The sequence below is a fragment of the Streptomyces sp. CB02923 genome, from assembly GCF_001905005.1.
In the GTDB taxonomy this organism is placed as follows: domain Bacteria; phylum Actinomycetota; class Actinomycetes; order Streptomycetales; family Streptomycetaceae; genus Streptomyces.
On record NZ_LWKZ01000027.1, the window covers coordinates 340,334 to 451,654 of the forward strand.

Sequence of the window (111,321 nt, forward strand, 5' to 3'; positions counted from 1 at the left end):
GGCGACGACCGAGCGCTCGCCCTGGAAGAGGTCGGCGGCCGTAGTGCCCGTGATCACCACGCGTTCTTCCCGCTCGGAATCGCGTTGGACGGTCACACGGACGTCTGACACCGGTCTCTCCTGACTCATGTCTCCTGCGCGTCAGCGTTTGCTGCGCAGGCGAATCGTACCGAGCCACCGGTCTTCCTCGCGAAACGGTTATGGCGAGCGCTGCCCCGGGCCCCCTCCTCCTCTCCTGCGCAAGCGCCGGGCGCACGGCCGGGGACCCGCCCGGCCGTGCGCCCGGCCGCCCCTCACTCGCCCGGCAGCGGCCCGCCGCACGCCTCCTCGAAGAAGTCCAGGTTCTCCTGGAGCGACTTCAGCAGCCGGTCCCGTTCCGCCTCGTCCACCTGGACGGGGGTGACGTCGGACGCGCCGGTGATCCGGCGGAATCCGCCCCGGCTCTCCAGCCGCCCGCTGACCCGGATCGGCAGGCCGACCAGATGGGCGTGCCCGGCGATGCGGTAGTCCTCCTCGTCGAGCGCGACCCGTACCTGGATGACGTCGGCCCCGGACAGCACCCGCAGCCGCACCACGCCGGGGCCGCCGGGCCGCTCGCGGCGCAGCCGTACCACCGCGCCGGTCACCCGTACGGGCAGCGACGGCTCGTCGCGGACGTAGCGCTGGGCGGCCTGCTGGAGCGCGGGCAGGTCGCCGGGCGAGAACTCGACCGGCTCGGGCCGGGCCGCGAACCCGGGCGGCGGGCCCGCCCCCGGCGACCACTCCACCGAGATCCGCACGCCCTCCGCGTCCCGCACCAGTGAGATCAGCGCCTCCGCCAGTTCGTGGCACACCCCCAGCTCCACGGCGGCGTCGAACGCCTCCATGCCGCCGGTCGCCCGCTGGTAGTCCGTGGCGTCGCGGATCGCGTGCAGGGCGCGCTGCAGCCCGGCGACGGCCGCGCGGCCCGCCGCCACCGGCACGTACGCGGTCAGCCGCCGCCCGGCCGGCGCGGGACCGACCAGCACGTCCGCCATGAAGGTCTCGGCGTTGCGCTTGTGCCGGGCGCCGTAGAAGCCCGCCCGCCCGTACGTGCCGAGCACGCCGGCCATCAGCGTCGAGCGTGCCGCCGTACGCAGCTGTTCCTGCGCGACCCACGGGGTGGCGCCGATGCCGTCCTCCGGGATCTCGCGCTCCCAGCGCACCTCGTCGCTGGGCACCGCGAGCGCCGCCAGGACCTCGCGGGCGGACGGCGCGGCACTGTGCGCGAGGGCGGCCAGCGCCTCCGCGATCAGGTCGGTGCTGTCCGGGAACGTCCGGGTCTGCGGTACCAGCAGGCTGGTGCCCCCGGCGGCACCGCCGGGCGGCGTCCAGCGGGCGTAGTGGCCGGCGGCGCCTCCCCGCCGCCGCCAGCCGTGCCGCGCCAGCAGGGCGCCGAGCACCGCCGGATCCAGCTGTGCCGGGTCCGGAAGCCGGAACGCGTACTCGTCGGTCGGCCGGTGCATCAGGGTCTCCCTCCCGCCCCGACCCGCGTCATGATCTCGCAGAGCGCGCGGTCGTCGAAGATCCGCGTGGTCGGGATCCGCACGTTGGTCCTGCGCCGGCCGGTCACCTCATGGCCGGCCAGGTTGATCCAGTAGCAGCTGTGCCGCAGTTCGAGACGGTCGTGGTCCGCCCGCAGCCAGTCGTCCTGGGTCCGCGGCACCAGCATCACGACCAGGATCTTGTGCACCGCCACGGGTGTACGCGCGAGCTTCACCAGATGGGCGTTGTCCAGGGTGAAGGCGAAGCTCGCGCCGGCCGGCCGGGGGCCGACCTGGTACGTGCACTTCAACTGGACCTTGATGGTCACTTCGTCGTCGACGGTATGTCCGGGCGCGCCGTGGCTGACGTGCCAGTCGATGCCGTTGTCCGGGAAGGGCTGGGCCAGCGAGCAGCCCGACGCGGCGGCCACCGCGTGAAGATAGCCCACCTGGAGCGTCTCCATACAGGCCGTGGTGGCGAGCGCGCCGCGCAGCGAAGCCGAGCGCGCGGGCACCAGTCCCCCCGGTTCGGGCTGCGCGAGCGTCATCGCTCAAGTGCCTTCCGGGCCGGGTCGTTCGAAGGGACCGTCCCCCGTGGCGACGGTCCGTTGTGATGTTCTTGTCCGCCCCAAGTGGTCAACAAACCAGGACGGTTCGACAACCGGAAGCCTCGGGTATCACCTGGTCGGGTGGCCGCTTCGGCTCACCCGCCGCACGAGCGCGAGGAGTTGTGAAGATGCCGTGCTGGTACGACGGTCCGCTGGCCTCCTTCGACACCGAGACGACCGGGATCGACGTGGAGCGAGATCGCATCGTGTCCGCCGCCCTGGTCGTCCAGGAAACCCCGCGCAGCGTCCCCCGCGTCACCCGGTGGCTGGTCAATCCGGGTGTGCCGATCCCCGAAGCCGCCACCGCCGTGCACGGTCTGACGGCCGGGCACCTGGCCCTGCACGGCCGCTGGCCGTCGCCCGTGATGGAGGAGATGGCCCGCGCGCTGACCGACCAGTCGCTCGCCGGCCGGCCGCTGATCGTGATGAACGCGCCGTTCGACCTGACGCTGCTGGACCGTGAGCTGCGGCGGCACCGCGCCGCCTCGCTCACGCACTACCTGGGCGCCCACCCGCTGTCCGTACTGGACCCGCGGGTGCTGGACAAGCACTTGGACCGCTACCGCAAGGGGCGCCGTACGCTCACGGACCTGTGCGCGGAGTACGGGGTCGAGCTGACCGGCGCCCACGAGGCCGCCGCGGACGCGCTCGCCGCGCTCCAGGTCGTACGGGCGCTGGGGCGGCGGCACGCGGAGCGGCTGGAGCCGCTGAGCCCGGCGCAGCTGCACACCCGGCAGGCGGTGTGGCACGCGGCACAGGCGCGCGGCCTGGAGGCGTGGTTCGCGCGCAACGGGACGGAGGAGGCGGTGGATCCGCACTGGCCGGTGCGTCCGGAACTCCCGGCCGCCGCCTGACCGGCGGGGACGTACGGCTGGACGCACGACAGGGCCGGGCGGGAACGGACGGCAGGACCCTTGCGGTGCCGGTGCGCCAATGCCGAGGGCCGGGCTGCCTGTTGGCAGCCCGGCCCTCGGTCCCGGTGGGCGATACTGGGTTCGAACCAGTGACCTCTTCGGTGTGAACGAAGCGCTCTCCCACTGAGCTAATCGCCCGGGTTTTTCCTGTTCCCGGGGTTTCCCCCGCGAACGACCTGAACAATACAGGCCGTCGCGCCTTTCCATCAAATTCCCCGCCCGCGCATTCCCGTTCCCGTTCCCGGCCGCGCCCGGAGGGCGGGCCCGTGGATCACCCGCGGGCCAGCCGGGAGGCCAGACCCCGGCGTCCGGCGCGCATCATCAGCGTGTGGTTGGCGAGGAAGAACGGCCGCCCCGGCAGCGCGAGCCGGCGCAGCGACGGCTTGCACAGCTCGACCTCCTGCTCGAAGAGGGCGCGTGTCCCGCCGTCGGCCGCGCCCACCGTCCAGCGCGCGTAGCCCTCCAGGTCGCCGCGCATCGCTATCTCCAGGACGCCGGAGTCCGGGTCGCGGCACGTCTCGGTCGCGGTGACGGTGAGCACGTACGGGAGCAGCGACCGGAAGTGCGCGGTGCCGCTGCGCCCGTCCACGCGGATCACCTCGCGCACCTGCGGCCACCACTGCGGATACGCCTCGGCGTCCTCCAGGACGGCGAAGACCGCCGGGGGCTGCGCGGGCAGCCGCCACACGCTGCGGAAGTGGTACCGGTGCAAGGCGTGCGGCCAGTCGGACATGGGGCCAGTCTGCCGCGCCGGCGGCGCCGGGACCGGGAAAACGACGAAGACCCGGAGGTCTGTGACCTCCGGGCCGTCATCCGGTGTGGGCGATACTGGGTTCGAACCAGTGACCTCTTCGGTGTGAACGAAGCGCTCTCCCGCTGAGCTAATCGCCCGGGCGCATCGCCAACATTACCGCACGTCGGAGGGGTCTCGTGACCATCCGCGGGGGCGGGCCGCCGGGCGCCCTTCACGCACCGGCGTGCCACGGCGGCACGAAGCCGAACTTCCACAGATAGACGGCCAGCAAGGCCACGATGATCACGGCGCCGACGCTCGTCAGGATGATGTTGCGGCGCCGCACCTTCGGGTCCAGGGCCTTCTGCGCGGCCTCGGTGACCTTGCGCTTGGTCCAGCGCAGCACCAGCTGCGCCCAGACGAACTCGGTCGCCCAGATCGCCATGCCCGCGAAGATCACCAGCCAGCCCGGTCCGGGCAGCGGCAGCATGATGACGCCGCCGACCACCACCGCGAGGCCGACGACGAAGATGCCGACCTGCCAGCTCAGGTGCAGGGGCCGGGAGCGCTTGATGAAATGCGGCGCCCGGGAACCGAGTCGCTCTTCCACTTCCGCAGTCTCTCCCGCGGCGCCCCGCTCCGCAGCCGGAGCCGCCGCCGCGTCGGCGACCCCGACTCCCCCGTCACTCTCCGTATTCATACGGCCCAACCTACCCGACGAAAGTCGGTCACCGGAATGGCCGCCGAGGAGGATTGGCAACTCCGCCGTAAGAGGTACCGGAAGTCACCCAAAACCCTCAGAGGGGTTTACAACGGCACCGTAGGTGGCATGTCGATTTCGCCGACGTGCGAATCCCCGAGCGCACACTGAGCGAAAGGCCCTGGCGCTTATGAACACCACGGTCAGCTGCGAGCTGCACCTGCGCCTCGTTGTGTCGAGCGAGTCGTCACTGCCTGTACCCGCGGGCCTGCGGTATGACACGGCCGATCCGTATGCCGTGCACGCGACCTTCCACACCGGAGCCGAGGAAACCGTCGAATGGGTTTTCGCCCGCGACCTCCTCGCCGAGGGCCTGCACCGGCCCACGGGCACCGGAGACGTCCGCGTATGGCCGTCCCGGAGCCACGGACAGGGCGTTGTCTGCATCGCCCTGAGCTCCCCGGAAGGCGAGGCCCTTCTGGAAGCCCCGGCGCGGGCCCTGGAGTCGTTCCTCAAGAGGACCGACGCGGCGGTTCCACCCGGTACGGAGCACCGGCACTTCGATCTCGACACGGAGCTCTCCCACATCCTCGCGGAGAACTGAAAGGCGGCGCAGCAGCCCATCGCAGCCATCCACCGCACCGAACCGCTCACACCTGCACCGTCCGACTCGGGGCGACGGGACAGGACCGACAAGTTCATACGGCACGAGCCGGCGCCGTCGCCGCGGACCCACCGCGGAGACGGCGCCGAGGCTTGTTGGACGCGCTAGAGTCGGCGACCATTCGGCAAGGACACCGGGGCGGCGCCGCCGACCCCACCCGGCCAGGGAGCGAAACCGTGATGATCACCCATGACACCCGGTGCGCGCTCGACGCGGTCGTCGACCTGTTGAACACCGCTCCGGAGGGCGACGCCCCCGCGGCCCCCGACAGCCTCACCGACCTCGCGGCGCTCCGGACGTTCGTCGCGCGCAACGCGATCAGCGACGTGGGGACGCTCGGCGACCGCGACCTGGCGGCGGTGCGGGCGGTACGCACGCGGTTCGCGGACGTCTTCGCGGCACCGGACGACCGTACGGCGGCGGAGCAGCTCAACGACCTGGTCGCGGCGGCCGGCACCACACCGCGGCTGACCGACCACGACGGCTACGACTGGCACGTGCACTACTTCGCGCCGGGCGCCTCGGTCGCCGAGCACCTGGCGGCGGACGGCGGGATGGCGCTGGCGTTCCTGGTCGTCGCCGGGGAACGGGAACGGCTGCGGCACTGCGAGGCCCCGGACTGCCGGTTCGCCTTCGTGGACCTGTCCCGCAACCGCTCGCGCCGCTACTGCGACAGCCGCACGTGCGGCAACCGGCTGCACGTCGCCGCGTACCGCGCACGCCGCCGCGAGGCCACGCGCTGACGGTTTGACCGCCGCCCGGCCCGCCGCCGCCCGGCCTCACAGGAAGACGAGGTCGTGCAGGGCGCCGATGAGCAGGAGAACGGCGATGACGGTGAGGAAGAGCATCAGCGGCGGCTGGGACAACGCGAAAAGACAGCCACGCGGTTCGGGGGCCGGAGGGTCCGCCGCTGTGACGGCGGGGTCCCGGGAAAGGGCGCACTCGTCGTTCATCTCGCGCCGATGATGGCGCAGGTGACCAGGCCGGAACGCCCGGATCACCCCTCAGCGGCGGGAGTTCATCAGATCCCGTGCACTTGCGTGCTCGCTACGGTGTCCGAAGGGTCACCCGCGCGGGCGGTACGGCGCGCTCGGCGGCGCTCACCGTACAGCGGCTCCCGCGGCCTCAGATGCCGTGCTTCTTCAGGATGGCTTCGATGTCGGAGAAGTCCTCCTGCGGTGCGGCGCCCTTGCTCCTGCCCTTGGGCGGGGCCGCCGGCTGCGCGGCCCGGGCACCCGCGCCGAGCGACGGCGCGGAGGCCGTGGGCGCCACCGCTTCCGGCCCGCGCTGCCGGGCCGCGGCGCGCCGCTCCTTGCGGCTTCCGCCGGCCTTGAGGGAGTGCCGCTCGGCCGCCCTGGCGATCATGAACAGCACGATGGAGAGGGCCAGCACCCCGAATCCCGCCCAGACCACGGGCTTGAAGACCACGCCGGTCAGCCAGTCGATCACGCCGGTCATCGCCAGGCCCACGGGGAGCAGCGAGATCGCCGCGATGCGCGTCGCGGCCAGGAAGCGCTTGCGGTAGGCGGTCAGCGCGGCGATGCCCAGGCCCGCCACCGACACCACGGTACAGACGGTCGAGCTCAGCATCCCCGGTCCTCCTGCCGATCGATTGCGTCGTGCGTCGCGCCGCGCACCCGGTCGCACCGGACGGCCGCGACGCCGTCTTGTCCTGCTCTGCCTCCATCCTGCCTTGTACCGGGCGTCCGGTGCCATGAATGGGGACGGGCTCAGGGACATCTAAGGGTCGGGCTCCTCCGCAGGTCCCGGTACGGGACCCGGTGCCGGGCCGAGGTCCCGGTACGGGCGGGGTGCCGCGGGCTGGGAGACTGGGCCCATGAACGACGCCACGACCTCCGGTTCCGCCCGTCCCGTCGTCCTCGACGTGTGGTGCGAGCTGCAGTGCCCGGACTGCACCGCCGCGCTGGACGACCTGCGGGCCCTGCGCGAGCGCTACGGGGACCGGCTGGACATCCGCCTCCGCCACTTCCCGCTGGCCAAGCACAAGCACGCCTACGCCGCGGCCCAGGCCGCCGAGGAGGCCGTGGAGCAGGGCAAGGGCTGGGCGTACGCCGAAGCCGTCCTGGCCCGTACCGAGGAGCTGGGCGCCCGGGGCGAGAAGCTGCTGCTCGCGGTGGCCGGCGAACTGGGTCTGGACGCCGAGGAGATGGACACCGCCCTCATCGACGGCCGGCACCTGCTGACCGTCGACGCGGACCAGGCGGAGGGCAAGGCGATCGGCGTGACCGGCACGCCCACGTACGAGATCGGCGGAAAACTGCTGGACGGCGGCAAGAGCCAGGACGGCCTGCGCGAGCGCATCGCGGAGATCGCCGACCGGCTGCTGGCCGAGCAGGCCTGACCCGGCCCGCCGCGGTGGGCGGGCCGTCCGCTCACAGCAGGAGCTTGCGCAGGGAGTAGTCGGTCGGCCGGTAGCCCAGGGTCTCGTAGAGGCCGCGGGCCCGCGGGTTGTCCACGAAGACGTCGAGCCCCAGGACGGTGCGGCCGGCGGCGAGTGTCTCGCGCTCGGCGACCAGCATGAGCGTACGGCCGTGGCCGCGCCCGCGGTGCTCCGGTGCCACGCGGACGTCCATGACGTAGCCGCCGGGACGGTCCGGGTGGTACGTCGAGGTCCAGACGGTGCCGACGTCGGTGCCGTCGTGGGCCAGCACGCGCAGCGACTGGTGCGCGGTGGCCGGTCCGTCCGGGAGCAGCGTCCGGTGGTCGTGCGTCGCGTTGTGCTCCGCGCGCTCGCGCGGCATGCCGTTGGCCACCTGCGCGTCGATGGAGTGGGTGTGGGTGGCGGCCAGCCAGGCCGGGTACTCCTCCGCGCCGAGCGGCCGGTCGGCGCTGCCCGCGGGGAGGCCGGGCGCCGTGGTGAGTTCCTTGATCATCCGGCGGCTGTGTTCCGTGTAGCCGAGGGCGGCGGCCAGCTGGAGGGCCGCCGCCGAGGCGGCCGGCACGTCCACCGAGACCCGTCGGCAGCCCCAGCCGCGCAGCACCTCTTCGGCGGCGAGGGCCGCGACGGTGCCGCGGCCGCGGTGCCGGTCGCGTTCGTCGATGTGCAGGTCCGCGATGCGCCCGGCGGACAGGCCCAGCCGGGCGTCCGTCACCAGCCTTATCCGGCCCACCGGACGGCTGTTGACGCAGACTTCGTACGTACGGGCCCGGCCGCCGTCGTCGCGTCGTTCTTCGGGTCCGGCGGGGCGCAGCGTAGTGGTCACGCTGGCTTTCTACCCGGTTTTCCGGGCGTACGTCAGCAGCGCGGGTCGAAGTCGGCGGCGGCGCGCTCCGCGAAGACCCGCATCACCTCGGCGGTCAACGGTCCCGGTGTGTCACCCAGTTGGCGTCCGTCGACACGGGTGACGGCCTGGACGTCACGCAGCGTGGAGGTCAGGAAGATCTCGTCGGCCCGCTCCAGGACGTCCAGCGGCAGGTCCGTCTCCTTGGCGCCGGTCCATTCGACGGTCAGGGCGCGGGTGATGCCCGCAAGGCAGCCGGAGGACAGCGGCGGGGTGTGCAGCACGCCGTCCAGGACGACGAAGACGTTGGAGCCGGTGCCTTCGCAGAGCCGGCCGACGGTGTTGCCGAAGAGCGCTTCGGAGGCGCCCTGCCCGTGGGCGCGGGCGAGCGCGACGACGTTCTCCCCGTACGAGGTGCTCTTCAGGCCCGCCAGCGCGCCGCGCTCGTTACGGGTCCAGGGGACGGTGACGACCGCGGTGGTGTCGGGGCGGCGCGGGGCCTCGCCGAGCGCGACGACCAGGGTGGGGCCCGCCTCGCCGCGATCCGAGCCGAGGGGGGCGAGGCCGCCGGTGTAGGTGATGCGCAGCCGGCCGAGCGGTACCGCGGCGGCCTGGAGGACGGCCGCGCAGGCGCGTCGCACCTCGTCGAGGTCGGGGTCGGGCAGGCCCAGGCCGCGGGCGGAGGCGGTGAGCCGGTCCAGGTGGCGGGTGAGGGCGAAGGCCCGGCCGTCGACGGTCCGGAGCGTCTCGAAGATCCCGTCGCCGACCGTCAGGCCGTGGTCGAGGACCGAGACCCGGGCGCTGTCGGCATCGCACAGCTCCCCGTCGAGCCAGATCTTCATGGTCGTGTCCCTCCGCTCGGCTCGTGCAGGCCCGACGCTACCGCGAGCAGCCTGCGGGCCTTCAGCTCGGTCTCGTCCCACTCCCCGTCGGGGTCCGAGCCCCAGGTGATGCCCGCTCCGGCGCCGAAGCGCAGCACCGGTCCCTCGGGGGCCGCGCGGTCGATCCAGAACGTACGGATGCCCACCGCCAGCTCGCCCGTGCCGCGGTCGGCGTCCACCCAGCCGATGCCGCCGCAGTACGGGCCGCGGGGCGCGGTCTCCAGTTCCTCGATGATGCGCTGCGACGCGAGTTTCGGGGCCCCGGTGATGGAGCCCGCCGGGAAGGTGGCGCCGAAGAGGTCCGCCCAGCCCGTCTTGTCGTGCGCGTCCGCCAGCTCGCCGCGCACCGTGGAGACGAGGTGGACCAGGCCGGGGTGCGCCTCGACCGCGCAGAGTGCCGGGACGGTGACGGAGCCGGTGCGGCAGACCCGGCCGAGGTCGTTGCGGACCAGGTCCACGATCATCACGTTCTCCGCGCGGTCCTTGTCCCGCAGGTCCTCGGGCACCCGGCCGGTGCCCTTGATCGGGCCGGACTCGACGGTGCGCCCGCAGCGGCGCAGGAACAGCTCGGGGGACGCGGTGGCGACCTCGGCGCCGTGCGCGGGGAGGCGGACCGTGCCCGCGTACGGGGCCGGGTTGCCGCGGGCCAGGAGGCCGGACAGCGCGTCGACGTCGGCGCGCGCGGGGTCCGGGAGCGGTGCGCTCAGAATGCGGCAGAGGTTCACCTGGTAGACGTCGCCGGCGGCTATGGATGCGCGTATACGGCGTACGCCGTCGGTGTAGGCGTCACGGTCCAGGGAACTGCGCCAGTCCCCGGGGGCGGGCCCCCGCCAGCGGGCGGGGTCAGGCGGGGGCACCGTGCCGCTGTCCCGGACGTCCCCGAAGCGCGCGCAGAGCAGACCGCCCTCGTAGTCGGCGACGACCGCCCACCAGCCCGCGGAGTCCAGTGCCTCCGGGTCACGGGTGACGTCGCGCAGGTCAGTGGCTGTACGCCCGCCGAAACGGGCCAACGGAGGGAGGTCGTTCACGCTGTCGAGTCTATGGCTGGGGCCCGGCGGCCGCCCCGGTCGGGCGAGCAGCGCAGCACGCTGCACAAACGCGTTTTTGTACTGGCCCCGGAATCCGCTAGAGTTCAACACGTCGCCGGGACGCGGAAGCGAAACGGAGACGCGGTTCCCTCCCGGACCTGGTCCGGAAAGGCACCTGCGGACGTAGCTCAGTTGGTAGAGCACCACCTTGCCAAGGTGGATGTCGCGAGTTCGAGTCTCGTCGTCCGCTCGAAGTGGGGGATCTTCCCGACCCCCGCACTCCTGGTGGAGTGGCCGAGAGGCGAGGCAACGGCCTGCAAAGCCGTCTACACGGGTTCAAATCCCGTCTCCACCTCCAAGGACGATTAGCTCAGCGGGAGAGCGCTTCCCTGACACGGAAGAGGTCACTGGTTCAATCCCAGTATCGTCCACTGGTCCGCAAGGACCGATCCCCCGGCCTTCGGGCCCGGCGGAACCCGCGCGATTAGCTCAGCGGGAGAGCGCTTCCCTGACACGGAAGAGGTCACTGGTTCAATCCCAGTATCGCGCACGCAGCATCTCGCGGCCCCTGGCCGCGGTCCCGAGGACGATTAGCTCAGCGGGAGAGCGCTTCCCTGACACGGAAGAGGTCACTGGTTCAATCCCAGTATCGTCCACACGTCAGGCCGAGGGCCGGAGCACTTCGCTCCGGCCCTCGGTCGTTGTGGCGGCTCGGCCGTCGTAGTGGCTCGGCTGTCGTGGCGGGGCGCTCAGGAGGAGAAGAGCATCCGGCCGAAGCCGCGGTGTCCGTGATGGCCGTGGTGTCCGTAGTGGCCCTGGTGACCGTAGTGGCCTTGCTGCGGGGCGCCCCACGCGGGAGCGGCCGGGTACGCCTGGGGGCCGGGCGGGGGCGGCGGGGCCTGCTGGGACCACTGCGTCTCCAGGCGGGACAGCGCCTCCAGTTCCCCGTAGTCCAGGAAGATCCCCCGGCAGCCGGCGCACTGTTCGATCTGCAGGCCGTTGCGGTTGTAGGTGTGCATCGGCGCATGGCACTTGGGGCACTGCATCTCGGCTCAACTCCTCTCGGCGGGACGGCACTCCCGGAACGGCCGTCCGGCGGTGGCGGGTTCACCCTACGGCTCCGGACCGGCCCCCAACTCCCTTGGAACGGAAGCCATCCGGCCGCAGGCGTCCACGACGGCCCGCTCGTCCTCGTCCAGCGGACGGCCCGCCTCCGCGGCCTTGGCCACGGCCAGCGCCGCGGTCTGGGCCGTCAGGGCGCGGGCGGGGACATCCAGTTCCGGCCAGGGGTCGCCGTACGGGCGTACGGCGACCCCGCCCGCCGCCCGGTACGCGCCGAGGAAGCGGGACCAGACGGCGGGGGCCAGCAGCCCGGTGGCGAACCAGGCGGCGGGGCGGGCCAGGTCCCACGCCGGATCGCCGAGGCCCAGGTCGTCGATGTCGATGAGGAGCCAGGGCCCGTCGTCGGCGGGGTGCCTGACGAGCTGCCCGAGGTGGAGGTCACCGTGGCAGAGGGAGCCGGCGCGAGGCGGCGGGGCCTCGCCGCGGGCCCATGGCGGCAGCAGGGACCAGGCGCGTTCGACAGTGGCGGCGGCGCGGCGGAGCGCCGAGGCCGGGGCCGCTCCGGGAACCGGTGTGGTGCAGGCGGCCCGCATCCGGGCGAGGGCGCGGGCCGCCTTCGCCGGGCCGCGCATCGGCGGCACCGGTCCGGGCAGACGCCCCGGCGCGACGGTGTGCAGGCGGGCGAGCAGCCGGGCCGTCTCCTCCCAGGGGGCGGCGTCCGGTGCGTCCGGGGAGACGGGGCTGCCGTACGGCCAGCGGGTCGCGGGGCGCCCGTCGTCGAGCAGGGTGAGGAAGCCGCCGGGGCCGGTGACCGGCAGCGGCGGCAGCACGATGCCGCGCAGGGACGGGTGTGCGGCGATACGGAGCCGGACGGCCAGCCGGTCCGGGTCGCAGTCCGGAGCGTGGGCCTTGACCACGACACGCCCGCAGCGGACGACGGTGACGTCGGGACGGTCCACGAGGACGACGGGGCGGCGGGCGGGTCCGGAAGGCGCCGGCGTGGGCATCGTCTCCCCCGGGGTCGGAGCGGTTAGCCGGGGATCGTACGCGGCCGGGCCCGGCCCGGCACCGCGCGCGACGGGGGCCGTACGCGTACGGTCCCCGGACAGGCCGATGGCCGGGCATCTCCCCAGATGCCCGGCCACTCGTGCCGTCCGCCGCACCCCCGTCCCCACGGGGTTGTAGACCGGAAGTTCCCCCGTCCCGGGCCGCTCTCCCAGGACCGGAGCGCCTCAGCGCCCCAGCATTCCGACCACGGACGACGCCTGTGTCATGACGGCTTCCCAGCCGCCGAACACCACGGCGAGCAGGACCGCCAGCGGCAGCACCATCGCCACCGCGACGAGCGGATGGCGGGTCCCCGAGGGCCGCCCGCCGAACGCCGAGGCGACTTTGCGCCCTTGCGTACGGACGGCCGTGCGCCCAAAGATGTCTGCCATCGCCCCGCTCCCGTCGATTTCGGGGCGGCGGGCGTCTGACCTCGGGGGACGAGTGCGTTCGCCCGCCGCTTGCACCCAACATTAGGTAGCCGGCGGGTCCCGGGCGTCATGCCGTCGTACCGATTGCACGGCCTACGGGAGGATGACGGTACGCCGCGCCGCGTACTCCCCTGGGTGGAGAGATCCCCCTGGGAGCCCGGGTCATCCCGGAGGGGACGGGCGCGCGGCGGCCGTCTCGGACTCCTCGGCCCGCGGTACGGGATGCTCGACCAGGGCCAGCACCCGGCTGGCCATGAAGCGGGCCGTACGCACCACCGAACCGCTGCGGGTGACTTCGCTCACTTCCACCACTCCCCTGCGCACCGCCGTCTCGACCCTGCGGCCCGCCCTGCTCGCCACCACTTCGTACGCCCGGGTCGTGTCCCCGGCGTCCACGACGATCTCGACTCGGTCACCCTTCACCGCGTCAATCCCCCTTCCGCGACCGATCATTGGGAGCACGCGCGGCGGACCGGGCCGCGCCGCGCCCGGATGCCTCCCGCTTCTTCAGGATCCCACCCGGCACCGACAATCCGGCTGCCGACTCATGCGCGGCCTATCAGCACAGCGAGCCGTCAATCCGTAAGCTGTGCCACGTCAGACGGGACCGGGCAGCGGGGATGGACATGGCGATGATGCGGCTCCGGCGCGAGGACCCGCGTGTCGTCGGTTCGTACCGGCTGCACCGGCGGCTCGGCGCGGGCGGGATGGGTGTGGTCTATCTCGGCTCCGACAAGCGCGGGCAGCGGGTGGCCCTGAAGGTCATCCGGCCGGACCTGGCCGAGGACCAGGAATTCCGCTCGCGGTTCGCACGCGAGGTGTCGGCCGCGCGGCGGATCCGCGGCGGCTGTACGGCGCGGCTGGTGGCCGCCGACCTCGACGCGGACCGGCCGTGGTTCGCCACGCAGTACGTCCCCGGACCCTCGCTGCACGACAAGGTCAACGACGAAGGGCCGCTGTATCCGGCGCAGGTCGCCTCCATCGGCGCCGCGCTCTCCGAGGGCCTGCTGGCGGTGCACGACGCGGGCGTGGTCCACCGCGACCTGAAGCCGTCCAACATCCTGCTCTCCCCCAAGGGCCCGCGCATCATCGACTTCGGCATCGCGTGGGCCACCGGCGCGAGCACGCTCACGCACGTCGGTACGGCGGTCGGCTCGCCCGGGTTCCTCGCGCCGGAGCAGGTGCGGGGCGCCGCCGTGACCCCGGCGACGGACATCTTCGCGCTCGGCGCCACGCTCGCCTACGCCTGTACGGCGGACTCACCCTTCGGCCAGGGCAGTTCGGAGGTCATGCTCTACCGCGTCGTGCACGAGGAGGCGCACCTGGCCGGGGTGCCGGACGCGCTGGCGCCGCTGCTCGCGGCGTGCCTGGCGAAGGACCCGGCGGACCGGCCCAGCACCCTGTCGCTGTCGCTGCGGCTGAAGGAGATCGCCGCGCGCGAGGCGCAGGGGCTGTCGCTGCCGGGCGGGCCCGGCGACGCGATGCCGGGCGGCATCGGGCGGGCGCGGTCCGGGCGCAGGCCGCCGTCCGAGCGGGGGGCGGGGGCGCCGTCCGAGCGGGGCCCGTCGTCCGAGCGGAGCACACCGGCGCGGGACAGGTCCGTACGGCCGCAGGCGGACCGGCCGACCGGGAAGCGTGCGGAGGAGTACGCGCGGCAGCGGACGGAGCGGCGTGCGGCCGGTACTCCGACGCCGCGTCCGCAGACGCCGCGCGGGAGTGCGGCGGGGCGTCCGGCCGCGCCGGCCCGGCCCCAGGGACCGCCGGCGGCGTCCGGTGCGGGAGCCCCTGGAGGCCAGGGAGCCCCGGGAGCTTCCGGAGCGGGTGCGCCGGGCGAGGCGGCCCCGCCCACGTCGCGGGGCGGCAGGCGGCCGTCGGTCCGGCCGTCCGTACCGGGAGCGCGCACCTCAGGGCGAAACGGTTCGCGCCCGGCGCGAGGGCCGCGTACGGGGTCGCGCACGTCGCCCGGCGGGCGCCGGCCCGGTCCGGACCGCCGGTTGCTGCGGCAGCGGATCATCGTGTTCATCACGGTGACCCTGCTGGTCGCGCTGGGAATCGCGGCGGCGCAGGGGTGCCAGGGACCGGCCCGGGGGCTGGGCACCGAGCGCTCCGTGGTCACATCTTCCGCGCCTGTGGCGCCGCCGGGGTCCGGGCAGGGCTGAGCGGGTGCGTGACGGGTATGTGACGGGTGCGAGGCAGGTGCTAACGTCACGCCGTGTCCAAAGCTGAGATAGACGCGGTGACCGCCGAGTTCTTCGGCGCGTTCGACAACCGGGGCGGCCAGGCCGCCGATGTGGCCCGGATCCGCCGGCTGGTCCTGCCGGGTGGCGTGATCACCGTGACCGGCCCGCAGTTCACGTCCTACACGGTGGAAGAGTTCATCGAGCCCCGCCTGCGGCTGCTGTCCGAGGGGCGGCTGGTCGAGTTCGCCGAGTGGGAGACCTCCGAAGAGACGCGGATCGCGGGAGATATCGCGTCGCGGTTCGGCGAGTACCGCAAGTCCGGCGTCCTGGACGGCGCGCCGTACGAGGGCAGCGGGTCCAAGACCTTCCAGTTCGTCCGTACCGCGGAGGGCTGGCGGATCGCCGCCTTCGCCTGGTACGACCACCCCTGACCGGAATCGCCGTATCCGGGGGTCCCGTCCTCATCCGGCGGCCGGTCCCCCGTCTCCCCTGCCCGCCGTCACCGCGTAGAACGCCACCGCCGCCGCGGCCCCGACGTTGAGGGAGTCGACGTCGTGGGCCATCGGGATGCGGACCCAGGTGTCGGCGGCCCGCAGGGCCTTCTGCGTCAGGCCGTCGCCCTCCGCGCCGAGCATCAGGGCCGCGCGGTCCATGCGGTGGGGTGCCACCTCGTCGAGGGGGACGGCCTCGGCGTCGGGGGTGAGGGCCAGGAGGGGGAAGCCTGCCTCCCGGACCGTTTCCAGGTCGCGGGGCCAGTTCTCCAGCCGGGCGTACGGGACGGCGAAGACCGCGCCCATGGACACCTTCACCGAGCGGCGGTAGAGGGGGTCGGCACAGTCCGGGGAGAGCAGCACGGCATCCATGCCGAGGGCGGCCGCGCTCCGGAAAATCGCACCGATATTGGTGTGATCGTTTACGGCTTCCATCACCGCGATCCGGCGGGTGCCGGGGCGGGCGAGCAGTTCGGCGGCCGTCGGCAGGGGCTTGCGGGCCATGGACGCCAGGGCGCCGCGGTGGACGTGATAGCCCGTCACGCGTTCGGCGAGGGCGGGGCTGACCGCGTACACGGGCGCCGCGGCCTCGTCGATGACGTCGCGCATGACGTCCACCCACTTGGCGGACAGGAGCATCGAACGCATCGCGTAACCGGCCTGCCCGGCGCGCCGGATGACCTTCTCGCCCTCCGCGATGAACAGCCCTTCGGCCGGTTCGCGGCGGCGGCGCAGTTCCACGTCGGTCAGCCCCGTGTAGTCGCTCAGGCGGGGGTCGTCCGGGTCGTCGACGGTGATGATGTCAGCCACGGGTGAGGGTGCCTTGTCGGTGATGGGGTTCCCGGGGGCGGGAAACGGCGGTGCGGAGCGGGGTGGGGCCCGGGAGTCAGGGGTTCACGGCGACCACGTCGCCGATGACGATGACCGCGGGCGGGCGGATGCCTTCGGCCCGTACCGTCTCGCCGAGGGTGGCGAGGGTGGCGTCCACGCGGCGCTGGGCCGCGGTGGTGCCTTCCTGGACGACGGCCACGGGGGTGTCGGCGCCGCGCCCGTGGGCGGTGAGCGTGGCGGCGATGGCGGCGCTGTTCTCGACGCCCATGAGGACGACGAGGGTGCCGCGCAGGCGGGCGAGGGCGGACCAGTCGACGGTGGAGCGCTCGTCGTCGGGTGCGACGTGGCCGCTGACGACGGTGAACTCCTGGGCGACACCGCGGTGGGTGACGGGGATGCCCGCGGCGGAGGGCACGCTGATGGAGCTGGAGATGCCGGGGACGACCGTGCAGGGGATACCGGCGTCGGCGAGGGCCTGGAGTTCCTCCATGCCGCGGCCGAAGACGTACGGGTCGCCGCCCTTGAGGCGGACGACGCTCTTGCCGGCGCGGGCGTGCTCGATCAGGGCGTTGTTGATGGCCTCCTGGGCCATGAACCGGCCGTACGGGATCTTCGCGGCGTCGATGACCTCGACGTGCGGCGGGAGTTCGGCGAGCAGGTCGCGGGGGCCGAGCCGGTCGGCGATGACCACGTCGGCCTCGGCGAGCAGCCGGCGGCCGCGCACGGTGATCAGGTCGGGGTCGCCGGGGCCGCCGCCGACCAGGGCGACGCCGGTGGCGCGGGCGCGGTGGTGCGGGGCGGCGAGGGTGCCGTCGCGCAGGCCCTCGACGATGGCGTCCCGTACGGCGGCGGAGCGGCGCGGGTCGCGGCCGGTGAGGACCGCGACGGTCACGCCGTCGCTGCGGCCGGTGGCCGGGGTCCAGGCGGTGGCGGCCTCGGCGTCGTCGGAGCGTACGCACCACACGCGGCGGTCCTCGGCCTCCTGGGAGGCGGCCGTGTTGGCTTCGGGGTCGTCGGTGGAGATGAGCGCGTACCAGGCGTCCGCGAGGTCGCCCGGCGTGTACCGGCGGCGTTCCCAGCGGATCTCACCGGTGTCGGCCATGGCCTCGACGGACGGCTTGGCGGACGGGGAGATCAGCAGGACGTCGGCACCGGCCGCGACCAGGGAGGGCAGGCGGCGCTGGGCGACCTGACCGCCGCCGAGGACGACCACGCGGCGGCCGGACAGGCGCAGTCCGACGGGGTAGGCGGCGTGTTCGGCGTGCTCGGCCATGGCGGTACGGCTCCTTGTGCGGGGGCGCGGGGCGCTGGTGGTGCGGGCAGCGCGCGGCGAGGGAACGGGGACGCGTTCGCCGCTGCGGCGCTGGAGCGGCTGGCGGGGCGGGGCGGCTGCCGCCCCGGGGACCTGGACCTGGTGAGAGGGTACGGCCCCGGCCCACAGCCTATGTGGCTGCGGGCCGGGGGTCATACGCGGGCACCGGCGCGGGGCCGGGCCGGGCGGTCAGCCCTTCTCGGTGACTCCGGCGGAGTCGAAGGTGGCGACCTCGTGCATGGCGCGGGCGGCGCTCTGCACGACGGGCAGCGCCAGCAGGGCGCCGGTGCCCTCGCCGAGCCGCAGGTCGAGGTCGACCAGCGGGCGCAGCCCCAGCTTGTTGAGCGCGGCGACGTGACCGGGCTCGGCGCTGCGGTGGCCGGCGATGCAGGCGGCCAGCGCCTCGGGGGCGATGGCGCGGGCCACCAGGGCGGCGGCTCCGGCGCTGACACCGTCCAGGATGACCGGCGTACGCAGCGAGGCGCCGCCGAGGATCAGGCCGGCCATCGCCGCGTGCTCCAGGCCGCCGACCGCGGCGAGGACGCCGATGGGGTCGCCGGGGTCGGGCCGGTGCAGTTCCAGGGCGCGGCGGACGACGTCGACCTTGCGGGCGTGCGTCTCGTCGTTGATGCCGGTGCCGCGGCCGGTGACCTCGACGGGGTCGGCCTCCGTGTAGACGGAGATCAGGGCGGCCGAGGTGGTGGTGTTGGCGATGCCCATCTCGCCGGTGATCAGCGCCTTGTTCCCGGCGGCCACCAGGTCGCGGGCGGTCTCGATGCCCACCTCGATGGCGCGCAGCACCTCGTCGTGGGTCATCGCGTGGCCGACGGTGAAGTCGGCGGTGCCCGGCCGGACCTTGCGCGGCAGCAGGCCGGGGGTGGCCGGCAGGTCGGAGGCCACGCCCACGTCCACGACGCAGACCTCGGCGCCCACCTGGTTGGCGAAGGCGTTGCAGACCGCGCCGCCGCCCAGGAAGTTGGCGACCATCTGCGCGGTCACCTCCTGGGGCCAGGGGGTGACGCCCTGGGCGTGCACGCCGTGGTCGCCCGCGAAGATCGCGACGGCGGCCGGCTCCGGGATGGGCGGCGGGCACTTGCGGGACAGCCCGCACAGCTGCGCGGAGATGATCTCCAGCATGCCGAGGGCGCCCGCGGGCTTGGTCATCCGCTTCTGCCGCTCCCACGCCTCGCCGAGCGCCTTGGCGTCCAGCGGGCGGATGCCCTGGAGGGTCTCCTGGAGGAGGTCGGCGGGCGCCTCGCCGGGCAGGGCACGGCGGCCGTACGTCTCCTCGTGGACCACCCAGGACAGCGGGCGGCGCTTGGCCCAGCCGGCCTGCATCAGCTCGGGCTCGTCGGGGAACTCGTCGACGTACCCGACGCAGAGGTACGCGACGACCTCCAGGTGGTCGGGCAGGCCCAGCTCGCGGACCATCTCGCGCTCGTCGAAGAAGCTGACCCAGCCGACGCCCAGGCCCTCGGCGCGGGCCGCCAGCCACAGGTTCTCCACCGCGAGGGCGGAGCTGTACGGGGCCATCTGCGGCTGGGTGTGGCGGCCGAGGGTGTGCCGGCCGCCGCGGGTCGAGTCGGCGGTCACCACGATGTTGACCGGCGTTTCGAGGATGGCCTCGATCTTCAGCTCGCGGAACTGCTTGGCGCGGGCCTTGGGCAGCGACTTCGCGTACGCCTCGCGCTGCTCCGCGGCGAGCTGGTGCATCCGCTCCCGCGTCTCCTGCGAGCGGATGACGACGAAGTCCCACGGCTGGGAGTGGCCGACGCTGGGGGCGGTGTGGGCCGCCTCCAGGACGCGCAGCAGCACCTCGTTGGGGATGGGGTCGGGCCGGAACCCGTTGCGGATGTCGCGGCGCTCGCGCATGACGCGGTGCACGGCGGCGCGCTCGGAGTCGTCGTAGCCGGTGGCCGGAGGGGTGACGGGACCGGCTTCCGCGGCGGCCTCGGCGGTGGCTTCGGCGGTGGCTTCCGCCGCAGGGGCCTCTACGAGGTTCTCCGGGGCGGCGGGGGCCGGGTCCGAGACGTCGTCCGGGGCCGGGGCCGCGGCGGGCTGCTCCTGGGGGGCCTCGGCCGGGGCGGCCGGGGTGTCGGAGGGGGGCACGGCGTCCGGGGTGTCCGGGGTGTCAAGGCCGTCCGGGGCGTCGCCGAGCTGGACGAGTTCGGAGGCGTCCTGTTCGGGGGCCGGCTGGTCGGCCTCTTGCGGCGCTTCGGCCTCGGGGGCCTCGGTGGCCTCAGCAGGCTCGACGGCCTCTATGGCCTCGGCTACGGGTGCCTGGGCGTCCTCGGTCACCGGGGCGGCCGGGGCCTGCTCGGCGGCCCGGGGCTCCTCCTCGGCGGCCTGGACCTCGGCGGTCGGCTGCTCCGGGGAGACCGGGGCGGCGGCCTGCACGGCATCCGCGGGCTGGGCATCCGCGGCCGGTTCCTGCACGTCGGCGGCGGGAGCGGCCTCGGGGGCACCGGTCGGCTGCGCCGTCCCGGCACCGTCCTCCGACGCGGCCGGTGCCGCGTCGGCTGCCTGGGGCTGCGGCTGCCCGGCCTGGGCTGCGGCCTCCTGCGGCACGTCGCTGACGGGCGCGGCTGCCGGGTCCTGCTCCGGTACGGCCGGGGCGGCCTCGGCCGCCACGGGAGCCGTGGGCTGTTCCACGCCGGGAGCCTCCTCGGCCGGGGCGGCCTCGGCCGCCACGGGAGCCGTGGGCTGTTCCACGCCGGGAGCCTCCTCGGCCGGGGCGGCCTGGGCCTCGGCGGGGTTCCCCTCCGGCTGGGCGGCCGGGGCGGCCGCCTCCTGGGCTGCCGCGGGCGTACCGGCCGGGGCGGCCGGTGCCTCTTCGGCGACCTGTATGGGCTGCGGCACCTGGGCCGGTTCCGCCTGCTGCGCACCCTCGGCATCGGGGACGGGCTGCTCGGCGGGGGCGGGCTGCTCGGCAGGCGCCGCCTGGTCAGCCGGTTCCGGCTGCGGCTCCGCCGCCACGGGCTCCCCCGCCACGGCTTCCGTCACCACGGGCTCCGCCACCTGCTCGGCACCCTCGGCGTCCGCCTGCGGCGCGGCTCCCTCCGGGGCGGCCTCCGCCGCGCCCCCGGCGCCGTCCGGCGCGGGCTCCGGCTGCGCTGCCGGGGCAGCGGCTCCGGCTGCGGCGGCCTGAACCTCAGCCGCGTCCGCCGTCACATCAGTTGTCACATCTGCCATCACATCTGCCGTCACATCAGTCACCGCAGCCTCCTCCGCACCGCGATCGACCGTTTCTGCAACCGGACCCGCGACCGCGTCCGCAGCAGCGACGGCCTCGGCGGCAGGGGCCACGTCCGGAGCCGCACCCGCGTCCGCGGCAGCGACCGCCTCGACGGCGTCGGCCGCGTCCGGAGCCGTCCGGACGGCGGCAGCGGCCTGCGCGGCGACCGGCGCCACCGGGGCCGCCTGCGCCGGAGCGCTGTCCCACGACGGAACCTGCGCGGGCATCTGAGCGGGCATCTGCGCGGGGATCTCACCGAGCTGCGGCCCGGGGAGCGGCGCCGTACCGGGGGCTCCGTAGGCCTCGGCGGGCGGCTGCTGGGCGGCGGGGGCGGCAGCGGGGGCTTCCTGCTGCGCGTCCGTCTCGACGTCCAGGTACTCGGGGCCGGTGGCCGGCGGGCCGGGGGTGCCGCGCACCGGAGTGTTCGGCGGCGCGCCGGCCGGGCCGCGGTCGGCGAGCGAGCGGACCACGCCGCCGGTCGCGTCGGGGACCGGCGGGCCCATGTGGAGGGGGCGGCGCGGCGCCGCGGGGGCCTGCGGCGGCGCGGCGGCCTGGGGGGCGCGCACGCCGCCCATGTCGACGGATCCGGAGTCGCGGCCGCCGCTCTCATGGGTGCCGGTCTCCGTCGGCACGGGCTCGTACGCCATGGCGCTGCGCGGCGCGGAGTCGTACGGACCGGCCTGCTCCGGCACGGCCTGCTGGGGCGGCGCCTGCTGCGGCTGGGCCTGCTGCGGGAACTGCGCCTGGTGGTGCTGCTGCTCGCTCCCCCACGCGCCCTGCGCGCCCGGCATCAGCAGCAGGTCGTCGTCCTCGGGGCCGGTGTCCGCGGGCCCCGTGTAGGTGTACGGGTCGGGCGCCTGGGGCACTCCCGGCGCCTGCGTCGGGCCGGCATCGGCAGGGGAGGGGACGGCCGCCGGCTGCGGCTGTCCGGGCTGTCCGCCTGCGTTCTCCGGCAGCCCCTCGCCCGGGACCTGGCCGGTGTCGGTCATGCGTACCCCTCGCCCATTGGTAGTGCTCCTTCCAACCGCTCGTGCGACCGCTCCACCGCGGCGCGCCGACCGCCCCTATAGCTAGAACGAGCGAGCGCGCCTCGCGGCACGTCCGCCCTGGAGAGCTTCAATTACGGCCAAAACCACGGCATGTTCCGGATATTGACGTACGAAACCGAACGTGGGACGGCGACGCAACGATCCGCCAGCCTACCCCGCGCCGGTTCCGGGCCCGGTCACGGGTGAGCAACCCGGTAGCCGCTGAGCAGGAAGACGACGGCACGTTCCCGCTCGACCCACGCGGAGGTGTCCAGTTCGACGGACTGGAGCAGCGCGCACTCCGTCTCGTAACCGCCGTCGGCCAGCGCGCGGCCGATCGCCTCGGCCTCGTCGCGGGTCGCCGCGTGCGTGACGATGCGCTCGGGCCGGCGGGCGGCGCAGGCGGTGACCACCGCCGCTCCCCCGCCGCCGACCCGTACGACGTCCGGTTCCGGCAGGTCCTCCAGCACCTGGGGCGCGGGGCCCCGGACGACCTGGAGCTGGACGCCGTACCGGCGGGCGACCGCCGTGGTGCGCTCGCAGGCGTCCGGGTCGGCGTCGACGGCGATGACGGCGGCCCCGAAGCGGGCGGCCTCGACGGCGGCGGCGCCGCTGCCCGCGCCGATGTCCCAGAGGAGGTCGCCGGGCCGGGGGCCGAGGCGGGCCAGCTGGGCGCTGCGCAGTTGGACGGACTCCCCTTCGTCCAGGACGCCGCCGTAGGCCTGTGCGGGCAGTCCCCAGCCGCGCGGCGGTGACGGGTAGGCGACGTCGCGCCCCGCCAGCCAGCCGCTGCCCTGGGCGGCGGCGTTGGAGCCGCCGACGACGATGACGACGTTGGGGTCGCGCCAGACGTGGTCGGCGGCCTTGTCGGAGGTGAGGACCGTCACCTGCTCGCGGGTGGTGCCCAGTTCCTCGCAGATGACGAAGGTGCGGTGGACACCGTCCAGCAGCAGGGCGAGTTCGGCGGGTCCGGCGCCGGGCGCGGTGAGCACCGCGACCTTGGTGTGCGCGCGGCAGATGTTCACGGCTCGCCGCAGGTCACGACTGTGGGCGACGACGATCTGGGCGTCGTCCCAGGGCATTCCGGCACGGGCGAAGGCCGCCGCGACGGACGAGACGGCGGGCACCACCTCGATCTCCAGGCCGTGCTCGGGCGCCCGCAGGGTCCGTACGACGCCGAAGAACCCGGGGTCGCCGTCGGCGAGGACCACGGCGGTGCCGCGGTGCTGGGCGATGCGGCGGGCGGCCAGGCCCACGCTGCCCAGCCGGATGTGTTCGGCGTGCGGAGGCACTTCGGGGAGGGCGAGGTGGTGGGCGGCGCCGGCCACGAGGGTCGCCGCGCCGAGGGCGGAGCGGGCGGCGGCGGTCAACGGCGAACCGTCCCACCCGATCACCGTGACCCGGTCGGCCATCGTCGTCAGTCTCCTGGGCTTCGCTGGTTACGGGACAGGGCTGGGCACTACGGAACGGATCTGCCGGAACGGAACACACAGCACACGCGCCGGACGGCTCACGCGACGGCGGTCAGCCGGTCACGGAGTCCTGTGGGCAGGCCGAGACTACCGCGAGAGGTCCGGACCACAGCGAGGCGGGCCGGGCAGGACCGGCCGGAAACCGCCCGGCCCGCCGGGCACCGCGGCGCGGCTCAGTTCCACTCGGGGTAGGCGAAGCCGTTGGCGTCGGCCATCCGGCCCGGTACGCCGTCGAGGTCCTCGGGCAGCAGGCTCCAGACGATCAGGTCCGTACGGATGTCCGTCCAGCCGCCGTCCTCGGTGCGCGAGCGGGCTATCCAGGCGTTGCGCAGCACGCCCTCGCTGATGCAGCCGACCTTCTGGGCCACCTGCTGGGCGGCGGTGTTGTCGGCGGCGGTGCGCAGCTCGACCCGTTCGAACTTCTGGTCCCTGAAGAGCCACTTCGCCACCGCGAGGACGGATTCGCAGGCGTAGCCCTCGCCGCGTGCCCAGGGCGCGGTGACGTAGGCGACCTCGGCGCTCAGGACGCGCCAGTCGGTGTGGCCGAGTTCGATGGTGCCGACCAGGCGCTGGGTGAGGAACTCGGTGACGGCGAAGGCGATGCCGCGGCCTTCGGTGCGGACCGCGCCGGACCGGCGGGTGGTCCACTCACGGGCGGTGTCGGTGGTGTACGGGTGCGGCTGCGCGGTCCAGGCGGTGGTCAGCTCGTCGTTCATCATCTCGGTGAGCGCGGGCACGTCGGCCTCTTCGAACGGGCGAAGCACCAACCGATCCGTGCTGATGGAGATGTCCGGAAAGGTGGGTGTCATGCCGCTGCTCCAACGCCGTTGACCGTGCTGCTCCGAAGTTCGGGCCCTGTTGACCGTCTTGAGTGCACCAGCATGCAGCATCCGACCGGGGATGTGCCACGCACGCGGGCCCCGGTGGCGCACAATGCGCGCCCGGGGCCCGTCGTCGCACGGCTCGACCGTTCGTACGGTGCTGACCTGCGGTGACGGCGGTCAGCCCTGCGGGGCGCCGAAGGCCGGGATGACGGAGCCGTCCCGGTACTTGTCCTCGATGAACTTCTTGACCTCGGGCGAGTTCAGCAACTTCGCCAGCTTCTTGACCCGCGGGTCGTCCTCGTTGCCCTTCTTGACGGCCAGGAAGTTGGCGTACGGGTTGCCCGCGGGCTTCTCCAGCGCGAGGGCGTCGGTGGAGGGCTTGAGCTGGGCGCCGATGGCGAAGTTGCCGTTGATCACGGCGGCGTCCACGTCGGCGAGGCGCGGCGCGACCTGGCCGGCCTCCAGTTCGAGGAGCTTGATGCCCTTGGCGTCCTCGACGTCGGTCAGCTTCGCGTCGGAGCCCGCGCCCTTCTTGAGGGTGATGACGCCGTTGTCGGCGAGCAGCTTGAGCGCGCGGCCCTCGTTGGACGGGTCGTTCGGGACGGACACGGTGTTGCCGGACGTCAGCTCGGAGAGCTTCTCGACCTTCTTGGAGTAGACGCCGAGCGGCTCGATGGCGACGTTGACGACCGGCACGACGTGGGTGCCGTTCTTCTTGTTGTACGTGTCCAGGAAGGGCTTGTGCTGGAAGAAGTTCGCGTCGACCTGGCCGTCCTCGGTGACCTTGTTCGGCAGGTTGTAGTCGTTGAACTCCTTCACCTCCAGCGTGAGCCCTTCCTTCGCCGCGAGCTTTTCCTTGACGAAGTTGAGGATCGCCCCGTGCGGGGTCGGGCTGGCGGCGACGGTCAGCGGCGCGCTGCTGTCCTTCTTCTTGTCCCCGGAGGAGGACACGTCGGAGGGCGCGCTGCAGGCGCTCGCGCCGAGGGCGACGGCTGCCGCGGCGGCGACGGCCACGGTGATGTTGCGGGTGGTACGCACGAAGAGTGCCCCTATCTCGGTTTCTCGGACGCGCGGGGCCGGCGGCCCCGCGCGGTTGCGCCCGGCAAAGGGTCCGGGCTCAAGAGGGTCGGCCATGGACCCGGTCTCAGGTGCCGGCCCGCTCCTTGGGGGCGTCGGCGGGGGCGGCCTCGGCGGGCTGCCCGGCGGCGGTGGCCGGGGCGGGTGCCCGGCGCAGTCCGACGCGTACGGCGGAGGAGCCGCGGCTGCCGCGGTTGGCCAGCCTGCGCACGATCAGGTCGCCGAGCAGTTGCACGGCGATGACCAGGACGATCAGCAGCACGATGGTGATGACCATCAGGTTGGTCTCGTACTGGAGGTAGCCGTAGGTGTAGGCCAGGTTGCCCAGGCCCCCGCCGCCGACCGCGCCGGCGATGGCGGAGTAGCCGATCAGCGTGATGACGGTGGTGGTGACGGCCGCGACCAGCGCGGGCAGGGCCTGCGGCAGCAGGACCTTGAAGACGATGGTCCAGGTGCCGCCGCCCATCGACTGGGCGGCCTCGACCAGGCCGTGGTCGACCTCGCGCAGCGCGGCCTCGACGAGCCGGGCGAAGAACGGGATGGCGGCGATGACCAGGGGCACGACCGCGCCGGTGGGGCCGATGGAGACGCCGACGACCAGGCGCGTGAAGGGGATCAGCGCGACCATCAGGATGAGGAAGGGGAAGGACCGGCCGATGTTCACCACCGCGCCGATGATCTTGTTGACCACGACGTTCTGCAGGACGCCGCCGCGGTCGGTCAGGATCAGCAGGACGCCGAGCGGGATGCCGAACAGGACGGCGTAGAACGTCGACCACCACACCATGAAGAGCGTGTCGAGCGTGTTGTTGTACAGCAGCGGCTGCATCTGCGACCAGGTCACTTGGCACCTTCCTTCACCAGCGCGCCGTCGGGCGCCGTCGCCGCGGGGCCGGCCGTCTCGTCGGCCACGTCCACCTGGAGGCCCTGCTCGCGCAGGAAGCCGATGGGTACGACGTTCTCCTCGAAGCGGCCGGGCAGCTCGATGCGCATCCGGCCGATCTGCTTGCCGCCGACGGTGTCCATGGCGGCGCCGAGGATGGAGATGTCCACGTTGTACGTACGGGACAGCTCGGAGATCACCGGGCGGGTGGCCGCCTCGCCGTGGAAGGTGACGTCCACGACGGTGCGGTCCGGTCCCGACGGCTCGCCGCCGACCGGGAACAGCTCGCGGGCCAGCTCGGAGCCGGGGGTGGCGAGCAGTTCCGAGACGGTGCCCTGCTCGACGACGCGGCCGTTCTTCATCAGCGCGGCCGAGTCGCAGATCGTCTTGACGACGTCCATCTCGTGCGTGATCAGCAGCACGGTCAGGCCGAGCTGCCGGTTGAGGTCGCGCAGCAGCTGGAGGATGGAGCGGGTGGTCTCCGGGTCCAGGGCGCTGGTGGCCTCGTCGGAGAGCAGCACCTTGGGGTCGCCGGCCAGGGCGCGGGCGATGCCGACGCGCTGTTTCTGGCCGCCGGAGAGCTGGGCGGGGTACGCCCTGGCCTTGTCGGCGAGGCCGACCAGGTCGAGCAGTTCCAGTGCCTTGCGGGAGCGCTCGCGGCGGTCGACCTTGAGGATCTCCAGCGGCAGCTCGATGTTGTCCTGGACGGTGCGCGAGGACAGCAGGTTGAAGTGCTGGAAGACCATGCCGATGTGGCTGCGCGCCGCACGCAGCGCGGCGTTGGCGCGCTGCCCCTTGCCGGCCAGCGAGGTCAGCTCCTGGCCGGCGACGGTGACCGTGCCGGAGGTGGGGCGCTCCAGGAGGTTGACGCAGCGGATGAGGGTGGACTTGCCGGCGCCGCTCTGGCCGATGACGCCGTACACCTCGCCCTCGCGGACGTGCAGATCGACGCCGTCCAGGGCGGTGACTTCGCGGTCTCCTGAGCGGTAGACCTTGGTCAGGCCCGTTGTGGTGATCACAGGGAATTCCGTCACTGTCGTGTGCCGGGCGGCTCGCCCGCCGGGCACGGGGCATTCATTGCGGAGTGCGGCATGGGGGTCCCGGAGGGCGCGGTGGCCCGGCTTCGGGTTCCGGTGACGCGGGGCGGCCGGGGCCGTGGCGTACGGACGGGCGTACGGAGGTCACGGCGCAGGGCGGCGGGTCTCGCTTCGGGGCGCGAGGCTCGGCGGGGGCCCTCAGCGGTCACACATTCGACACATGCAACGAGCACCGGGCGTCATGGTCGCCTCGGTCGCAGGGGTGCGGTTGCTCGTCGTGGTCATGTTCGCCAGTAAACCAGACAGGCGTACGGCCGGATCAAGCCTGTCCGTATTGCGGACAGGCCTGACCGAGGGGTGGACAGCGGGTCAGTCCACCGTGGTGATCTCCACGCCGTCCGCCGTGGCCTGCACGGACACCGCCGACAGGTCCCGGACGATCACGTCGGCGGACAGCTCGTCGGCCCGGTGGGTTGTGGTCAACGCCACGGTGGTCATGCCGGCCGCGCGGCCGGCCTGGAGACCGGCGGGCGCGTCCTCGAAGACCACGCAGTCGGCCGGGTCCACGCCCAGCCGCCGGGCGGCCAGCAGGAAGGGCTCGGGGTCGGGCTTGCCGCGGGTGATGTCGTCGGCGGCTATCAGGGCCTTCGGGCGGATGCCGACCTCGGCGAGCCGGGCCTCGGCCAGGCGGGACGTGGCGGAGGTGACGACCGCCCAGCGCTCCGGCGGCAGCTGCGCCAGCAGCGCGAGGGTGCCGGGCAGCGCGACCACGCCGCCCGCGACGTCCTCGACCTCCAGCTGCTCGATCCGGGCCAGCGCCGCGGGTATACGGGCCGCGGGCAGCAGATCGCCGATGATCTCGGCGGCCGGGCGGCCGTGCAGCTCGACCCGGCCGAAGTCCTCCGCGCCGATCCCGTGCTCCGCGGCCCACCGCGTCCAGCAGCGGTACACGGACTCCATGGAGGAGACGAGGGTGCCGTCGTTGTCGAAAAGCAGCGCGGCTGCGGAGATCTTCATACTGTGCGAGCGTACGTGACACCGGGTGACCGGCAGGAGTAACCACCGGTGACCGGCGGGAGCACCCCGGGCGACGACTGCCCGGCAGGAGCGCGCCCGGCGACGGCGGGGCCGCGCGCGTCCGCCGCCCGGCCGCCGATTAGAGTCCTCTCATGCCCCTTTTCTCCACTGCGCGCAGCCGCGCCGCGCGGAGGTCCCGGTGATCGACGCGCTGACGGTCGCGATCGGCGTGACCGCTCTCGCCCTGGCCGCCTGGTGCGGCTTCGCCGCGTACCGCGACGAGCCGACGAAGGACTGGCACTTCATCGGCATGGCCCTGGTCTCGCTGCTGGGTGTGGTGCAACTCGTCGTCGGCCTGGTGCAGTTGGGGCGCGGCGAAACACCGCGGGACGGTACGGCGATCTTCGTCGCCTATCTGATCGGGGCGGCGGCCTGCGTACCAGCCACCGGTTTCCTGTCGCTCTCGGAGCGGACGCGCTGGGGCTCGGCGACCGTCGCCGCGGGCGCGGTGGTCCTCGCCGTACTGGAAGTGCGGCTGTTCGACATCTGGGGAGGCGGCCATGCCTGAGACTTCCGCCGGGGCCACGGCCCCCGAGAGTGTGCCGGACGGCGCTTCCGGGGGGCGGCGCTCCCTGGGCACCGGTCCCGGGCGGCTGCTGGTCGCCCTCTACGGCGTCTTCACCGTCGCGGCCGCGTCGCGCGCCGTCTACCAGCTGATCGCGCAGTTCGACCGGGCGCCGCTGGCGTACATCCTGTCCGCGGTCTCCGCGGTGGTCTACGCCTTCATCCTGTTCTCACTGGTGCGCGGCGGCGAGGGGGCGCGCAGGGCGGCGGTCGTGTGCTGTGCGCTGGAGCTGGCGGGTGTGCTCGGCGTCGGTACGTGGACGCTGGTGGACAGCTCCGCCTTCCCCGACGCGACCGTCTGGTCCGACTACGGGATGGGCTACCTCTTCATCCCGGTCTTCCTGCCAGTGACCGGTCTGCTGTGGCTGCGGCGGGCCCGCCGGGCGTGACGCGCTCGGCGCCCGTACGCCCGGCGGGTCCCCGCCGCACTTCCGGGACCGGTCAGGCGCTCGCCACGTAGTCCTGCGGCGTGCCCTCCGCGGTGGCCGCGTCCTTCTCCAGGGTGACCAGGCTGAGCCGGGGGTTCAGCTGCTCGGTGCCGACGGGCGTGTAGCCGTGGCTGCGGTACAGGCGCAGGTTGCCCTCGCTGCGGTGGCCGGCGGACAGGCGGTAGCGCTTGGCCGAGCGCTCCGCGGTCAGCCGCTCCTCGACGGCGGTGAGCAGCCGTCCGCCGAGGCCGTGGCGCTGCATCCGCGGGTGGACGACGAGTTTGCCGATGGCGGCGGTGCCGTCCGCGTCGGCCGTGCCGCGCACCGCCCCGACGACCTCCGTGCCGAGCCGGGCCACCACCACGCAGGCGTCGCTCAGTTCGGCACGCAGGTCCTCCAGGGTCTGGGTGAGCGGCTGGATCGAGTAGTCGTCGTACAGCGCGGCCTCCGGCTGGTAGCAGAGGTACTGGAGTTTGAGGATCTGCTCGGCGTCCCGGTCGGTCGCCGCAGAGATGGTCACGCTCATACCCATGCGCGTATGCCTCCCCTTATTCGGTTCGGTGCGCCCGGGCGTGCAGAGGGTGAGAGGGTACGCCCGGACCGTTTGCCCTGACTGACGGGGCCGTGTGGTGCACGCCCCCGTCGTGGCGTGGCTGACGCTGCTGCTTCGGGACTCCCCGGTTTCGCGCAGCGGCAACCTCCGCCATGAGCATTCTGCGCAGGCATCCCAGACATCGGGAACGGACCGGCCCCAAGCTCCCCTGTGACATTCCCAACTCAGATGAGATCTCACGGTAGGTGAGGTCGGAGCGGGACAACAGGGCGCGCACCAGGGCGGGGCAGCGTCCGGGAAGCCGTTCGACGGCGGCGAGCAGCACCCGCCGCTCCTCGGCCTCCAGGGCCGCGCGCTCGGCGACGGCGGCGATCAGGGGCTGCGGCCCGGTGGGGTCGTACGGGACCTCCCGCAAAGCCAGCCGGCGTGCGCCGCGGGCTTCGGCGCGGACCGCGCGGCGCAGCCAGCGGGCGGGTTCGGCGGGCGGCCCGGCGTCGCGGGTGTGTTCCAGCAGCCGCGTCCACACGCCCTGTTCGAGGTCCTCGGCGTCGGTGCCCGCTGCGGCGGCCTCGGCCGCGACTTCGGCGGTCAGCAGGGGGCGCAGCGTACGAATGAGGTCGTTGTCCGTGATGGCGTGCCGCATGGCGTGCGAGACGTGGCGGCGCGGCCGGGTGGTTTCGCCGGGGCCACGGCCTCACACGTCCGTGGCTCCGGCGGCGCCGGGTTGACGCCCTGGGGCAGGGGGCGCCACCCGGCGGCGCGGGGCGCCGGTCAGCGCCCGCGGAACTCGGCGGCGGCCAGCAGGGCCGTGTCGCAGTTGTCGGAGAAGAGGCCGTCGATGCCGGTGGCCAGGCACTTCTTGAAGTAGCCCAGCGCGTCGCCGTACGCGTTCGGGTCGGTGCCGCGGCGGAAGTCGGCGGGCAGGAAGGTGTTCTCGTTGCGGCCGGTGTAGGGGTGCAGGACCAGCCCGGCGGCGTGCGCGTCCTTGACGACCGAGGAGGGCTTGCCCAGCTTGTCGTCCTTGGTGCGCGGGAGGATGACGGTCAGGTCCGGGCCGATGCCCTGCGCGAAGCCGGAGATCCACTTCAGGCCGGCGGGCTTGACCAGGTCGGCGGTGGTACGGGGGTCGCCCGCCACCTCGAAGTCCCAGGGGCGGTCCTTGAGGGTGCCCAGCAGGACGACCTTGGGGCAGTCGACGAGCTGGTCGAGCCGCTGGATGCTGCTGGGCTCGAAGGACTGCAGGAAGTTCGGCGAGTGCTTCTTGTGCCGTCCGTACTTGCGCAGCAGCCGGGCGACACGTTCCTCCAGGCCCAGGCCCAGCTTGCGGAAGTAGGTGGGGTGCTTGGTCTCGATGTGCAGCCAGACCCGGCGGCCGCGCTTGCGGCCCTCGCGGTCGGCCCACTTCAGCACCTCTTCGAAGGTGGGTACGTCCCATACACCGTCATACAGGGTGTTGTGCTGCCGGGTGCCCGGAATGCGCTCCTTGGCGCGCAGCGTCTTCAGCTCGGCGAGGGTGAAGTCCTCGGTGAACCAGCCGGTCAGCTTGGCGCCGTCGACGGTCTTGGTCGTCTTGCGGTCCGCGAACTCCGGGTGGGCCGAAACGTCCGTGGTGGCCGTGATGTCGTTCTCGTGACGGCAGACGAGGTGGCCGTCCTTGGTGGGCACGACGTCCTGCTCGATGACGTCGGCGCCCATGTCGAGCGCGAGCTGGTACGAGCCGAAGGTGTGCTCCGGGCGGTAGCCGCTGGCGCCGCGGTGGCCCACGATCAGCGGTACGGGCAGCTCGTCGTGCGGGCCGTGGCCGCGCCCGCGGGAGCTCGCGGCGCTCGCCGTGCCGGTGCCGGCCCAGACCGCCGCTCCCGCCCCGAGCGCCGCCGCGCCCAGTACCGTCCGGCGTCCCGGCTGCTGCCGTTCCTGCATGATCGCGCTCCTCGCTCCACGGCGCCGGTGAGGGTGTCCGGCACCTGTCAATGGGTCGGAGCGATCCTAGGCACGTACACCTTTCGAAGGGGAGACCTGCCCCCCAACGCGCGGCAAACCCACGTCAACTCTGCGTATCGGTCCCGTGAACCCGATGTGCGATCGAGCACGGCCGACGAGTATCGTCCTGGGCTGCATACTCTTGCACGCTCGCGGCGGCTGCCGCAGACCACCCACGACCGGAGGGCCCGTTGTCCCGCATTCTGCTGAAGGCGTTTCTCGGATTCGTCATGCGTGTCCTGTACCGCCCGAAAGTCGAGGGCGCGGAGCGCATCCCCGGCAGCGGACCGGTGATCCTGGCCGGCAACCACGTCACCTTCATCGACTCGCTGTTCCTCTCCCTCATCGTCAAGCGCCAGGTGTTCTTCATCGGCAAGGACGAGTACGTCAACGGCAAGGGGTTCAAGGGCCGCCTGATGTCCTGGTTCTTCACCTGCTCCGGCATGGTCCCGGTGGACCGGGACGGCGGCCACGGCGGCGTCGCGGCGCTGATGACCGGCCGCCGCATCCTGGAGGAGGGCAAGATCTTCGGTATCTACCCCGAGGGCACCCGCTCCCCCGACGGCCGTCTGTACCGCGGCCGTACCGGCATCGCCCGGCTCGCCCTGATGACCGGCGCGCCCGTCGTGCCGTTCGCGATGATCGGCACCGACAAGGTGCAGCCCGGCGGCAAGGGCCGTCCGCACGTGGCACCGGTGACCGTCCGCTTCGGTGAGCCGCTGGACTTCGCCCGCTACGAGGGCATGGACCGGGACCGCTACGTGCTGCGCGCTGTCACCGACGAGGTGATGAGCGACGTCATGGAGCTGTCCGGCCAGGAGTACGTGGACATGTACGCCACCAAGGCACGCGCGGCCTGACCGCCGCTGGACCCGCTCGCGCGCAGGGCCCCGACCGGATTCCGGTCGGGGCCCTGCGCGTTGCCGCGGTGCGCTCGTTCCGTACGACAGGACCTAGCAGGGCACGCGGAACCCGTCCACCGTCGGCTGCCCGGCGGCGAGCATGGCGGCCTCGGCCCGGGGCAGCACCGTGCCGTCCGCGCGCCGCAGCCGCCGCGGCTCCGGGGTCACGCCGACGCGCGCGCCCGCGACCCTGCCGTTCAGCACCGACACCCGGTTCAGCGGCGCGGGTTGGATCCGCTGCCGCTCCTTGAGGTACGTCACGAAGCTCTCGAAGTCACGGTTGTGCCGGAAGGGCCGGGTGAAGCCGGTGAACGCCGGATACCCGTCCTGGTTCAGCAGGGTGTACGAGGGCGCCGCGACCCGGTACGAGCGGGACACGTCCAGCGCGGTGCCGTCGATGAACACGTCGGCCGGGTCGACCCGGTCGCCCGCCGCGCCCGTCGCGTCGAAGCTGTAACGGACGTTGGCGGACACCGCCAGCGGCGCGTACCGCAGGCCGCCGCCCGCGGGCACGGTCCACTGCTGCTCCAGCGCGTCGTGGATCTGCTGCCCGGTGACGGTGGCCGTGACGATCGGGTCGCCGAAGCCGACCGCGTTCCACGCCGTGCCGAAGGCGACCGTGCCGCCCGACGCGGAGTCGTACGGCAGGTCCCCGGCGATGATGGCCTGCCCGATGCGCGGCGCGATGGCGATGAGGGCCAGGTCGGCGGGGGTGGCGGGGTCGAGGTTGGCGTCGTTCATCGGCCCCTGGGGCTGCTGCCCGGCCCACAGTGCCCAGTCGGCCACCAGGTCGCCCATGGTGCTCTCGCCCGCCGCGTTGCGGGTCCGGGTGAAGGAGGCGGTCTGCTTGCCGAGGGGGACGGCGGCGCGCCGGGTGCCGTACCCGGCCCAGTACTTGACGACGTCGGACAGCTCCGGGTGCGGTGCCACGTCCCGGGTGTTGGGGTGGTTGGTGGAGGTGGTCAGCTCGCGGACGACCTTGCCGGTGCGCGGGTCCAGCCGGAGGCTGATCTCGTTGACGAGCTGGCCGTGGCAGCCGGCCTCGACGAACGGGCGGGGCACTCCGTCGGGGTCGGGGACCATCATGTTGAAGGCGGTGTGCCAGTGGCCGCAGACGATGGCGTCGATGTCCGGCGAGCAGCGCAGCGCCAGTTCGTAGGCGGGCCCCGAGGGGTTGGTGCCGCTGTTGAAGTCACCGCCGGCCACCGCGCCGTCGTGCATGCTGAGCACGATCGCGTTGACGCCGCGGGACTTGAGTTCGGCAGCGCAGCGGTTGGCGGTGGCCAGCTGGTCGAGGGTGCGCAGTCCCGGCTGGTAGGAGGCGGGCATGGTCTCAGTACCGATGGCGGTCAGGTGGATGAAGCCGACCGGCAGCCGCCGTCCCTGCCCCGCGTCCACCCACTCGATGTTGTACGGCGGCAGGACCCGCTCGCCGTTGGCGGCCCACACCGTGTTGGCGCTGTAGTACGCGAAGTCGGCGCCGTGGAAGCGCTGTCCGGAGGAGTCGACGAAGGAGTTGTCCCAGTCGACCGTCGGGTAGGAGATGCCGTCCACCATGTGCTGGGAGAGGAAGGCGGGCGATTTGTCGAACTCGTGGTTGCCGGCCGAGGCGAAGTCCAGGCCCATCCGGTTCAGGGCTTCGATGGTCGGTTCGTCGGCGAGCGACTCGGCGGGGAACTCCCACCCGGAGAAGAGGTCACCGGGCGCGAAGAACAGGGAGTTGGCGCGGCCCGCCCGCAGCCGTTCGAGGTGCGCGGCCATGTAGGCCACGCCGCCCACGGTGTACTTCTTGCCGCCGGCGCCGGTGATGACCGAGCTGCTGCCCGGAGCCGCCTGGAGGTACCCGTGGAGATCGGTGATGTTGAGCAACTGCACGTCCACGTACTCGTCCGCCGACCGCGCGTCGCGCGCGTGGCCGGAGGCGAAGGCATGGGTGCCGACCGCGGTGGCGGTGGCCAGAGCCCCCGCCGCGGTGAGGAACATGCGTCTGCCGAGCTCTGCCAACGTCGTCACCCTCCAGAGAGTGCCCGAGTGCGGGGGAACGACTGGAGAGTCAAACGAGCCATGGGAGCCTCCCGGCCCACACGAGGCGGCCGGAACGTGAACGGGCGGGGGACAACTGCCGCCCCCCGCCCGGTACTACGGATCACCCGGATCAGTGATGCGCCGCCTCCGGTTCGGGCTCCACCGCGACGGTGCCGTCCTCCAGCCGCTGGCCGCGCAGCAGGAACCACGCGGCGCAGGCCGCGGCGATCAGCACGGCGGCGCCGACCCCGGCCGCGGTGTCCAGGCCGTCGACGAAGGCGTGCTGGGCGGCCCTGAGCAGGCCGTCCCCGGCGTCGGGCGGGAGGGAGCCGGACGCTTCGACGGCGCCGCCGAGCGATTCCCTGGCGGCGTTCGCGGCCGTCTCGGGTACGCCGTCCGGGGTGGCGAAGTCCCGGTAGATGCTGGTGACGATGGAGCCGAGCAGCGCGATGCCGAGGGCGGCGCCCAGTTCGTACGCCGTCTCCGAGACGGCGGACGCGGCGCCCGCCTGCTCCTTGGGCACGCTGGAGAGGATCACGTCCGCGGTGACGGTGAAGGCGAAGCCCGCGCCGACGCCGACGGCGAACAGGATGGTGCCGAGGGTGAGGGTGCTGGTGTCCTGGCCCAGGCCGATGCAGCCGGCCAGGGCCAGGCCGACCACGCCCAGGCCTCCGGCGACGACGAGCCGTACGGACAGCCGTCGGGCGACGTATCCGGCGGCCAGTCCCGCGCCCACCGCGCCGATCGCCGCGGGCAGTTCGACCAGTCCGGCGTTGAGCGGCGAGCGCAGCTGCACCATCTGGAGGAACTGCGAGAGGAAGAAGACCAGTCCGGACAGGCCCAGGATGGTCAGCAGGTCGGCCAGTACGGCGCCGGAGAAGCCGCGGTGCTGGAAGAGCTTCATGTCCAGCAGCGGCGACTTCAGGGTCTGCTGCCGGCGTACGAACGTGATCAGCGCGAGCACCCCGAAGACACCGGCGGCCGCGATGTCCCAGCGGAAGCCGTGCACCGACGCTTCCTTGATCGCGTAGACGATGCCGACCATGCCCACGAGGGACAGGCCCACGCTGGGCAGGTCCCACGGGCCGGGGTCCGGGTTGCGGGACTCCGGCAGCACCTTGGCGCCGATGATCACCAGCAGGGCCATCACGGGCAGGTTGATCAGGAAGACCGAGCCCCACCAGAAGTGGCCGAGCAGGAAGCCGCCGAGCACCGGGCCGACGGCCGCGCCCGCCGAGGCCATGGCACCCCAGATGCCGATGGCCAGGCTGCGTTCCTTGGGGTCGTGGAAGAGGTTGCGGATCAGGGCGAGGGTGGAGGGCATCAGCGTCGCGCCCGCCACGCCCAGCAGCGCCCGCGCCACGATCATCATGGCCGGGGTGCCGGCGTACGCCGCGAGCACCGACATGGCGCCGAATACGACCGATCCGGTCAGCAGCAGCTTCTTGCGCCCGATGCGGTCGCCGAGGCTGCCCATCGAGACCAGCAGGCCGGCGATGACGAACGAGTAGACGTCGCCGATCCACAGCAGCTGCGTGCCGGACGGGCGCAGATCCTCGCTGAGGAAGGGGGTGGCGAGGCCCAGGACGGTGGCGTCCACGCCGACCAGCAGGACGGCGAGGACGAGGACGGCGAGCGCGAGCCAGCGTCCGGGGCGGGGCTGGTGCTCCGCGGTGGCACCGGTGCGGTCCGCGGTCTCCTTGGCGGGCTTGCTCATTTCTCCATGCTCCGTCGGATGCCGCCGAGCAGCAGCTCGGCGATCGAGTGGTCGAGGTCTCTGCGGGCGACGCGCCCTTCGTGCACGGCCCACGCGCCGGCGCCGATCAGTCCGTACAGCGCCTCGGTGAGCCAGACGGGGGTCAGGTCGATACGGAAGTCGCCCTCCTCCTGGCCGCGCCGGAAGAGCGCGTGGATACGGGCGTCCAGCCGCTCCCAGCCCTTGTTGACCTCCTCGCCCTCGAAGAGCTGGTTCTCGGTGTAGAGGAAGGCCAGGAAGCCCGCGACGGGCTCGGTCTCGACGATCAGCCGGCGCAGCGCGCTGACGGCGTCGTCCTCGTCGAGGCGGGAGGCGTCCAGCGCCCTGCCGAACTGCTCGATGCCCAGTTCCTCCAGGGCCTTGATCAGGGCGTCCCGGCCCGCGAAGTGGCGGTGGAGGGTGGCGCGGCTGATGCCGGCGGCCCTGGCGATCTCGTCCATGCCGGCGGTCGCCTTGCGGGTGAGCAGGCCGGCGGCTTCGGTGAGTACGTGCTCTCGGTCAACGGCCATGAGACAGAGAATAACCGAATGAGACATCAATGTCTCACGCGAATCGCGGATGTCTCCCCTCGCACGGTCTCCCCTCGCGCAGCGGAACGGCCGCGGCCCCCTCGGAGACTCCGAGGGGGCCGCGGACCGGGGCCGAGCACCGCCGTCCGGTGCTCGGCACCCGGCGTCCCGTACGGGTGCGGGAACGCTCAGCGCTTCGCGTCCGCCCAAGCCCGCTGCGTGGCCAGATCCGCCGTGACCTCAGCCAGCTGGACGGCGACGGCGGACGGGGCCGTGCCGCCGCGGCCGCTGCGCGAGGCGAGCGCGCCGGGCACGTTCAGGACCGTACGGACCTCCGGCGTCAGATGCGGCGAGATCGCGGCGAACTGCTCGTCGCTCAGCTCGTCCAGCTCGATGCCGTGCTGCTCGCACTCCTTGACGCACTCCCCCGCGACCTCGTGCGCCACCCGGAACGGCACCCCCTGCCGTACGAGCCACTCGGCGATGTCCGTGGCGAGCGAGAAACCGGCCGGGGCCAGCTCCTCCATACGCTCCCGGTTGACGGTCAGCGTGGCCATCATCCCGGTGAACGCCGGCAGCAGGATCTCCAGCTGGTCGCAGGAGTCGAAGACCGGCTCCTTGTCCTCCTGGAGGTCGCGGTTGTACGCGAGCGGCAGTGCCTTCAACGTGGTCAGCAGGCCCGTCAGATTGCCGACCAGCCGCCCGGACTTGCCACGGGCCAGCTCGGCGATGTCCGGGTTCTTCTTCTGCGGCATGATCGAGGAGCCGGTGGAGAAGGCATCGTGCAGGGTCACGAAGGAGAACTCCTTCGTGTTCCAGATGATGACCTCCTCGGCGATCCGGGACAGGTCCACGCCGGTCATCGCGGTGATGAAGGCGAACTCGGCGACGAAGTCCCGGGACGCCGTACCGTCGATGGAGTTGGCCGAGCTGCCGCCCTCGAACCCGAGATCGGCGGCGACCGCCTCCGGGTCCAGCCCGAGCGAGGAACCCGCCAGCGCACCCGACCCGTACGGCGAGACGGCCGTCCGCGTGTCCCACTGCCGCAGCCGCTCCGCGTTCCGCGACAGCGCCTGGACGTGCGCGAGGACGTGGTGCGCGAACAGCACCGGCTGCGCGTGCTGGAGGTGCGTACGGCCCGGCATCGCGACGTCCGGGTGCGCCTCGGCGAGGCCGACCAGCGCCTCCTGGAGATCCGCGAGCAGCCCGCCGATGATCCGGGCGTGGTCGCGCAGGTACATCCGGAAGAGCGTGGCGACCTGGTCGTTGCGGGACCGCCCGGCGCGCAGCTTGCCCCCGAGGTCCGGGCCGAGCCGCTCCAGCAGCCCCCGCTCCAGCGCGGTGTGCACGTCCTCGTCGGCGATGGTCCCGACGAAACCGCCGTCGGCGACATCGGCCTCCAGCTGATCGAGCCCCCCGAGCATCCGGAGCAGCTCCTCCTCGCTGAGCAGCCCCGCCTTGTTCAGCACGCGCGCGTGGGCACGGGAACCCGCGATGTCGTACGGCGCCAGCCGCCAGTCGAAGTGGACGGAGGCGGACAGCTTCGCCAGGGCCTCGGCGGGCCCGTCGGCGAACCGGCCGCCCCAGAGCCGGACGTCACCGCTGTTGCTGCTCACTTGCTCAGCTCCTCATGGATCAAGAGATGTACGGTCCCCGGCAGCCGGACGGACCGGCTGCCGGGGACGGGGTCGGGGTGGCGCTCCGGCCCGGGGTTACGCCAGGTCCCGCTTCGCCGCGATCTTCGACGACATCCCGAAGATCTCGATGAAGCCCTTCGACAGCGACTGGTCGAAGGTGTCGCCCGTGTCGTACGTCGCCAGGTTGAAGTCGTACAGCGACTGCTCGGACCGCCGCCCGGTGACCACCGCGCGACCGCCGTGCAGCGTCATCCGGACATCACCCGACACCGCCTGGTTCGCCTCGTCGATGAACCCGTCCAGGGCCCGCTTGAGCGGCGAGAACCACAGGCCGTCGTAGACCAGCTCGCCCCACCGCTGCTCGACCTGCCGCTTGTAGCGGGCCAGCTCGCGCTCGACGGTGACGGCCTCCAGCTCCTGGTGCGCGGTGATCAGCGCAATCGCGCCGGGCGCCTCGTAGACCTCCCGGGACTTGATGCCGACCAGGCGGTCCTCGACCATGTCGATCCGGCCGATGCCGTGCGCGCCGGCCCGCTCGTTGAGCTGCTGAATCGCCTGCAGCACCGACACGGGCTTGCCGTCGATCGCGACCGGCACCCCCTCCTTGAAGGTGATGACCAGCTCATCGGCCTCCCGGGACAGCGCCGGGTTCTGCGTGTACTCGTACACGTCCTCGATCGGCGCGTTCCAGATGTCCTCCAGGAAGCCGGTCTCCACGGCCCGCCCGAAGACGTTCTGGTCGATCGAGTACGGCGACTTCTTGGTCGTCGTGATCGGCAGGTTCTTGCTCTCGCAGAACGCGATCGCCTTGTCCCGCGTCATCGCGTAGTCCCGCACCGGGGCGATGCACTTCAGGTCCGGCGCCAGGGAGGAGATCCCGGCCTCGAACCGCACCTGGTCGTTGCCCTTGCCGGTGCAGCCGTGGGCGACGGTGCTCGCGCCGTGCTTCTTGGCGGCGGCGACCAGGTGCTTGACGATCGTGGGCCGCGACAGCGCGGAGACCAGCGGGTACCGGTCCATGTACAGCGCATTGGCCTTGATCGCCGGGAGGCAGTACTCGTCGGCGAACTCGTCCTTGGCGTCCGCGACCTCGGCCTCGACCGCGCCACAGGCGAGCGCGCGCTTGCGGATGACGTCCAGGTCTTCACCGCCCTGGCCGACATCCACAGCCACGGCGATGACCTCGGCGCCCGTCTCCTCGGCGATCCAGCCGATGGCGACGGAGGTGTCCAGGCCGCCCGAATAGGCGAGTACGACGCGCTCGGTCACGGGTTTCTCCTTACGGTGCATTCGCTGATGGGTATAACTATGCACTCCACCGCATGATTCGTCAACGCACGCCACACGAATGGCGCAACCGCAGCACCCCAGAAACCATCCCCGCAGGCCAGAGCCACCCCGCCCCGCCGGACCTCCCCCGCTCCCCCTCCTTCCCCTACTCCCCCAGCACCTCCGCCAGCACCGTCACATGACTCAGCTCGATCTCCTTGGTCGCGGTCAGCAACGTCACCGGCCCCGCCGCCACCCGCTCCCGCAGCCCGTCGAGCGCCTCGGCGGCCGGCGGAACGGCCAGCTCCGCCCGATACCTCTCCGCAAACTCCTCATACCGCTCGGCCCGGTGCCCGTACCAGGTACGCAGCTCCTTCGACGGCGCCACGTCCTTGCACCACTCGTCCAGCCGCGCGGCGTCCTTCGCCACCCCTCGCGGCCACAACCGGTCCACGAGCACCCGCGCCCCGTCCTCGCCCTCCGGCGCCTCGTACACCCGACGCTGCCGGACCTCTCCACGGCGATCACCCATACCGCCATGCAACCACGCACCCAAGGGGCCCGCCCGCCCCTTTTCGACCGTTCTGCACCCCCACAGGGACCCCGCTTTGGATTCAGGGCCCCGGACAGGGTATTTTTCTTGTGCACGCCCCGACCGGGGAAACCCGGCCGAAGCGAGCACCGGGACGTGGCGCAGCTTGGTAGCGCACTTGACTGGGGGTCAAGGGGTCGCAGGTTCAAATCCTGTCGTCCCGACTCGAAAGAGTCGCAGGTCAGAGCCTTGTTTCACTTCGGCGGGACAGGGCCCTCGATCGTTTTTACGGTGTGTGTCGGCGACAGGGCCGCGATCATGACCGCGTACACCGGGGAGTCCGGGAACGGGTGGTCCTCACCGACCTTCCGATACCCCCACGACTCGTACAGGGCCCGGACCCTCGGGTGGGTGGTGTCCACCAGAAGGGCGGCGAGGTCTTCGCCCCTGGCGCTCATCAGCGCCCGGTGCAGCCGCTCGGCCACGCCCGTCTTCCGCCGGCTCTCGCGCACCATCAGCTCGGAGAAATGGAACGTACGGCCCTTCTCGGGTACGGGCTCCAGGTGACCACGCCACCACTCACGCCCCGGCGCGCCGGGAGCACCGTACGCGAAGCCCACGGCCTCGCCTCCGTCGTACGCGATCACACACGAGAATCCGGGGTTGCCACCCCAGTGATCCACGAACCAGGGAAACCTCCGCCGGAACTCGTCGTCCGCCATCCGGGCGGCGTGCACCTCCGCGTGCACGTCGATCAGCGTCTGGCGGGTGTCGGGGAGGTCGGCGTGGGAGAAGTGCCGGAGTTCCAAGTGGGCAGCCATCGAGCACGGCTCCCTCCTGAGCGGTCGGGCCTGGTCAGTCCTGCTGCCGCAGTGCCTCCACCAGCGGGCGTCCCTCCTTCGCTCCCGCACGGAGCAGGGCCGCGGCCGTGACGTGCAACTCGTTCCAGGAGTGCGGGCGGCCGATCGTGGCGGCGTCGGGGACGAGCGGGAGCGCTACGGCCAATGCCTCGGTGGCCTCTCCGGCCCCGGCGTACGCGTGGGCCAGGCAGGATCCGTACCAGGTGCGGTCACGCCGGTAGCCGTCGCCCAGCCCTGACAGCCCGGTGCGCAGAAACCCGATGGCCTCGTTCCAGTCACGCAGATGCATGGCGATCATGCCTCGCTGGAGCGTGAACCACGTGTCGCCGTAGAAGTACATCCACGCGGGCTCGTCCTCCGGGTACTCGGACGCCCGGACAATCAGCGCCTGGGCCTCGTCGATCAAACGGTGAGCGTCGCGGCCGGCACCGTTGAGGGTGTGGCCGCGGGCGGCCATCTGCGCCGCCATTCCCCGTACGCCGGGGGACGCGTCCGGGGCCGCCCAGCGCGCTGCCTCGGCCAGACGTACGGCTCGGTCGCCCCGGCCGCCGGACCACGCCATGTGAGCCTTCATGCTCAGTGTCGTGGCCGCCATGTCCGCGTCCCCGGCCTCCAGCGCCCATTCGTGGCTGCGGTCGTACCAGGTGAGAGCGGCAGTGGTCTGCCCTTGGTCCTGGGCCATCCACGCGAGGAACTGGGCGTGTTCGGAGGCGAGCCGGACGACGCGGCCCGCGAGCGGCCCCCTGGCGCCCGCGTACAGGTCGATGACGGACCGGAGTTGCTGCCGCATCAGCCCCACCAGCGGACGTGAGCCGATCAGGTCTTCGGCGGAACGGTGCTCGGCGAGCAGCCTGTCCAGCCAGTCCAGCGTGGGGGCGTCCGCTTTGTGGGTGGCGTCGACTGTGCTGGAGAGGCGTGCGAGCAGGTCCTCGTCCGGGCCCGCGCCGGGCAGCGCGAGTCCCGGTACGGGCTGACGGTCCGGACTCTCCACGTGTGACGGCGCTTTCAGCCCGTTGACGATGCGCTGCCGCACTTCGCTGGACGTGACCCGGCGAAGCCCACGCTCGATGTCGGACACGTCCGGCTGCACCAGGCCGACGAGCTCGCCGATCTTGGTCTGGGAGAGCCCCGAGAGCCTGCGATAGGTGCGCAGGACGGCGCCCCAGTCCTCGGCAGCGAGCGCCGAAAGCAGTTCCGGGTGGGACCAGATACTGAGGCCGGGCGCCGTCATACGGCGAATATAGGGCGGCCTATAGGGCGGTGGGATGGGGATGGTGGGCGCGCGTCCCGATGATCGGTCGCATCCGCCCCACCCCGTCGAACAGCGCTAGCGCTCGTACCGTCGGCATCGGGCCCCCGTGCCGCCCGGCCGGGCCCCCGTACAGCGGCCCGGCGGGCGCCACCGCGTGGGCCGGGTGGTTCAGCGTGCCTTTTGCGCCAGGTTCAGCAGGTGGTCGGCGAGGGCCTGGCCGCCGGCCGGGTCGCGGCTGATGAGCATCAGCGTGTCGTCGCCGGCGATGGTGCCGAGGATGTCGTGCAGTTCGGCCTGGTCGATGGCGGAGGCGAGGAACTGGGCGGCGCCGGGCGGGGTGCGCAGCACCACGAGGTTGGCGGACGCCTCGGCGGAGATGAGGAGTTCGCCGGACAGCCGGCGCATCCGCTCCTCCTTGGCGGACTCCCCCAGCGGGGCCCGCGGCTTGCGGTCGCCGCCCTCGCTCGGCACCGCGTAGATCAGTTCCCCGCCGGTGTTGCGGATCTTCACCGCGCCCAGTTCGTCCAGGTCACGCGAGAGGGTGGCCTGGGTGACGGACAGGCCGTCGTCGGCGAGCAGCTTGGCGAGCTGGCTCTGGGAGCGGACGGCCTGCCGGTTGAGGATGTCCACGATCCGGCGGTGGCGGGCGGTGCGGGTCTGCGGTACGGCAGGCCCCCCGTGCAGCGTCTCGTTGTCCTGCGCCTCGGTCATCGTTGTCGTCAGTCTCCGGATCGTTGTACCCCGTGTGCCCCGGCGAGGGCCGCGTCGAGGACGGCGGGGAGCTTCCGGAGGAACGTATCCGCTTCGTCGTCCGAGACGATCAGCGGCGGGGCGAGCCGGATGACGTCCGGCGCGACCGCGTTCACCAGGAGGCCCGCGTCCTGAGCCGCTCGCTGCACCTGTGGTGCGAGGGGCTCGGACAAGACGATACCCAGGAGGAGTCCCGCGCCGCGGACCTGGCCGACGAGCGGGTGCGCCGACGCTTCGATCCCGCCACGCAGCCGCTCGCCCACCCGCTTGACGTGGTCGAGGAGGCCGTCGGCCTCGATGGTGTCCAGTACGGCGAGCGCGCCCGCGCACACGACCGGGTTGCCGCTGAACGTCGAGCCGTGCGAGCCGGGGGTCAGCAGGTCGGCGGCCGGGCCGAAGGCGAGGGTGGCGCCGATGGGCAGGCCGCCGCCGAGGCCCTTGGCGAGCGTGATCACGTCGGCCTCGACGCCCTGGGCCTGCGACGCCAGCCAGTGGCCCGTACGGCCGATGCCGGTCTGGATCTCGTCCAGGACGAGCAGGGTGCCGGTGGCGGCGGTGATCTCGCGGGCGGCGGCGAGGTAGCCGGGCGGCGGGACGACGACGCCGTTCTCGCCCTGGACCGGCTCGATGATCACCAGCGCGGTGTCGGTGGTGACGGCGGCGCGCAGGGCTTCCGCGTCGCCGTACGGGACGAAGTCGACGTCGCCGGGGAGCGGCCGGAAGGGGGCCTGCTTGGCGGGCTGGCCGGTGAGCGCGAGGGCGCCCATGGTGCGGCCGTGGAAGCCGCCGGCCGTGGAGACCATGTGCGTACGCCCGGTCAGCCGGCCGATCTTGAAGGCGGCTTCGTTGGCCTCCGCGCCGGAGTTGGAGAAGTAGACGCGCCCGGGGCGGCCGGCGATCCGCAGCAGCCGTTCGGCCAGTGCGACGGTCGGTTCGGCGACGAAGAAGTTGGAGACGTGGCCGAGGGTGGCGATCTGTTCGGAGACCGCGCGGACCACGGCGGGGTGCGCGTGGCCGAGGGCGTTGACGGCGATGCCGCCGAGGAAGTCGAGGTAGCCGTTGCCGTCGGCGTCCCAGACCCGGGTGCCCTCGCCGCGTACGAGCGGGACGCGGGGCGTGCCGAAGTTGTCCATCATGGCGCCCTGCCAGCGCTCGGTGAGCGCCGTGTTGGAGGCCGTTCCACACGTGGTGGGCGTGGTTTCGGTGGCCGTGTCGCTCATGCCGCTCCCGCCTTCTCGCTCTCGCCGATGTCCGCCGCGTCGGCGCCCGTCGCGCCGGTGTGCGCCGGTTCGTCCGGCACGACCATCGTGCCGATCCCCTCGTCGGTGAAGATCTCCAGCAGGATCGAGTGCTGGACCCGGCCGTCGATGACCCGGGCGGTGTGCACGCCGTTGCGTACGGCGTGCAGGCAGCCCCGCATCTTCGGCACCATGCCGCTGGCCAGGTCGGGCAGCAGCTTCTCCAGCTCGGTGGCGGTGAGCCGGGAGATCACCTCGTCGCTGTGCGGCCAGTCCTCGTACAGGCCCTCGACGTCGGTGAGGACCATCAGCGTCTCGGCGCCGAGGGCCGCGGCCAGGGCCGCCGCCGCGGTGTCGGCGTTGACGTTGAAGACGCCGGTCCGGTCGTCCTCGTCGGCGCTGCGGGCGACGGAGGAGATGACCGGAATGCGGCCGTCGTCCAGCAGCGCCCGTACGGCCCCGGGGTCGACGGCGGTGACCTCGCCGACCCGCCCGATGTCCACCCGCTCGCCGTCCACCTCGGCGTAGTGCTGGGTGGCGGTCATCAGGTGGGCGTCCTCGCCGGTCATGCCGACGGCGAGCGGGCCGTGCTGGTTGAGCAGCCCGACCAGTTCGCGCTGCACCTGTCCGGCGAGCACCATCCGTACGACGTCCATCGCCTCGGGCGTGGTGACCCGCAGGCCCGCCTTGAACTCCGACTCCAGGCCCAGCCGGTCCAGCTGGGCGCTGATCTGCGGGCCGCCGCCGTGTACGACGACCGGCCGCAGCCCGGCGTGCCGCAGGAAGACGACGTCCTGGGCGAAGGCGGCCTTCAGCTCCTCGTCGACCATGGCGTTGCCGCCGAACTTGATGACGACGGTCTTGCCGTGGTGGCGGGTGAGCCAGGGCAGGGCTTCGATGAGGGTGCGGGCCTTGGGCAGCGCGGTGTGTTTGCGGGTGCTCATGACGAGTACGCGCTGTTCTCGTGGACGTAGTCGGCGGTGAGGTCGTTCGCCCAGATCACCGCGGACTCGGTGCCCGCGCTGAGGTCGGCGGTGATCCGTACCTCCCGGTAGCGCATGTCGACCAGGTCCCGGTCCTCGCCCACCGAACCGTTCTTGCAGACCCAGATGTCGTTGATGGCGACGTTCAGCCGGTCCGGGTCGAAGGCGGCGGAGGTGGTGCCGATGGCGGACAGCACCCGCCCCCAGTTCGGGTCCTCACCATGGATGGCGCACTTCAGCAGATTGTTCCGGGCGATGGACCGGCCCACCTCGACGGCGTCGTCCTCACTCGCCGCGCCCACGACCTCGATACGGATGTCCTTGCTCGCGCCCTCGGCGTCCCCGATGAGCTGCCGCGCCAGATCGTCGCAGACCGTGCGGACCGCGTCCGCGAACGCGTCGTACTCCGGGACCTCCCCGGACGCCCCCGAGCCGAGCAGCAGCACCGTGTCGTTGGTGGACATGCAGCCGTCCGAGTCGACCCGGTCGAAGGTGGTGCGGGTCGCGTCGCGCAGCGCCCGGTCCAGGACCGGCGCCTCCAGGTCGGCGTCGGTGGTCAGCACGACGAGCATGGTGGCCAGCCCCGGCGCGAGCATCCCCGCGCCCTTGGCCATGCCGCCGACCGTCCAGCCGTCCCCGGTCACCACGGCGGTCTTGTGCACGCTGTCGGTGGTCTTGATCGCGATGGCGGCCTTCTCCCCGCCGTGCGCGCTCAGCTCGACGGCGGCCTTCTCCATGCCCGGCAGCAGCTTGTCCATCGGCAGCCGTACGCCGATGAGCCCCGTCGAGGCGATGGCGACCTCCCCCGCGCTGTGCCCCTTGAGGACCTCCGCGGCCTTCTCCGCGGTGGCGTGGGTGTCCTGGAAGCCCGCGGGGCCCGTGCAGGCGTTGGCGCCGCCGGAGTTGAGGACGACGGCCGAGACCCGGCCGCCCTTGAGGACCTGCTCGGACCAGAGCACCGGGGCGGCCTTGACGCGGTTGGCGGTGAAGACGCCTGCGGCGGCCAGTCGCGGTCCGTTGTTCACCACCAGGGCGAGGTCCGGGTTCCCGTTCTCCTTGATCCCGGCGGCGATGCCCGCCGCCGAGAAACCCTTGGCTGCCGTGACGCTCACGGTGCGACTCCGATCGTTGAGAGCCCGGTGGCCTCGTCGAGGCCCAGGGCGATGTTCATGCTCTGCACCGCGCCGCCGGCGGTGCCCTTCGTCAGGTTGTCGATGGCGCTGACCACGACGATCCGGCCGGCCGCCGCGTCGTGGGCGACCTGCACCAGCGCGGTGTTCGACCCGTACACGGCAGCGGTGGACGGCCACTGCCCCTCCGGCAGCAGTTGGACAAACGGTTCGTCCCCCAGCGCCTTCTCGTACGCGTCCCGCAGGCCGTCACCGTCCACGCCCGGCCTGGCCTTGGCGGAGCAGGTGGCGAGGATGCCGCGGGACATGGGCGCGAGCGTCGGCGTGAAGGACACGGTGACCGGCTCCCCCGCCGCGGCGCCCAGGTTCTGCGCCATCTCCGGCGTGTGCCGGTGCACCCCGCCCACGCCGTACGGGCTCATCGAGCCCATCACCTCGCTGCCCAGCAGGTGCGGCTTGGGCGCCTTGCCCGCGCCGGACGCGCCCGAAGCGGCGACCACGACGGCCTCCGGCTCGGCGAGCCCCGCCGCGTACGCCGGGAAGAGGGCGAGCGAGACGGCCGTCGGATAGCAGCCCGGGACCGCGATACGCCGCGCCCCACGCAGTGCCTCCCGCGCCCCCGGCAGCTCGGGCAGCCCGTACGGCCAGGTGCCGGCGTGCGGCGAACCGTAGAACTTCTCCCAGTCACCGGCGTCCGCCAGCCGGAAGTCCGCGCCGCAGTCCACGACGAGCACCTCGGGCCCCAGCGCCTCGGCCACCGCGGCGGACTGCCCGTGCGGCAGCGCGAGGAAGACGACATCGTGCCCGGCCAGCGCTTCGGCCGTGGTGGCCACCAGCTCCCGCCCCGCCAGCGGCACCAGATGCGGCTGCACCGCACCGAGCCGCTGCCCGGCGTTGCCGTGCGCGGTCACCGCACCGATCTCGACCTCCGGATGCGCCAGAAGCAGCCGCAGAACCTCTCCTCCGGCATACCCGCTCGCTCCGGCCACTGCTGCTCGTACTGCCATGGACCCTCCTCCTTGGAGGCATGACTATACGGATTGTGGAAGTTTTATGCAATGAGGGGTGAGGGGAGTGACGGGAGGGAGTGCCTGTGGCGGAATGGGCCGGGCTCGACGGCTGAGCCGACCCGGCGGAGCGATGATCGCGACGACCGCCCCCGGGGGGGCGAAGCGAAGATCTTCAAGTGGGCTCCGCGTGACGCATGACGCCGTGACGCGGCCCCCGGCCTCGGTTACCCGCCCTGGCCGGGGAGGCCCTCCTGGCGCGCCGGCGGGGTGGTGGCCCAGCCGTGTTCCAGCAGGGCGAACAGGTCACGTACGACCTGGGCCTGGTCGTCGCTCGCGCGGGCGAGGCCGGGGGCCTCCAGGGCGAAACGTGCCAGGCCGGTGATAGCCAGATCGTCCGGAGGCAGCCCGGTGGCATCGGCAAGGGCGACGGCCAGCGCCTTCTCGTGGCGCGACCACATGCGCCGGGTGTAATCCTGCGGCGCGGGGGTGGATTCGACGCGCCGGCAAACGGCGGCCGGCGGGCCCGTCGGCGGGGGGCGCGGCGGGACCGGCCGCAGGCCGCCGAACAGCCGGCGGCCCCGCCGCGCGTCACGCACGCGGCCGGTCGCGCGTCAGGAATGCAGCCGGCGCTACGCGCCCTTCTCCTGCTGTTCCTGCTTCGCCTGCTTTTCCTTGTTCTTCTCCTTGATCCGCACGGTCTCCTTGCGGACCTCGGCCTGGGTGGCGCGCTCCTTCTGCAGCCACTCCGGGGACTCCGCCTTCAGGGCGTCGATCTGCTCCGTGGTGAGCGCCTCGGTGACTCCGCCGCGGGCGAGGCCCGAGATGGAGACGCCCAGCTTCGCGGCCACGACGGGGCGCGGGTGCGGCCCGTTCAGTCGCAGCTCCCGGAGCCACGCGGGCGGATCGGTCTGCAGCGCGTTCAGCTCGGCGCGCGAGACGACACCCTCCTGGAATTCGGCGGGGGTGGCTTCGAGGTACACACCCAGCTTCTTCGCCGCGGTCGCGGGCTTCATCGTCTGGGTGTTCTGGTGCGACGTCATGATGTCAAGGGTATCGATCGTGTGCGCCACCTCTGACCACGACCGGTAACCTGGCGGAGTGACAGGCTCGGAAGAAACCCTCTCGTTCCGGCTCGCGTACGTCCCGGGGGTGACGCCCGCGAAGTGGGTGCGTATCTGGAACGAGCGGCTGCCCGGCGTTCCGCTGGAGCTCATCGCGACGCCGCCCGCCGCGGCGTACGACGTCCTGCGGGACGGCGGCGCCGACGCCGGTTTCGTACGGCTGCCGGCCGACCGCACGTACTTCAGCGCGATTCCCCTCTATACGGAGACGACGGTGGTCGTGGTCCCGAAGGACCACCTCTTCACCGCGGCCGACGAGGTCGCCGTCGAGGACCTGGCCGACGAGATCGTGCTGCACCCCCTCGACGACACCCTCGGCTGGGAGCGCCCGCCGGGGCAGCCCGCTTTCGAGCGGCCCGCGACGACGGCGGACGCCATCGAGCTGGTGGCGGCAGGCATCGGCCTGCTCGTCGTCCCGCAGTCGCTGGCCCGGCTGCACCACCGCAAGGACCTCAAGTACCGGACGCTGACGGACGCCCCGCAGTCCCAGGTCGCGCTGGCCTGGCCGGAGGAACGGACGACCGAACGGGTCGAGGACTTCATCGGCATCGTCCGCGGCCGGACCGTCAACAGCACCCGCGGCCGCAGCCGGCCGCAGGCCGCGGACGAGCCGAAGGCCAAGCAGCCCGGCAAGGCGGGCGCCCGCAAGCCCGCCGCCCGCAAGCCCGTCGGCAAGGGCTCCCGCACCGCGCGCGGCGGCTCCGGCGCCCCGAAGGGCGCCAAGCGGGGCAAGCCCCGCCGCTGACGCCGGTCAGCTCCCCGGGCGGACCGCCTCCCAGCCCCGCTCCAGCAGGTCGAAGATTTCTTCGGTGGCCCGGCGGGGAGCGGGGTACTGGTTGTCGAGGGTGCGGGAGGCGAGGGCGAAGTGGGCCAGGGCGGCGCAGGTGACGTCGTCCGCGGGGGCGCCGACCTCCTCGGCGATGGCGCGGGCCAGGGCCGATTCGTGCCGCATCCACATGCGCTGGGCGTAGTCGCGTAGCGCCGGGGTGTCGGCGACCAGGCGGACGAACGTGGCGATCTCGGGGTGCGTGGTGTCCTTCTCGGAGAGCAGGACGTACTCGCGCAGGGCCTGAAGGACCGACTGGCCGGGAGCCCGTTCGCGTACGGCGGCGACCAGGGCGGCCTCGATGTCGTCCTCCTGGTCGAAGACGAGCGCCTCCTTGCCGGCGAAGTGCTTGAAGAGGGTCGTCACCGACACGTCGGCGGCGTCGGCGATCTCCTTGACGCCGACCTGCTCGTAGCCGCGTTCCAGGAAGAGCCGCAGGGCGGCGTCGGCCAGAGCCTGGCGGGTCCGGGCCTTCTTGCGTTCGCGGCGGCCGACGGGGGCGTCGCCCTGGGAAGGCGGCGGGGGCTCGATGCGGGGAACGGGTTCGGTCACGGGTGCAGCTTACCTCGTGGTGTATCGAGTTCGAAGGTTGATTCGTTGCACTTTTTTAGTGGGTGTGCTTTTTTGGTGGAGGAGGCGCCGGACGATCGGTCCGGCGTTCCGTGCACCCCTGGAGGGGGACCCATGAATGCCACCCGTGCGGCCCGTGTCGCGATCGTCGGGGCCGGCCCCGGCGGCCTCGCCTGCGCCCGCGTCCTGCAGCTCCACGGCCGCTCCGTCACCGTCTTCGAGCGCGAGGCGTCCGCCGACGCCCGCTCGCAGGGCGGCTCTCTCGACCTGCATCCGGACACGGGCCAGGCCGCCCTGCGGGCGGCGGGGGTGCTCGACCGGTTCCACGAGCTGTCCCGCCCCGAGGGCCAGGAGTGGCGGTCGCTGGACCATGCCACCGCGACCGCCCTGGAGCGCGAGTGGCCCGACGGGGACGAGGGCGCGGGCACGGAGTACCGGCCGGAGATCGATCGCGGACACCTGCGGGGGCTGCTGCTGGACTCGCTCACTCCCGGGACGGTCCGGTGGGGGCGCCCCGCCGGTGCGGCCACCCCGCTCGGCGACGGCACCTGCCGCCTGGCGTTCGAGGACGGCACCACCGAGGACTTCGACCTGGTCGTCGGCGCCGACGGCGCATGGTCGCGGGTCCGGCCCGCCGTGTCGGACGCCCTGCCCGAGTACACCGGCGTCGCCTTCGTCGAGACCGGCTTCGACGACTGCGACGTACGCCATCCCGGCCTGGCGCGGCTGGTCGGCCCCGGCACCATGGTGGCGAAGGCCGGGTCCACGGGCCTGTTTGCCCAGCGCAACAGCAACGGCCACATCCGCGCCTACCTGGCATTCCGGGCCCCGCTGGACTGGCACACGGCCGCCGGAGTGGACCTGGACGACGCGGCGGCGGCGCGTGCGCACTTCTCGAAGGTGCTCGACGGCTGGGACGAGGGGCTGCGCTACGCGCTGCTGAACGGCGACAGCGGCTTCGCCCACCGCCCCTTGTTCGCGCTGCCCGTGCCGCACATCTGGGACCACGTCCCGGGCGTGACCCTGCTGGGGGACGCCGCGCACCTGATGCCGCCGCTCGGCGTGGGCGTCAACCACGCGCTGCTCGACGGCGCCGATCTGGCCCAAGCGCTGATCGCCGAGGAGCGGGTGGATGACGCCGTGCGTGCGTACGAAGGGCTGATGCTGCCCCGGTCGGCGGAACTGGCCAAGAGGTGCGCGGAGGGGCTGGGGCACCTGATACCGCCGGTGGGGGCGGGCGGTCGGTAGCCGGACGGCCAGTGGCCGAACTGTCGGCACGCGTACGGCCGGGGGATGCACCTGCCCCGTGGCTCCGAAGTACTACGGGTACGGGCCGCCCGGGGGCGCCGTAGAGAGACACGGGTACGGGCCGCCCGGGGGCGCCGTAGAGAGACACGGGTACGGGCCGCCCGGGGGCGCCGTACAGAGACGGGTACGCCCCGGCCGGGCGGAAGTGCCGGCCGGGGCGGACCCGTATGCGTACGTGCGGGGCGCGGCGGACGGGGAGCGCCCCGTCCGCCGGCGCCGCGTCAGCCGCCGAGGGTGGCGAGCGCCTGGTTGAACGTGTTCGACGGACGCATGACGGCCGCGGACTTGGCCACCGAGGGCTGGTAGTAGCCGCCGATGTCGGCCGGCGAGCCCTGGACGGCGAGCAGCTCGTCGATGATCGCCTGCTCCTGCTCGGCCAGCGTCGCCGCGAGCGCCGCGAAGGACTCCGCCAGCTGCGCGTCCTCGGTCTGCTTGGCCAGCTCCTGGGCCCAGTACAGGGCCAGGTAGAAGTGGCTGCCGCGGTTGTCGATACCGCCCAGCTTGCGGCTGGGCGACTTGTTCTCGGCGAGGAACGTGCCGGTCGCGCGGTCGAGGGTGTCGGCGAGCACCTGGGCGCGCGCGTTGCCCGTCTTCTGCGCGAGGTGCTCGAAGCTCACCGCGAGCGCGAGGAACTCGCCCAGGCTGTCCCAGCGCAGGTAGTTCTCCTTGACCAGCTGCTGGACGTGCTTGGGCGCGGAGCCGCCGGCACCGGTCTCGAACAGGCCGCCGCCGTTGATGAGCGGCACCACCGACAGCATCTTGGCGCTCGTGCCGAGCTCCAGGATCGGGAACAGGTCGGTGAGGTAGTCACGCAGCACGTTGCCGGTGACGGAGATGGTGTTCTCGCCGCGGCGGATGCGCTCCACCGAGAACTTCGTCGCCTCGACCGGGGACATGACCTCGATGGTCAGGCCCTCGGTGTCGTGCTCGGGGAGGTACTGCTCGACCTTGGCGATGAGGTTGGCGTCGTGCGCGCGGCCCTCGTCCAGCCAGAACACGGCCGGGTCGCCGCTCGCGCGGGCGCGGGTGACGGCCAGCTTGACCCAGTCGCGGATCGGGACGTCCTTGGTCTGGCACATGCGGAAGATGTCGCCGGCGGCGACCGTCTGCTCCAGGACCGCGTTGCCGTCCTTGTCGAGGACCCGCACCGTGCCGGTGGTGGCGATCTCGAAGGTCTTGTCGTGGCTGCCGTACTCCTCGGCCTTCTGCGCCATCAGACCGACGTTCGGCACCGAGCCCATGGTCGACGGGTCGTACGCGCCGTTCGCCTTGCAGTCGTCGATGACGGCCTGGTAGATGCCGGCGTAGCTGCTGTCCGGGATGACGGCGAGGGCGTCCTGCTCCTGGTCGTCCTTGTTCCACATGTGACCGGAGGTGCGGATCATGGCCGGCATGGAGGCGTCGACGATGACGTCGCTCGGTACGTGCAGGTTGGTGATGCCCCGGTGCGAGTCGACCATCGCCAGGTCCGGGCCCTCGGCCAGCTCCGCGTCGAAGGAGGCCTTGATCTCCTCGCCCTGGGGCAGCGCCTCCAGGCCCTTCCAGATGCCGCCGAGACCGTCGTTCGGGGTCAGGCCGGCCTTGGCGAGCACGTCGCCGTACTCGGCGAAGGTCTTCGGGAAGAAGGCGCGCACCACGTGACCGAAGATGATCGGGTCGGAGACCTTCATCATCGTGGCCTTGAGGTGCACCGAGAACAGCACGCCCTCGGCCTTGGCGCGGGCGACCTGCTCCTTGAGGAACTCGCGCAGCACCGCGACGCGCATCACGGAGGCGTCCACGACCTCGCCCGCGAGCACCGGTACCGACTCGCGCAGAACGGTGGTGGAGCCGTCGTCACCGGCCAGCACGATACGCAGCGTGCCGTCCTCGGCGACGACCGCGGACTTCTCGGTGGAGCGGAAGTCGTCGCCGGTCATGTGCGCGACGTCGGTCTTGGAGTCGGCGGACCAGGCGCCCATGCGGTGCGGGTTGGCCTTGGCGTAGTTCTTCACCGAGGCGGGGGCGCGGCGGTCGGAGTTGCCCTCGCGCAGCACCGGGTTGACGGCGCTGCCCTTGACCTTGTCGTAGCGGGCGCGGATGTCGCGCTCCTGGTCGGTCTTCGGGTCGTCCGGGTAGTCCGGCAGCGCGTACCCCTGCTCCTGCAGCTCGGCGACGGCCGCCTTCAGCTGCGGGATGGATGCCGAGATGTTCGGCAGCTTGATGATGTTGGCCTCGGGCGTCTTCGCCAGCTCACCGAGCTCGGCGAGGGCGTCGTCGATGCGCTGTTCCTCCTGGAGCCACTCCGGGAAACCGGCGATGATGCGGCCCGCCAGGGAGATGTCACGGCTCTCCACCGCGACCCCGGCCGTCGAGGCGTAGGCCTCGATCACCGGCAGGAACGAATACGTCGCCAGGGCCGGGGCCTCGTCAGTGTGTGTGTAGATGATGGTCGAGTCAGTCACCGGGTGCTCCGCTCCACGTCTGCAACATTGCTCGACATCAAGATATCTCGTGAGCGGGTCCTTTCCGGAAGGGGCCTGTCCATGGGGGCGGGGTCGGGGGCGAGGCATGGGCCCTGTGCCGACGTCCGGGCGGTCTCCCGTCGGCCGCCGATCGCTCCCCCATCGGCATCCGGTCGCTCTCCCGTCGGCCGCCAGTCGCTCCCCCGTCGGCATCCGGCAGGCCCTCGGCAGGCCCCGGCGGGCGCCTACCGCACGCTCCGCACGAGCGACGAAGTCATAGCAATCCTACAAAATCGAGCCGACGATCTCCGTGGAAGCTGTCACCTGTCAGCTCACAATCCCCCTGCCAGAGTGAACAGCAAGCCGATCGCTCCCCACCCGCACACGACCCGGGGAGTTGTCTCCATACGACAAAGGGAGTTCATCTCGTGCCTGCTGTCACCGACGATGTGGTGGTCACCGGACTCGGGGCCACGACGCCGCTGGGCGGGGACGCCGCCTCGACCTGGGACGCCATGCTGGCCGGGCGGTCCGGCATCAGCGCCATCGAGGAGGAGTGGGCGGCCGCCCTGCCCGTACGGATCGCGGGCCGGCTCGCGGTCGAGCCCGGCATGGTGCTGGACCGGGTGCAGGCCCGGCGCATGGACCGGTGCGAGCAGGTCGCGCTCGTCGCGGCCCGCGAGGCGTGGGCCGACGCGGGCGCCCCGGCCGTCGACCCGGAGCGGCTGGCCGTGGTGATCGGTACGGGTACGGGCGGCGCGCTCACCATGCTCGGCCAGGACGACGTCCTCGAAGCCTCCGGCGTACGGAAGGTGTCCCCGCACACCGTCCCGATGCTGATGGCGAACGGTCCCGCCGCCTGGGTCAGCATCGAACTGGGAGCACGCGGCGGCGCCCACACCCCGGTCAGCGCCTGCGCCTCCGGGGCCGAGGCCATCGCCATGGGACTGGACCTGATCCGCCTCGGCCGGGCCGACGTGGTCGTGGCGGGCGGCGCCGAAGCCTGCGTCCATCCGCTGCCGATGGCCGGCTTCGCCCAGGCCAAGGCGCATTCGAGGCGCAACGACGAGCCGCGGCTGGCATCCCGCCCGTTCGACGTCGACCGGGACGGTTTCGTGATCGGTGAGGGTTCGGCCGTGGTCGTCCTGGAGCGCGCCGGGTTCGCCGCCGCCCGCGCGGCCCGCGCGCACGCCACCCTCGCGGGCGCGGGCGTCACCTCGGACGCCCACCACATCACGGCCGCCCACCCCGCGGGCCAGGTCCGCGCGATGCGGCTGGCCCTGACCGCCGCCGGGCTGTCCCCGCGCGAGGTCGGGCACGTGCACGCCCATGCGACGTCCACGCCCCTGGGCGACCTCGCGGAGGCCCAGTCGATCACGGAGGCCGTCGGCACCCACCCGTCCGTCACCGCGACCAAGTCGATGACCGGGCATCTCTTCGGAGCGGCGGGAGCGACCGGCGCGCTCGCCGCGATCCTCGCCGTACGCGACGGTGTCGTCCCCGCGACGCAGAATGTCGACACCCTCGACCCGGAGGTCGGGCTCGACGTCGTCACGGGCGAGCCGCGCAAGGGTGCCCCGTCCGCGGCTCTGACGAACTCCTTCGGGTTCGGCGGCCACAACGCCTGCCTCGTCTTCACACCGGCGCCCTGAGCGCCCGCACGCCGGTAGAGCTCCTGGCAACCCGTACGCGCGCCGGGCGGGGCCCGGCCCGGGTGGACCGATGCGGCACGCCGGGGCGGTACGCCGGTGCAGCGCTCCGGGGCAGTACGCCGGTGCAGCGCTCCGGGCAGCACTCCGGGGCGGTCTGTCACATCGGAGGGAAACGGTTCGTCATCGTTGCGACGGAACCCGACAGGAGAATGTGACCAGTGGACGAGAAAGAATTCCTGGCCGAGCGCTTCGAGGAGCACCGGGCGCATCTGCGGGCGGTGGCCTACCGGATGCTCGGCTCGCTGAGCGAGGCGGACGACGCCGTACAGGAAGCCTGGCTGCGGCTCAGCCGCTCCGACGCCGACGGCATCGGCAACCTCGGCGGATGGCTGACGACCGTCGTCGGCCGGGTGTGCCTGGACCTGCTGCGGACGCGTACGGCGCGCGGCGAGGAGCCGTTCGACGTACGGGTGCCCGACCCCGTCATCGGCAGCGCGAGCGGCAACGGAACCGGCAGCGGTACGGACGGCACCGATCCGGAACACCAGGCCCTGCTGGCCGACGCGGTCGGTCTCGCCCTCCTGGTGGTGCTCCAGACGCTGGCGCCCGCCGAACGGCTCGCGTTCGTCCTGCACGACATGTTCGCGGTGCCGTTCGACGAGATCGGGCCCGTCGTCGGGCGCACCCCGGCCGCCACGCGGCAGCTCGCCAGCCGGGCCCGCCGCCGGGTGCGGGGCACGGCCGCCGCGCCGGACGCCGACCTCGCCCGGCAGCGTGAGGTGGTCGACGCCTTCCTCGCCGCCTCACGCGGCGGCGACTTCGAGGGCCTGCTCGCGGTGCTCGATCCGGACGTGGTGCTCCGTACCGACCCGGGCGCCGCGTTCCCCGGCCTGGCCAGGACGGTCCGCGGGGCGCGCGAGGTGGCCGGCCGGGCACTCCACTTCCGGCACCCGGCGCACGATGTCCGGCACGCGCTGGTGAACGGGGCGGCGGGCATCGTGGCGGTCGCGGACGGGGTGCCGGTGTCGGTGCTGGGGCTGACGGTCGCGGGCGGGAAGATCGTCGCGATCGACATCCTCGCGGATCCGGAACGGCTGCGGGGGCTGGACCTGACGGCAATCGAGGAATAGGGGGGAGGGAGAGGGGGAACTGCCCCGGCCCCGGCTGGAGGGGGAAGGGAACTGACGGGGGCGGGGATACGGACCCGACATGGGGGCGGGGGCAGGGCGGGGATACGGACCCGTCGTGCGGGCGCCCGCGGTTCGTTGCCGCGGGCGCCCGCCCCCGTCACGGGCTCAGGCTCCGGGACGCCTGCCGTACCGGCCGGGCCGGAACCGGAACGCTCAGGCGGACGAGGCCTCTTCGGCGCCGCCCGGCGTCTCCAGCGGGTCGCCGCCCCCGTACGGACGGGTGATGATCTCCATCCCGTGGCCTGCCGGGTCGTGGAAGTAGACCCCGCGTCCGCCGTCGTTGTGGTTGATCTCCCCCGGCTGCTTCCCGTGCGGGTCGGCGAAATAGGTGAGGCCCGCCTGCTCGATCCGCGCGAAGGCGGTGTCGAATTCCGCTTCGCTGACGAGGAAGGCGTAATGCTGTATGACGATCGACTCCGCCGGGATCGTGGCGAAGTCCAGGGTGACACCGTTGGCGGTGTCCACGGGAAGGAACGGGCCCCATTCCGTACCGACTTCGAGCCCGAGGATGTGCGCCAGGAAGGTGGCGGATTCCCGGTTGTCCCGGGAGTGGATGATGGTGTGGTTCAACTGCACTGACACGGTGGAATGCCTCCGCAAGGCAAACTCACGGACACCTCCATGCCTCACCCGATCGGTGACCGACACGCGATGCCGTCGACGCCGATGGTAAGCGGCATCCCCGCTTTCGTCGAGTTGCTGCCCGGCGCCCTGACGGGCCTGTTGGAAGCATGATCACCCCCAAGACGAGCCCGACCGGTTCTCCGCCGAGCACCGAGCACAACATCACTCCATGGAGGCGAAGTTGCCCGCATGCCATGATCAGCGCGTGACCGATCCCGAGGCCGTCGCGGCCGTGGCAGACATGACCGACATGACCGACCGCGCTGCCCGGGTGCGCGCGGCAGCCCGTAACAACGCCGAGTGGTGCGACACGGTCTGCCGTGCGCACGGCGTGGAGGGCGACTTCAGCGGCGGCGTCTGGACCAGTCCCCGCCGCACTCCCCCGCTCTATCCGGACGCCGTGACCCTCACGGACCGCCCCGGCACAGCCGCGGAACTTCTGGCCCGGATCGACCTGGCTGCCCCCGGCTGCTCGGTCAAGGACAGTTTCGCGTGCCTGGACTTGGCTCCGGCGGGCTTCGAGGTGCTCTTCGACGCCCAGTGGATCCACCGTCCGGCGCACGCCCCCGATACCCCCCTCATCCCCGGCCTCACTCCCACCGTCTCCGCTTCCGTAGCGCCGTCCACCGGCCGACCGGCATGGGACGTCGTCACCGCGCCCGGGGACCTGCTCGCCTGGGCGGCCGCCTGGGGAGCCGGGCCGGGCGACTGCGGCCCGTTCCGGGCGGAACTGCTGGCGGATGACTCCACCCGCTTCCTGCGTGCCCGGTCCGCCGACGGAACGGTCCTGGCCGGAGCCGTCGCCACGCTCGGCACGACGGCGGTCGGCCTGTCCAACGTCTTCACCACCCCTGAGGCCGCCGCGGCGGGAACGGGCCCGCGCGACACCTGGGCAGGCTGCGTGTCGGCCGTGACCGCCCGATGGCCCGGCCTGCCGGTCGTCGGCTACGAATCCGGCGCCGATCTGGAGGCAGCGGTGGCGAACGGATTTCTGCCGGTCGGGCCCCTGCGCGTCTGGTGGCGGAGGGAGTGAGGCACCGAACACTCCCCCGGCCGAATACCGCCCACGCACCCGCGGGAGTGGCGGAAGGGACGTAACAAGAACAGCCGTGCGGGCGATGACGGAGGGCATGACGACTCGATTAGCAGGGGCCTGGGTGGCCCTTCTTCTTGTCCTGACCGCCCTGTTCGCGGCGGGTCCCGCGCTCGCCGCCACCGCCGCCACGCCCCCCGCCGGTTCCACCGTCCCCGTCGGCACCACCGCCCCCACCGGCCCCGACATTGCCGTCTCGCAGGCGGGTAACTATCCGACGACGCCCAACAGTTACGGGAACTTCTCCGTCAGCTGGGCCTCGGTCGGTACGGCCGACGTCACCGGGATCACTCGCCTGACCGTGGACCTGCCGCCCGGTCTGAGGACCGGTGGCGCGCTGATGTATTCGACGCCTTACGACTACACGTTCGAACAGACCGTGTCGCCGGACGGGCGGCGTCTGGAGGCGACCTTCCGCGGGACCCGGGTGCCCGGCCGCGGTGACTTCATGAAGGTGCAGGTGTCCGCGGGGGCGGAGCGTCCGTCCGGGGTGATCAGGGCCACCGTGGCCAACCGGGGCGACGTCGACCCCGCCGACAACGTGAGCACGTACACGGTCAACGGCCCGCAGCAGCCCGCCGAGGTGCCGTATCCGCCGGTGGTGACCGGGATCGGCACGGCCACCGGGCCGGGCGCCGGCGGCACCGCCGTCACCCTCACCGGGACCGGCCTGGACACCGGGTTCGTGCTCTTCGGGACCGCCGGGGCCACCGCGTCGCACTGCACGGCCACGCAGTGCACGGCCATCACGCCCGGCGGTTCCGGCAGTGTTCCCGTCACCGTCGTCACACCGGGCGGGGCCGCGGACGCACCGGGCGGCTTCGCCTACACCGGACCGCCGCCCGCGCCGCCCGCCGCTCCGGTGGTGACGGGGCTGAACGCGCGCGGCGGCCCGGCACAGGGCGGGAGTTCGGTGTATGTCCTCGGCAGGAACCTGGCGGGCGGCACGATCGCGTTCGGGGACGCTCCGGCGGCGCACGTGTCCTGCGGGGACTCCTTCTGCAGCAGCACTTCGCCCGCCGGATCGGGGACCGTGCACGTCACCGTGACGACGGCGGGCGGTACGAGCGCGACGGTGGACGCGGACCGGTTCACGTACACGGACGCGACGGCTCCGGCCGCCCGGCGGCGCTGACCACCGTGCGGGCGGGGTGACCACCACCGTACGGACGGAACGACGGCACCCCACCCCTCCCCGCAGCCCCATTGCACCGATCGGTGCCTGCTGGTTAGCTCTTGAGGGCTCCCGTCCGTCCGGTTCGGGGGCCCGGGAGCGGGCGCAAACGGTTCTTCGGAACCGTGGACCGGTTCTTCGAGGGGGTGGCCGGTGATGCGAGACGCAGCCGGCGAGGACACGGGCACAGCGGTCTCACGGGACGACGGCGGCACCCGGCACCCTGCCGGGACGACCCGACGCCGCCTCCTGCGCACCGGCGCCGCGCTGGCGGCCGGTGCCGCGGGCGCGCCGCTGCTCGGCGCCTGCCAGGCGTCGCAGGCCGACAGTGTGGGCGCCGACGGCCGGATCACCGTCGAGCTGTGGCACGGCCAGGCCGACACCGGCCGCAAGGCCATCCAGTCGCTCGTCGACGACTTCAACCGCGGGCAGTCGCGCATCCGGGTCGACGCCGGGGGCGGCGGGGTCGTGGCCGATGCCATGCTGCAGAAGGTGACGGCGGCGCTGGCAGCGGGCTCGTACCCGGACATCGCGTACGTCTTCGGGGCCGACCTGGCCCGGGTGGCCCGCAGCCCCCGCGTCGTCGACCTCACCGGCGCGCTGCGCGGCACCGCGTACTGGCCGCAGTTCTGGGACTCGGTGCGCGACGCGGTCGAACTCAACGGCCAGGTGCGGGCCGCGCCCGCCGTGCTGGACTCGCTGTGCGTCGTCTACAACAGGAAACTGTTCCGGCAGGCCGGGGTGCCGTACCCCAAGGCGGGCTGGACGTGGGACGACTTCGTCCGTACGGCACGTCTGCTGACCGACTCCCGCCGGGGCACCTTCGGTACGAGCTGGCCCGGCACCGGCGACGAGGACACCGTGTGGCGGCTGTGGCCGCTGGTGTGGGACCTCGGCGGCGAGGTCATCGCCCCGGACGGGCACAGCATCGGCTTCCAGGACGTCGGGGAGCGGGCGCTGGGCACCCTGGCGCAGCTCGCCGCCGACAAGAGCGTCTACGTGGACCCCAAGCCGGGCAGCGAGCAGATGCACCAGGTCTTCATCGGGGGCCGGATGGGCATGATGGCCACCGGCCCGTGGGAGCTGCCGGACATCGTCGACGGCAAGGTCGACTACGACGTGGTGGCGCCGCCGACGTACAGCGGACGGCCGTGCACGATCGCCGGTCCCGACACGTGGACCGTCTTCGACAACGGCCCGGTGCGCTCGCGGGCGGCGGTCGAGTTCCTGCGCTGGCTGGGCGACCCGGCGCAGGACGTGCGGTGGGCGCTGGGCGGCGGCAGTCTGCCGCTGAGCAAGGCGTCGGCCGCGCGCCCCGAATGGCGGCGGCACTCGGCGCGGACCACCGGGCTGCCGGTGTTCACCACCGCGCTGGACACCGCGCGGGTCCGGCCCGTCCACCCGGCGTATCCGCAGATATCGCAGGCGGTCGGCGAGGCGGTCGTGGCGGTGCTGCTGGGCCGCAGCTCCCCCGCCGAGGCGCTGCGCGCCTGTGCCGAGAAGGCCGACGCGGCCCTGTTGATTCCCCGATGAGACCGGACGACGCCCACGACGCAGTGTCCGGCCGCGGCCGGACGGGAGAGGGTGCCATGCCGTCAGTGCCCCACGCGGGCCGCCGTACGACTCCGGGCCGTACAACCCCCCGCCGTACGCCGCCCGGCCGTACGACAGCACTCCGCACACCGGCGCGCCGTACGACACCGCGCGCCGTCACCCTGGACCCGCGCCGCGACGGCACCGGCAGGTGGCCCGGGGACCGGCCGCCGGGCTCCCGCGCGGCCCGAGGGCCCCGTACGCTCGCCGGCCGCGCCCGCCGGGAGAACGCCACCGCCTGGGCCTTCATCAGCCCGTCCGTCCTGATCATCCTCGGTCTGAGCATCGTCCCCGTCGTCTGGTCGCTGCTGCTCTCCTTCCGGGCGGACGACCTGGTCACGCCGGGGCGCTGGGTGGGGCTGGACAACTACCGCGCGCTGGTGCGGGATCCGGGCTTCCGTACGGCGGTCGGGAACACCCTGGTGTACGCGGGCCTGTACGTGCCGCTGAGCCTGATCGGCGGGCTGGGTCTCGCGCTGGCGCTCAACCGCCGGATCCGGCTGATCGGCCTCTACCGGACGTTGATCTTCATTCCGTTCGTGATCTCGGCAGCCGCGCAGGGCGTGCTGTTCTTCTTCATCCTCGACCCGCAGTTCGGTGTGGCCAACTCCCTGCTGCACCACCTGGGCGTCTCCCCGCAGGGCTTCCTCTCCGATCCCGGGCAGGCGCTGTACCTGCTGGTGCTCATCTCGCTGTGGAGCGGGGTCGGCTTCTGCGTCGTCGTCTACCTGGCCGCGCTCCAGGACGTACCGCCCGAACTGATCGAGTCGGCGCGGCTGGACGGCGCGAGCCGGCTGCGGGTGCTGTGGCACATCAAGCTGCCCTCGCTGACGCCGGTGACGGTCTTCCTGCTGCTGTGGCAGCTGATCACCGCGCTCCAGGTGTTCGACCTGATCTATGTGACCACGAAGGGCGGCCCGCTGGGGTCGACCACCGTCATCGTCTACTTCGTGTGGGAGCAGGCGTTCCAGATGTTCACCGCCGGATACGGGGCCGCCGCCGCGTACGTCCTCGCGGTCGCCCTGCTCGTCGTGGGCACCGCCCTGCGCCTGTACCGGCGGCGCCGGCCGGGCGCCGCGCCGGACGGAGCGGTCCGTTGACCGCGCCCGCTGCCGTGCCGCCCCGGGCCGCGCGTTCGCGCGAAGCCACCGCGCCGCGGCGCCCGGCCCGGCGCCGTCGGCTGCCCTTCAGCGCCTGGCACCTGCTGCTCGCGCCGCTGTCGCTGGGCTTCGCGCTGCCGCTGGTGTGGCTGGTGCTCAGTTCGGTGATGACCAACGCGGAGATCAACCGCTTCCCGCCGTCGCTGTGGCCGTCCGGCATCGACCTCGGCGGGTACGACTACGTGCTGGGCAACGCGATGTTCCCGCGGTGGTTCGCCAACTCCTCGGTCGTGGCGGTCACCGCGGTGCTCTCCAACCTGCTGCTCGGCTCGCTGGGCGGCTACGCCTTCGCCCGGATGCGGTTCGCCGGGTCCCGGCTGCTGCTCGGGCTGATGCTGGCGACCATGGTCGTCCCGTTCCAGCTCACCATGATCCCGACGTTCCTGGTGATGAAGCAGCTGGGGCTGATCGACACGCTGGGGGCGCTGATCGTGCCGTCCCTGGTCACGCCGTTCGCGGTCTTCCTGTTCCGGCAGTTCTTCCTGGCGCTGCCCCGGGAGCTGGAGGAGGCGGCGTGGATCGACGGCTGCTCGCGGCTGCGGGTGCTGTACTCCGTCGTCCTGCCGCTGGCCCGCCCGGCGCTGGCCACCGTCGCCGTACTGACCTTCCTGACCACCTGGAACGATCTGACCTGGCCGCTCATCGCGATCAACCACGACACCCAGTACACGCTCCAGCTGGGGCTGACGACCTTTCAGGGTCAGCATCACAACCGGTGGTCGGCGATCATGGCGGGCAATGTGATCACGGTGCTGCCGGTCCTGGTGGCGTTCCTCTTCGCGCAGAAGACCTTCATCCAGTCGCTGACGTCCAGCGGGCTGAAGGGGTAGCCCCGGCCCCCGCCCGTACCGACCCCCCTCATCCGGCCCCAGCCCCAACCCCAGCCCCGGACCCGGCCCCAACTCCCGCCCCGCCCCGGAGGTACCCGTGCCCCGCTCCTTCGACCTCCTCGTGATCGGCGACGCCAACCCCGACGTGGTCGTCGGCCCCGTCCCGCGCACCCTGGAGTACGGGCAGCGCGAGCAGCTCGTCGCCACGGGAAGCCTGCTGACGGGCGGTTCCGCCGCGATCACGGCCTGCGGCGCGGCGCGGCTGGGGCTGCGCGTGGCCTTCGCCGGGCGGGTCGGTGACGACGCCGCGGGCGCCTTCGTCCGTACGGCACTGGCCGGGCGCGGCGTCGATGTCTCGGCGCTGGCCACCGACCCGGAACTGCCCACCCCGCTCACCACCGTCCTCACGCGCGGCGACGACCGCGCCATTCTCACCGCCTCCGGCTGCCTGACCGCCACCGGGCCGCAGGACGTGCCGGACCGGCTGCTGGCCGAGTCCCGGCACGTCCACGCCGGATCGTTCTTCCTGATGCCGCGCCTGGCCCGGTCGCTCGGTGACCTCTTCGCGCGGGCCCGCGGACACGGCGCGGCCACCTCCCTGGACACCAACGACGACCCCGCGCAGCGCTGGGACGCCGAACTCCTCGGCCCGGTCCTGAAGTCCACCGACGTCCTGCTGCCGAACGCGGCGGAGGCGCGGGCGCTGGCCGCGGCGCTGGCTCCCGGGCCGCCGGAAGGCGACGGCCCCGGAACCGGCCCGGCCGCCGCTGCCGCCGCCCTCGCCCGCCTCGGCCCGCTGGTCGTCGTCAAGGACGGCGCGGACGGCGCGCTCGCCCACGACGGCGTCACGCTGACCCGTACCGCCGCCGTCCCCGTCGAACCGGTGGACAGCGTCGGCGCCGGCGACAGCTTCGACGCCGGTTTCATCGCCGCGGTCCTGCACGGCATGGACCTGCCCGCGGCGCTCTCCTTCGCCGCGGCCTGCGGCGCCCTGTCCACCCGCGCCCACGGCGGTACGGCGGCCCAGCCCACCCGGGACGAGGCCCGTGCCGCCGCCCTCACGACCCGACCAGGGAGCCACGCATGACCAGCACCACCCCGACCGGCCGCACCGGCACCGGCACCGTGAAGATCGCCTTCATCGGCGCCGGCAGCGTCGTGTTCACCCAGGGCCTCCTCGCCGACCTGCTCGCCTTCCCCGAGCTGCGGCGCATCCACGTCGCCCTGCACGACATCGACCCCGAGCGCCTCGCCACCGCCGAGGGCGCGGCCCGCCACATCGCCGCCACGCGCGGCGCCGAGCCGGTCGTCACCGCGCACCTCGACCGCCGCGCGGCCCTGGAGGGCGCGGACTTCGTCATCAACACCGTGCAGGTCGGCATGAACGAGGCCACCCGTACGGACTTCGGCATCCCCGCCCGCTACGGGCTGCGCCAGACCATCGGCGACACCCTCGGCATCGGCGGCATCTTCCGCGCCCTGCGCACCTTCCCGCTGCTGCGTGCCCTCGCCGACGACATCGCCGAACTCTGCCCGGACGCCTGGCTGCTGAACTACACCAACCCGATGGCGATGAACGTGATGTACCTGGACCGGGCCACGCCACTGCGCCGCGTCGTCGGCCTGTGCCACTCGGTCCACTGGACCGTACGGGACCTGGCCGAACTGCTGGACGTCCCGTACGAGGAGATCTCCTACCTGGCCGCCGGCGTCAACCACCAGGCCTGGGTGCTGCGCTTCGAACGGGACGGGCAGAACCTCTACCCGCTCCTCGACGACGCGATCTCCAAGGACCCGCAGCTGCTGCGCCGGGTACGCGTGGACATGTACCGCAGGCTCGGCTACTACCCGACCGAGACCAGCGAGCACTCCTCCGAGTACGTGCCCTGGTACCTCCACCACGACAGCGAGGTGGAGCGGCTGCGGCTGCCGATCGGCACATACCTGGACATCATCGAGGAGAACACCGCCGAGTACGAGCGGACCCGGGACGCGCTCGCCACCGGATCACCGCTGCCGGTGGAGGGGACGATGGAGTACGCGCCGCAGGTCATCCACAGCATCGTCTCCGGCACCCCGCGCACGGTCTACGGCAACGTCCCCAACCGCGGGCTGGTGGACAACCTGCCCGGCGCCGCGGTGGTGGAGGTGCCGTGCCTGGTGGACTCGCTGGGCGTCCAGCCCACCCGGGTCGGCGCCCTGCCGCCGCAGTGCGCGGCCCTGAACCGGGCCTACGCGAGCGCCAACGAACTCGTCGTACGGGCGGCGGTGGAGGGCGAGCCGCGGCACATCCGGCACGCGGCCATGACGGACCCGGCCACCGCGGCCGCGCTGCCCGTGGAGCGCATCTGGGACCTGTGCGACGACCTCGTACGCGCCCACGCCGACCTGCTCCAGCCGGAGCTGCGGGAGGTGCTGGGGCACTGAGTCCGACGCCCGCTCCGGCCCCTGGGCCGGGCGTCCGCGTGCCGGGCCCGGCGCCGCTACCGGAAGCCGAGCGCCATCCAGTTGCCGGGCTCGGACAGGGGCTCGAAGCCCACGCGGGCGTAGACGTCGTGGGCGTCGCCCGTCGCCAGCAGGATGCGGCTCAGGCCGTACGGCGCCAGATGGTCACGGATGTGGGCGGTGAGGGCCGTGCCGAGGCCCTTTCCGCGGGCAGCGGGGGCGATGTAGACGTCGCAGAGCCAGGCGAAGGTGGTGCGGTCGGTGATGACGCGGGCGTAGCCGACCTGCCGTCCCCCGCCGTGCCCGTCCGTTGCCCCGCCGGAAGCTGTCTCGTACAGGCCGAAGTTGAGCGAGCCCGCCGCCGCCCGGTCCTGCCGTTCGCGGGGGCGGCCGAGGGCCCAGTAGGCGTCGGTGGACAGCCAGTGGTGGATCAGGGCCAGGTCCAGCCGGTCCGGGTCGGTGGAGACCTCGTAACCGGGCGGAAAGCCGTCGGACACGGCCTCGTGGGCGTCCGCGCCCGGAGCGTCGGGGGTGCTGTCGTTCATGGACGGAGGCTCGCAGAGGCGCGCGCCGGAGTCGAACGGATTACCTTTCAGCCCGCCTGCCGCCGCCCTGCCCGGCCCCCGGATCACCCGTGGACCCGCCCGGCCCCCGGCACTTCCTCGTACGCCGTCCGCAACCGCCGTGCCCCCTCGACCAGTTCCGCCGTTCCGGCGGCCGAGGCGAACGTCAGGCGCAGGTGCGGGGCCGGGGGCTCGGCGGCGAAGTACGGGCGGCCGGGGGCGACCGCGACGCCCGCGCGCAGTGCCGCACCGGCGAGCGCCGCCTCGTCCGTACCGTCGGGCAGGCGCAGCCAGAAGTGGTAGCCGCCGGGCGGGACGACCTGCACACCGGGGCCCGGACCGGCGGGCTCCGGGGCGCCGAAGTGCAGCCGGAGCGCCGTGGCCAGCGCATCCCGGCGCACCGCCAGCTGGTGCGCGATGGCCCTGAGGTGGCGGCTCCACGCGGGGGAACCCACCAGCTCCAGGGCCGCTTCCTGAAGGGGCCTGGGGACGAAGAAGCTGTCCACGACCTGGATGGCGCGCAGCCGGTCGAGGACGGGTCCGTGTGCGGCGAGCGCACCCACGCGCAGGCTCGGCGAGGTGGCCTTGGTCAGCGAGCAGACGTGTACGACCGTGCCGTCCGGGTCGTCGGCGATCAGCGCGGGCGGCAGCGCGGGGGCGTCCTCGTGGACGAGCCGGCGCGCGAAGTCGTCCTCGACCACGAAAGCGCCGGCCGCGCGGGCGATCCGCAGCACCTCGGCCCGGCGCCCGGCGGCCAGCACCGCTCCGGTCGGGTTCTGGAAGAGCGGCTGGCAGACGAAGAGCCGGGCCCCGCTGGCCCGGAAGGCGTCGGCGAGCAGGTCGGTCCGTACGCCGTCGGCGTCCATCGGTACGGGTACGGGGCGCAGCCCGGACGCGCGGGCGGCGGCCAGCATGCCCGGGTACGTCGGCGACTCGACGAGCACCGGCGCGCCGGGCGGGGCCAGGGCGCGCAGCGCCGCCGTCAGGGCGCTCTGGCCGCCCGCCGTCACCAGCACGTCGGAGCCCGCGACCGCGCCGCCGGGGCCGCCGATCTCGCGGGCGAACCAGGCCCGCAGTTCGGTGACGCCTTCCATCGGCGGCCGGCCCCAGGCTCCGGGGCGGCGTCCGGCCCGCGCGAGCGCGGCGGCGAGCGCGCGCTCGGGCTGGAGGGAGGGGTGCAGGTAGCCGCCGTTCAGCTCGATGACGCCGGGTGCGGGCTCGGCCAGGGTGGCCAGCACGCCGGAGGCGTCCACGCCGCGCGGCGCGTGGTCGTCGGCCGCCTCCGCGCTCAGCGCGATCTCCTGCCAGGAGGTGTCCACCGGGCGGGCCTGCGGCCGGGCCTCGGCGCGGAAGGCTCCGGCGCCGGGCCGGGTGACGACCAGTCCCTCGGCCGTCAGCTCGGCCAGGGCGCGGGAGACGGTCACCGGGCTCACCCGGTGGCGTTCCACCAGGGTGCGGCTCGACGGCAGCTTCTCACCCGGAGAGTAGCGGTTGAGGCCGCTCCGGAGGGTGGAAGCCAGTTCGGCGACGCTGCTACGCTCGTGCATGAGAGATCACGATAGCGCTACTTCCGGGATGGCGATAGCGGTCAACGCCCCGGGCGGTGCCGCCGCCCCCGAAGCCGCCGTGCCGGTCACCGAAGCCCCGCTCCCGCCCGCCGTCGCGCACGCCGCCGCCCCCGCGCCCGGCACGGCCGGCCGCGGCACCCTGCTCGCCGCCCTCGGCGTCGCCGCCTTCTCCCTCACCTTCCCCGCCACCGCCTGGGCCCTGGAAGGCATGGGCGCCTGGACGGTGGTGACCCTGCGCAGCGTGCTCGCCGCCGTCATCGCCGGGGCCTGCCTGGCCGCGTTCCGCGTGCGGCTGCCGGAACGCCGCCACTGGGCGGGCCTGGCCGTCGTGGCGGCCGGTGTCGTCCTCGGCTTCCCGCTGCTGACCACCCTGGCGCTGGAGACCTCCACCACCTCGCACGCCGCGGTCGTCGTCGGGCTGCTGCCGCTGACCACCGCCGCGTTCTCGGCCGTACGGACCGGCGCCCGGCCGTCGCGCACCTTTTGGATCGCGGCGCTGGCCGGCGCCGTCGTCGTCATCGGCTTCGCCGTCCAGCAGAGCGGCGGCACGCTGAGCACCAGCGATCTCTACCTGTTCGCCGCGCTCCTGATCTGCGCGGCCGGTTACACCGAGGGCGGCCGGCTCGCCCGGCACCTGCCCGGCTGGCAGGTGACCGGCTGGGCGCTGGTGCTGGCCCTGCCGGTGACGCTGCCCGGCGCGGCCCTGGCGCTGATCGCCGAACCACCGCACCTGACGGGCCACGCGGTGGCGGGTCTGCTGTGGCTGGCCCTCGGCTCGCAGTTCCTCGGCCTGGTGGTCTGGTACCGCGGCATGGCGGTGATCGGCGTGTCCAAGGCCAGTCAGCTCCAGCTCGCCCAGCCGCTGCTGACGCTGGTCTGGTCCGTGCTGCTGCTCGGCGAACACCTGCCGCTGGCCGCCCCGGTCGCCGCCGTCGCCGTACTCGTCTGCATCGCGGTCACCCAGCGCTCGGCCACCTGACCGGCCGGTGGCCAAAGAGCGTCCGGGGACCCGTGCGGGTGGCGCGTTCTCCGGGTGCAACGGCGGAACCCGGCCGTAGACTTGCCGCCACGGAAGACTCACCCTCCGACCGACTGACGAGGAGGCCGTAGCCGATGAGAGCGAGTGTGGGAGACCGGCTGCTGGTGCACGGCAGGATCGTGGGGCAACACGACCGGACGGCCGAGGTCATCGAAGTCCTGGGGGCGGACGGCAACCCGCCGTACCGTGTGCGTTTCGAGGACGGCCACGAGACGCTGATGTCGCCCGGCCCGGACACCGTCGTACGGCACTTCCCGGCGGCCGACGCCCAGGAGTAGCGGTCCGGGCGGGCCGCCGCCCTCATGCGGGGCGCGGGGGCCGCACCGGCCCGTGGTAGTGGTCGGCCACGACTTTCGCCATCGCCCCGGTGCGGTCCTCGGCCACCTCCTTCGCCGAGAAGAAGATGTGGCCGCGCACCTTCGGGTAGCCGCGGGCCAGGGTGAGATGGCGGGAGAGTTCGGCGGGGTCCTGCCACGCGGGCGGCTGTCCGGGGGCGCCCGCCTTGTACAGCGCCTCGCCGATGCACAGCCGTACGCGGGTTCCGGTGACCGTCTCCGACCACCAGGGCAGCAGTTTGGCGTAGTCGGCGGCGGGAAAGCCGATGTTCCAGTACACCTGCGGCACGATGTAGTCGATCCACTCCTCGCGCACCCACTTACGGGTGTCGGCGTAGAGGTCGTCATAGGTCTGCACGCCGGCCCGGGTGTCGGATCCGGACGGATCCGTGGCCTGGTTGCGCCATATGGCGAAGGGGCTGATACCGAACCGTACGGGGCGGTGGTGCCTGCGGCGCCGCCTGACCCACCGGCCCGGCCCCCGGCCGCCGCCCGGCGACCGTGCCGCGCGCACCCGCTCCCCGGTCTCGCGCACCAGCAGGTCGATGTTGTCGCGCCGCCAGTCCGCCTGGTTCTCGAAGTCGCCGCCGTACTCCCCGTATGCGGCGTCGTCGTCGAAGGTCTGGCCCGCCACCGGGTAGGGGTAGAAGTAGTCGTCGAAGTGGACGCCGTCGACGTCGTAGTGCTCCACCGCGTCGAGGATCGCGTCCTGCACGAAGGCGCGGACCTCGGGCAGGCCCGGGTTGTAGTAGAGCTTGCCGCCGTACGGCACGGCCCAGTCCGGATGCAGCCGCGCCGGGTGGGTCGGCACCAGCCGCGAGGGGTCGGTGTGGTTGGCGATGCGGTACGGGTTGAACCAGGCGTGCAGTTCCAGGCCGCGCCGGTGGGCCTCGCGCACGGCGAAGCCGAGCGGGTCCCAGCCCGGGTCGCGGCCCTGGACCCCGGTGAGGTACTCCGACCAGGGTTCGAACGGGGACGGCCACAGCGCGTCCGCCGTCGGCCGCACCTGGAAGACCACCGTGTTCAGGCGGCGTGCCACCGCCGCGTCCAGGTACGCGAGCAGTTCGGCCTGCTGCGAGGCGGCCGGCAGCCCCGCCTTGGAAGGCCAGTCGCGGTTGGCGACCGTGGCCAGCCACATGCCGCGGAACTCCGGCCGGCCGCCGTTCGCGCCCCGGCCGCGGGCCGACGCGCTGCCCGTCGCCGGTGCCGCGGCGGCCGCCGAAAGGGCCGCCACCGCGAACGCTCTTCGTGTGATCCGTCTCATGCCGCGCCCCCAAAGTGCCCGGTACGTCCCGTCTCAGGACAACAGCATGCCCGCCCCTGCCCCCTCCGCACAGCACCCCGCGGAGTAACGTCGGGGCCGAGGCGGACGCCGGGGTCCCTGCCGCAGGCACGGACGACGACCCCACGCGCCCCGCCGGACCCCGAGATCAGCGAAAGGCACGATGTGACCGACATCGAACGCGTCGGAGTGGTGGGCTGCGGCCAGATGGGCGCCGGAATCGCCGAGGTGTGCGCCCGCTCCGGCCTGGACGTGATGGTCGCTGAGACCACCGGCGAGGCGCTGGAGCTGGGCCGTACGCGGCTGACCAACTCCCTCGGCAAGGCAGCCGAGCGCGGCAAGATCACCGTCGCGGAGCGCGACGCGACGCTCGGCCGGCTCAGCTTCACCACCGACCTCGGCGAGTTCGCCGACCGCGACCTCGTCATCGAGGCGGTCGTGGAGAACGAGCAGGTCAAGACGGAGATCTTCCAGGTCCTCGACCAGGTGGTCACCCGCCCGGACGCGATCCTGGCCTCCAACACCTCCTCCATCCCGCTGGTGAAGCTGGCCGTCGCCACGTCCCGCCCGGACCAGGTCATCGGCATCCACTTCTTCAACCCGGCGCCGGTGCAGAAGCTGGTCGAGCTGATCCCGGCGCTGACCACCGGCGAGGAGACGATCAAGCGGGCCGAGCAGCTGGTCCAGGACGTCCTGGGCAAGCACGCGATCCGCGCCCAGGACCGCTCCGGCTTCGTCGTCAACGCGCTGCTGATCCCGTACCTGCTCTCGGCGATCCGGATGTTCGAGTCCGGCATCGCCAGCCGCGAGGACATCGACAACGGCATGGAGATGGGCTGCGCCCACCCGATGGGCCCGCTCCGGCTCTCCGACCTGATCGGCCTGGACACGGTCGCCTCGGTCGCCAACTCGATGTACGACGAATACAAGGAGACCCTCTACGCCGCTCCCCCGCTGCTCGCCCGCATGGTCGACGCGGGACGGCTGGGACGGAAGACGGGCTCCGGCTTCTACCCGTACTGAGCCGTCAACGACAGCACGGCGTGCGGGCCGTCCCCGGGAGGGGGCGGCCCGCACGCCGTTTCTCGGCCGCCGGCCCGCGCAGGAGTAAGGGCGGGACCGGTGCCCCGGCCCCGCCCTTTTTCCGCGTCGCCGGTGCGAAGCCCGCGACCGTATGTGCCGCCCGCCGTCCTTCCGGCCCCCTGAGTGGCGCCCCCCGTCGTGGTCCGCCCGCCGCTCGGGGGAAAGACGGCGGGCGGACAACCGGCCGATGGGCGCCCGTCCACCGGCAGCGGCCCCCGTTGAGAACAGCTTCGGCCTTGCGGGCCGCGGCCGGGAGCGTGTGAACGCGGCGGCTTCGGGTGCGGGGTTCACACCCCGTGTGAAATCCGCACCCCCCGGAGGCCGTCACGGCGGGTGACTTCACACGGGGTGTGCGCGGCAGACCCGCATATTCGTCCCGCACACGCTCCCCCCGTACGTGCCGAGGCAGTTGACTGGTGCGCGTATGGACAACGAAGTCCCGCCCGAGAGAGGAAAGAGGAGCGGACCGTGACCGCCCACCCCGAACCCGACCCGGTTGCCACCGACATGGCGGAGTTGAGACGCTGCCTCGATGTGCGGACCGCACGGGTCGACGGCCAACTGGCGCTGCTCGCGCAGCGCTCCGAACAGAACGAACGTGACGCGGGCGACGTGCAGGCCCGCGTCACGCGGTTGGAGCACGGCCGCTGGCCGCTGCCCTCCATCGCCGCACTCACGGGGCTCGCGGCGCTGGCAATCGCCGTATGGCAGGCGATGGGGCGCTGAGGCCGGCGGGCACGCGGCGCGCCTGACGCGCCGCGGTCCGGGTCACCCCAGCCGGATGTGATGCAGCAGCAGCAGTGCGGCCGCCATGTTGGCGGCCGGCACCTCCCCTCTGGCGATCATGTCGGGTACCAGTTTCAAGGGGACCCACTCCCGTTTGTCGGACTCGAAGTCGTCCTCGGGATGGCCCACGTACGCGCCTTGGCCGGACCAGAAGATGTGGTGCCGCGCGTCGGTGAGGCCGTTGGACGGCTCCACGGAGAGGAGGTGTTCGAGGGGGCCGGGGCGCCACCCGGTCTCCTCCTCCATCTCCCGGGCGGCCGCGGCGGCGATGTCCTCGCCGTCCTCGACCACGCCCGCGGCGAGTTCCCATCCCCAGGTGTCGGTGATGAAGCGGTGCCGCCACAGCAGCAGCACCTCGTTGGCCTCGTTGACCACTGTGGCCACGGCGACGGGCCGCAACCGGATCAGGAAATGATCCAGATGACGGCCGTCGGGGAGTTCGACATCGGCGAGGTTGACCCGGAACCAGCGGTTCTCGTACACGGTCTGCTCACTGAGATTCTTCCATCGCACGTATGTGCCACCTTCCGCCGTTGAGCAGGCAAGGTGACACGGGCCGGCTTCACAGTGGAACGCGCAGCGCCTCGTCGATCAGATCGGCAGCTTCGTCGGTGGCGGAACCTCCGGTTTCGGCCAGGTGCTCGCGCACCGCCCGCAGCCGGTCCCGTAACCGCTGCGACTCCATTCCCCGCGCCTGTTCGGTCATCTGCGCGGCGTTGGCCACAGCCTGGTCCGCGTCCCCTTGGCGCAGCTCGATATGGGTGAGCATGGCCAGCCGGTGGACCCGGCCCCGGTCGTGCGCGGGGGTGTCGACGGCGGCGTCCGCGTGGGCCCGGGCGGCACGCAGGTCCCCCAGGCTCAGCAGCGCCTCCGCCACTTGGACGTTCACCAGGCCCGGCTGGACGTAATCCGTTTCGTCGGGTTCCTGACCGGGGCGGATGCGCTCGGCCGCCGCCTCCGCACGCCGGATGCAGGAGAGCGCGCTCGCGCCGTCCCCCAGGCGTGCGTACGCCTTGGCCTGCATCGCGTAGAGATCCGCCGCGAGCGCCGGGGTGATCTGCGGCCCCGCCGTGCGCAGGGCCGCCTCCGCGAAGGCGACCGCCTGACGGTACTCCCGTACGAACAGGGACTGGTTGACCAGCAGCGCGATGATGTACGCACCGAGCCCCCGGTCCCCGCTCGCCTTGGCCAGCCGCAGCGCCTGATGGAAGTAGCGCTGGGCCAGCCCCAGGGCGTCCGAGTCGTACGCACAGATTCCCGCGACGGCCACCAGTCCGCCGGTGGCCCGGTGGAGCTGACGCCCCGTCGCGTCGGTGTAACTGCCGCGCAGCAGCGGCGCCGCCTCGGTGTTGAGGAATCCCACGACCCGCGTTCTCGTCGCGATACCACCCGCCTTCCGGTACATCTGCTCGTAGTGCGTACGCGCCGCGCGGAGCATTTCGATGTCCGCCATGGAGACCCTGGTCAGGCCGTCCCGGGACACGTCGGAGTCCTCGGGCGGGTTCTCCCACTCCCATACGGGGATGACCGCCGAGGTGCCGGTGAGCGCGGGGGCGGACAGCACATGGGGGCGCTGCTGCTCGTCGGACCGCCACAGCGCGGTGGCCCGCTCCACGAATCCGGAGAGCGGGGTGTCCGGGACGCGGCGCACTCCCGGACGGCTCAGTCCGATGTCGTCGAGTCCCACGGCCCGGTGCAGCCGCTCGCCGAGGACCTCGCAGATCAGGTCGGGCACCTGGCCCCGCGGCCGCTGGCCCTTCAACCACCGGGCGACGGCCGTGTGTTCGTAGCGCAGCGCGAGTCCGCGCTGCCGTCCGAGCTGGTTGACGTGCTGCGCCAGCCCGGCATGCGAGATGCCTGCCTCGTCGAGAATCGCGTCGAGCAGGCTGTTGGGCTCCATGGTGCCCTCCTGACGGGGTCGTCCCGCCCCCCGGCCGGGACGACCGCCCGTAGACTTGTCGACTCAACAACCCTTTGAGATCAGCGTAATGAAGCGGCCTTCACACGGGGTGCGAACCGGCCGCGCCGCCCTTCACTCCGCCCGCCCCGCCCGGACGCGCCCGCGCGCCAGGGCCGCCGCGTCCGCCTGGGCGGGTACCCGCAGGCGGTCGTTGCACAGCACCAGCAGCGCCACGTCGTCGGACAGCCGTCCGCCGCAGTGCCGCAGCAGCGCGGTCCGCACCCCTTCCACCACCCCGGAGGCGCGGCAGTCCCGGACCGACCGGACGCTGTCGTCCAGCGCCCGCGGCAGCGGGAAGAACACCCCGCCGGCGTCCCGCGCGTCCGTCGCCCCGTCCGTGTGCAGGAAGAGCGCCTGGCCGGGCAGCAGCGGCGGGCGGTCCACCGCGGGCAGGTCGGCGGGCAGCGGGAAGAGTCCGAGCGGCGGCATCGGTTCGCCGGGCGCGTCCGGCAGCGCGCCCTCGCGGCTGAGCCGGTACGGCCAGGGGTGCCCGCAGTTCAGGGCCCGTACGGAGCCGTCCCGGGCGATCTCCACCAGCAGCACCGTCACGAACTCCTCGGACAGCGGGCTCTCCGGCTCCCCGCCGCCCGCCGACGGGTGCTCCGCGCGCGCCCGGTCCCGCAGATGCCGCTGGAGCGCACGCTCCAGGCGCCGGAGCACACCGCCCAGCTCCGGCTCGTCGTGGGCCGCCTCCCGGAAGCTGCCGAGCATCGCGCCGACCGTGCCCATGGCGCCGAGGCCGTGGCCGCGCACGTCGCCGATGACGACCCGTACGCCGTGCCGTGACGCCACGACGTCGTACAGGTCGCCGCCGACCGACGCCGCCTCGTCCGCCGCGAGGTGGTCGGCGGCGACCACGATGCCGCCCACGCGCGGGGGCAGCGGGCGCAGCAGCACCCGCTGCGCGGCGGTGGCGACTTCCTTCGTGCGCTCCAGCTCCCGCAGCAGGCGCAGGCGCCGCCCGGCGGTGAGGTAGCTGGCGGCGACGATCACGAGGACGGCGCAGCACGTGCCGACGCGGGTGAGGGCGTGCACACCGGGGGTCGCCCCGAAGGGCAGCAGTGCGAGCAGCGCGCACAGGCCGCCGAGGACGACGCACTGACGCCGGCCGGTGCCGGCGCAGGCTATCGCGGGGGCCGCGGCGAGGAGCTGGAGGAACTGGCCCTTGGCGGGGGTGCACAGCTCCCAGGCCAGCACGCCGAGCACCCACAGGCCGGGCAGCACGAGGACGAAGGCCCGCCGGGCCCGCTCGGCCCGCGGTCGCGCCGCGGCCCGCCGCGCCCAGGATCGGATCATGCCGATGCTCCCCCCAGCAACCATCGAGGCGGTCGGCCCGGCCCTTGCCCCGCGGCAGACCCTCTGTCTGAGCAAGCCGCATCGTCCGGTGACGATTCTTGCGACCGGTTGTGGTCAAACGGACACTTTGCGCGCTGATCTCACCCGATCGGGTGAAGGCGGGGGAAATGCGCCGGGGCCCGGTGACGAACCTCAGGTTCGTCACCGGGCCCCGGCGGGATGCCCGCGTGGATCAGGCGCCGCGCAGCACCGCGCCCGTCCTCTCGACCGCGGTGGCGACCGCCGCGTCACGGGCGGCGGACGCCTCGTCGGCGGTCAGCGTGCGGTCGGGCGCACGGAAGCGCAGGGCGTAGGCCAGGGACTTCTTGCCCTCGCCCACCTGCTCACCGGTGAACACGTCGAACAGCCGCAGCGATTCGAGCAGGTCGCCCGCGCCGGAGCGCAGCGACGCCTCCACCTCGGCCGCCGGGACCGACGCGTCCACGATCAGCGCGACGTCCTGGGTGGCGACCGGGAAGGTGGAGATCCTCGGCGCCTGGACGACGCCCAGACCGGCCCGCTCCAGGCGGTCCAGGTCGATCTCCATCGCGCAGGTGCGCTCCGGCAGGCCGAGCGCCTTGGTGACGCGCGGGTGCAGCTCACCGGCGTTGCCGACGAGCACCTCCTCGCCGTCGGTCACGGCGAGCAGCGCCGCGCAGCGGCCCGGGTGGAAGGGCGCGTGCTGGTCCTGGCGCACGATCAGCTCGACGCCCGCCTCGCGCGCCACGGTACGGCCCGCCTCGACGGCGTCCGCCCAGGTGGCCGGGCGGCCCTTGCCCCACCAGCCGTCCTGCTCGCGGGCACCGGCGAGCACCACGGCGACACGGCGCGGCTGCTCGGGCAGCGCGGCGTCCAGCGCGGCGATCTCCTCGTCGGTCGGACGGCGGTCGACGGGCAGCCGCACGGCCGGCTTCTCGTCACCGGTCGGCCGGAAGACCAGGCCGGTCTCGAAGAGCGCGAGATCGTGCGACCCGCGGCCGTCGTTGCGCCGCAGCGCGGTGAGCAGGCCGGGGAGCAGCGTCGTACGGAGCAGCGGCTCCTCGTCCGAGAGCGGGTTGACCAGTCGCACGGTCCGGCGGCGGGGGTCGTCTTCGTCGAGGCCGAGCTGGTCGAGCACCGTCTCGCCGATGAACGGGTAGTTCAGCGCCTCGACGTAGCCGGCGCCGGCCAGCGCGCGGCCGACCCTGCGGTGCAGCCGCTGACGCTCCGTCAGGCCCCGCCCGGCGGGCGGCTTCGGCAGCGTGGAGGGCAGGTTCTCGTAGCCCTCCAGACGGATGACCTCTTCGGCCAGGTCGTTCGGGTCGGTCAGGTCGGGCCGCCAGGACGGCACGGTCACGACCAGCTCGTCCTGCCCGCCCGTCTCCCGGCCACCGCCCCTCAACGACGCGTTCCACGCGGCAGTATTTCCATACACGTCGCAGCCCACCTGCTGGAGACGCCGTACGACGGTCTCGCGGCCGTACGTGACGCCCGCGACGCGGTCCGGGTGGTCCGCGCTCACGGTGATCGTGCGCGGCCCGCTGGGCGAGACGACCTCGGTGACACCGGCCTCGGCGGTGCCGCCCGCGAGCAGCACCAGCAGGTCGACGGTGCGCTGCGCCGCGGCGGACGCGGCCTGCGGGTCGACGCCGCGCTCGAAGCGCTTGGACGCCTCGGAGGTCAGCCGGTGCCGGCGGGCGGTGCGGGCGATGGAGACCGCGTCGAAGTGCGCGGCCTCGATCACGACGTCGGTGGTACCGGCGATCACGCCGGTCTCCGGGTCGGCCACCGCGTCCGCGATCTCCGTGTTGGCGCCGCCCATGACACCCGCGAGGCCGATGGGGCCGCGGTTGTCGGTGATGACCAGGTCGCCGTCGTCCAGGACGCGCTGGGTGCCGTCCAGGGTCGTCAGCTTCTCGCCGGGCTCCGCGCGGCGCACGCCGATCGTGCCGTCCACGCGGGAGCGGTCGTAGGCGTGCAGCGGCTGGCCGAGCTCCAGCATCACGTAGTTGGTGACGTCCACGGCGAGCGAGATCGGGCGCATCCCGGCCTTCTGCAGACGGCGCCGCAGCCAGATCGGGGAGCGTGCCTCCGGGTCCAGCCCGACGACGGTACGGGCCGTGAAGCGGTCGCAGCCCATCGGGTCGGCGACCTTGACCGGGTAGCCGTAGGAGTTCGGCGGGGGCACGTCCAGCAGCGCGGGGTCGCGCAGCGGCAGGCCGTAGGCGATGGCCGCCTCGCGGGCGATGCCGCGCAGGGACAGGCAGTCGCCGCGGTTGGCGGTGACGGCGATGTCCAGGACCTCGTCGACGAGCTGGAGCAGCTCGATGGCGTCGGTGCCGGGCTCGTACTCCGGCGGCAGCACGATGATGCCATCAGTACCGTCATCGCCCATGCCCAGCTCGTCGCCCGAGCAGATCATGCCGTGCGAGACCTTGCCGTACGTCTTGCGCGCGGCGATCTTGAAGTCGCCGGGCAGGGTGGCGCCGGGGAGCACCACGACGACCTTGTCGCCGACCGCGAAGTTGCGCGCGCCGCAGACGATCTCCTGCGGCTCGCCCGAACCGTTGGCCTGCCCGACGTCGACCGTGCAGAAGCGGATCGGCTTCTTGAAGCCCTCCAGCTCCTCGATGGTCAGGACCTTGCCGACGACCAGGGGGCCTTCGAGGCCGGCGCCCAGCTGCTCGACGGTCTCGACCTCCAGACCGGTGGCGACGAGTTTGGCCTGTACGTCGCGGCCGGACTCGCCGGCCGGCAGGTCGACGTACTCCCGCAGCCAGGAAAGCGGGACCCGCATCAGATCTCCATCCCGAAAGGCCGGGTGAACCGGACGTCACCCTCGACCATGTCTCGCATGTCCTCGACGTTGTGGCGGAACATCAGCATCCGCTCGATGCCGAACCCGAAGGCGAATCCGCTGTACTTCTCCGGGTCGACGCCGCAGGCCACCAGCACCCGCGGGTTGACCATGCCGCAGCCGCCCAGCTCGATCCAGCCCTCGCTGGAGCAGGTGCGGCAGGGGCGCTCCGGGTTGCCGACGGAGGCGCCGCGGCAGACGTAGCAGACCATGTCCATCTCGGCGGACGGCTCGGTGAACGGGAAGTAGTTCGGCCGCAGCCGGGTCTGCATCCCCTCGCCGAAGAGCGACTCGACCATGTGGTCCAGGGTGCCCTTGAGGTCCGCCATGGTCAGGCCCTCGTCGATGGCGAGCAGCTCGACCTGCGAGAACACCGGGGTGTGGGTGGCGTCCAGCTCGTCGGTGCGGTAGACGCGGCCGGGGCAGACCACGTACAGCGGCGGCTCGCGGTCGAGCATCGACCGGATCTGCACGGGCGAGGTGTGGGTACGCAGCACCACACCGGACTGGTCGGACTCCGTCGCGGCGTTCTCGACGAAGAACGTGTCGTGCGTCGTGCGGGCCGGGTGGTCCGGCGAGAGGTTCAGGGCGTCGAAGTTCAGCCACTCCGACTCGACCTCGGGGCCCTCGGCGACCTCGTAGCCCATGGCCACGAAGACGTCCTCGATCCGCTCGGAGAGGGTGGTGAGCGGGTGCCGGGCGCCGGAGCGGGCGCGGTCGTACGGCAGTGTGACGTCCACCGCCTCCTCGACCAGCACCCGGGCGTCGCGCTCCGCCTCCAGCTCTTCCTGGCGCTTCTTGAGCGCCTGGCCGACCTGGCCGCGCGCCTGGCCGACGCGCTTGCCCGCGTCGGCCTTGGCCTGCGGCGGCAGTGCGCCGATCTCGCGGTTGGCCAGCGCCAGCGGCGAGGTGCCGCCGGTCTGCGCGACCTTCACCTCGTGGAGCTCCTGGAGGTCACCGGCGGCGGCGATGGCGGCGAGCGCCTCGTCCCGCATGCGGGCGATCTCTTCCGGTTTCAGGGCCTCGACCTCGACAGGGTCGTACGACTTATTGGGTGCGGACATCTCTTCCCGTGCTTCCGATGGGCTTGGCGCGCGGCTTGCCCCCGACGTGTGCAGTGCCAAAGGTGCCAAAGGTGCAGTCTACGGGGCAGGGCGGCCGCGCCTCATCCGAGCCCCGACGGGGAGGAGCCCGCCGGGCACCGCTCAGGCCATGAAGGCCGGCGTCCCGACGGGCAGGCTAAATCGGAACAGGGCGCCGCCGGCGGGCGCCCGGCCGACCGTGATCGTGCCGCCGTGGGCCTCGACGATGCCCTTGACGATGTAGAGGCCCAGGCCGGTGCCGCCGCGCTTGCTGCCCCGCCAGAAGCGGGTGAAGACGCGGCTCATCGACTCCTCGGGAATGCCGGGGCCCTCGTCGCTCACGGTGACGCTCGTCCCTTCCGCTCCGGAGCCGCTCGATACCGGTCCTACCTCGATGGTGACGGTTCCCGCACCGTGCCGCACCGCATTTTCCAGCAGGTTTCCCAGCACCTGGTCGACCTTGTCCGGGTCCGCCCACAGATCGGGCAGCGGTTCGATCATCCGGATCAGGAAGCGGTCGGGCAGCTGCCCCGCCGTCGTCTGCGCCTGGACGTGCCGGCGTACGGCGGAGACCATGTCCACCCGCTGGCGGCGCACCTCCAGGCGGCCCGAGTCGATACGGGAGATGTCCAGAAGTTCGGCGATGAGCCGGGTGACGCGGTTGGCGTCCGCGTCCACGGTCTCCAGCATCAGGCGCTTCTGGTCGTCGGTGAAGCGCTCCCACTTCTGGAGCAGGGTGGCGGTGAAGCCCTTCACGGAGGTGAGCGGCGAGCGCAGCTCGTGGGCGACGGTGGCGATCAGCTCGGCGTGGCTCAGCTCGGTGCGGCGCCGCGCCTCGGTGCCGCGCAGCGTGACGACCAGGCGCCGGACGGGGCCGGTGGGGCGGCTGCGCACGTACCGCGCGCAGACCAGCACCTCACGGCCGCCGAGCAGCAGGTTGCGCTCCGGCTGGCCGCTGCGGATCGCCAGTCCCCCGTACGGGTCGGTCAGCTGCCACCAGCGGCGGCCCTCGATGTCCTGGAGCGGTAACGCCTTCTCCAGCGGCCTGCCCAGCGCGTCGTTCGGGTCGATCGCGGTGATCCGGGCCGCGGCGGCGTTGAAGCAGATCACCCGGCCGGTCTCGTCGGCGACGACCAGGCCGTCCGGCAGGTCGTCCGGGTCGGGCCCGGCGCCGGCGGGACCGGCGCCGAGGGGCACGGGGCCGTCATCCGGACAGGGCTCGGCAGCGACCGTCGTACCGGATGCCCTCGCACTCATCCCGCTACCCCCTTCCGGTCCCCCGGGCACGCAACCCTACTAGTCGCGGGAGGCGGAGCGGGACCCTCCGGTGGTGCGCTGGGCGCGGGCCGAGGCGTACAGGCAGACGGCGGCGGCCGTGGCCAGGTTGAGGCTCTCGGCCTTGCCGTGGATGGGTACGCGCACCACGGCGTCCGCCAGTGCGCGGGTCTCCTCCGGCAGGCCCCACGCCTCGTTGCCGAACACCCAGGCCGTCGGGCCGCTCATGGTGCCCGCGTCCAGCTCGGCGTCCAGGTCGTCGGCGCCCGCGCCGTCGGCCGCCACGATGCGTACGCCGGCGTCCCGCAGCCCGCCGACGACCTGCTCGACCGGTACGCCCACGGCGACCGGGAGGTGGAAGAGCGAGCCGACGGAGGCGCGTACCGACTTGGGGTTGTACAGGTCCACGGAGGCGTCGGTCAGCACCACCGCGTCGGCGCCCGCGGCGTCCGCGCAGCGCAGTACGGTGCCGGCGTTGCCGGGGTCGCGGACGTTGGCGAGTACCGCGACCAGCTTCGGCCGGGCGGCCAGGATCTCCTCGAAGGGCGAGTCCAGGAACCGGCAGACCCCGATCAGGCCCTGCGGGGTGACGGTCTGGGAGAGCTCGGCGATGGTCGCGTCGTCGGCGAAGTGGACCGGCACACCGGCCGCCCGCACCGCGGCCACGATCTCCGGGTGCCGCTCGGCGGCCTCCGGGGTGGCGAACAGCTCGACGAGTGTGCGCTCGCCGCCGGAGCGGTGCTCGACGGCTTCGCGTACGGCCTGCGGGCCCTCGGCGATGAACCGGCGCTCCTTGCCGCGGAAGTTGCGGCGGGCCAGCCGCCGGGCGGCGGCGACGCGTGCGGAACGCGGGGAGATCAACTCGGGGGTGCCCATGGGCGGCGGCTCACTTCTTCGGGTGTCTGGGGGCGTGCAGAAAGCGCCGGACCCGCAGGCCGTGGCCTGCGGGTCCGTGACAAACGTGCCTCAGGCCGTGGTTCAGGCGGCCTTCGGGGCGTTGACGTCGCTCGGCAGCGCCTTCTGGGCCACCTCGACCAGCGCGGCGAACGCGTTGGCGTCGTTGACCGCGAGGTCGGCCAGGATCTTGCGGTCCACCTCGACGTTGGCGGCCTTGAGACCCTGCACGAAGCGGTTGTAGGTCATGCCGTTGGCGCGGGCAGCGGCGTTGATGCGCTGGATCCACAGCTGACGGAAGTCGCCCTTGCGCTTCTTGCGGTCGTTGTAGTTGTAGACGAGGGAGTGGGTGACCTGCTCCTTCGCCTTGCGGTAGAGGCGGGAACGCTGGCCGCGGTAGCCGCTGGCCTGCTCGAGGATCGCCCGGCGCTTCTTGTGGGCGTTGACTGCCCGCTTGACGCGTGCCACTTGTTAACTCCTTGTAGCGGGGCCGTGGTTGTCTTCACACGGCCCGAATCGAATGGGTCCCGGTCCAGGTCCTGTGCCGCGCCGCGGGGGCATGGCGGCCAGGACTTACTTGCCGAGAAGCTTCTTGATCTTCGCGGCGTCGCCCGGGGCCATCTCGGCGTTGCCGCTGAGGCGACGCGTCACGCGGGACGACTTGTGCTCGAGCAGGTGGCGCTTGCCGGCGCGCTCACGCATCACCTTGCCGGAACCGGTGACCTTGAAGCGCTTGCTGGCACCGCTGTGCGTCTTGTTCTTCGGCATGCGCCGTTCTCTCCTCTTGGATGGCGCCCCCACCGGTCCGGGGACCGGCGCCCGGGGGCGTCAGATGTATCGGTTGGTATCCGGGGCGGACCCTGGCGTACTCCGGGGCTCGCGCCCTGGATCACGCCTCGGCGGGCTCCTCGGCGGGCTCCTCGACGTCCTGCTCGTGCTCGTGAGCAAGACCCTGGCGCTCCGCCTTGCGGGCAGCCTGCGCCTCGCGGGCCTCGGCCATCGCCTCGGTCTTCTTCTTGTGCGGACCGAGGACCATGATCATGTTGCGGCCGTCCTGCTTGGGGTTCGACTCGATGAACCCCAGGTCCTGGACGTCCTCCGCGAGACGCTGCAGCAGTCGGAAGCCCAGCTCGGGGCGGGACTGCTCGCGACCACGGAACATGATCGTGATCTTGACCTTGTCACCCTGCTTGAGGAACCGGACGACGTGACCCTTTTTGGTGTCGTAGTCGTGCGGGTCGATCTTCGGCCGGAGCTTCATCTCCTTGATGACCGTGTGCGCCTGGTTCTTGCGCGCCTCACGGGCCTTCATGGCCGACTCGTACTTGAACTTTCCGTAGTCCATGAGCTTGCAGACCGGCGGACGGGCGTTCGCCGCCACCTCGACCAGGTCGAGGTCGTACTCCTGCGCAAGCTCCAGGGCTTTGGCAAGCGGCACAATGCCGACCTGCTCGCCACTGGGACCGACGAGTCGCACCTCAGGGACGCGAATCCGGTCGTTGATGCGGGGCTCGGCGCTGATGGATCCTCCTCGGTAGCACCACGCGACGGCCTGGCGGACTGCCGCGTAACGTCTGTTTCGATGTGACCAACCGCGCCGGAAAACGAAAAACGCCCCGGACGGGACACAGGCGGGGCTCCTCAATGGATCAGGAGCACCGCCGCGATGTCATCGCGGGGCGCAGCCGGACCGTTGACCCGCCGACCGTGAGGTCGGTTCGGGTGGGAGATCGGAGCCTCCACTTGTGGGTCGGGCACGTCAGTACTCGACCGGTCGGATTCCCAGAATACACGAGCCGAGGGGCGGGACCCACCCGGCCGCGGCCGCCCCATAAGGTTGGGCCGATCCCCTGAGCAGGAAGTGAAGCGCGAGCCATGAGTGACCAGACCCCGCAGCAGCCCGGACCGGCGGACCCGGGCGGCCCCGCCGCCCCCGTGAACCCGGACTTCGACTCCATGACCCGCGACATCGCGGACGTACCGGCCGTCGAGGTGATCACCACGGTCGCCGTGCACCTGATGTCCTCGGCCGCGGTCAACCTCGGGCTCGCCGAGGAGGGCGCCGACCACAAGGACCTCGACGAGGCGCGCAAGCTCATCCAGGCGCTGGCCGGGCTGGTCACGGCCAGCGCGACCGAGATCGGCTCGTACCACGCCGCGCCGCTGCGGGACGGGCTGAAGTCCCTCCAGCTCGCCTTCCGCGAGGCGTCCCTCGTGCCGGACGAGCCGGGGCAGGGGCCGGGCGAGAAGTTCACGGGGCCGGTGTACGGGTAGCCCGTACCGGGCGCTTCGGCGTGGGGCGTGCCCGTGCGGGGCGCCCGTGCCGGGCGCGTAGGGGTGCGGGGCGCCGTACCGGGCGCGTAGGGGTGCGGGGCGCCGTACCGGGCGCGTAGGGGTGCGGGGCGCCGTACCGGGCGCGTAGGGGTGCGGGTGGGGCGTGTGTCCCGTACGCAGCCCTGGCTGTGACCCCGGGGGTCGCCCGGCGCGCAGGTGAGAGGGCCGCTCCCGGCCGGGGGCGGCCCTGCTGTTTGGCTGCGCCGTGGGGCTTCTGCTCTGTGGGCGGGTGCCGTGGGGTGTCCGGGCGTCCCGTTAGACCGCGGACCGTTCGTCCGCGACCAGCTTGGGCTCCTGGGGCGGGTGGGTGATCTGGTGCACCACCGCGGCCAGCGCGCCGCCGATCAGCGGCGCGACGATGAACAGCCACAGCTGCGACAGCGCGCCGCCGCCCGCGAACAGGGCCGGGCCGATGCTGCGGGCCGGGTTCACGGATGTACCGGTGAGCGGGATGCCGACGAGGTGCACGACCGCCAGCGCCATGCCGATCGGCAGGCCGTCGAAGCCGACCACCGCCACCTTGTGCGTGACCGCCAGCACCACGAACACCAGCAGGAACGTCAGCACGATCTCGGCCACGAAGGCGCCGCCGAGGTTGATGTGCACGGCGGACCGGTCGCCCCACCCGTTCGACCCGAAGGCCTCACTCGTCTTCAGGCCCGGCACCTGCTTGGCGACCAGGAACAGCAGCGCCGCGCCGACGATGCCGCCCAGCAGCTGGGCGATCCAGTACTCGGCCGCCGCACGGGGCGTGATGCGGCGGGCCAGCAGCATGCCGAGCGTCACCGCCGGGTTGAGATGGCTGCCCGAGATCGGGCCGAGCGCGTATGCCAGGGCCAACAGGGTGAAGCCGAATGCCAGGGCGATGCCGAAGGTTCCGATGTACTCGCCGGCCAGCACCGCGGAGCCGACGGCGAAGAACACCAGGAGCAGCGTCCCGAGGAACTCGGATACGACCGTGCGGGTCTCCGTTGTCGTCTCCATGGGGCCTCCTCGCGCGGATCTTGCTCTCTCCTCGCATTGTGAGGCCCGTCACGGGGATCCGCCTGTCGGTGGCGTCCGGGACCGCCGGGTCAGCGCGTGTAGAAGGGTTCGCCGGCGCTTTCGGAGCCGGGCGGCAGCAGGGCCAGGTCGAGGCCGCGTACGAGCCGGGAGCGCAGCGTCTCGTCGGCGGCCAGCGCCTCGGCCAGGCGCTGTGCGACGGCGGCGGGCGTGGCGTCCGGCGCGAGACCGAGGGCCAGGGTCGCGTCGGCCTCCGCCGAGGGATCCAGGCGGGCGGCCAGTACGTCCGGCTCGGCGGCCAGCAGGGTCCGCAGCGCGTCGGTGACGGCCGGGTCCTCGCGCGGGTCGGTGCTCTCCCGGCCCTCCGCGAGGGCGCGCAGCGCGGCACCGGTGAGCTGGTACGTCGCCGGGCCCGCCAGGTCGATGACGACGGTGTCCGCCTTCTCGTGGGCGGCGGCGAGCAGGGCCTGCCGCAGCGGTACGGCCACCGGGCGGGCGTCCGGGCGCCAGCGGTGCAGCGTCTCCATGGACGTGAAGGCGGGCAGCGCGCGGCGGCCGTCGGGGGCCTGCAGCGTCGGCACGGCCATGTCGCTGGTCTTCTCCCGCTTCAGGCCGTCCGGGCCGGTCTCCACCTCGCCGAGGACGGCGACGACCGGTACGAGGAGCCGGGCCCGGCTCAGCAGCGGGAGGAGCCGGTTCTCGGTCTCGGCGGTCCGGGCCTGGGAGTGGGCCGTCAGGGCGGCCGTCAGTTCCGGGTCGGCGGTGCCGTCGTCGTCGGAGAAGTCCGAGGTGGGGATGTTCTTGAGCACGGGTTGAGCGTAGCGGCTGGGCCCTTTGGGCCCGGGATTGGGCCGGTCGGTACCGGTTCGCTTTTGGCTGCCGGTCGCCTGCGGCGGGCCTGGCCGGATTGTCGGTGGCGGTTCGCCCTCGGGTGCGGTTCGCCTGCGGCGGGCCTGGCCGGTTCGTCGGTGCCGGTTCGCCTTCGGGTGCGGAGCCGTTGCGCCTGCGGCGGGCTGTGGCCGCTGCGCGGGGCTGTCTGGTTCGGGGGCGGGCCTGCGCGGCAGGCCGCTCCGGCCCGCCCCCTTCCGTGGGAAGGGTGGGGAGGAGGGTGCGTGGTTCTGGAGGTAGGGGGCTGGGTGCGGCGCCGTTGGGGTCGGGACCGGGTCGGTGAGGGGGTGGGTGCGGCGCCGTTGTGGCCGGGACCGGGTCGGTTCGTGGGTCTGTGCTGGTTATTAGTTGTGGCGTTTGCGCCACAGGAGGGCTGAGGTGGTGATGAGGGCTATGCCTGCTGCGGCGGCGGTCCAGGGGAGCCAGGTGGTGTCGGGGGTGGTCGTGTCGGCGGCGGGGCCGGTGCCGAAGTACGCCTTGCCGTAGGCGGCTGTTTCGGGTTTCTGGGGGGTCGGTTCGAGGGCGGCGCCCTTTTCGATGGCGGCTGCCGGGTCGGCCATGCCGGCGCCCAGTTCGTCGTTGCGGCCGCCCTCGGGGGTGTCCTGTGCGGTGTCGGTGAGGAGCTTCTTGATCTGGGCGGGGCTGAGGTCCGGGTGTGCGGCGCGGATCAGTGCCACCGCGCCGGAGACGAAGGCGGACGCGGCGCTGGTGCCCCAGCCCTCGTAGTACTTGCGGTCCGGGTTGGCGATGACGACCCCGACGCCGGGTGCGCAGACCGTGGCGTACCAGCGGCGGGTGGAGAAGTTGGCGCGGGAGCCCCACTGGTCGACGGCGGTCACGGCGATCACGCCGGGGTAGGCGGCGGGGTAGGAGACGTGGTCGCCGTCCTTGCCGCCGTTGCCGGCCGAGGCGATGACCGGGACGCCCTTGCTCAGGGCGTACTGGATGGCGGCGTCCTCGCGGGGTTCGGGGTGCGCGGAGCTGCTGTCGTCGCCGAGGGACAGGTTGATCACGTCGACGCCGTGGTCGGCGGCCCAGCGGATGCCGTCGGCGAGGGCGCCGGCGCGTTCGCTGCGGGCGCGCCGGCGCTCGGGGTCGCTGTCTTCGAGGATCACGCGGACGGGGAGGATGCGCGCCTCGGGGGCGACGCCGATGACGCCGTCGGACCGGTCGGCGCCGTGGCCGTGGCCTGCGATGATGCCGGACATGGCGGTGCCGTGCTCCGCCCAGGAGCTGTCGCCGGGGGCCGCTCCGAAGCCGACCAGGTCGTTGGCGGGCAGGACCTGGCCCTGGAGGTCGGGGTGGTTGGCGTCGACGCCGGTGTCCAGGACGGCGACGGTGATGCCGTCGCCCTTGGTGGTCTCCCATGCCTCCTCGGTGTGCATGGCCTTCAGTGCCCATTCCTGGGCGCGTATGCCGTCGGCGTGGGCGGGCAGGGCGGGCAGCACGGCCAGCGCGGCGGCGGACAGCGCGACGCCCGCTGCGCGCAGCAGGGGCCTGGTCATGGCGTCTCCGTGGTTCCCTTGGCGGCCTGCTTGCGGAAGGTCTGCTCGATCCGCTCGGTGACGGCTTTCGCGTCGTGGCCCAGTCCGGCTTCGGCGGGGGCGGTGGTGGCGCCGGTGCGGGTGGCTTCGGCGGCGGGCTGCGGGTCGTCCACGGGGCGGCCGTCGGCGAAGCCGGAGACGGCGTAGACGACGACGGGCAGGTCGTCGAGGACGCGGATGCTCCAGCTGGCGCGCTGGGCGGGCCCGAAGTCCGCTGCGGGGGTGCCCTTGGCGGCGTACGGGCGGGGCATCAGGTCCGTACGGGTGTCCAGGTGCTCCGTGGCGAAGCGGCGGCGCAGGTCCGTCATCGCGGTGCGGTCGGCCTTGGTGGAGACGGCGCCGACGGTGACGAGGTTGGTGCGGGTGGCGTCGACGTAGGTGGCGCGTACCAGGCGGTTGCAGCCCACCGGTGCGAGTGCCTTGGCCAGCAGCGGGTCGAAGGCGTCCGCGCAGCCGCTTTCGGGGGCGACGGCGGCGCGGAACCAGGTGCGGTCGGCGCCGCCGGGGCCGGTGCCCAGGCCGTTGACGGTGCGGGGGAAGAGCGTGTCGACGGGGGCGCTGTGCCAGACCTCGCGGCCCTGGGCGAAGACGGCTTCGGCGGCGGGGCTGCCGTCGGCGTCGCCGGCGAGCCAGGTGCCAGCGGCGGCGCCCGCGACGAGGCCGAGGCCCAGTACGAGTCCGGCGGCCGCGAGTGCGCTGCGCCGGGGGCCTCCGGTGGCGTACGGCGGGGCCGCGGGGGCCGGTGGTGCGAGCGGGCGTCCGGTGGGGGGCGGTGCGCTCTCGGCGGGTGGCCGGGTGGGCCGGGGCGGGGTGGGTGTGCCGTCCGGGTGTGCGTCGCCGGGGCCGTTCCAGAGGGCTTCGCTGTTGGCGAGGTGGAAGGCGGCGGTGTCGCGGGGTGTGGCGGAACGGTCCGCCGGGGTCTGGGCGGGGGCGGGCACGGCGTCCGTACGGGGCGGGGCCTGGGCGGGGATCGGCGCGGGCGTGGCGTCCGTACGGGCCGGGGCGTGGGCGGGGCGGGGCGGGATGGTGTCCGGGGGCGGGCCGCCTGCGGGGGTGGGCGGCGCGGCCGTACGGGGCGGGGCGGTGGCCGGGCCCGGGGCGGGTGCGGCGGGCGGCATGGGGCCGGGGCCGGGTGTCGCGGGCTTTTCCGGCGGGACGGGGCGCAGGACGGCGGTCTGCGGGTCCTCGGCGGGCGGTGCGGGTACCTGCGGAGCCCGGGGCGGGGTGCGGGGAAGGCGATGCGCGTCGGCGAAATCGGCTTCGGTGCTCACCCGCGCTCCCCCTCGCGCCCTGTGTTCCCCGCCCGCCAGGCAATCGGGGCAGGGTGGTCCGTATCCGGACATCACGCCGCTGACCTGCTGGTTGCGGCGTCCGACACTCTACGGGCTGGCGCCGCCGGTGCTCCAACTCGTCCGCCGTGGCCGGGCGTCCGGCGCCCGGTCTGTCGTGTTCTTCCCCTCTACCCACCCGTAGCGCGTTCTGGCAGGCTGCGGCCATGTCCCGGTACACGTGCGACGCGGTGGATGACCGGGCCCGGCTGGACCGGGCCACCGCCCTGCTCGACGCGCCGCTGGCCGTCGTGGATCTCGCGGCCTTCGACGCGAACGCTGCCGATCTGGTGCGGCGGGCCCAGGGCAAGCCGGTGCGGGTGGCGAGCAAGTCGGTGCGCTGCCGGGCGCTGCTGGAGCGGGCGCTGGCGCGGGACGGCTTCGCGGGGGTCATGGGTTTCACGCTGGCGGAGTCGCTGTGGCTGGCCCGGTCGGGGTTCGAGGACGTCCTGCTGGCGTATCCGTCGGCGGACCGGGCGGGCTTCGCGGAGCTGACGGCGGATCCGAAGCCGGCGGCCTCGGTGGCGGTGATGGTCGACGACGTGGCGCAGCTGGACCTGATCGATGCCGCGCGTCCGGCGGGTGGCGGCGAGGAGATCCGGGTGTGCCTGGAGTGGGACACCGCCTTCCGGCCGCTGGGCGGGCGGGTGCGGGTCGGTGCGCGGCGGTCGCCGCTGAGCCGCCCGGAGCAGGTGGCCGCGCTGGCCCGCGCGGTGACGCGCCGTCCGGGGTTCCGGGTGGTGGGGCTGATGGCGTACGAGGGGCATGTGGCGGGTGTGGGTGACGAGGTCGCCGGGCAGCCGCTGCGGTCCCGGGCCGTGCGGGCGATGCAGACCGCGGCGCGCCGTGACCTGGCGCGGCGGCGGTGGGAGGTGGTGAGCGCGGTACGGGCCGAGGCGCCGGACCTGGAGTTCGTCAACGGCGGCGGTACGGGCAGTGTGCAGCACACGGCAGCGGAGGCCGCGGTGACGGAGGTGGCGGCCGGGTCGGGCCTGTATGTGCCGCGGCTGTTCGACAACTACCGGTCGTTCACGGGCCGTCCGGCGGCGGTGTTCGCGCTGCCGGTGGTGCGGCGGCCCGGTGAGGGCGTGGTGACGGTGCTGGGCGGCGGCTATCCGGCGTCGGGCGTCGCGGGCCCGGACCGGTCGCCGGTGCCGTATCTGCCCGCGGGGCTGCGCTACGACCCGCAGGAGGAGGCCGGGGAGGTGCAGACGCCGCTGCTGGGGGCGGCCGCGGACGGGCTGCGGCCCGGCGACAAGGTGTGGTTCCGGCACGCCAAGGCCGGTGAGCTGTGCGAACGCTTCGCGGAGCTGCACCTGGTCGAGGGGGACCGGGTGGTGGAGACGGTGCCGACGTACCGCGGGGAGGGCCGCACCTTCCTGTAGGTACGGCCCTCCCCGCGTGCCGGGTCAGGCGTGGATGCGGTCCTTCTGGTCGGGGACGACCGTGCCGTCGGGGCGGCGGACCGAGCCGAGGCCGCCGTCGGTGTTGGTGTAGCCCTTGGTGGCACAGGGGTACGTGCCGGACTTACGGGGCAGCGGCTCGATGAACATGGGGTTGACCACCCAGCGGCCGTCGGCGTTGTCGTAGCCGCGGCACATCAGTTCCGGCTGGTTGCGGTTGATGGCCAGGTGCACGCCGGTCGCGTCGTTGACGAAGGTGACGTCGGTGTTGGCGTCGCCGCCGCCGAGCGCGATGCGGTGCGCGGGGTCCTGGAACCGCCACGCCTCGGCGCCCTTGATCTTGAAGATCTCCTGGTTGATCAGGCAGCGCTTGCCGTCCATGTACGGCAGGACCTCGCCGTGGCCGTCCTTGACGTCGCCGCAGCCGCGGATGCCGGTGGTGAACTTGCCGTTCTTCATCAGGCTGCGGACGCCGATGGTGTGCGCGCGGTCGATGCCGACGCCGCCGGACCACGCCTCGGCGACGGTCTCCGAGGAGGCGGAGACGATGTAGACCTCGAAGCCGGCCGCCTTGAGGGTGCGGATCAGGTCCTTCTGCTGGTCGTAGTAGCGGACGTAGCCGGCCAGCTGGTGGGTGCCGACGGTCTGCTTCGCGCCGATGGGCGCGGCGAGGACCTCGGCGCGGGCCTGCCGGGTGTACGAGGTGAGCTGGGCCGGGGTCAGGCCGGCGAACAGCTGCGGGACCCAGGCGTAATCGGGCTTGGTGCGGCGGTGGTTCCACTCGCCCGCGAAGGCGGCCTTGCCGTCCATGGTGCGGGCCGTGCCGCGGATCTCCATGATCTCGTCGGCGCAGGCGGCGTTCTTGGAGGTGCGCAGCGGGCGTCCGGCGGGTACGGAGGTGCCGCACGCCTTGGTCAGGGCGCGGGCGGCGGCCGTGGTCATCCAGGGGCTGGTGGCCTTCCAGCTCTTGGGGCGCAGGATCTTGTCGTGCTTGAGGGACCAGGCGAGCGTGGCGTCGGTGATGTCGTTCTTGACGACGGTGTTGTCCCAGTCGAAGGCGGCGACGGGGCGGCCCTCGGGGCCCGGCTTCGGGTGCGAGCAGGTGCCGCGCTCGTCGATCATGCGCTGGATCTTGGCGCGGTTGTTCCCGTACCACTTGATGTGCTTGGAGAGCTGCGGACAGCTCGTACGCTCCGGGGCCTTCGCGGGGTGCGCGGGCGCGGCGACCGCGGGTCCGGTGGCCGCGAGGGTGGTGACGGTCGCGGCGGCGGCGAGTCCCAGGGCGAGGGCGTGTCTGGTGCGCATGGTTCTCCGGTGATTGGGGCGGAATGTCGGCATTGACGTTCCTGCGTGCATGAGCACACCGGGACCGGCACGCCGGGGCGCCGGTCCCGGTGGTGATCTTCGGACTGTATCCGCGAAGAAGGCTGTGGCCTACACGGGTGTGACGTACGCCCCTGCGATTCCGCCGTCCACCAGGAACTCCGCGGCGTTCACGAAGGACGCGTCGTCGCTGGCGAGGAAGGCGACGGCCGCGGCGATCTCCTCCGGCTCGGCGAACCGGCCGACCGGGACGTGCACCAGGCGGCGCGCGGCCCGCTCCGGGTCCTTGGCGAACAGTTCCTTCAGCAGCGGCGTGTTCACCGGCCCCGGGCACAGCGCGTTCACCCGGATGCCCTCGCGGGCGAACTGCACGCCCAGCTCGCGGGACATCGACAGCACGCCGCCCTTGGAGGCGGTGTAGCTGATCTGCGAGGTGGCGGCGCCCATCACGGCCACGAAGGACGCCGTGTTGATGATGGAGCCCCTGCCCTGGCGCTGCATGTACGGCAGCGCGTGCTTGCAGCACAGGTAGACGGAGGTGAGGTTGACCTCCTGGACGCGCTTCCAGGCGTCCAGCCCGGTGGTGAGGATCGAGTCGTCGTCGGCGGGCGAGATACCGGCGTTGTTGAAGGCCACGTCGACCGAGCCGTACGTGTCGTACGCGGCCTTGAACAGCGCCTCGACCTGGTCGGAGTCGGTCACGTCCACCTGGACGAAGGTGCCGCCGACCTCCTCGGCGGCGGCCTTGCCGGCCTTCTCGTCGATGTCGGCGCAGACCACGTTCGCGCCCTCGGAGACCAGCCGGCGGGCGGTGGCCAGGCCGATGCCGCTGCCGGCTCCGGTGATGACGGCGGTGCGGCCGACGAGCCGGCGGCACACGGGGGTCGCGCTGCCTTCGGTGGCCGCGGCGGTCTGGTCGGTCACTTAGCTCTCCTCGGTGCTGATGAAGATGTTCTTGGTCTCGGTGAAGGCGGCGAGCGCGCCGGGGCCCAGTTCCCGGCCGAGGCCGGACTGCTTGTAGCCGCCGAACGGGGTCCAGTAGCGGACGCTGCTGTGGGAGTTGACGGAGAGGTTGCCCGCGGCGACGGCGCCGGAGACGCGCAGGGCGCGGCCCACGTCACGGGTCCAGATGGAGCCGGACAGGCCGTAGTCGGTGGCGTTGGCGAGCCGTACGGCGTCGGCCTCGTCCTCGAAGGGGATGGCGACGGCGACCGGGCCGAAGATCTCCTCGACGGCGGTACGGTCGTCCGGCCGGCCTTCCAGGACGGTGGCCGGGTACCAGAAGCCCTTGCCCTCGGGCACCTCGCCGCGGATGGCGGCCGGGGCGTCCTCGGGGACGTAGGACCGTACGCGTTCGCGCTGGGCGGCGGAGATCAGCGGGCCCATCTGCGTCGCCGGGTCGGCGGGGTCGCCCGCGACGTACGCCTTCACGGCGGGCTCCAGCAGCTCCATGAAGCGGTCGTAGACCGAGCGCTGGACCAGGATGCGGCTGCGGGCGCAGCAGTCCTGGCCGGTGTTGTCGAGGAAGGAGCCGGGCGTCGCGGCCGCCGCCCGCTCGATGTCGGCGTCGGCGAAGACGATGTTGGGGCTCTTGCCGCCGAGTTCGAGGGTGAGGCGCTTGGTCTGCGCGGCGCACCGGGCGGCGATGTGGCGGCCGGTGGCGGTGGAGCCGGTGAAGACGACCTTGGCGACGCCGGGGTGTTCGACGAGGGCGTTGCCGGTCACCGCGCCTTCGCCCGGCAGGACCTGGAACAGGCCCTCGGGCAGGCCCGCCGCGAGCCCGTACTCGGCGAGGCGCAGGGCGGTGAGCGGGGTGGTCTCGGCGGGCTTGAGGAGGACGGCGTTGCCGGCCGCGAGCGCGGGGGCGGTGCCCCAGGCGGCGATCGGCATCGGGAAGTTCCAGGGCGCGATGACGGCGACGACGCCCAGCGGCTCCTGGACGGTGATGTTCAGGCCGCCCGCGACGGGGATCTGGGTGCCGGTCAGCCGCTCCACTCCCCCGGCGGCGTAGTGCAGCAGGTCGACGACGTTGTTCGCCTCCCACCGGGCGTTGCCCAGGGGGTGACCCGCCTCGGCCAGCTCCAGCCGGGCCAGCGACTCGGTGTTCTCCTCGACGACGACGGCGAACCGCCGCAGGACGCGGGCCCGGTCGCCGGGCGGCAGCGCGGCCCACTTCTCCTGTGCCGCGGCGGCCCGGCGGACCGCGGTGTCCACCTCGGCGGGGGTGGTGACGGGGACGACGGCTTCCTGTTCCTCGGTCACCGGGTTGATGATGCGCAGCTCTTGCAACACGTCGCAGCTTTCCTTACATGCGCTCGAAGGAGCGGAAGCGCTCCCAGTCCGTGACGGCGGCGTCGTACGCGTCCTGTTCGACGCGGGCCATGTGGAGGTAGTGCTCGACGACCTCGTCGCCGAACGCCTCGCGGGCGATGGGGCTGGCCTCCCACAGGGCGGCGGCCTCGCGCAGGGTGGCGGGCACGTGCTCGGCGTCGCCGGTGTAGGCGTTGCCGGTACACGCCTCGGGGAGTTCCAGCTCGTGCTCTATGCCGTACAGCCCTGCCGCGACCATGGCGGCGACCGCGAGGTACGGGTTGACGTCGCCGCCGGGCAGGCGGTTCTCCAGGCGGTGGCCGTGGCCGTGGCCGATGACGCGCAGGGCGCAGGTGCGGTTGTCCGGGCCCCAGGCGACGGCGGTGGGGGCGAAGGAGCCGGGCCGGAAGCGCTTGTAGGAGTTGATGTTGGGGGCGTAGAAGAGCGTGAAGTCGCGCAGGGCGGCGAGCTGTCCGGCCAGGAAGTGCCGCATGACCGTCGACATGCCGTGCGGGCCGGAGTCGTCGGCCATCACGGGCTGCCCGGCCTCGTCGCGCAGCGAGAGGTGGATGTGGCAGGAGTTGCCCTCGCGCTCGTCGTACTTGGCCATGAAGGTGAGCGCCATGCCCTCCTGGGCTGCGATCTCCTTGGCGCCGGTCTTGTAGACGGAGTGCTGGTCGCAGGTGGTCAGCGCCTCGTCGTAGCGGAAGGCGATCTCGTGCTGGCCGAGGTTGCACTCCCCCTTGGCGGACTCCACGGTCATTCCGGCGGCGCCCATCTCGTTGCGGATGCGGCGCAGCAGGGGCTCGACGCGGCCGGTGCCGAGGACGGAGTAGTCGGTGTTGTACTGGTTGGCGGGGGTCATACCGCGGTAGCCGCGGTTCCAGGCGTCCTCGTAGGTGTCCCGGAAGACGATGAACTCCAGTTCGGTGCCCGCGTAGGCGCTCCAGCCGCGCTCGGCGAGCCGGTCGAGCTGGCGGCGCAGGATCTGCCGGGGGGAGGCGGCGACCGGCGAGCCGTCGTGCCAGGCGAGGTCGGCGGTGAGCAGGGCGGTTCCGGCGTTCCACGGGGTGCGGCGCAGGGTGGCGGCGTCGCCGTGCATGGCGAAGTCGCCGTAGCCGTGCTCCCAGGAGGACATCGCGTAGCCCTGCACGGTGTTGACGTCGACGTCCACGGCGAGGAGGTAGTTGCAGCCCTCGGTCCCGTGCTCCAGCACCTCGTCGAGGAAGTGACGGGCGGCGAACCGCTTGCCGGTGAGCCTGCCTTGCATGTCGGTGAAGGCGAGGACGACAGTGTCGATCTCCCCGGCGTCGACGAGCCTTCTCAGCTCCTCGACGGAGAGCGGGGGCGTGCGGTCTGCCACGGTGGTGCCTCCTTTCGCTGCATCCGGAGGTCATAAGGTAGGCCCGCGAACCATTGGTTGGGAAGGGGTTCCGGTGGACGGTGCGGACAACGGCGTGTCGGGCGCCGCGGCAGGCGGTCCGGTGAAGGGCCCGGCGGACCGGCTGGCGCCCGTGCTGCGGCCGGTACGGGCGGGCAACGGGTTCGAGGAGGCACTGGAGCAGATACTCCAGGTCGTCCGGCTCGGCCTGGTCCCCGGCGGCGAACGGCTGCCCGCGGAGCGGGAGTTGGCGGAGCGGCTGCAGATCAGCCGGGTGACGCTGCGCGAGGTGCTCAAGGTCCTCCAGGACGAGGGTCTGGTGGAGAGCCGGCGCGGCCGGTACGGCGGCACGTTCGTCACGCCGCGCCGGGTGACCGCGGGCGAGGACGAGCTGCGGCGCCGCGTCGAGAAGGTCGACGTCGAGGACATCCTGCGGTTCCGCGAGGTGCTGGAGGTGGGTGCCGCCGGACTGTGCGCCGCGCACGGCCTGGACGGCGCGCGGGCGCGCCGGCTGCGGGAGGCGCTGACGGCCACCCACGACGCGCCGCTGGCGGAGTACCGGCGGCGGGACACGATGCTGCACCTGACGCTGGCCGAGCTGGCCGGTTCGCCGTCGCTGGCGGCCCAGTACGCCGCGGTGCGGGCGGGCGTGAACGAACTGCTGGACTGCATCCCGCTGCTGGTACGCAACCTGGAGCACTCGCAGGCGCAGCACACCGCCCTGGTCGAGGCGGTGCTGGAGGGGGACGCGGACGGCGCGCGGGAGGTGATGCGCGAGCACTGCGCGGGCACGGCTGCGCTGCTGCGGGGGTTCTTGACGGGCCCGCCGTCGTAACCAGTCTTTTACGCAGGGGGCTTGCGCTCGGCCACACCACGGCGCAAAGGTATGCAGCTGAACCATTACTGCACTTCCCTCCTCACGCACCCCCTCGGCGAGGCAGGAGCGGCTCATGGCCGACAGCACGAATCCCCGTACCGCACCGCCCTCCGCGGCCGGCGCCTCCGCACCGCAGGACGCCTACCTGCAGAAGCGCACCCTGCGGCGCGGCAGCGCGGGCCCGCTCCTGCTCACCGGCCTGGGCGTCGCCTACGTCGTCTCCGGTGACTTCTCCGGCTGGAACAACGGCCTGGCGCAGGGCGGCTTCGGCGGCCTGGCCATCGCCGCGGTCCTGATGGGCCTGATGTACACGTGTCTGGTCTTCGCGCTGGCCGAACTGGCCTCCATCCTGCCGACGGCGGGCGGCGGCTACGGCTTCGCGCGGCGCGCGCTGGGCACCTGGGGCGGCTTCCTGACCGGTACGGCCATCCTCATCGAGTACGTGCTCGCACCTGCCGCGATCTCCATCTTCATCGGCGACTACGTCGAATCCCTCGGCCTGTTCGGGCTGACCTCCAGCTGGCCCGTCCATCTGGCCTGCTTCGTCGTCTTCATCGGCATCCACCTGTGGGGCGTGGGCGAGGCCCTGCGCTTCAGCCTGGCCGTCACCGCCGTCGCGGTCGCCGCGGTCGTCGTCTTCGCGGTCGGCGCGCTCAGCGACTTCCACGTCAGCGCGCTGGACGACATCCCCGTCGACTCCGGCGCGTTCGGCTCCAGTTCCTGGCTGCCGTTCGGCGTCCTCGGCATCTGGGCGGCGTTCCCGTTCGGCATGTGGTTCTTCCTCGGCGTCGAGGGCGTACCGCTGGCCGCCGAGGAGACCAGGGACCCGGCCCGTACGCTGCCGAAGGCGATGGCCGCCGCGATGGGCATCCTGCTGCTGCTCGCGCTGGTCACCTTCGTCGCCGCGACCGGGGCCCGGGGCTCCGCCGCCATCCAGTCCGTGGGCGACCCGCTGGTGCAGGCCCTCCAGCCGCACGGTGAGCCCACCACCGTCTCCCGCATCGTCAACTACGCGGGGCTGGCGGGCCTGGTGGCCTCCTTCTTCTCCCTGATCTTCGCCGGGTCCCGGCAGCTGTTCGCGCTCTCCCGGGCCGGCTACCTGCCCCGCTTCCTGTCCCTCACCAGCCGCCGCAAGGCCCCGTACCTCGCGCTGCTGGTGCCCGGCGCGCTGGGCTTCGCGCTGGCCGCCGCGACCGGCGACGGCGCCCGGATGCTCAACATCGCCGTCTTCGGCGCCACCATCTCCTACGCCCTGATGTCGCTCTCGCACATCGTGCTGCGCCGCCGCGAGCCGCGGCTGCCGCGCCCGTACCGCACCCCCGGCGGCATCCTCACCTCGTCGACCGCCTTCGTCCTGGCCTGCGCCGCGCTGGTGGCGACGTTCCTCGTCGACAAGCAGGCCGCCCTCATGGCCCTCGGCGTCTACGCCGTCGCCCTGGCCTACTTCGCCTTCTGGTCCCGGCACCGGCTCGTCGCGGCGGCCCCGGAGGAGGAGTTCGCGGCACTCGCCGCGGCCGAGGCCGAGCTGGAACGCGGCTGACCGGCGGCCCGCAGCAGCCCATCCCCGTACTCACACCATCCGGAGGACCCGTGCCCACACCCCCGCCCCTCATCGGTGTCACCACCTACGTCGCCGACGACGCCCGCTGGGGCGTCTGGGCCCTGCCCGCCGCGGTGCTCCCGGCCGGCTACCACCGCCTCGTCCAGCGCTGCGGCGGCCTCGCCGCGCTGCTGCCGCCCGGCGACCCCGGCACCGCGGCCGCGGCCGTCGCCCGGCTGGACGGCCTGGTGATCGCGGGCGGCCCGGACGTGGAGCCCGTACGGTACGGGGCCGACGCCGACCCCCGCACCGGTCCCCCGGCGCGCGACCGGGACGCCTGGGAGCTGGCGCTGATCGCGGCCGCGCTGGAGGCGCGCGTACCGCTGCTCGGCATCTGCCGGGGCATGGAGCTGCTGAACGTCGCCCTCGGCGGCACGCTCGTCCAGCACATCGACGGGCACGCGGGGCCCGTCGGCGTCTTCGGCCGCCACGACGTCAAGCCGGTGCCGGACACCCTGCTGGGCGGCATCCTGCCGGAGGCGGTGTCCGTGCCGACGTACCACCACCAGGCCGTGGACCGGCTCGGCAGCGGCCTGCTCCCTTCGGCGTACGCGGCGGACGGCACGGTCGAGGCCCTGGAGCTGCCCGGCGCCGGGCACTTCGTGCTGTCCGTGCAGTGGCATCCGGAGGCCGGGGACGACACCCGGGTGATGGACGCTCTGGTGGGAGCCGCGGGCGGTTCCTGAGACGGCCGCACGGCCACCTGGTCACGGCAGGGCCCGGGTCAGCCCCAGCAGGTGGCGGGCCGGGCCCGCCGGCCGCTGCCCGGACGGCCAGACGGCCCGCAGATCGCGGCCGAAGCCCAGGCCGAGCACGGGGACCTCGACCAGCCGCCGCGCCGCCAGTTCCTCCCGTACGGCCAGTTCGCTCAGCACCGACGGCCCGGCGCCGCTCACCGCCGCTGCCTTGACCGCCGTCGTGGAGGCCAGCTCCAGCAGCGGCGCCGCGAGTCCGCCGTTCCCGGCCAGGGCCGCGTCCAGGACCTGCCGGGTGCCGGAGCCGCGTTCGCGCAGGATCAGCGGGGTCGCGGCCAGCTCGGCCACCGTCAGGTCCGTACGGCGCCGGGCCCAGGGGTGGGCGGGCGCGGCGACCACCACCAGCCGGTCGTGGCCGATGACCGCGCCGTCCAGCCCGGCGGGTATGTCCAGCCCCTCCACGAACCCGAGGTCGGCCTCGCCCGCGAGGAGCCGTTCGGCGACCGCGGCGGAGTTCCCGGCCAGCAGGGACACCGCGGTGTCCGGGCGCTGCGCGCGCAGGGCGATGAGCCAGCCGGGCAGCAGGTACTCGGCGATGGTCATGCTGGCGGCCACCCGCAGCCGCGAGTCCCGGCGCCCCCGCAGCGCCTGCGCGCCCGCGTCGAACGCCTCGGCCGCCTCCACCACCCGCCGCGCCCAGTCCGTGACCAGCGCCCCCGCGTCCGTCAGGCGCGAACCGCGCGGCGAGCGCTCGACGAGGGCCACGCCCAGCTGCTGTTCCATGGAGCGGATGCGGCTGCTGGCGGCGGGCTGGCTGATGCCCCGCTCGCGGGCGGCCCGCCCGAGGCTGCCGAGCCGGGCGACGGCGAGCAGCAGTTCCAGCGCGCCGAGGTCCGGTACGCGGTGCGAGAGCGGGGTCGCGGGGCCCGCGGCGGGGCGTTCGTCGTGCACGCTGGTCATAACCCCACCTTATGTCCTCATAGACACGAGGGTCCTGGTGGGCGGGGGTGCGCGGCACGACCCTGGAGGCATGGCAACCCTGACGCAGTCCCCCGCGCGCACCGGCCCCCGCTCCCCCGCCCGCTCCTCCGGCGCGCCGCCCGCCCTGCGTCACCTCGGTCCCAACTGGTACGCCGCCGTCATGGGCACGGCCATCGTCGCCAACGCCGGCGCGACCCTGCCGCTGCGCTCCGCGGGCCTGCGCGGCGCGTACGTCGCCGTCTGGGCGCTCTCCGGCGTCCTGCTGCTGGTCCTGCTGGCCGCCCGTACCGTCCACTGGGCCCGCCACGCCGACCAGGCGCGACGCCACCTGCTGGACCCGGCGGTGGCGCCGTTCTACGGCTGTCTGGCGATGGCGCTGCTGGCGGTCGGCGGCGGGACGCTCGCCGTCGGCTCCGACGTGCTCGGCGAGCGGGCCGCCGTCGCCGCCGACGCCGTGCTGTGGTGCGCCGGTACGGCGACCGGGCTCGCGGCGGCCGCGGCGGTGCCGTACCTGATGGTGGCGCGGCACCGGATCGAGGCCGGTACCGCGTCCCCGGTGTGGCTCCTGCCGCTGGTCGCGCCGATGGTCTCGGCGGCGCTCGGTCCGGCCCTGGTGCCGCATCTGCCCGCGGGCCAGTGGCAGGAGGCGATGGTGCTCGCCTGCTACGCGCTGTTCGGGATGTCGCTGCTGGCCACGCTGCTGGTGCTGCCGCTGGTGCTGGCCCGGCTGATCCACCACGGTCCGCTGCCGCTCGCGCTGACCCCGACGCTGTTCCTCGTCCTCGGTCCGCTCGGCCAGTCCACGACCGCGGTCAACAACCTCGCCGACGCCGCGCCGGGCGCGGTCGGCGCCGGGTACGCGCGGGCGATGAGCGGCTTCGCGCTGCTGTACGGCGTGCCGGTGATGGGCTTCGCGCTGCTGTGGCTGGCGCTGGCGACGGCGCTGGTCGTACGGGCCTTCCGGCGCGGGATGACGTTCTCGATGACCTGGTGGGGGTTCACCTTCCCGGTCGGTACGTGCGTGACGGGCGCGGCGGGCCTGGCGCGGCACACGGGGCTGACGGCGTTCACCTGGCTCGCGGTGGGGCTGTTCGCGGTCCTGGTGGCGGCCTGGCTGGTGGCCGGGGTCCGTACCGCGCTGGGGCTGGCGCGCGGTCGGCTGCTGATGCCGCCGCCGGCCACTCCGGCCCCGGCCCCGGCCCCGGCTTCCGCTCCGGCTCCGGCTTCCGCTCCGCTCAGCGGGCCGCGTCCAGCGCGGCCCTGAGCACCCCCGGCGCCTCGGCCAACGACGGCCCGTACCACGTCAGATGACGCCCGCTGACCAGCGCGGACGGCAGCCCCGGAAAGGCTTCGGGGCCGTCGTCCGCGGTGAAGCGGTACGGCTCGTCCGGCAGCACCACCAGCTCGGCGCCGCGCGCGTTCAGCTCCCCGACCGGGACGCGCGGGTACCGGTCGGCGTGGTCCGCGTACAGATTGGCCACGCCCAGCCGGGCGAGCAGATCGCCCGCGAACGTGTCCCGGCCCAGCACCATCCAGGGCCGCCGCCAGATCGGCACCACCGCGCCGCGCGCGTCCGCCGCCCCGGCCCGCAGGTCCCGCCAGGCGTCCGCCGCGTCGTCCAGCCAGCCGGGCCTGGGCAGCCCGCAGCCGCGCACCAGGACCCGGTCCAGTTCGCGCAGCGCCTGGTCCAGGTCCCGGATCTCGGTGACCAGGACGTCCAGTCCGGCGGCCCGCAGCGCGCCGAGGTCCGGCGCCCGGTTCTCCTCCTCGTTGGCCAGCACGAGGTCGGGCGCGAGGGCCGCGATCCGGGCGGTGTCCGGGTTCTTGGTGCCGCCGACGCGCGGCACGTCCAGTCCGGCGGGGTGGCTGCACCAGTCGGTGGCGCCGACGAGCAGTTCGGGCGCGGTGGCGGCCACGGCCTCGGTGAGCGAGGGCACGAGGGAGACCACGCGCGGGGTGCTGCGGTGACCGGTCGTCATCGCCCCACCGTACGCGGGCAACGCGGGGCCCGATGCGAAAAGCCCTGCCCCCGGCCGGACGGCCGGGGGCAGGGCTCGGGGCGCTCAGCGCCTCACTTCACGGGCGCCATCTTGTCGACGATGCCCGGGTGGGCGTCGATCCACTTCTCGACGCCGTCGTTCTCGTGGCCCTTGCCGGCGTCCTGGATGTCCTTCTCCAGGCTGCCCAGCTCGTCGGGGGTCATCTTCCAGTTCTTCAGCCAGCCGTTGAACTCCGGGAACTTCTCCGGGAAGCTCTTGTGGCCCAGCGACTTGATCTGGTTGTTGTCGCCCCAGGTGTGCTTCGGGTCGGCGAGCTTGGTCAGGTCGTACTTGCTGTACGCCCAGTGCGGCGACCAGAGCACGACGGCGACCGGCTCCTTCTTGGCGTAGGCGCGGTCCAGCTCGGCCAGCATGGAGCTGGTGCCGGCCTCGGTGACCTGGAAGTCCTGGAGGCCGTACGCGGGTGCGACGGTGCTCTTCAGGCGCTTCATCTCACCGGTGCCCGGCTCGATCCCGATGATCTTGCCCTTGAACTCGTCCTGGTGCTCGCGCAGGTCGTCCAGCGTCTTGACGCCCTTGACGTAGGACGGCACCGCGATCTCCAGCGACGTCTTGTCGTACCACGCGCCGATATCGACGAGATCGTTCTTGTACTGGTCCCAGTACTGCTTCTGCGCGACCGGCAGCCAGCCGTCGAACTCGACGTCGATCTGCCCGCTGGACAGGCCGGTCCACATCGGGCCGACGTCCAGGTTGCGGATGTTCGGCTTGTAGCCGCGCTTCTCCAGGACGTTCTTCCACAGGTACGTGGTGGCGATGCCCTCGTCCCACGCCGGGTAGCCGATGTTCGGCGCCGCACCGGCGTCCTTGCCCTTGGCGTACGAGGCGTTCGCCGACGGGGCGAGCTTGTCGACCAGGCCCGGGTTCTTCTTCAGCCAGGTGCGCACGCCGTCCTGCTCGTGGCCCTCGCCGGCGCTCTTGACGTCGTTCTCCAGGCTGGTGAGCTGCTTCTCGTCCAGGTGGAAGTTCTTCATCCACTTGGCGACCTCGGGCTCGTCCTTGGCGAAGCCCTTGCGGCCGAGCAGGTGCAGGCTGTCACCGGAGCCGAAGGAGCCCTTGGTGTCCTTGAGCTTGGTCAGGCCGTACTTGTCGTACGCCCAGTGCGGCGACCACAGCGTGACGGCGATCGGCTTCTTCGCCGCGTACGCGCGGTCCAGCTCGGTGAGCATGGAGGCGGTGCTGGACTCGGCGACCTTGTACTCGCCCTCCAGGCCGTAGTCCTTGAGGACCTTGTCCTTGAGGATCTTCATCTCGCCGGCGCCCGGCTCGATGCCGGTGATCTTGCCGCCGAACTCCCCGGCCCTGCCCTTGAGGTCGTCGAGGGTCTTGACGTCCTTCATGTACGACGGGACCGCGATCTCCAGCGACGTCTTGTCGTACCAGGCGCCGAGGTCCTCCAGCTTGTCCTTGTACTTCTTGTAGTACTCGGCGTGCGTGGTGGGCAGCCAGGCGTTGGTCTGCACGTCGATGTCGCCGCGGGCCTGCCCGGTGAACAGCGCGCCGGCCTCCAGGGCCTGCGCCTTCGGCTTGAAGCCGCGCTGTTCGAGGATTTCCTTCCACAGGTACGTGGTGGACTTGCCCTCGTCCCAGTTGACGTACCCGAGGGTGATCGGGCGGCCGCCGCCGTCGGTCTTCGCGCCTTCCTTGCCGAAGACGTTCAGACCGCCCGCGACCAGCGCGAGGACGACCACGCCGACCATCGCGACGGAGGTACCGGGCTTCCAGTACAGGAACTTCAGACCGCCCAGCGCCGCCTGCGCCTTGGCCAGCGCGCGGCGGCCCAGCGGCGAGACCCGCTCGTTGAGGGCGCCGGTCATCCGGTCCAGGTACATGGCGAGGATGACGACGGCGAGACCGGCCTCGAAGCCCAGGGCCACGTTCACGGAGCTGACCGCGTTGTAGACGGACGAGCCGAGCCCCTCGGCGCCGACCATGCCGGCGATGACGACCATGGACAGCGCCAGCATGATGACCTGGTTGATACCGGCCATGATCGTGGGCAGCGCCAGCGGCAGCTGCACGCGGAAGAGGGTGCGGCGCGGGTGGGTGCCGAACGCCTCCGCCGCCTCGACCAGCTCGCCGTCGACCTGGCGGATGCCCAGCTCGGTCATGCGGACGGCGGGCGGCATGGAGAAGATGACGGTCGCCACCATGCCGGGCATCACGCCGATGCCGAAGAAGAGGATGCCGGGGATCAGGTAGACCATCGCGGGCATCGTCTGCATCAGGTCCAGGACCGGGCGCAGCACACCGCTGACGACGCGGTTGCGGGCCGCCCAGATGCCGAGCGGCACCGCCACGACGATGGTGATGATGCAGGCCACCAGCACCAGCGACAGGGACTGCATGGTGGCTTCCCACTGCTGGATCGAGTCGATCAGCGCGAAGCCCACGAAGGTGGCGACCGCGGCCGGCAGACCGCGCAGCCACCAGGCGAGCACCGCGAAGATGCCCATCAGCAGGAACGGCTGCGGGGCGGTGAGGACCGCCTCGATGCCGTTGTACATGGCCGTCAGGACGTGGGAGACGAAGTCGAAGAGCCACGTGAGGTGGTGGCGCAGCCATTCGACACAGGTGTTGGCCCAGGAGCCGACATCGATCCTAGGCATCGGCGGTCACCTTGTCCCCGGGCTTGCGGGACCCGGCCGGAGCCTTGGCGGCCTCCGCCTTCCCGGCGTCTTCGGTCTTCTTCGCCGTCCCGGCGTCCGCGTCCTGCTGCCCGTTCTCGCCGAGCACAGTCAGCAGCCGCTGTACCGGCACCGCGCCGACCAGCTCGCCGTCCGTGCCGGTCACGGCGACCGGCACGCCGCCGGCCGCGCAGGGCGCGAACAGCTCCGCGACGGGCGTGTCCCGGTGGACCTTGGCGGGTGTGGCGGCCAGGAAGTCCGCGGCCGTGCGTATCTCCTCGCCGCTGTCCGTCGTGGAGCCCAGCACCTGCTCGGTGTCGACCATGATGGCCCCGGCGGTGAGCACCCGGGAGCGGTCGACGTCCTGGATGAAGGAGGCGACGTAGTCGTTGGCGGGGGTGAGGAGGATGTCCTCGGCGCTGCCGATCTGCACGATCCGGCCGTCGCGCATGACGGCGATCCGGTCGCCGAGGCGCATGGCCTCGTTCAGGTCGTGGGTGATGAAGACGATGGTCTTCTTCAGCGTCTTCTGGAGCTCCAGGAGCTGATCCTGCATGTCGCGGCGGATCAGCGGGTCCAGCGCGCTGAAGGACTCGTCCATCAGCAGCAGGTCGGCGTCGGTGGCCAGCGCGCGGGCGAGCCCGACGCGCTGCTGCATGCCGCCGGACAGCTCGTCCGGCCAGGACTTCTCCCAGCCCTTGAGGCCGGCGAGGTGCAGCGCCTCGGTGGCGCGCTCCTGGCGCTCCGCGCGCGGTACGCCCTGCACCTCCAGCCCGTACGCGGCGTTCTCCAGCACGCTGCGGTGCGGGAAGAGCGCAAAGTGCTGGAAGACCATGGAGATCTTCTCGGAGCGGACTTTGCGCAGTTCCTTGTCGCTGATCGACGTCAGGTCCTGACCGTCGAACCGGACGCTTCCGGACGTCGGCTCCAGCAGCCCGTTGAGGGTCCGCAGCAGCGTGGACTTACCGGATCCGGACAGACCCATGACGACGAAAATCTGACCCTCGTCCACGGAGAACGACGCGTCGATCACCGCGGCGGTCGTGCCGTCGGCCCGCAGCTCGTCGCGGCTCGCGCCGTCTTCGAGCCGCCGCACCGCGTCCTCGGGTCGTCTTCCGAACACCTTGTACACGTGCTCGGCTTGCAGCCTGGCCACATACACCTCTCGAGTTGACTGTGTACGACCCGACTCCCCCGTCGGCGGGTCGTGGCGCGGTACGGGTCGGGCCCGCCGTTAACCGGTGGAAATGTTGAAAATCCACCGGGTCCGCTCCGGCCGCGCGCCTGCCCCCTTTCGAAAATGACAAACTCTTTAGTGACCCAGTTCACATCAAGGCCGCTTATGGCTCCGCTCCCTGCCCCGCGCGCGGACACCGGGCGACGGCACCGGCGGCACGGCATCGCGGGCGCTCCCCCGCGGGCACGGCACCGGCGGCACGCCACCGCGGGCACGGCCCCGGAGGTACGGCATCATGCGGGATGTGACTCGACGCCTGATGCTCCTCGACACCGCCTCCCTCTACTTCCGCGCCTATTTCGGCGTACCGGAGTCGGTCCGGGCCCCGGACGGCACCCCGGTCAACGCGGTGCGCGGGCTGCTGGACTTCATCGCCCGCCTCGTCCAGGACCACCAGCCCGACGACCTGGTGGCCTGCATGGACTTCGACTGGCGTCCCCAGTGGCGGGTCGACCTCATTCCCTCGTACAAGGCGCACCGCGTCGCCGAGGAGGCGCCGTCCGGCTCCCCGGAGCCGGACGCGGAGGAGATTCCGGACACCCTCTCCCCGCAGGTCCCGGTGATCGAGGAGGTGCTCGACGCGCTCGGCATTGCGCGGGTGGGCGCCGCGGGGTACGAGGCGGACGACGTCATCGGCACCCTCACCGCCCGCGCCACCGGGCCGGTGGACATCGTCACCGGCGACCGCGATCTCTTCCAGCTGGCCGACGACCGGCGCGGCATCCGCATCCTGTATCCGCTCAAGGGCGTCGGCACCCTCCAGATGACCGACGAGGCCCTGCTGCGCGAGAAGTACGGCGTGGACGGGCCGGGCTACGCGGATCTGGCGCTGCTGCGCGGCGACCCCAGCGACGGCCTGCCGGGCGTGCCGGGCATCGGCGAGAAGACCGCCGCCAAGCTGCTGGACGCGTACGGGGACCTGGCGGGGATCATGGCCGCGGCCGACGACCCGGCGTCGAAGCTCACCCCGTCGCAGCGCAAGCGGCTGACCGAGGCACGGCCGTACGTCGAGGTCGCGCCGAAGGTCGTACAGGTCGCCGCCGACGTGGCGCTGCCGGACTTCGACGCCGCGCTGCCCGGCGAACCGGCCGACCCGGAGCGGCTGGAAGCGCTCGCGGAACAGTGGGGCCTGGGTGGCTCTTTGCAGAGGCTCCTCGCGACGCTCCGCCCCTGAACTGTTAGGTTAGGTATACCTAATAAGACCGTGGCAGGGGAGATCGTCGTGGCAGCAGAGCGTCCGGCCCGCAAGAAGCCCAAGCTCATTCACGCACAGGTGCTGCGCACCGAGCAGCTCACGCCGCACATGGTGCGGGTGGTGCTGGGCGGTGACGGCCTGGCGGAGTTCTCGGCGGGCGAGTACACCGACCATTACGTCAAGCTGGTCTTCCCGGTTCCCGGCGTGGCCTACCCGCAGCCGCTGGACATCGCGGAGATCCGCGCCGCCTTCCCGCGCCACCAGTGGCCCAAGACCCGTACGTACACGGTGCGCACCTGGGACCCGGACACGCGGGAGCTGGCGGTCGACTTCGTGGTGCACGGCGACGCGGGCCTCGCGGGGCCGTGGGCGGCGCACGCCCGTCCGGGCGACGAGGCACTCCTGCTCGGCCCCGGCGGCGCGTACGCCCCCGACGCCGACGCCGACTGGCACCTGCTCGCCGGTGACGAGAGCGCCCTGCCGGCCATCGCCGCCGCCCTGGCCCGGATGCCGGAGGACGTACCCGTACGGGCCTTCGTCGAGGTCGCCGGCCCCGAGGAGGAGCAGAAGCTGGAAGCGCCGGCCGGCGCCGAGATCACCTGGCTGCACCGCGGCGACACGCCGGTCGGCGAGCGCCTGGTCGAGGCCGTCCGCGCGCTGGACTTCCCGCAGGGCCGGGTCCACGCGTTCGTGCACGGCGAGGCCGGCTTCGTCAAGGAGCTGCGCAAGCTGCTGCGCGTCGAGCGGGAGATCCCGCGCGAGGACCTGTCGATCTCCGGTTACTGGCGCAACGGGCACGACGAGGACGGCTGGCAGGCGTCCAAGCAGCTGTGGAACCAGCAGGTCGAGGCCGAGCAGGAGACCACCGCTCCCGCCGCCTCCTGACCCGGCACCGGCCCGGCCGGTTCGCCGGGCCGCAGCGGCCTCCGACGGCACGACGCGGAGGCCGCGCCCATTGCTGCCGGGGTTCGGTGACCGGGTGTTGCGGGTAAGCGAACTTCGGGCCACGGCCGAGAAGCCGGTGTACACCGCGGCCGGACCGCGCCGAGCAGTCCGCTCCGCCGACGCCGCGCCACGCCGCGACTCGCCGTGCACCACGCCGGTCAGGGCATTCCGACACGCCGTCACCGCTCGCTGCGGAATGCGCTCCCCGCCGGGCCGTGCCTCCACCCTTCCCGTCCCGCGGGTGTGGCCGGGACCGTACACATGTTGCCGGGGCGGCGTGTCACTCTGCGGAGCAGTGGCCTTGGGCCCGTACAGCCTGGCTTTCCAAGAGCAGGACGGGATCGCGAGCGGGGTCCGGCATCCTTGGAGTCCACGGGGCGGGCGGCGCTCCGCCGCGTCGTCGCTGGGGAACCGGAGGCATGTACGGCGTGTCGGACGGGCGTACGCACCACGTGCGACACGCCGTACGAGTCCGGCGCACCGGCCGCGTACGGAGGCGCCCCGCCCGGCGCCGTACGCTTCCGCATGCTCACGCCAGCACGCTTCCGATGACCGCCGCCCCCTCCGCGATGCCGGTCGCCGTGCTCCGCAGGTATTCGGACCAGGAAGCCCGACGGCTGACCGGCCAGGCGGGCACCCTCGCGGCGCTCCTGCACGCGGGGACGGCGTACCCGGCGGGCAGCCGGGTCCTGGAGGCCGGGTGCGGAGTCGGCGCCCAGACGGTGCACCTGGCCGCGTCCGGTCCGGGGGCGCGCATCACCGCGGTCGACATCTCCGCGGACTCGCTCGCCCAGGCCCACGCCCGCCTCGCCGCCCGTCCGCACGCGGCGACGGTGCGCCGGCAGCAGGCCGCCCTGACCGCCCTGCCGTACGCGGACGCCCCCTTCGACCACCTCTTCGTCTGCTTCGTCCTGGAGCATCTGCCGGACCCCGGACGGACGTTGACGGACCTGCGGCGCGTGCTGCGGCCGGGCGGCGGCATCACCGTCATCGAAGGGGACCACGGGTCGGCGTTCTTCCATCCGGACAGCGCCCACGCCCGTGTGGTCATCGGCCACCAGGTCGGTCTGCAGGCCGCGGCGGGCGGCAACGCGCTGCTCGGCCGCCAGGTGCAGCCCCTGCCGGCCGCCGCCGGGTACGCGGAGGTCACCGTCCGGCCGCGTACCGCCTCCGCGGACGCGGCCCGGCCCGGCCGGGCCTGACCGGGCCGACAGCTTCACCCCACGGACGAGTACGCCACCACGCCCCGGAGCACCGCGTCCACGGCCTTGCGAGCGTTGCGGCCCACCTCGGGCGGTGCGGCCGCGGCGATCTGGCCGAGGACGTCGATGAGCTGCTTGCACCAGCGCACGAAGTCACCGGCCGGCATCTCCGCCTCGCGCAGCACCTCGTCCAGGCCGAACCCGGAGGCCCAGCGGTACGCGGCCCAGGCGAAGCCGAGGTCCGGCTCGCGCTGGCCGACGCCCTCCGCCTGGTTGATCTTGTGGGCTTCCTCCAGGGCGTCCAGCCGGCCCCAGATCCGCACCATCTCGGCGAGCGCGTCCCGCGCCTTGCCGGACGGCAGTTTCGGCGCCACCGCGTCATCCGCCTGGCGGGCCTCGTAGACCAGCGCCGAGGCGCAGGCCGCCAGTTCGGCGGGGCCCAGCCCGGCCCAGACACCGGCGCGCAGGCATTCGCTCGCCAGCAGGTCCAGTTCGCCGTAGAGCCGCGCCAGCCGCCGGCCCTCGTCCGTGACCGTGTCACCTTCCAGGTAGTCAAGTTCGGTCAGCAGACCGCAGATACGGTCGAAGGTGCGCGCGATCGTATTCGTACGGCCCTCGATACGGCGCTCCAACTGCCGGGTGTCACGCAGCAGCCGGTGGTACCGCTCGGCCCACCGCGCATGGTCCTCCCGCTCGTCGCAGCCGTGGCAGGGGTGCGCCCGGATTTCCGTACGCAGCCGCGAGATGTCCCGGTCGTCGGCCGCCGCCGCCCGCTGCTTGCGGTGCCGCTCCGGCGCGATGTGCCCGGCCTTCGTGCGCAGCGCGGACGCCAGGTCGCGGCGCGACTGCGGGCTGCGCGCGTTGAAGGACTTCGGGATGCGCATCCGGTCCAGCGCCTCCACCGGCACCGGGAAGTCCATCGACGCCAGCCGCTTGACCTGCCGCTCGGCGGTCAGCACCAGCGGCCGGGGCCCGTCGTGCGCGTCGTGGCCGCGGTGGCCGTTGGTCCGGCCCGACGGCATGCCCGGGTCCAGCACCAGCGCCAGCCCCGCGTACTTGCCCGTCGGTACGTGGATGACGTCGCCCGGCCTGAGCTTCTCCAGCGCCGCGGCGGCCGCGGCCCGGCGCTGCGCCGCGCCCTGCTTGGCCAGCTCCGTCTCACGGTCCTTCAGCTCCCGGCGCAGCCGCGAGTACTCCTCGAAGTTGCCGAGGTGGCAGGTCATGGACTCCTTGTAGCCGTCCAGGCCCTCCTCGTTCTTCTGCACCTGCCGCGAGATCCCGACGACCGACTTGTCGGCCTGGAACTGCGCGAACGACATCTCCAGCAGCTCACGCGAACGGTGCCGCCCGAACTGCGAGACCAGGTTGACCGCCATGTTGTACGACGGCTTGAAGGACGAGCGCAGCGGATACGTACGCGTACCGGCCAGGCCCGCCAGGGCGCCCGGGTCCATGCCTCGCTGCCAGAGCACCACCGCATGGCCCTCGACGTCGATACCGCGGCGCCCGGCACGGCCGGTGAGCTGGGTGTACTCGCCGGGGGTGATGTCGGCGTGCTGCTCGCCGTTCCACTTCACCAGCTTTTCCAGGACGACCGAACGCGCGGGCATGTTGATGCCGAGCGCCAGCGTCTCCGTCGCGAAGACGGCCTTGACCAGGCCCTTGAGGAACAGTTCCTCGACGACCTCCTTGAACGTCGGCAGCATGCCGGCGTGGTGGGCGGCGATGCCCCGCTCCAGGCCCTCCAGCCACTCGTAGTAGCCCAGGACATACAGGTCCTCGTCCGGGATGCCGGCCGTGCGCTCCTCCACGATGGCGCGGACCCTGGCCCGCCCCTCCTGGTCGTTCAGGCGCAGCCCGGAATACAGGCACTGCTGCACGGCCGACTCGCAGCCGGCCCGGCTGAAGATGAACGTGATCGCGGGCAGTAGGCCCTCGTTGTCCAGCCGGTCGATCACCTCGGCCCGGCCGGGCGTCCAGATACGGCTGCGCTGACGCCGCTCGCGCTCGCGGTCCGCCTCCCGCAGGTTGCGGCCGCGGCGCTTGTCCCGGCCGAACGTCGGGCGGCTGTTCTCCATCCGCGCGAGCCGCTCCAGGTCGGGGTTGACCTCCCGGCGCCCGGCGCCGGATCGGCCCTCACGCTCCTCGAAGAGGTCGTACATCCGGCGCCCGGCGAGCACGTGCTGCCACAGCGGCACCGGGCGGTGCTCGGAGACGATCACTTCCGTGTCGCCGCGGACCGTGTCCAGCCAGGCGCCGAACTCCTCCGCGTTGGAGACCGTCGCGGACAGCGAGACCAGCGTGACGGACTCGGGCAGGTGGATGATCACCTCTTCCCAGACGGCACCGCGGAAGCGGTCGGAGAGGTAGTGCACCTCGTCCATCACCACATAGCCGAGGCCGGTCAGCGACTGGGAGCCCGCATACAGCATGTTCCGCAGCACCTCGGTGGTCATCACGACCACCGGCGCCTCGGAGTTGACGCTGTTGTCACCGGTCAGCAGGCCGACCCGGTCCGCGCCGTAGCGCCGCACCAGGTCCTGGTACTTCTGGTTCGACAGCGCCTTGATCGGCGTGGTGTAGAAGCATTTACGGCCCTGCTCCAGGGCCAGGTGGACGGCGAACTCGCCCACGATCGTCTTGCCGGATCCGGTCGGGGCCGCGACCAGCACGCCCTTCCCGGC

102 protein-coding genes, 8 tRNA genes and 1 pseudogene (2 of these 111 only partly in view) are annotated in these 111,321 nt (G+C 72.8%); 39 read left to right on the forward strand and 72 right to left on the reverse strand.

Annotated elements, in window-relative coordinates; all coding sequences use genetic code 11:
- The 3 genes from thrS to A6A06_RS36375 all read right to left on the reverse strand — a co-directional run.
- Positions 1-111: the 5' portion of a threonine--tRNA ligase gene (gene thrS / locus A6A06_RS36365; RefSeq protein ID WP_073767774.1), read on the reverse strand. The gene continues 1,872 nt to the left of window position 1, outside the view; only the first 111 of its 1,983 coding nucleotides appear in the window; its start codon is at positions 109-111; the stop codon falls past the left edge of the window.
- A 182-nt stretch (positions 112-293) separates the two neighbouring features.
- Entirely contained in the window at positions 294-1,484 is a 1,191-nt protein-coding gene (locus tag A6A06_RS36370; protein ID WP_073767776.1) for a hypothetical protein, read from the reverse strand.
- Positions 1,484-2,050, reverse strand: coding sequence for a DUF4365 domain-containing protein (locus A6A06_RS36375; protein ID WP_073767778.1), 567 nt, complete (start codon positions 2,048-2,050; stop codon positions 1,484-1,486). The genes A6A06_RS36370 and A6A06_RS36375 overlap by 1 nt, the downstream gene beginning before the upstream one ends.
- A gap of 188 nt (positions 2,051-2,238) precedes the next feature.
- On the opposite strand from A6A06_RS36375, the gene A6A06_RS36380 reads away from it, so the two are divergent.
- Positions 2,239-2,964: an exonuclease domain-containing protein gene (locus A6A06_RS36380; RefSeq protein ID WP_073768344.1), complete on the forward strand. Its 726-nt coding sequence runs from the start codon at positions 2,239-2,241 to the stop codon at positions 2,962-2,964.
- Between the two features lie 126 nt (positions 2,965-3,090).
- Here A6A06_RS36380 and A6A06_RS36385 read toward each other — a convergent pair.
- The 4 genes from A6A06_RS36385 to A6A06_RS36400 form a co-directional block, all read right to left on the reverse strand.
- Positions 3,091-3,162 (reverse strand) — tRNA-Val (locus A6A06_RS36385).
- 133 nt (positions 3,163-3,295) lie between these two features.
- Complete coding sequence (locus A6A06_RS36390) at positions 3,296-3,757, reverse strand: SRPBCC family protein (protein ID WP_073767780.1); 462 nt, start codon at positions 3,755-3,757, stop codon at positions 3,296-3,298.
- 86 nt (positions 3,758-3,843) lie between these two features.
- Positions 3,844-3,915 (reverse strand) — tRNA-Val (locus tag A6A06_RS36395).
- A 74-nt stretch (positions 3,916-3,989) separates the two neighbouring features.
- Positions 3,990-4,457: a TIGR02611 family protein gene (locus A6A06_RS36400; RefSeq protein WP_073767782.1), complete on the reverse strand. Its 468-nt coding sequence runs from the start codon at positions 4,455-4,457 to the stop codon at positions 3,990-3,992.
- A 190-nt stretch (positions 4,458-4,647) separates the two neighbouring features.
- Between A6A06_RS36400 and A6A06_RS36405 the strand changes: the two genes are divergently transcribed.
- Both A6A06_RS36405 and A6A06_RS36410 read left to right on the forward strand, forming a co-directional pair.
- Positions 4,648-5,061 (forward strand): SsgA family sporulation/cell division regulator, encoded by a 414-nt coding sequence (locus A6A06_RS36405; protein WP_003987206.1) that lies wholly within the window; start codon positions 4,648-4,650, stop codon positions 5,059-5,061.
- Between the two features lie 236 nt (positions 5,062-5,297).
- On the forward strand, positions 5,298-5,864 hold the full coding sequence (locus tag A6A06_RS36410; protein WP_073767784.1) for a CGNR zinc finger domain-containing protein: 567 nt from the start codon (positions 5,298-5,300) through the stop codon (positions 5,862-5,864).
- A gap of 36 nt (positions 5,865-5,900) precedes the next feature.
- Here A6A06_RS36410 and A6A06_RS36415 read toward each other — a convergent pair whose 3' ends face one another.
- Entirely contained in the window at positions 5,901-6,074 is a 174-nt protein-coding gene (locus A6A06_RS36415; RefSeq protein ID WP_199931388.1) for a hypothetical protein, read from the reverse strand.
- A gap of 172 nt (positions 6,075-6,246) precedes the next feature.
- The gene (locus A6A06_RS36420) at positions 6,247-6,711 is read right to left on the reverse strand and encodes a hypothetical protein (RefSeq protein ID WP_073767788.1); all 465 of its coding nucleotides are present in this window, start codon (positions 6,709-6,711) and stop codon (positions 6,247-6,249) included.
- Positions 6,712-6,958: 247 nt separating this feature from the next.
- Here A6A06_RS36420 and A6A06_RS36425 point away from each other — a divergent pair, with 247 nt between their 5' ends.
- Positions 6,959-7,483: a DsbA family protein gene (locus A6A06_RS36425; RefSeq protein WP_073767790.1), complete on the forward strand. Its 525-nt coding sequence runs from the start codon at positions 6,959-6,961 to the stop codon at positions 7,481-7,483.
- 31 nt (positions 7,484-7,514) lie between these two features.
- On the opposite strand, the gene A6A06_RS36430 is transcribed toward A6A06_RS36425, so the two are convergent.
- Genes A6A06_RS36430 through A6A06_RS36440 form a run of 3 tightly spaced genes read right to left on the reverse strand, consistent with a single transcriptional unit; the run spans position 7,515 to position 10,272 of the window.
- Positions 7,515-8,345, reverse strand: a complete 831-nt coding sequence (locus A6A06_RS36430; RefSeq protein ID WP_073767792.1) for a GNAT family N-acetyltransferase — start codon at positions 8,343-8,345, stop codon at positions 7,515-7,517.
- Positions 8,346-8,377: 32 nt separating this feature from the next.
- Positions 8,378-9,205: an aminotransferase class IV gene (locus A6A06_RS36435; protein WP_073767793.1), complete on the reverse strand. Its 828-nt coding sequence runs from the start codon at positions 9,203-9,205 to the stop codon at positions 8,378-8,380.
- On the reverse strand, positions 9,202-10,272 hold the full coding sequence (locus tag A6A06_RS36440; protein ID WP_199931389.1) for a chorismate-binding protein: 1,071 nt from the start codon (positions 10,270-10,272) through the stop codon (positions 9,202-9,204). The genes A6A06_RS36435 and A6A06_RS36440 overlap by 4 nt, the downstream gene beginning before the upstream one ends.
- 177 nt (positions 10,273-10,449) lie before the next feature.
- On the opposite strand from A6A06_RS36440, the gene A6A06_RS36445 reads away from it, so the two are divergent.
- From A6A06_RS36445 to A6A06_RS36465, 5 genes are all read left to right on the forward strand, one after another.
- Positions 10,450-10,522 (forward strand) — tRNA-Gly (locus tag A6A06_RS36445).
- Between the two features lie 34 nt (positions 10,523-10,556).
- Positions 10,557-10,630 (forward strand) — tRNA-Cys (locus A6A06_RS36450).
- Position 10,631: 1 nt separating this feature from the next.
- Positions 10,632-10,703 (forward strand) — tRNA-Val (locus A6A06_RS36455).
- A 47-nt stretch (positions 10,704-10,750) separates the two neighbouring features.
- A tRNA-Val gene (locus tag A6A06_RS36460) sits at positions 10,751-10,822 on the forward strand.
- Positions 10,823-10,856: 34 nt separating this feature from the next.
- Positions 10,857-10,928, forward strand: a tRNA-Val gene (locus tag A6A06_RS36465).
- A 93-nt stretch (positions 10,929-11,021) separates the two neighbouring features.
- Here A6A06_RS36465 and A6A06_RS36470 read toward each other — a convergent pair.
- From A6A06_RS36470 to A6A06_RS36485, 4 genes are all read right to left on the reverse strand, one after another.
- Positions 11,022-11,318, reverse strand: a complete 297-nt coding sequence (locus tag A6A06_RS36470; RefSeq protein WP_073767795.1) for a TFIIB-type zinc ribbon-containing protein — start codon at positions 11,316-11,318, stop codon at positions 11,022-11,024.
- Between the two features lie 66 nt (positions 11,319-11,384).
- Positions 11,385-12,341: a phosphotransferase gene (locus A6A06_RS36475; protein ID WP_073767796.1), complete on the reverse strand. Its 957-nt coding sequence runs from the start codon at positions 12,339-12,341 to the stop codon at positions 11,385-11,387.
- Between the two features lie 225 nt (positions 12,342-12,566).
- On the reverse strand, positions 12,567-12,773 hold the full coding sequence (locus A6A06_RS36480) for a hypothetical protein (RefSeq protein WP_073767797.1): 207 nt from the start codon (positions 12,771-12,773) through the stop codon (positions 12,567-12,569).
- Positions 12,774-12,974: 201 nt separating this feature from the next.
- Positions 12,975-13,235 carry a hypothetical protein gene (locus A6A06_RS36485; RefSeq protein WP_073767798.1) on the reverse strand — a complete coding sequence of 87 codons (261 nt, stop codon included), beginning with the start codon at positions 13,233-13,235 and terminating at the stop codon, positions 12,975-12,977.
- A gap of 203 nt (positions 13,236-13,438) precedes the next feature.
- Between A6A06_RS36485 and A6A06_RS36490 the strand changes: the two genes are divergently transcribed.
- Together A6A06_RS36490 and A6A06_RS36495 are read left to right on the forward strand one after the other, a co-directional pair.
- Positions 13,439-14,971, forward strand: a complete 1,533-nt coding sequence (locus A6A06_RS36490; protein ID WP_073768346.1) for a serine/threonine protein kinase — start codon at positions 13,439-13,441, stop codon at positions 14,969-14,971.
- 53 nt (positions 14,972-15,024) lie between these two features.
- On the forward strand, positions 15,025-15,423 hold the full coding sequence (locus tag A6A06_RS36495) for a DUF4440 domain-containing protein (RefSeq protein ID WP_073767799.1): 399 nt from the start codon (positions 15,025-15,027) through the stop codon (positions 15,421-15,423).
- Between the two features lie 30 nt (positions 15,424-15,453).
- Here A6A06_RS36495 and A6A06_RS36500 read toward each other — a convergent pair whose 3' ends face one another.
- The 9 genes from A6A06_RS36500 to A6A06_RS36540 all read right to left on the reverse strand — a co-directional run bounded on the left by A6A06_RS36500 (position 15,454) and on the right by A6A06_RS36540 (position 28,199).
- A complete protein-coding gene (locus tag A6A06_RS36500) occupies positions 15,454-16,293 on the reverse strand; it encodes a TrmH family RNA methyltransferase (protein WP_073767800.1) in 840 nt (279 codons plus the stop codon).
- 76 nt (positions 16,294-16,369) lie between these two features.
- Positions 16,370-17,587, reverse strand: coding sequence for a uroporphyrinogen-III C-methyltransferase (cobA, locus tag A6A06_RS36505; RefSeq protein ID WP_073767801.1), 1,218 nt, complete (start codon positions 17,585-17,587; stop codon positions 16,370-16,372).
- A gap of 228 nt (positions 17,588-17,815) precedes the next feature.
- Positions 17,816-21,850 (reverse strand): nicotinate-nucleotide--dimethylbenzimidazole phosphoribosyltransferase, encoded by a 4,035-nt coding sequence (gene cobT / locus A6A06_RS36510; RefSeq protein ID WP_073767802.1) that lies wholly within the window; start codon positions 21,848-21,850, stop codon positions 17,816-17,818.
- A gap of 236 nt (positions 21,851-22,086) precedes the next feature.
- Positions 22,087-23,301, reverse strand: coding sequence for a precorrin-6y C5,15-methyltransferase (decarboxylating) subunit CbiE (cbiE, locus tag A6A06_RS36515; protein ID WP_073767803.1), 1,215 nt, complete (start codon positions 23,299-23,301; stop codon positions 22,087-22,089).
- 233 nt (positions 23,302-23,534) lie between these two features.
- A complete protein-coding gene (locus A6A06_RS36520) occupies positions 23,535-24,170 on the reverse strand; it encodes a GNAT family N-acetyltransferase (protein ID WP_073767804.1) in 636 nt (211 codons plus the stop codon).
- Between the two features lie 192 nt (positions 24,171-24,362).
- Positions 24,363-25,223, reverse strand: coding sequence for a MetQ/NlpA family ABC transporter substrate-binding protein (locus A6A06_RS36525; RefSeq protein ID WP_073767805.1), 861 nt, complete (start codon positions 25,221-25,223; stop codon positions 24,363-24,365).
- Between the two features lie 106 nt (positions 25,224-25,329).
- Entirely contained in the window at positions 25,330-26,106 is a 777-nt protein-coding gene (locus A6A06_RS36530; protein ID WP_073767806.1) for a methionine ABC transporter permease, read from the reverse strand.
- Positions 26,103-27,164, reverse strand: a complete 1,062-nt coding sequence (locus A6A06_RS36535; RefSeq protein ID WP_073767807.1) for a methionine ABC transporter ATP-binding protein — start codon at positions 27,162-27,164, stop codon at positions 26,103-26,105. Before A6A06_RS36535 ends, A6A06_RS36530 begins: the two co-directional genes overlap by 4 nt.
- A 387-nt stretch (positions 27,165-27,551) precedes the next feature.
- On the reverse strand, positions 27,552-28,199 hold the full coding sequence (locus A6A06_RS36540) for an HAD family hydrolase (protein ID WP_073767808.1): 648 nt from the start codon (positions 28,197-28,199) through the stop codon (positions 27,552-27,554).
- A gap of 199 nt (positions 28,200-28,398) precedes the next feature.
- On the opposite strand from A6A06_RS36540, the gene A6A06_RS36545 reads away from it, so the two are divergent.
- Positions 28,399-28,767: a hypothetical protein gene (locus A6A06_RS36545; RefSeq protein WP_073767809.1), complete on the forward strand. Its 369-nt coding sequence runs from the start codon at positions 28,399-28,401 to the stop codon at positions 28,765-28,767.
- Positions 28,760-29,212 carry a hypothetical protein gene (locus A6A06_RS36550; RefSeq protein ID WP_073767810.1) on the forward strand — a complete coding sequence of 151 codons (453 nt, stop codon included), beginning with the start codon at positions 28,760-28,762 and terminating at the stop codon, positions 29,210-29,212. The genes A6A06_RS36545 and A6A06_RS36550 overlap by 8 nt, the downstream gene beginning before the upstream one ends.
- A gap of 52 nt (positions 29,213-29,264) precedes the next feature.
- Here the strand turns inward: A6A06_RS36550 and A6A06_RS36555 are convergent, their stop codons facing one another.
- The 3 genes and pseudogenes from A6A06_RS36555 to A6A06_RS36565 form a co-directional block, all read right to left on the reverse strand.
- Positions 29,265-29,783, reverse strand: a complete 519-nt coding sequence (locus A6A06_RS36555; protein WP_073767811.1) for a GNAT family N-acetyltransferase — start codon at positions 29,781-29,783, stop codon at positions 29,265-29,267.
- A 142-nt stretch (positions 29,784-29,925) separates the two neighbouring features.
- Positions 29,926-30,447, reverse strand: a pseudogene (locus tag A6A06_RS36560) (sigma-70 family RNA polymerase sigma factor); the annotation flags it as partial.
- Positions 30,448-30,575: 128 nt separating this feature from the next.
- Positions 30,576-31,724 carry a glycerophosphodiester phosphodiesterase gene (locus A6A06_RS36565; RefSeq protein WP_073767813.1) on the reverse strand — a complete coding sequence of 383 codons (1,149 nt, stop codon included), beginning with the start codon at positions 31,722-31,724 and terminating at the stop codon, positions 30,576-30,578.
- Positions 31,725-31,975: 251 nt separating this feature from the next.
- On the opposite strand from A6A06_RS36565, the gene A6A06_RS36570 reads away from it, so the two are divergent.
- The gene (locus A6A06_RS36570) at positions 31,976-32,644 is read left to right on the forward strand and encodes a lysophospholipid acyltransferase family protein (protein ID WP_073767814.1); all 669 of its coding nucleotides are present in this window, start codon (positions 31,976-31,978) and stop codon (positions 32,642-32,644) included.
- A gap of 93 nt (positions 32,645-32,737) precedes the next feature.
- Here the strand turns inward: A6A06_RS36570 and A6A06_RS36575 are convergent, their stop codons facing one another.
- From A6A06_RS36575 to A6A06_RS36600, 6 genes are all read right to left on the reverse strand, one after another.
- A complete protein-coding gene (locus tag A6A06_RS36575; RefSeq protein ID WP_073767815.1) occupies positions 32,738-34,690 on the reverse strand; it encodes a bifunctional metallophosphatase/5'-nucleotidase in 1,953 nt (650 codons plus the stop codon).
- Positions 34,691-34,841: 151 nt separating this feature from the next.
- Positions 34,842-36,428 carry an MFS transporter gene (locus tag A6A06_RS36580; RefSeq protein WP_073767816.1) on the reverse strand — a complete coding sequence of 529 codons (1,587 nt, stop codon included), beginning with the start codon at positions 36,426-36,428 and terminating at the stop codon, positions 34,842-34,844.
- Positions 36,425-36,976 (reverse strand): TetR/AcrR family transcriptional regulator, encoded by a 552-nt coding sequence (locus A6A06_RS36585; RefSeq protein WP_073767817.1) that lies wholly within the window; start codon positions 36,974-36,976, stop codon positions 36,425-36,427. The genes A6A06_RS36580 and A6A06_RS36585 overlap by 4 nt, the downstream gene beginning before the upstream one ends.
- A 188-nt stretch (positions 36,977-37,164) precedes the next feature.
- Entirely contained in the window at positions 37,165-38,592 is a 1,428-nt protein-coding gene (gene argH, locus A6A06_RS36590; protein ID WP_073767818.1) for an argininosuccinate lyase, read from the reverse strand.
- Between the two features lie 96 nt (positions 38,593-38,688).
- Positions 38,689-39,882 carry an argininosuccinate synthase gene (locus A6A06_RS36595; protein ID WP_073767819.1) on the reverse strand — a complete coding sequence of 398 codons (1,194 nt, stop codon included), beginning with the start codon at positions 39,880-39,882 and terminating at the stop codon, positions 38,689-38,691.
- A 166-nt stretch (positions 39,883-40,048) separates the two neighbouring features.
- Complete coding sequence (locus A6A06_RS36600) at positions 40,049-40,414, reverse strand: DUF488 domain-containing protein (RefSeq protein ID WP_073767820.1); 366 nt, start codon at positions 40,412-40,414, stop codon at positions 40,049-40,051.
- A 150-nt stretch (positions 40,415-40,564) separates the two neighbouring features.
- Here A6A06_RS36600 and A6A06_RS36605 point away from each other — a divergent pair.
- Positions 40,565-40,638: transfer RNA gene (locus A6A06_RS36605), tRNA-Pro, on the forward strand.
- Positions 40,639-40,668: 30 nt separating this feature from the next.
- On the opposite strand, the gene A6A06_RS36610 is transcribed toward A6A06_RS36605, so the two are convergent.
- The 9 genes from A6A06_RS36610 to A6A06_RS36650 form a co-directional block, all read right to left on the reverse strand.
- Positions 40,669-41,235 (reverse strand): GNAT family N-acetyltransferase, encoded by a 567-nt coding sequence (locus A6A06_RS36610; protein WP_073767822.1) that lies wholly within the window; start codon positions 41,233-41,235, stop codon positions 40,669-40,671.
- 34 nt (positions 41,236-41,269) lie between these two features.
- On the reverse strand, positions 41,270-42,505 hold the full coding sequence (locus tag A6A06_RS36615; RefSeq protein WP_073767823.1) for a helix-turn-helix domain-containing protein: 1,236 nt from the start codon (positions 42,503-42,505) through the stop codon (positions 41,270-41,272).
- Between the two features lie 189 nt (positions 42,506-42,694).
- Positions 42,695-43,237 (reverse strand): arginine repressor, encoded by a 543-nt coding sequence (locus tag A6A06_RS36620; protein ID WP_030999552.1) that lies wholly within the window; start codon positions 43,235-43,237, stop codon positions 42,695-42,697.
- Between the two features lie 8 nt (positions 43,238-43,245).
- Positions 43,246-44,496, reverse strand: coding sequence for an acetylornithine transaminase (locus A6A06_RS36625; RefSeq protein WP_073767824.1), 1,251 nt, complete (start codon positions 44,494-44,496; stop codon positions 43,246-43,248).
- Positions 44,493-45,458, reverse strand: coding sequence for an acetylglutamate kinase (gene argB, locus A6A06_RS36630; protein WP_073767825.1), 966 nt, complete (start codon positions 45,456-45,458; stop codon positions 44,493-44,495). The genes A6A06_RS36625 and argB overlap by 4 nt, the downstream gene beginning before the upstream one ends.
- Entirely contained in the window at positions 45,455-46,609 is a 1,155-nt protein-coding gene (gene argJ / locus A6A06_RS36635; RefSeq protein WP_073767826.1) for a bifunctional glutamate N-acetyltransferase/amino-acid acetyltransferase ArgJ, read from the reverse strand. Before argJ ends, argB begins: the two co-directional genes overlap by 4 nt.
- Positions 46,606-47,634 (reverse strand): N-acetyl-gamma-glutamyl-phosphate reductase, encoded by a 1,029-nt coding sequence (gene argC / locus A6A06_RS36640; protein WP_073767827.1) that lies wholly within the window; start codon positions 47,632-47,634, stop codon positions 46,606-46,608. Before argC ends, argJ begins: the two co-directional genes overlap by 4 nt.
- 227 nt (positions 47,635-47,861) lie before the next feature.
- On the reverse strand, positions 47,862-48,095 hold the full coding sequence (locus tag A6A06_RS36645; RefSeq protein ID WP_242441129.1) for a hypothetical protein: 234 nt from the start codon (positions 48,093-48,095) through the stop codon (positions 47,862-47,864).
- Between the two features lie 171 nt (positions 48,096-48,266).
- A complete protein-coding gene (locus tag A6A06_RS36650) occupies positions 48,267-48,677 on the reverse strand; it encodes a DUF5997 family protein (RefSeq protein WP_073768348.1) in 411 nt (136 codons plus the stop codon).
- Positions 48,678-48,735: 58 nt separating this feature from the next.
- Here A6A06_RS36650 and A6A06_RS36655 point away from each other — a divergent pair, with 58 nt between their 5' ends.
- Positions 48,736-49,503, forward strand: a complete 768-nt coding sequence (locus A6A06_RS36655) for a LysR family transcriptional regulator substrate-binding protein (protein WP_073767828.1) — start codon at positions 48,736-48,738, stop codon at positions 49,501-49,503.
- Positions 49,504-49,509: 6 nt separating this feature from the next.
- On the opposite strand, the gene A6A06_RS36660 is transcribed toward A6A06_RS36655, so the two are convergent.
- Positions 49,510-50,136: a TetR/AcrR family transcriptional regulator gene (locus A6A06_RS36660; RefSeq protein WP_079194603.1), complete on the reverse strand. Its 627-nt coding sequence runs from the start codon at positions 50,134-50,136 to the stop codon at positions 49,510-49,512.
- A 132-nt stretch (positions 50,137-50,268) separates the two neighbouring features.
- Here A6A06_RS36660 and A6A06_RS36665 point away from each other — a divergent pair, with 132 nt between their 5' ends.
- Positions 50,269-51,402 carry an FAD-dependent oxidoreductase gene (locus tag A6A06_RS36665; protein ID WP_073767829.1) on the forward strand — a complete coding sequence of 378 codons (1,134 nt, stop codon included), beginning with the start codon at positions 50,269-50,271 and terminating at the stop codon, positions 51,400-51,402.
- 281 nt (positions 51,403-51,683) lie between these two features.
- On the opposite strand, the gene A6A06_RS36670 is transcribed toward A6A06_RS36665, so the two are convergent.
- Entirely contained in the window at positions 51,684-53,906 is a 2,223-nt protein-coding gene (locus tag A6A06_RS36670; RefSeq protein WP_073767830.1) for an NADP-dependent isocitrate dehydrogenase, read from the reverse strand.
- A gap of 428 nt (positions 53,907-54,334) precedes the next feature.
- On the opposite strand from A6A06_RS36670, the gene A6A06_RS36675 reads away from it, so the two are divergent.
- Positions 54,335-55,558 carry a beta-ketoacyl-[acyl-carrier-protein] synthase family protein gene (locus tag A6A06_RS36675; RefSeq protein WP_073767831.1) on the forward strand — a complete coding sequence of 408 codons (1,224 nt, stop codon included), beginning with the start codon at positions 54,335-54,337 and terminating at the stop codon, positions 55,556-55,558.
- Positions 55,559-55,776: 218 nt separating this feature from the next.
- Positions 55,777-56,688 (forward strand): sigma-70 family RNA polymerase sigma factor, encoded by a 912-nt coding sequence (locus A6A06_RS36680; RefSeq protein WP_073767832.1) that lies wholly within the window; start codon positions 55,777-55,779, stop codon positions 56,686-56,688.
- Between the two features lie 213 nt (positions 56,689-56,901).
- Here A6A06_RS36680 and A6A06_RS36685 read toward each other — a convergent pair whose 3' ends face one another.
- Positions 56,902-57,330, reverse strand: coding sequence for a VOC family protein (locus A6A06_RS36685; protein ID WP_073767833.1), 429 nt, complete (start codon positions 57,328-57,330; stop codon positions 56,902-56,904).
- Positions 57,331-57,622: 292 nt separating this feature from the next.
- Between A6A06_RS36685 and A6A06_RS36690 the strand changes: the two genes are divergently transcribed.
- The 7 genes from A6A06_RS36690 to A6A06_RS36720 all read left to right on the forward strand — a co-directional run bounded on the left by A6A06_RS36690 (position 57,623) and on the right by A6A06_RS36720 (position 65,649).
- Positions 57,623-58,405, forward strand: a complete 783-nt coding sequence (locus A6A06_RS36690) for a hypothetical protein (RefSeq protein WP_443333824.1) — start codon at positions 57,623-57,625, stop codon at positions 58,403-58,405.
- Between the two features lie 97 nt (positions 58,406-58,502).
- Positions 58,503-59,600, forward strand: coding sequence for an IPT/TIG domain-containing protein (locus A6A06_RS36695; RefSeq protein ID WP_199931390.1), 1,098 nt, complete (start codon positions 58,503-58,505; stop codon positions 59,598-59,600).
- A gap of 195 nt (positions 59,601-59,795) precedes the next feature.
- Entirely contained in the window at positions 59,796-61,172 is a 1,377-nt protein-coding gene (locus tag A6A06_RS36700; protein ID WP_079194604.1) for an extracellular solute-binding protein, read from the forward strand.
- Positions 61,173-61,228: 56 nt separating this feature from the next.
- On the forward strand, positions 61,229-62,332 hold the full coding sequence (locus tag A6A06_RS36705; RefSeq protein WP_242441130.1) for a carbohydrate ABC transporter permease: 1,104 nt from the start codon (positions 61,229-61,231) through the stop codon (positions 62,330-62,332).
- On the forward strand, positions 62,329-63,222 hold the full coding sequence (locus A6A06_RS36710) for a carbohydrate ABC transporter permease (protein WP_073767835.1): 894 nt from the start codon (positions 62,329-62,331) through the stop codon (positions 63,220-63,222). The genes A6A06_RS36705 and A6A06_RS36710 overlap by 4 nt, the downstream gene beginning before the upstream one ends.
- 97 nt (positions 63,223-63,319) lie before the next feature.
- Complete coding sequence (locus A6A06_RS36715) at positions 63,320-64,309, forward strand: carbohydrate kinase family protein (protein WP_073767836.1); 990 nt, start codon at positions 63,320-63,322, stop codon at positions 64,307-64,309.
- Complete coding sequence (locus A6A06_RS36720; protein ID WP_073767837.1) at positions 64,306-65,649, forward strand: alpha-glucosidase/alpha-galactosidase; 1,344 nt, start codon at positions 64,306-64,308, stop codon at positions 65,647-65,649. Before A6A06_RS36715 ends, A6A06_RS36720 begins: the two co-directional genes overlap by 4 nt.
- Before the next feature lie 56 nt (positions 65,650-65,705).
- Here A6A06_RS36720 and A6A06_RS36725 read toward each other — a convergent pair whose 3' ends face one another.
- Positions 65,706-66,212: a GNAT family N-acetyltransferase gene (locus A6A06_RS36725; RefSeq protein ID WP_079194630.1), complete on the reverse strand. Its 507-nt coding sequence runs from the start codon at positions 66,210-66,212 to the stop codon at positions 65,706-65,708.
- 83 nt (positions 66,213-66,295) lie between these two features.
- A complete protein-coding gene (locus tag A6A06_RS36730; protein WP_073767838.1) occupies positions 66,296-67,777 on the reverse strand; it encodes an aminotransferase-like domain-containing protein in 1,482 nt (493 codons plus the stop codon).
- Here A6A06_RS36730 and A6A06_RS36735 point away from each other — a divergent pair.
- The gene (locus tag A6A06_RS36735; RefSeq protein WP_073767839.1) at positions 67,776-68,777 is read left to right on the forward strand and encodes a DMT family transporter; all 1,002 of its coding nucleotides are present in this window, start codon (positions 67,776-67,778) and stop codon (positions 68,775-68,777) included. The two genes, A6A06_RS36730 and A6A06_RS36735, sit on opposite strands and share 2 nt — an antisense overlap.
- A gap of 134 nt (positions 68,778-68,911) precedes the next feature.
- Positions 68,912-69,115, forward strand: a complete 204-nt coding sequence (locus A6A06_RS36740) for a DUF1918 domain-containing protein (RefSeq protein ID WP_073767840.1) — start codon at positions 68,912-68,914, stop codon at positions 69,113-69,115.
- A 22-nt stretch (positions 69,116-69,137) separates the two neighbouring features.
- On the opposite strand, the gene A6A06_RS36745 is transcribed toward A6A06_RS36740, so the two are convergent.
- Complete coding sequence (locus A6A06_RS36745) at positions 69,138-70,436, reverse strand: glycoside hydrolase family 10 protein (RefSeq protein WP_073767841.1); 1,299 nt, start codon at positions 70,434-70,436, stop codon at positions 69,138-69,140.
- A 183-nt stretch (positions 70,437-70,619) separates the two neighbouring features.
- Between A6A06_RS36745 and A6A06_RS36750 the strand changes: the two genes are divergently transcribed.
- Together A6A06_RS36750 and A6A06_RS36755 are read left to right on the forward strand one after the other, a co-directional pair.
- A complete protein-coding gene (locus tag A6A06_RS36750) occupies positions 70,620-71,477 on the forward strand; it encodes a 3-hydroxybutyryl-CoA dehydrogenase (protein WP_073767842.1) in 858 nt (285 codons plus the stop codon).
- Positions 71,478-72,005: 528 nt separating this feature from the next.
- Positions 72,006-72,263: a hypothetical protein gene (locus A6A06_RS36755; protein ID WP_199931391.1), complete on the forward strand. Its 258-nt coding sequence runs from the start codon at positions 72,006-72,008 to the stop codon at positions 72,261-72,263.
- A gap of 42 nt (positions 72,264-72,305) precedes the next feature.
- Here A6A06_RS36755 and A6A06_RS36760 read toward each other — a convergent pair whose 3' ends face one another.
- The 10 genes from A6A06_RS36760 to infC form a co-directional block, all read right to left on the reverse strand.
- Entirely contained in the window at positions 72,306-72,836 is a 531-nt protein-coding gene (locus A6A06_RS36760; protein ID WP_073767843.1) for an NUDIX domain-containing protein, read from the reverse strand.
- Between the two features lie 49 nt (positions 72,837-72,885).
- Positions 72,886-74,223, reverse strand: coding sequence for a transcriptional regulator (locus tag A6A06_RS36765; RefSeq protein ID WP_073767844.1), 1,338 nt, complete (start codon positions 74,221-74,223; stop codon positions 72,886-72,888).
- Positions 74,224-74,355: 132 nt separating this feature from the next.
- Positions 74,356-75,579, reverse strand: coding sequence for a PP2C family protein-serine/threonine phosphatase (locus A6A06_RS36770; protein ID WP_073767845.1), 1,224 nt, complete (start codon positions 75,577-75,579; stop codon positions 74,356-74,358).
- A 232-nt stretch (positions 75,580-75,811) separates the two neighbouring features.
- The gene (pheT, locus tag A6A06_RS36775) at positions 75,812-78,394 is read right to left on the reverse strand and encodes a phenylalanine--tRNA ligase subunit beta (RefSeq protein ID WP_073767846.1); all 2,583 of its coding nucleotides are present in this window, start codon (positions 78,392-78,394) and stop codon (positions 75,812-75,814) included.
- Complete coding sequence (gene pheS, locus A6A06_RS36780) at positions 78,394-79,518, reverse strand: phenylalanine--tRNA ligase subunit alpha (protein WP_073767847.1); 1,125 nt, start codon at positions 79,516-79,518, stop codon at positions 78,394-78,396. The genes pheT and pheS overlap by 1 nt, the downstream gene beginning before the upstream one ends.
- 141 nt (positions 79,519-79,659) lie before the next feature.
- Positions 79,660-80,793, reverse strand: coding sequence for a sensor histidine kinase (locus A6A06_RS36785; RefSeq protein WP_073767849.1), 1,134 nt, complete (start codon positions 80,791-80,793; stop codon positions 79,660-79,662).
- A 39-nt stretch (positions 80,794-80,832) separates the two neighbouring features.
- A complete protein-coding gene (locus A6A06_RS36790) occupies positions 80,833-81,687 on the reverse strand; it encodes a TrmH family RNA methyltransferase (protein ID WP_073767851.1) in 855 nt (284 codons plus the stop codon).
- 102 nt (positions 81,688-81,789) lie between these two features.
- Positions 81,790-82,173: a 50S ribosomal protein L20 gene (gene rplT, locus A6A06_RS36795; RefSeq protein ID WP_073767853.1), complete on the reverse strand. Its 384-nt coding sequence runs from the start codon at positions 82,171-82,173 to the stop codon at positions 81,790-81,792.
- Between the two features lie 105 nt (positions 82,174-82,278).
- Entirely contained in the window at positions 82,279-82,473 is a 195-nt protein-coding gene (gene rpmI / locus A6A06_RS36800) for a 50S ribosomal protein L35 (RefSeq protein WP_073767855.1), read from the reverse strand.
- A 121-nt stretch (positions 82,474-82,594) separates the two neighbouring features.
- The gene (gene infC / locus A6A06_RS36805) at positions 82,595-83,227 is read right to left on the reverse strand and encodes a translation initiation factor IF-3 (RefSeq protein WP_073768361.1); all 633 of its coding nucleotides are present in this window, start codon (positions 83,225-83,227) and stop codon (positions 82,595-82,597) included.
- 353 nt (positions 83,228-83,580) lie between these two features.
- Between infC and A6A06_RS36810 the strand changes: the two genes are divergently transcribed.
- On the forward strand, positions 83,581-83,979 hold the full coding sequence (locus tag A6A06_RS36810) for a DUF1844 domain-containing protein (protein WP_073767857.1): 399 nt from the start codon (positions 83,581-83,583) through the stop codon (positions 83,977-83,979).
- A gap of 315 nt (positions 83,980-84,294) precedes the next feature.
- Here the strand turns inward: A6A06_RS36810 and A6A06_RS36815 are convergent, their stop codons facing one another.
- From A6A06_RS36815 to A6A06_RS43655, 4 genes are all read right to left on the reverse strand, one after another.
- On the reverse strand, positions 84,295-85,023 hold the full coding sequence (locus tag A6A06_RS36815) for an MIP family channel protein (RefSeq protein ID WP_073767859.1): 729 nt from the start codon (positions 85,021-85,023) through the stop codon (positions 84,295-84,297).
- Between the two features lie 89 nt (positions 85,024-85,112).
- Complete coding sequence (locus A6A06_RS36820; protein ID WP_073767860.1) at positions 85,113-85,850, reverse strand: SseB family protein; 738 nt, start codon at positions 85,848-85,850, stop codon at positions 85,113-85,115.
- Positions 85,851-86,273: 423 nt separating this feature from the next.
- Positions 86,274-87,434, reverse strand: a complete 1,161-nt coding sequence (gene mycP, locus A6A06_RS36825) for a type VII secretion-associated serine protease mycosin (RefSeq protein WP_073767862.1) — start codon at positions 87,432-87,434, stop codon at positions 86,274-86,276.
- Positions 87,431-88,744, reverse strand: a complete 1,314-nt coding sequence (locus A6A06_RS43655) for a hypothetical protein (protein WP_274535911.1) — start codon at positions 88,742-88,744, stop codon at positions 87,431-87,433. Before A6A06_RS43655 ends, mycP begins: the two co-directional genes overlap by 4 nt.
- A gap of 224 nt (positions 88,745-88,968) precedes the next feature.
- Between A6A06_RS43655 and A6A06_RS36835 the strand changes: the two genes are divergently transcribed.
- Positions 88,969-90,186, forward strand: a complete 1,218-nt coding sequence (locus tag A6A06_RS36835) for an amino acid deaminase/aldolase (protein ID WP_073767864.1) — start codon at positions 88,969-88,971, stop codon at positions 90,184-90,186.
- Between the two features lie 24 nt (positions 90,187-90,210).
- Here A6A06_RS36835 and A6A06_RS36840 read toward each other — a convergent pair whose 3' ends face one another.
- The 4 genes from A6A06_RS36840 to A6A06_RS36855 form a co-directional block, all read right to left on the reverse strand.
- The gene (locus A6A06_RS36840; protein WP_073767866.1) at positions 90,211-91,509 is read right to left on the reverse strand and encodes a hypothetical protein; all 1,299 of its coding nucleotides are present in this window, start codon (positions 91,507-91,509) and stop codon (positions 90,211-90,213) included.
- Positions 91,510-91,638: 129 nt separating this feature from the next.
- Entirely contained in the window at positions 91,639-92,451 is an 813-nt protein-coding gene (locus tag A6A06_RS36845; protein WP_073767868.1) for a 3-oxoacyl-ACP reductase, read from the reverse strand.
- Complete coding sequence (locus A6A06_RS36850) at positions 92,452-93,819, reverse strand: aldehyde dehydrogenase family protein (protein WP_073767870.1); 1,368 nt, start codon at positions 93,817-93,819, stop codon at positions 92,452-92,454. It lies immediately after the preceding gene.
- Between the two features lie 13 nt (positions 93,820-93,832).
- Entirely contained in the window at positions 93,833-95,200 is a 1,368-nt protein-coding gene (locus A6A06_RS36855; RefSeq protein ID WP_073767872.1) for a glutamine synthetase family protein, read from the reverse strand.
- 121 nt (positions 95,201-95,321) lie between these two features.
- On the opposite strand from A6A06_RS36855, the gene A6A06_RS36860 reads away from it, so the two are divergent.
- The 3 genes from A6A06_RS36860 to A6A06_RS36870 all read left to right on the forward strand — a co-directional run bounded on the left by A6A06_RS36860 (position 95,322) and on the right by A6A06_RS36870 (position 98,381).
- Entirely contained in the window at positions 95,322-96,053 is a 732-nt protein-coding gene (locus tag A6A06_RS36860) for a FadR/GntR family transcriptional regulator (RefSeq protein WP_073768365.1), read from the forward strand.
- Between the two features lie 115 nt (positions 96,054-96,168).
- The gene (gene eat, locus A6A06_RS36865; RefSeq protein WP_073767874.1) at positions 96,169-97,635 is read left to right on the forward strand and encodes an ethanolamine permease; all 1,467 of its coding nucleotides are present in this window, start codon (positions 96,169-96,171) and stop codon (positions 97,633-97,635) included.
- Between the two features lie 50 nt (positions 97,636-97,685).
- Positions 97,686-98,381 carry a gamma-glutamyl-gamma-aminobutyrate hydrolase family protein gene (locus tag A6A06_RS36870; RefSeq protein ID WP_073767876.1) on the forward strand — a complete coding sequence of 232 codons (696 nt, stop codon included), beginning with the start codon at positions 97,686-97,688 and terminating at the stop codon, positions 98,379-98,381.
- A 21-nt stretch (positions 98,382-98,402) separates the two neighbouring features.
- On the opposite strand, the gene A6A06_RS36875 is transcribed toward A6A06_RS36870, so the two are convergent.
- Positions 98,403-99,350, reverse strand: coding sequence for a LysR family transcriptional regulator (locus tag A6A06_RS36875; RefSeq protein WP_073767878.1), 948 nt, complete (start codon positions 99,348-99,350; stop codon positions 98,403-98,405).
- A 70-nt stretch (positions 99,351-99,420) separates the two neighbouring features.
- On the opposite strand from A6A06_RS36875, the gene A6A06_RS36880 reads away from it, so the two are divergent.
- Positions 99,421-100,635, forward strand: coding sequence for a TDT family transporter (locus A6A06_RS36880; protein WP_199931392.1), 1,215 nt, complete (start codon positions 99,421-99,423; stop codon positions 100,633-100,635).
- On the opposite strand, the gene A6A06_RS36885 is transcribed toward A6A06_RS36880, so the two are convergent.
- From A6A06_RS36885 to A6A06_RS36895, 3 genes are all read right to left on the reverse strand, one after another.
- A complete protein-coding gene (locus A6A06_RS36885) occupies positions 100,607-101,350 on the reverse strand; it encodes a helical backbone metal receptor (protein ID WP_073767880.1) in 744 nt (247 codons plus the stop codon). The two genes, A6A06_RS36880 and A6A06_RS36885, sit on opposite strands and share 29 nt — an antisense overlap.
- Positions 101,351-101,442: 92 nt before the next feature.
- On the reverse strand, positions 101,443-104,040 hold the full coding sequence (locus tag A6A06_RS36890; RefSeq protein WP_073767882.1) for an ABC transporter permease/substrate binding protein: 2,598 nt from the start codon (positions 104,038-104,040) through the stop codon (positions 101,443-101,445).
- The gene (locus A6A06_RS36895; protein ID WP_073767884.1) at positions 104,033-105,214 is read right to left on the reverse strand and encodes a quaternary amine ABC transporter ATP-binding protein; all 1,182 of its coding nucleotides are present in this window, start codon (positions 105,212-105,214) and stop codon (positions 104,033-104,035) included. The genes A6A06_RS36890 and A6A06_RS36895 overlap by 8 nt, the downstream gene beginning before the upstream one ends.
- Before the next feature lie 340 nt (positions 105,215-105,554).
- On the opposite strand from A6A06_RS36895, the gene A6A06_RS36900 reads away from it, so the two are divergent.
- From A6A06_RS36900 to A6A06_RS36910, 3 genes are all read left to right on the forward strand, one after another.
- The gene (locus A6A06_RS36900; protein ID WP_073767886.1) at positions 105,555-106,469 is read left to right on the forward strand and encodes a 5'-3' exonuclease; all 915 of its coding nucleotides are present in this window, start codon (positions 105,555-105,557) and stop codon (positions 106,467-106,469) included.
- 48 nt (positions 106,470-106,517) lie between these two features.
- The gene (locus A6A06_RS36905) at positions 106,518-107,375 is read left to right on the forward strand and encodes a siderophore-interacting protein (RefSeq protein ID WP_073767888.1); all 858 of its coding nucleotides are present in this window, start codon (positions 106,518-106,520) and stop codon (positions 107,373-107,375) included.
- Positions 107,376-107,983: 608 nt separating this feature from the next.
- Positions 107,984-108,637, forward strand: a complete 654-nt coding sequence (locus tag A6A06_RS36910) for a class I SAM-dependent methyltransferase (RefSeq protein ID WP_242441131.1) — start codon at positions 107,984-107,986, stop codon at positions 108,635-108,637.
- 14 nt (positions 108,638-108,651) lie between these two features.
- Here A6A06_RS36910 and A6A06_RS36915 read toward each other — a convergent pair whose 3' ends face one another.
- Positions 108,652-111,321, reverse strand: partial view of a DEAD/DEAH box helicase gene (locus A6A06_RS36915; protein WP_073767890.1) — the 3' portion only. It continues 144 nt past the right edge of the window; 2,670 of the gene's 2,814 nt are visible here — the last part of the coding sequence; its start codon lies off the right edge, out of view; its stop codon occupies positions 108,652-108,654.

Bases quoted from the DNA above. Each gene is read 5' to 3' on its own strand.
- A6A06_RS36620 (WP_030999552.1), bottom strand. From the start codon at position 43,237: ATGACCGAGGCGCAGGACAACGAGACGCTGCACGGGGGGCCTGCCGTA.
- A6A06_RS36910 (WP_242441131.1), top strand. From the start codon at position 107,984: ATGACCGCCGCCCCCTCCGCGATGCCGGTCGCCGTGCTCCGCAGGTAT.
- A6A06_RS36420 (WP_073767788.1), bottom strand. From the start codon at position 6,711: ATGCTGAGCTCGACCGTCTGTACCGTGGTGTCGGTGGCGGGCCTGGGC.
- A6A06_RS36875 (WP_073767878.1), bottom strand. From the start codon at position 99,350: ATGACCAGCGTGCACGACGAACGCCCCGCCGCGGGCCCCGCGACCCCG.
- A6A06_RS36565 (WP_073767813.1), bottom strand. From the start codon at position 31,724: ATGCAGGAACGGCAGCAGCCGGGACGCCGGACGGTACTGGGCGCGGCG.
- A6A06_RS36650 (WP_073768348.1), bottom strand. From the start codon at position 48,677: ATGACGTCGCACCAGAACACCCAGACGATGAAGCCCGCGACCGCGGCG.
- A6A06_RS36880 (WP_199931392.1), top strand. From the start codon at position 99,421: ATGGCAACCCTGACGCAGTCCCCCGCGCGCACCGGCCCCCGCTCCCCC.
- A6A06_RS36435 (WP_073767793.1), bottom strand. From the start codon at position 9,205: ATGAAGATCTGGCTCGACGGGGAGCTGTGCGATGCCGACAGCGCCCGG.
- A6A06_RS36540 (WP_073767808.1), bottom strand. From the start codon at position 28,199: ATGAAGATCTCCGCAGCCGCGCTGCTTTTCGACAACGACGGCACCCTC.
- A6A06_RS36770 (WP_073767845.1), bottom strand. From the start codon at position 75,579: ATGATCCGATCCTGGGCGCGGCGGGCCGCGGCGCGACCGCGGGCCGAG.
- A6A06_RS36740 (WP_073767840.1), top strand. From the start codon at position 68,912: ATGAGAGCGAGTGTGGGAGACCGGCTGCTGGTGCACGGCAGGATCGTG.
- A6A06_RS36745 (WP_073767841.1), bottom strand. From the start codon at position 70,436: ATGAGACGGATCACACGAAGAGCGTTCGCGGTGGCGGCCCTTTCGGCG.
- A6A06_RS36900 (WP_073767886.1), top strand. From the start codon at position 105,555: ATGCTCCTCGACACCGCCTCCCTCTACTTCCGCGCCTATTTCGGCGTA.
- A6A06_RS36725 (WP_079194630.1), bottom strand. From the start codon at position 66,212: ATGAACGACAGCACCCCCGACGCTCCGGGCGCGGACGCCCACGAGGCC.
- A6A06_RS36885 (WP_073767880.1), bottom strand. From the start codon at position 101,350: ATGACGACCGGTCACCGCAGCACCCCGCGCGTGGTCTCCCTCGTGCCC.
- argC (WP_073767827.1), bottom strand. From the start codon at position 47,634: ATGGCAGTACGAGCAGCAGTGGCCGGAGCGAGCGGGTATGCCGGAGGA.
- A6A06_RS36835 (WP_073767864.1), top strand. From the start codon at position 88,969: ATGTCCCGGTACACGTGCGACGCGGTGGATGACCGGGCCCGGCTGGAC.
- pheT (WP_073767846.1), bottom strand. From the start codon at position 78,394: ATGCGGGTCCCGCTTTCCTGGCTGCGGGAGTACGTCGACCTGCCGGCC.
- A6A06_RS36790 (WP_073767851.1), bottom strand. From the start codon at position 81,687: ATGGGCACCCCCGAGTTGATCTCCCCGCGTTCCGCACGCGTCGCCGCC.
- A6A06_RS36720 (WP_073767837.1), top strand. From the start codon at position 64,306: ATGACCAGCACCACCCCGACCGGCCGCACCGGCACCGGCACCGTGAAG.
- A6A06_RS36890 (WP_073767882.1), bottom strand. From the start codon at position 104,040: ATGCCTAGGATCGATGTCGGCTCCTGGGCCAACACCTGTGTCGAATGG.
- A6A06_RS36380 (WP_073768344.1), top strand. From the start codon at position 2,239: ATGCCGTGCTGGTACGACGGTCCGCTGGCCTCCTTCGACACCGAGACG.
- A6A06_RS36695 (WP_199931390.1), top strand. From the start codon at position 58,503: ATGACGACTCGATTAGCAGGGGCCTGGGTGGCCCTTCTTCTTGTCCTG.
- A6A06_RS36390 (WP_073767780.1), bottom strand. From the start codon at position 3,757: ATGTCCGACTGGCCGCACGCCTTGCACCGGTACCACTTCCGCAGCGTG.
- cbiE (WP_073767803.1), bottom strand. From the start codon at position 23,301: ATGGCCGACCGGGTCACGGTGATCGGGTGGGACGGTTCGCCGTTGACC.
- A6A06_RS36550 (WP_073767810.1), top strand. From the start codon at position 28,760: ATGCCTGAGACTTCCGCCGGGGCCACGGCCCCCGAGAGTGTGCCGGAC.
- A6A06_RS36585 (WP_073767817.1), bottom strand. From the start codon at position 36,976: ATGGCCGTTGACCGAGAGCACGTACTCACCGAAGCCGCCGGCCTGCTC.
- cobA (WP_073767801.1), bottom strand. From the start codon at position 17,587: ATGGCCGAGCACGCCGAACACGCCGCCTACCCCGTCGGACTGCGCCTG.
- A6A06_RS36690 (WP_443333824.1), top strand. From the start codon at position 57,623: ATGACCGACCGCGCTGCCCGGGTGCGCGCGGCAGCCCGTAACAACGCC.
- cobT (WP_073767802.1), bottom strand. From the start codon at position 21,850: ATGACCGACACCGGCCAGGTCCCGGGCGAGGGGCTGCCGGAGAACGCA.
- A6A06_RS36405 (WP_003987206.1), top strand. From the start codon at position 4,648: ATGAACACCACGGTCAGCTGCGAGCTGCACCTGCGCCTCGTTGTGTCG.
- A6A06_RS36700 (WP_079194604.1), top strand. From the start codon at position 59,796: ATGCGAGACGCAGCCGGCGAGGACACGGGCACAGCGGTCTCACGGGAC.
- A6A06_RS36415 (WP_199931388.1), bottom strand. From the start codon at position 6,074: ATGAACGACGAGTGCGCCCTTTCCCGGGACCCCGCCGTCACAGCGGCG.
- mycP (WP_073767862.1), bottom strand. From the start codon at position 87,434: ATGACCAGGCCCCTGCTGCGCGCAGCGGGCGTCGCGCTGTCCGCCGCC.
- A6A06_RS36370 (WP_073767776.1), bottom strand. From the start codon at position 1,484: ATGCACCGGCCGACCGACGAGTACGCGTTCCGGCTTCCGGACCCGGCA.
- A6A06_RS36470 (WP_073767795.1), bottom strand. From the start codon at position 11,318: ATGCAGTGCCCCAAGTGCCATGCGCCGATGCACACCTACAACCGCAAC.
- A6A06_RS36840 (WP_073767866.1), bottom strand. From the start codon at position 91,509: ATGCGCACCAGACACGCCCTCGCCCTGGGACTCGCCGCCGCCGCGACC.
- A6A06_RS36765 (WP_073767844.1), bottom strand. From the start codon at position 74,223: ATGGAGCCCAACAGCCTGCTCGACGCGATTCTCGACGAGGCAGGCATC.
- rpmI (WP_073767855.1), bottom strand. From the start codon at position 82,473: ATGCCGAAGAACAAGACGCACAGCGGTGCCAGCAAGCGCTTCAAGGTC.
- A6A06_RS36730 (WP_073767838.1), bottom strand. From the start codon at position 67,777: ATGCACGAGCGTAGCAGCGTCGCCGAACTGGCTTCCACCCTCCGGAGC.
- eat (WP_073767874.1), top strand. From the start codon at position 96,169: ATGGCCGACAGCACGAATCCCCGTACCGCACCGCCCTCCGCGGCCGGC.
- A6A06_RS36610 (WP_073767822.1), bottom strand. From the start codon at position 41,235: ATGGCTGCCCACTTGGAACTCCGGCACTTCTCCCACGCCGACCTCCCC.
- A6A06_RS36520 (WP_073767804.1), bottom strand. From the start codon at position 24,170: ATGACACCCACCTTTCCGGACATCTCCATCAGCACGGATCGGTTGGTG.
- A6A06_RS36615 (WP_073767823.1), bottom strand. From the start codon at position 42,505: ATGACGGCGCCCGGCCTCAGTATCTGGTCCCACCCGGAACTGCTTTCG.
- A6A06_RS36735 (WP_073767839.1), top strand. From the start codon at position 67,776: ATGAGAGATCACGATAGCGCTACTTCCGGGATGGCGATAGCGGTCAAC.
- A6A06_RS36555 (WP_073767811.1), bottom strand. From the start codon at position 29,783: ATGGGTATGAGCGTGACCATCTCTGCGGCGACCGACCGGGACGCCGAG.
- A6A06_RS36480 (WP_073767797.1), bottom strand. From the start codon at position 12,773: ATGGCAGACATCTTTGGGCGCACGGCCGTCCGTACGCAAGGGCGCAAA.
- A6A06_RS36475 (WP_073767796.1), bottom strand. From the start codon at position 12,341: ATGCCCACGCCGGCGCCTTCCGGACCCGCCCGCCGCCCCGTCGTCCTC.
- A6A06_RS36425 (WP_073767790.1), top strand. From the start codon at position 6,959: ATGAACGACGCCACGACCTCCGGTTCCGCCCGTCCCGTCGTCCTCGAC.
- A6A06_RS36580 (WP_073767816.1), bottom strand. From the start codon at position 36,428: ATGAGCAAGCCCGCCAAGGAGACCGCGGACCGCACCGGTGCCACCGCG.
- A6A06_RS36815 (WP_073767859.1), bottom strand. From the start codon at position 85,023: ATGGAGACGACAACGGAGACCCGCACGGTCGTATCCGAGTTCCTCGGG.
- A6A06_RS36785 (WP_073767849.1), bottom strand. From the start codon at position 80,793: ATGAGTGCGAGGGCATCCGGTACGACGGTCGCTGCCGAGCCCTGTCCG.
- A6A06_RS36490 (WP_073768346.1), top strand. From the start codon at position 13,439: ATGGCGATGATGCGGCTCCGGCGCGAGGACCCGCGTGTCGTCGGTTCG.
- A6A06_RS36375 (WP_073767778.1), bottom strand. From the start codon at position 2,050: ATGACGCTCGCGCAGCCCGAACCGGGGGGACTGGTGCCCGCGCGCTCG.
- A6A06_RS36625 (WP_073767824.1), bottom strand. From the start codon at position 44,496: ATGAGCGACACGGCCACCGAAACCACGCCCACCACGTGTGGAACGGCC.
- A6A06_RS36400 (WP_073767782.1), bottom strand. From the start codon at position 4,457: ATGAATACGGAGAGTGACGGGGGAGTCGGGGTCGCCGACGCGGCGGCG.
- A6A06_RS36600 (WP_073767820.1), bottom strand. From the start codon at position 40,414: ATGGGTGATCGCCGTGGAGAGGTCCGGCAGCGTCGGGTGTACGAGGCG.
- A6A06_RS36705 (WP_242441130.1), top strand. From the start codon at position 61,229: ATGCCGTCAGTGCCCCACGCGGGCCGCCGTACGACTCCGGGCCGTACA.
- A6A06_RS36810 (WP_073767857.1), top strand. From the start codon at position 83,581: ATGAGTGACCAGACCCCGCAGCAGCCCGGACCGGCGGACCCGGGCGGC.
- argB (WP_073767825.1), bottom strand. From the start codon at position 45,458: ATGAGCACCCGCAAACACACCGCGCTGCCCAAGGCCCGCACCCTCATC.
- A6A06_RS36645 (WP_242441129.1), bottom strand. From the start codon at position 48,095: ATGTGGTCGCGCCACGAGAAGGCGCTGGCCGTCGCCCTTGCCGATGCC.
- pheS (WP_073767847.1), bottom strand. From the start codon at position 79,518: ATGTCCGCACCCAATAAGTCGTACGACCCTGTCGAGGTCGAGGCCCTG.
- A6A06_RS36665 (WP_073767829.1), top strand. From the start codon at position 50,269: ATGAATGCCACCCGTGCGGCCCGTGTCGCGATCGTCGGGGCCGGCCCC.